The sequence below is a fragment of the Streptomyces sp. NPDC046727 genome (genome assembly GCF_040645635.1).
In the GTDB taxonomy this organism is placed as follows: Bacteria; Actinomycetota; Actinomycetes; order Streptomycetales; family Streptomycetaceae; genus Streptomyces.
Genome location: NZ_JBEYYR010000002.1, coordinates 200,309 through 315,651, shown reverse-complemented (window position 1 = coordinate 315,651; position 115,343 = coordinate 200,309). Strand labels below are relative to the sequence as shown.

General features: G+C 72.3%; 87 protein-coding genes, 1 tRNA gene and 8 pseudogenes (2 of these 96 running past the window's edge). 49 read left to right on the top strand and 47 right to left on the bottom strand.

Going from position 1 to position 115,343, the window contains the following annotated elements:
• The 11 genes and pseudogenes from tkt to ABZ937_RS03490 form a co-directional block, all read left to right on the top strand.
• Positions 1-1,011 carry the end of a transketolase gene (tkt, locus tag ABZ937_RS03540; protein WP_361685196.1) on the top strand. Its footprint begins 1,065 nt before the window's first position, so the window shows 1,011 of its 2,076 coding nt (coding positions 1,066-2,076); the start codon falls outside the window, past its left edge; its stop codon occupies positions 1,009-1,011.
• A gap of 21 nt (positions 1,012-1,032) precedes the next feature.
• A complete protein-coding gene (gene tal / locus ABZ937_RS03535; protein WP_361685194.1) occupies positions 1,033-2,178 on the top strand; it encodes a transaldolase in 1,146 nt (381 codons plus the stop codon).
• Entirely contained in the window at positions 2,175-3,767 is a 1,593-nt protein-coding gene (zwf, locus tag ABZ937_RS03530; RefSeq protein ID WP_361685192.1) for a glucose-6-phosphate dehydrogenase, read from the top strand. The genes tal and zwf overlap by 4 nt, the downstream gene beginning before the upstream one ends.
• Positions 3,764-4,690: a glucose-6-phosphate dehydrogenase assembly protein OpcA gene (opcA, locus tag ABZ937_RS03525; RefSeq protein ID WP_361685190.1), complete on the top strand. Its 927-nt coding sequence runs from the start codon at positions 3,764-3,766 to the stop codon at positions 4,688-4,690. Before zwf ends, opcA begins: the two co-directional genes overlap by 4 nt.
• 1 nt (position 4,691) lies before the next feature.
• A complete protein-coding gene (gene pgi, locus ABZ937_RS03520; RefSeq protein WP_361685188.1) occupies positions 4,692-6,344 on the top strand; it encodes a glucose-6-phosphate isomerase in 1,653 nt (550 codons plus the stop codon).
• A gap of 2 nt (positions 6,345-6,346) precedes the next feature.
• The gene (gene gnd / locus ABZ937_RS03515) at positions 6,347-7,225 is read left to right on the top strand and encodes a phosphogluconate dehydrogenase (NAD(+)-dependent, decarboxylating) (RefSeq protein WP_361685186.1); all 879 of its coding nucleotides are present in this window, start codon (positions 6,347-6,349) and stop codon (positions 7,223-7,225) included.
• Between the two features lie 6 nt (positions 7,226-7,231).
• Positions 7,232-7,825, top strand: a complete 594-nt coding sequence (locus ABZ937_RS03510; RefSeq protein WP_361685184.1) for a histidine phosphatase family protein — start codon at positions 7,232-7,234, stop codon at positions 7,823-7,825.
• Between the two features lie 29 nt (positions 7,826-7,854).
• Positions 7,855-8,250, top strand: coding sequence for a hypothetical protein (locus ABZ937_RS03505; RefSeq protein ID WP_361685182.1), 396 nt, complete (start codon positions 7,855-7,857; stop codon positions 8,248-8,250).
• 212 nt (positions 8,251-8,462) lie between these two features.
• A pseudogene (locus ABZ937_RS03500) lies at positions 8,463-8,894 on the top strand (serine/threonine protein phosphatase); the annotation flags it as partial.
• Between the two features lie 60 nt (positions 8,895-8,954).
• Positions 8,955-10,418 carry a membrane-associated oxidoreductase gene (locus tag ABZ937_RS03495; protein WP_361685180.1) on the top strand — a complete coding sequence of 488 codons (1,464 nt, stop codon included), beginning with the start codon at positions 8,955-8,957 and terminating at the stop codon, positions 10,416-10,418.
• A gap of 91 nt (positions 10,419-10,509) precedes the next feature.
• Positions 10,510-11,157 carry a TetR/AcrR family transcriptional regulator gene (locus ABZ937_RS03490; protein ID WP_361685178.1) on the top strand — a complete coding sequence of 216 codons (648 nt, stop codon included), beginning with the start codon at positions 10,510-10,512 and terminating at the stop codon, positions 11,155-11,157.
• Positions 11,158-11,175: 18 nt separating this feature from the next.
• Here the strand turns inward: ABZ937_RS03490 and ABZ937_RS03485 are convergent, their stop codons facing one another.
• The 4 genes from ABZ937_RS03485 to wecB are packed head-to-tail and all read right to left on the bottom strand — an operon-like array spanning position 11,176 to position 16,934.
• The gene (locus ABZ937_RS03485) at positions 11,176-13,368 is read right to left on the bottom strand and encodes a glycosyltransferase (RefSeq protein ID WP_361685176.1); all 2,193 of its coding nucleotides are present in this window, start codon (positions 13,366-13,368) and stop codon (positions 11,176-11,178) included.
• Entirely contained in the window at positions 13,365-15,182 is a 1,818-nt protein-coding gene (locus ABZ937_RS03480) for a hypothetical protein (protein WP_361685174.1), read from the bottom strand. The genes ABZ937_RS03485 and ABZ937_RS03480 overlap by 4 nt, the downstream gene beginning before the upstream one ends.
• On the bottom strand, positions 15,182-15,853 hold the full coding sequence (locus ABZ937_RS03475; protein WP_361685172.1) for a class I SAM-dependent methyltransferase: 672 nt from the start codon (positions 15,851-15,853) through the stop codon (positions 15,182-15,184). Before ABZ937_RS03475 ends, ABZ937_RS03480 begins: the two co-directional genes overlap by 1 nt.
• Positions 15,846-16,934: a UDP-N-acetylglucosamine 2-epimerase (non-hydrolyzing) gene (gene wecB / locus ABZ937_RS03470; protein WP_361685170.1), complete on the bottom strand. Its 1,089-nt coding sequence runs from the start codon at positions 16,932-16,934 to the stop codon at positions 15,846-15,848. The genes ABZ937_RS03475 and wecB overlap by 8 nt, the downstream gene beginning before the upstream one ends.
• Before the next feature lie 119 nt (positions 16,935-17,053).
• Here wecB and ABZ937_RS03465 point away from each other — a divergent pair, with 119 nt between their 5' ends.
• Genes ABZ937_RS03465 through ABZ937_RS03455 form a run of 3 tightly spaced genes read left to right on the top strand, consistent with a single transcriptional unit; the run spans position 17,054 to position 21,093 of the window.
• Complete coding sequence (locus ABZ937_RS03465) at positions 17,054-18,505, top strand: glycosyltransferase family 4 protein (RefSeq protein WP_361685168.1); 1,452 nt, start codon at positions 17,054-17,056, stop codon at positions 18,503-18,505.
• Between the two features lie 49 nt (positions 18,506-18,554).
• Positions 18,555-19,889, top strand: coding sequence for a nucleotide sugar dehydrogenase (locus ABZ937_RS03460; RefSeq protein ID WP_361685166.1), 1,335 nt, complete (start codon positions 18,555-18,557; stop codon positions 19,887-19,889).
• Between the two features lie 55 nt (positions 19,890-19,944).
• A complete protein-coding gene (locus ABZ937_RS03455) occupies positions 19,945-21,093 on the top strand; it encodes a glycosyltransferase (RefSeq protein WP_361685164.1) in 1,149 nt (382 codons plus the stop codon).
• 12 nt (positions 21,094-21,105) lie between these two features.
• Here the strand turns inward: ABZ937_RS03455 and ABZ937_RS03450 are convergent, their stop codons facing one another.
• The gene (locus ABZ937_RS03450; RefSeq protein ID WP_361685162.1) at positions 21,106-21,696 is read right to left on the bottom strand and encodes a TetR/AcrR family transcriptional regulator; all 591 of its coding nucleotides are present in this window, start codon (positions 21,694-21,696) and stop codon (positions 21,106-21,108) included.
• Between the two features lie 74 nt (positions 21,697-21,770).
• Here ABZ937_RS03450 and ABZ937_RS03445 point away from each other — a divergent pair.
• Positions 21,771-22,676, top strand: a pseudogene (locus tag ABZ937_RS03445) (NAD(P)-dependent oxidoreductase); the annotation flags it as partial.
• A 9-nt stretch (positions 22,677-22,685) separates the two neighbouring features.
• Here ABZ937_RS03445 and ABZ937_RS03440 read toward each other — a convergent pair.
• Complete coding sequence (locus ABZ937_RS03440; protein WP_361685160.1) at positions 22,686-23,123, bottom strand: PPOX class F420-dependent oxidoreductase; 438 nt, start codon at positions 23,121-23,123, stop codon at positions 22,686-22,688.
• 90 nt (positions 23,124-23,213) lie between these two features.
• On the opposite strand from ABZ937_RS03440, the gene ABZ937_RS03435 reads away from it, so the two are divergent.
• Genes ABZ937_RS03435 through ABZ937_RS03425 form a run of 3 tightly spaced genes read left to right on the top strand, consistent with a single transcriptional unit; the run spans position 23,214 to position 26,404 of the window.
• Positions 23,214-23,795 carry a TetR/AcrR family transcriptional regulator gene (locus ABZ937_RS03435; protein ID WP_361685158.1) on the top strand — a complete coding sequence of 194 codons (582 nt, stop codon included), beginning with the start codon at positions 23,214-23,216 and terminating at the stop codon, positions 23,793-23,795.
• Positions 23,792-25,141, top strand: coding sequence for an MFS transporter (locus tag ABZ937_RS03430; RefSeq protein ID WP_361685156.1), 1,350 nt, complete (start codon positions 23,792-23,794; stop codon positions 25,139-25,141). Before ABZ937_RS03435 ends, ABZ937_RS03430 begins: the two co-directional genes overlap by 4 nt.
• 39 nt (positions 25,142-25,180) lie before the next feature.
• A complete protein-coding gene (locus ABZ937_RS03425; RefSeq protein ID WP_361685154.1) occupies positions 25,181-26,404 on the top strand; it encodes a serine hydrolase domain-containing protein in 1,224 nt (407 codons plus the stop codon).
• Between the two features lie 12 nt (positions 26,405-26,416).
• Here the strand turns inward: ABZ937_RS03425 and ABZ937_RS03420 are convergent, their stop codons facing one another.
• The 4 genes from ABZ937_RS03420 to ribA form a co-directional block, all read right to left on the bottom strand.
• Positions 26,417-27,574, bottom strand: coding sequence for a saccharopine dehydrogenase family protein (locus tag ABZ937_RS03420; RefSeq protein WP_361685152.1), 1,158 nt, complete (start codon positions 27,572-27,574; stop codon positions 26,417-26,419).
• Positions 27,571-28,629, bottom strand: coding sequence for a saccharopine dehydrogenase (locus ABZ937_RS03415; protein ID WP_361685150.1), 1,059 nt, complete (start codon positions 28,627-28,629; stop codon positions 27,571-27,573). The genes ABZ937_RS03420 and ABZ937_RS03415 overlap by 4 nt, the downstream gene beginning before the upstream one ends.
• Positions 28,626-29,771, bottom strand: coding sequence for an FAD-binding oxidoreductase (locus ABZ937_RS03410; protein WP_361685148.1), 1,146 nt, complete (start codon positions 29,769-29,771; stop codon positions 28,626-28,628). The genes ABZ937_RS03415 and ABZ937_RS03410 overlap by 4 nt, the downstream gene beginning before the upstream one ends.
• Before the next feature lie 91 nt (positions 29,772-29,862).
• Positions 29,863-30,534, bottom strand: a complete 672-nt coding sequence (ribA, locus tag ABZ937_RS03405) for a GTP cyclohydrolase II (protein WP_361685146.1) — start codon at positions 30,532-30,534, stop codon at positions 29,863-29,865.
• A 38-nt stretch (positions 30,535-30,572) separates the two neighbouring features.
• Between ribA and ABZ937_RS03400 the strand changes: the two genes are divergently transcribed.
• Positions 30,573-31,349: a creatininase family protein gene (locus ABZ937_RS03400; RefSeq protein WP_361685144.1), complete on the top strand. Its 777-nt coding sequence runs from the start codon at positions 30,573-30,575 to the stop codon at positions 31,347-31,349.
• Positions 31,350-31,555: 206 nt separating this feature from the next.
• Here ABZ937_RS03400 and ABZ937_RS03395 read toward each other — a convergent pair.
• The 5 genes and pseudogenes from ABZ937_RS03395 to ABZ937_RS03375 all read right to left on the bottom strand — a co-directional run.
• A pseudogene (locus tag ABZ937_RS03395) lies at positions 31,556-32,806 on the bottom strand (lysylphosphatidylglycerol synthase domain-containing protein); the annotation flags it as partial.
• A complete protein-coding gene (locus ABZ937_RS03390; RefSeq protein ID WP_361685425.1) occupies positions 32,803-33,768 on the bottom strand; it encodes a class I SAM-dependent methyltransferase in 966 nt (321 codons plus the stop codon). The gene ABZ937_RS03390 and the pseudogene ABZ937_RS03395, both read right to left, overlap by 4 nt.
• Positions 33,769-33,902: 134 nt before the next feature.
• Positions 33,903-35,084 (bottom strand): glycosyltransferase family 4 protein, encoded by a 1,182-nt coding sequence (locus tag ABZ937_RS03385; RefSeq protein WP_361685143.1) that lies wholly within the window; start codon positions 35,082-35,084, stop codon positions 33,903-33,905.
• Complete coding sequence (locus ABZ937_RS03380) at positions 35,081-35,479, bottom strand: 6-carboxytetrahydropterin synthase (protein ID WP_361685141.1); 399 nt, start codon at positions 35,477-35,479, stop codon at positions 35,081-35,083. The genes ABZ937_RS03385 and ABZ937_RS03380 overlap by 4 nt, the downstream gene beginning before the upstream one ends.
• A 111-nt stretch (positions 35,480-35,590) precedes the next feature.
• On the bottom strand, positions 35,591-36,580 hold the full coding sequence (locus ABZ937_RS03375; protein ID WP_361685139.1) for a dehydrogenase: 990 nt from the start codon (positions 36,578-36,580) through the stop codon (positions 35,591-35,593).
• 107 nt (positions 36,581-36,687) lie between these two features.
• Here ABZ937_RS03375 and ABZ937_RS03370 point away from each other — a divergent pair, with 107 nt between their 5' ends.
• Positions 36,688-37,452: a CDP-alcohol phosphatidyltransferase family protein gene (locus ABZ937_RS03370; protein ID WP_361685137.1), complete on the top strand. Its 765-nt coding sequence runs from the start codon at positions 36,688-36,690 to the stop codon at positions 37,450-37,452.
• Between the two features lie 344 nt (positions 37,453-37,796).
• On the opposite strand, the gene ABZ937_RS03365 is transcribed toward ABZ937_RS03370, so the two are convergent.
• The 10 genes from ABZ937_RS03365 to fusA form a co-directional block, all read right to left on the bottom strand.
• Positions 37,797-39,542 carry an ABC transporter permease subunit gene (locus ABZ937_RS03365; RefSeq protein WP_361685135.1) on the bottom strand — a complete coding sequence of 582 codons (1,746 nt, stop codon included), beginning with the start codon at positions 39,540-39,542 and terminating at the stop codon, positions 37,797-37,799.
• A gap of 3 nt (positions 39,543-39,545) precedes the next feature.
• Positions 39,546-41,042 carry an ABC transporter substrate-binding protein gene (locus ABZ937_RS03360; protein WP_361685133.1) on the bottom strand — a complete coding sequence of 499 codons (1,497 nt, stop codon included), beginning with the start codon at positions 41,040-41,042 and terminating at the stop codon, positions 39,546-39,548.
• A gap of 64 nt (positions 41,043-41,106) precedes the next feature.
• Positions 41,107-41,658 (bottom strand): GNAT family N-acetyltransferase, encoded by a 552-nt coding sequence (locus tag ABZ937_RS03355; RefSeq protein WP_361685131.1) that lies wholly within the window; start codon positions 41,656-41,658, stop codon positions 41,107-41,109.
• Between the two features lie 45 nt (positions 41,659-41,703).
• Complete coding sequence (locus ABZ937_RS03350; RefSeq protein ID WP_361685129.1) at positions 41,704-42,828, bottom strand: ADP-ribosylglycohydrolase family protein; 1,125 nt, start codon at positions 42,826-42,828, stop codon at positions 41,704-41,706.
• 74 nt (positions 42,829-42,902) lie between these two features.
• Positions 42,903-44,786: a discoidin domain-containing protein gene (locus ABZ937_RS03345; protein WP_361685127.1), complete on the bottom strand. Its 1,884-nt coding sequence runs from the start codon at positions 44,784-44,786 to the stop codon at positions 42,903-42,905.
• A 126-nt stretch (positions 44,787-44,912) separates the two neighbouring features.
• Entirely contained in the window at positions 44,913-46,277 is a 1,365-nt protein-coding gene (locus ABZ937_RS03340; RefSeq protein WP_361685125.1) for a GH1 family beta-glucosidase, read from the bottom strand.
• 29 nt (positions 46,278-46,306) lie between these two features.
• A complete protein-coding gene (locus tag ABZ937_RS03335; RefSeq protein WP_361685423.1) occupies positions 46,307-47,146 on the bottom strand; it encodes a carbohydrate ABC transporter permease in 840 nt (279 codons plus the stop codon).
• A 13-nt stretch (positions 47,147-47,159) separates the two neighbouring features.
• Positions 47,160-48,146 carry a sugar ABC transporter permease gene (locus ABZ937_RS03330; RefSeq protein WP_361685421.1) on the bottom strand — a complete coding sequence of 329 codons (987 nt, stop codon included), beginning with the start codon at positions 48,144-48,146 and terminating at the stop codon, positions 47,160-47,162.
• Positions 48,147-48,151: 5 nt separating this feature from the next.
• Complete coding sequence (locus ABZ937_RS03325) at positions 48,152-49,468, bottom strand: sugar ABC transporter substrate-binding protein (RefSeq protein WP_361685123.1); 1,317 nt, start codon at positions 49,466-49,468, stop codon at positions 48,152-48,154.
• Between the two features lie 204 nt (positions 49,469-49,672).
• Positions 49,673-51,730, bottom strand: a complete 2,058-nt coding sequence (fusA, locus tag ABZ937_RS03320; RefSeq protein WP_361685121.1) for an elongation factor G — start codon at positions 51,728-51,730, stop codon at positions 49,673-49,675.
• 1,197 nt (positions 51,731-52,927) lie between these two features.
• Here fusA and ABZ937_RS03315 point away from each other — a divergent pair.
• Complete coding sequence (locus ABZ937_RS03315; protein WP_361685119.1) at positions 52,928-53,356, top strand: hypothetical protein; 429 nt, start codon at positions 52,928-52,930, stop codon at positions 53,354-53,356.
• A gap of 557 nt (positions 53,357-53,913) precedes the next feature.
• On the opposite strand, the gene ABZ937_RS03310 is transcribed toward ABZ937_RS03315, so the two are convergent.
• A complete protein-coding gene (locus ABZ937_RS03310; RefSeq protein WP_361685117.1) occupies positions 53,914-58,176 on the bottom strand; it encodes a tetratricopeptide repeat protein in 4,263 nt (1,420 codons plus the stop codon).
• A gap of 1,134 nt (positions 58,177-59,310) precedes the next feature.
• On the opposite strand from ABZ937_RS03310, the gene ABZ937_RS03305 reads away from it, so the two are divergent.
• Entirely contained in the window at positions 59,311-61,428 is a 2,118-nt protein-coding gene (locus tag ABZ937_RS03305; protein ID WP_361685115.1) for a hypothetical protein, read from the top strand.
• 291 nt (positions 61,429-61,719) lie between these two features.
• On the opposite strand, the gene ABZ937_RS03300 is transcribed toward ABZ937_RS03305, so the two are convergent.
• Positions 61,720-62,625, bottom strand: a complete 906-nt coding sequence (locus ABZ937_RS03300; RefSeq protein WP_361685113.1) for an ETEC_3214 domain-containing protein — start codon at positions 62,623-62,625, stop codon at positions 61,720-61,722.
• 467 nt (positions 62,626-63,092) lie between these two features.
• Between ABZ937_RS03300 and ABZ937_RS03295 the strand changes: the two genes are divergently transcribed.
• From ABZ937_RS03295 to ABZ937_RS03260, 8 genes are all read left to right on the top strand, one after another.
• The gene (locus ABZ937_RS03295; protein WP_361685111.1) at positions 63,093-64,385 is read left to right on the top strand and encodes a helix-turn-helix transcriptional regulator; all 1,293 of its coding nucleotides are present in this window, start codon (positions 63,093-63,095) and stop codon (positions 64,383-64,385) included.
• A 14-nt stretch (positions 64,386-64,399) separates the two neighbouring features.
• Positions 64,400-65,152, top strand: a complete 753-nt coding sequence (locus tag ABZ937_RS03290) for a toll/interleukin-1 receptor domain-containing protein (RefSeq protein ID WP_361685109.1) — start codon at positions 64,400-64,402, stop codon at positions 65,150-65,152.
• Positions 65,149-67,146, top strand: coding sequence for a hypothetical protein (locus ABZ937_RS03285; RefSeq protein WP_361685107.1), 1,998 nt, complete (start codon positions 65,149-65,151; stop codon positions 67,144-67,146). Before ABZ937_RS03290 ends, ABZ937_RS03285 begins: the two co-directional genes overlap by 4 nt.
• Entirely contained in the window at positions 67,143-68,249 is a 1,107-nt protein-coding gene (locus tag ABZ937_RS03280) for a hypothetical protein (RefSeq protein ID WP_361685105.1), read from the top strand. The genes ABZ937_RS03285 and ABZ937_RS03280 overlap by 4 nt, the downstream gene beginning before the upstream one ends.
• Positions 68,239-68,682: a hypothetical protein gene (locus ABZ937_RS03275; protein ID WP_361685103.1), complete on the top strand. Its 444-nt coding sequence runs from the start codon at positions 68,239-68,241 to the stop codon at positions 68,680-68,682. Before ABZ937_RS03280 ends, ABZ937_RS03275 begins: the two co-directional genes overlap by 11 nt.
• A gap of 316 nt (positions 68,683-68,998) precedes the next feature.
• Complete coding sequence (locus tag ABZ937_RS03270) at positions 68,999-69,583, top strand: class I SAM-dependent methyltransferase (protein WP_361685101.1); 585 nt, start codon at positions 68,999-69,001, stop codon at positions 69,581-69,583.
• Between the two features lie 7 nt (positions 69,584-69,590).
• Entirely contained in the window at positions 69,591-69,986 is a 396-nt protein-coding gene (locus ABZ937_RS03265) for a methyltransferase domain-containing protein (RefSeq protein WP_361685099.1), read from the top strand.
• A 175-nt stretch (positions 69,987-70,161) separates the two neighbouring features.
• Positions 70,162-71,637 carry a recombinase family protein gene (locus ABZ937_RS03260; protein ID WP_361685097.1) on the top strand — a complete coding sequence of 492 codons (1,476 nt, stop codon included), beginning with the start codon at positions 70,162-70,164 and terminating at the stop codon, positions 71,635-71,637.
• Here ABZ937_RS03260 and ABZ937_RS03255 read toward each other — a convergent pair.
• Both ABZ937_RS03255 and ABZ937_RS03250 read right to left on the bottom strand, forming a co-directional pair.
• Positions 71,619-71,703: transfer RNA gene (locus tag ABZ937_RS03255), tRNA-Leu, on the bottom strand. The genes ABZ937_RS03260 and ABZ937_RS03255 overlap by 19 nt on opposite strands.
• 180 nt (positions 71,704-71,883) lie before the next feature.
• Positions 71,884-72,305: pseudogene (locus ABZ937_RS03250) on the bottom strand (aldehyde dehydrogenase family protein); the annotation flags it as partial.
• 32 nt (positions 72,306-72,337) lie between these two features.
• Here ABZ937_RS03250 and ABZ937_RS03245 point away from each other — a divergent pair.
• Positions 72,338-72,487, top strand: a pseudogene (locus ABZ937_RS03245) (MFS transporter); the annotation flags it as partial.
• A gap of 148 nt (positions 72,488-72,635) precedes the next feature.
• Here the strand turns inward: ABZ937_RS03245 and ABZ937_RS03240 are convergent.
• Positions 72,636-72,915 (bottom strand): annotated as a pseudogene (locus tag ABZ937_RS03240) (serine hydrolase domain-containing protein); the annotation flags it as partial.
• 117 nt (positions 72,916-73,032) lie between these two features.
• Between ABZ937_RS03240 and ABZ937_RS03235 the strand changes: the two are divergent.
• Positions 73,033-74,067: a helix-turn-helix domain-containing protein gene (locus tag ABZ937_RS03235; RefSeq protein ID WP_361685095.1), complete on the top strand. Its 1,035-nt coding sequence runs from the start codon at positions 73,033-73,035 to the stop codon at positions 74,065-74,067.
• Between the two features lie 39 nt (positions 74,068-74,106).
• On the opposite strand, the gene ABZ937_RS03230 is transcribed toward ABZ937_RS03235, so the two are convergent.
• The 4 genes from ABZ937_RS03230 to ABZ937_RS03215 form a co-directional block, all read right to left on the bottom strand.
• Positions 74,107-74,784, bottom strand: coding sequence for a GntR family transcriptional regulator (locus ABZ937_RS03230; protein ID WP_361685093.1), 678 nt, complete (start codon positions 74,782-74,784; stop codon positions 74,107-74,109).
• A 155-nt stretch (positions 74,785-74,939) separates the two neighbouring features.
• Entirely contained in the window at positions 74,940-75,887 is a 948-nt protein-coding gene (locus tag ABZ937_RS03225; protein WP_361685091.1) for a beta-ketoacyl-ACP synthase III, read from the bottom strand.
• Between the two features lie 135 nt (positions 75,888-76,022).
• A complete protein-coding gene (locus ABZ937_RS03220) occupies positions 76,023-76,151 on the bottom strand; it encodes a hypothetical protein (RefSeq protein WP_361685089.1) in 129 nt (42 codons plus the stop codon).
• On the bottom strand, positions 76,126-77,454 hold the full coding sequence (locus ABZ937_RS03215; RefSeq protein WP_361685087.1) for an OFA family MFS transporter: 1,329 nt from the start codon (positions 77,452-77,454) through the stop codon (positions 76,126-76,128). Before ABZ937_RS03215 ends, ABZ937_RS03220 begins: the two co-directional genes overlap by 26 nt.
• A gap of 101 nt (positions 77,455-77,555) precedes the next feature.
• Between ABZ937_RS03215 and ABZ937_RS03210 the strand changes: the two are divergent.
• The 3 genes and pseudogenes from ABZ937_RS03210 to fdhD all read left to right on the top strand — a co-directional run.
• A pseudogene (locus ABZ937_RS03210) lies at positions 77,556-77,750 on the top strand (NADH-ubiquinone oxidoreductase-F iron-sulfur binding region domain-containing protein); the annotation flags it as partial.
• Positions 77,747-78,518, top strand: a pseudogene (locus ABZ937_RS03205) (2Fe-2S iron-sulfur cluster-binding protein). The pseudogenes ABZ937_RS03210 and ABZ937_RS03205, both read left to right, overlap by 4 nt.
• A 7-nt stretch (positions 78,519-78,525) precedes the next feature.
• A complete protein-coding gene (gene fdhD, locus ABZ937_RS03200) occupies positions 78,526-79,374 on the top strand; it encodes a formate dehydrogenase accessory sulfurtransferase FdhD (protein ID WP_361685085.1) in 849 nt (282 codons plus the stop codon).
• A gap of 151 nt (positions 79,375-79,525) precedes the next feature.
• Here fdhD and ABZ937_RS03195 read toward each other — a convergent pair whose 3' ends face one another.
• Positions 79,526-79,963 (bottom strand): MarR family transcriptional regulator, encoded by a 438-nt coding sequence (locus tag ABZ937_RS03195; protein ID WP_361685083.1) that lies wholly within the window; start codon positions 79,961-79,963, stop codon positions 79,526-79,528.
• A gap of 127 nt (positions 79,964-80,090) precedes the next feature.
• Here ABZ937_RS03195 and ABZ937_RS03190 point away from each other — a divergent pair, with 127 nt between their 5' ends.
• Both ABZ937_RS03190 and ABZ937_RS03185 read left to right on the top strand, forming a co-directional pair.
• On the top strand, positions 80,091-81,008 hold the full coding sequence (locus ABZ937_RS03190) for a zinc-binding dehydrogenase (RefSeq protein ID WP_361685081.1): 918 nt from the start codon (positions 80,091-80,093) through the stop codon (positions 81,006-81,008).
• Positions 81,009-81,123: 115 nt separating this feature from the next.
• Positions 81,124-82,992, top strand: coding sequence for a sialidase family protein (locus ABZ937_RS03185; RefSeq protein ID WP_361685079.1), 1,869 nt, complete (start codon positions 81,124-81,126; stop codon positions 82,990-82,992).
• Here the strand turns inward: ABZ937_RS03185 and ABZ937_RS03180 are convergent.
• The gene (locus tag ABZ937_RS03180) at positions 82,942-84,006 is read right to left on the bottom strand and encodes a bile acid:sodium symporter family protein (protein WP_361685077.1); all 1,065 of its coding nucleotides are present in this window, start codon (positions 84,004-84,006) and stop codon (positions 82,942-82,944) included. The genes ABZ937_RS03185 and ABZ937_RS03180 overlap by 51 nt on opposite strands.
• A 157-nt stretch (positions 84,007-84,163) precedes the next feature.
• Between ABZ937_RS03180 and ABZ937_RS03175 the strand changes: the two genes are divergently transcribed.
• Positions 84,164-85,033: a LysR substrate-binding domain-containing protein gene (locus tag ABZ937_RS03175; RefSeq protein WP_361685075.1), complete on the top strand. Its 870-nt coding sequence runs from the start codon at positions 84,164-84,166 to the stop codon at positions 85,031-85,033.
• A gap of 12 nt (positions 85,034-85,045) precedes the next feature.
• Here ABZ937_RS03175 and ABZ937_RS03170 read toward each other — a convergent pair whose 3' ends face one another.
• The gene (locus ABZ937_RS03170) at positions 85,046-86,023 is read right to left on the bottom strand and encodes an Lrp/AsnC family transcriptional regulator (RefSeq protein WP_361685073.1); all 978 of its coding nucleotides are present in this window, start codon (positions 86,021-86,023) and stop codon (positions 85,046-85,048) included.
• 112 nt (positions 86,024-86,135) lie between these two features.
• Here ABZ937_RS03170 and ABZ937_RS03165 point away from each other — a divergent pair, with 112 nt between their 5' ends.
• The 3 genes from ABZ937_RS03165 to ABZ937_RS03155 all read left to right on the top strand — a co-directional run bounded on the left by ABZ937_RS03165 (position 86,136) and on the right by ABZ937_RS03155 (position 91,087).
• Positions 86,136-87,626, top strand: a complete 1,491-nt coding sequence (locus tag ABZ937_RS03165; RefSeq protein WP_361685071.1) for an MFS transporter — start codon at positions 86,136-86,138, stop codon at positions 87,624-87,626.
• A 714-nt stretch (positions 87,627-88,340) separates the two neighbouring features.
• Positions 88,341-90,167: an AMP-dependent synthetase/ligase gene (locus tag ABZ937_RS03160; protein ID WP_361685069.1), complete on the top strand. Its 1,827-nt coding sequence runs from the start codon at positions 88,341-88,343 to the stop codon at positions 90,165-90,167.
• An 83-nt stretch (positions 90,168-90,250) separates the two neighbouring features.
• Positions 90,251-91,087 (top strand): aldo/keto reductase, encoded by an 837-nt coding sequence (locus tag ABZ937_RS03155; protein ID WP_361685067.1) that lies wholly within the window; start codon positions 90,251-90,253, stop codon positions 91,085-91,087.
• A 92-nt stretch (positions 91,088-91,179) separates the two neighbouring features.
• Here ABZ937_RS03155 and ABZ937_RS03150 read toward each other — a convergent pair whose 3' ends face one another.
• Entirely contained in the window at positions 91,180-91,791 is a 612-nt protein-coding gene (locus ABZ937_RS03150; RefSeq protein WP_361685065.1) for a hypothetical protein, read from the bottom strand.
• A gap of 223 nt (positions 91,792-92,014) precedes the next feature.
• Between ABZ937_RS03150 and ABZ937_RS03145 the strand changes: the two genes are divergently transcribed.
• A complete protein-coding gene (locus tag ABZ937_RS03145; protein WP_361685063.1) occupies positions 92,015-92,710 on the top strand; it encodes a glycoside hydrolase family 75 protein in 696 nt (231 codons plus the stop codon).
• A 13-nt stretch (positions 92,711-92,723) separates the two neighbouring features.
• On the opposite strand, the gene ABZ937_RS03140 is transcribed toward ABZ937_RS03145, so the two are convergent.
• Both ABZ937_RS03140 and ABZ937_RS03135 read right to left on the bottom strand, forming a co-directional pair.
• A complete protein-coding gene (locus ABZ937_RS03140) occupies positions 92,724-93,431 on the bottom strand; it encodes an SDR family oxidoreductase (protein ID WP_361685061.1) in 708 nt (235 codons plus the stop codon).
• A 62-nt stretch (positions 93,432-93,493) separates the two neighbouring features.
• Positions 93,494-96,862 carry a hypothetical protein gene (locus ABZ937_RS03135; protein ID WP_361685059.1) on the bottom strand — a complete coding sequence of 1,123 codons (3,369 nt, stop codon included), beginning with the start codon at positions 96,860-96,862 and terminating at the stop codon, positions 93,494-93,496.
• 335 nt (positions 96,863-97,197) lie between these two features.
• Here ABZ937_RS03135 and ABZ937_RS03130 point away from each other — a divergent pair, with 335 nt between their 5' ends.
• On the top strand, positions 97,198-98,502 hold the full coding sequence (locus ABZ937_RS03130; protein WP_361685057.1) for a glycosyltransferase family 39 protein: 1,305 nt from the start codon (positions 97,198-97,200) through the stop codon (positions 98,500-98,502).
• 389 nt (positions 98,503-98,891) lie between these two features.
• On the opposite strand, the gene ABZ937_RS03125 is transcribed toward ABZ937_RS03130, so the two are convergent.
• From ABZ937_RS03125 to ABZ937_RS03115, 3 genes are all read right to left on the bottom strand, one after another.
• Complete coding sequence (locus tag ABZ937_RS03125) at positions 98,892-99,806, bottom strand: methyltransferase domain-containing protein (RefSeq protein ID WP_361685055.1); 915 nt, start codon at positions 99,804-99,806, stop codon at positions 98,892-98,894.
• A 157-nt stretch (positions 99,807-99,963) separates the two neighbouring features.
• Complete coding sequence (locus ABZ937_RS03120; protein ID WP_361685053.1) at positions 99,964-101,679, bottom strand: glycoside hydrolase family 6 protein; 1,716 nt, start codon at positions 101,677-101,679, stop codon at positions 99,964-99,966.
• A 31-nt stretch (positions 101,680-101,710) separates the two neighbouring features.
• Positions 101,711-103,186 carry a cellulase family glycosylhydrolase gene (locus ABZ937_RS03115; RefSeq protein WP_361685051.1) on the bottom strand — a complete coding sequence of 492 codons (1,476 nt, stop codon included), beginning with the start codon at positions 103,184-103,186 and terminating at the stop codon, positions 101,711-101,713.
• Positions 103,187-103,446: 260 nt separating this feature from the next.
• On the opposite strand from ABZ937_RS03115, the gene ABZ937_RS03110 reads away from it, so the two are divergent.
• The 3 genes from ABZ937_RS03110 to ABZ937_RS03100 all read left to right on the top strand — a co-directional run bounded on the left by ABZ937_RS03110 (position 103,447) and on the right by ABZ937_RS03100 (position 109,933).
• On the top strand, positions 103,447-106,362 hold the full coding sequence (locus ABZ937_RS03110; protein ID WP_361685049.1) for a glycoside hydrolase family 48 protein: 2,916 nt from the start codon (positions 103,447-103,449) through the stop codon (positions 106,360-106,362).
• 98 nt (positions 106,363-106,460) lie between these two features.
• Complete coding sequence (locus ABZ937_RS03105) at positions 106,461-109,115, top strand: cellulose binding domain-containing protein (RefSeq protein ID WP_361685047.1); 2,655 nt, start codon at positions 106,461-106,463, stop codon at positions 109,113-109,115.
• An 86-nt stretch (positions 109,116-109,201) separates the two neighbouring features.
• The gene (locus ABZ937_RS03100; RefSeq protein ID WP_361685045.1) at positions 109,202-109,933 is read left to right on the top strand and encodes a ferritin-like domain-containing protein; all 732 of its coding nucleotides are present in this window, start codon (positions 109,202-109,204) and stop codon (positions 109,931-109,933) included.
• Between the two features lie 55 nt (positions 109,934-109,988).
• On the opposite strand, the gene ABZ937_RS03095 is transcribed toward ABZ937_RS03100, so the two are convergent.
• Entirely contained in the window at positions 109,989-110,771 is a 783-nt protein-coding gene (locus tag ABZ937_RS03095) for a class I SAM-dependent methyltransferase (RefSeq protein ID WP_361685043.1), read from the bottom strand.
• Positions 110,772-110,776: 5 nt separating this feature from the next.
• Complete coding sequence (locus tag ABZ937_RS03090) at positions 110,777-111,082, bottom strand: 4a-hydroxytetrahydrobiopterin dehydratase (RefSeq protein WP_361685041.1); 306 nt, start codon at positions 111,080-111,082, stop codon at positions 110,777-110,779.
• A 160-nt stretch (positions 111,083-111,242) separates the two neighbouring features.
• Between ABZ937_RS03090 and ABZ937_RS03085 the strand changes: the two genes are divergently transcribed.
• The 3 genes from ABZ937_RS03085 to narJ all read left to right on the top strand — a co-directional run bounded on the left by ABZ937_RS03085 (position 111,243) and on the right by narJ (position 113,662).
• A complete protein-coding gene (locus ABZ937_RS03085; RefSeq protein WP_361685039.1) occupies positions 111,243-112,070 on the top strand; it encodes a helix-turn-helix transcriptional regulator in 828 nt (275 codons plus the stop codon).
• 97 nt (positions 112,071-112,167) lie between these two features.
• Entirely contained in the window at positions 112,168-113,031 is an 864-nt protein-coding gene (locus ABZ937_RS03080; protein ID WP_361685037.1) for a helix-turn-helix transcriptional regulator, read from the top strand.
• 88 nt (positions 113,032-113,119) lie between these two features.
• A complete protein-coding gene (gene narJ, locus ABZ937_RS03075) occupies positions 113,120-113,662 on the top strand; it encodes a nitrate reductase molybdenum cofactor assembly chaperone (RefSeq protein WP_361685035.1) in 543 nt (180 codons plus the stop codon).
• On the opposite strand, the gene ABZ937_RS03070 is transcribed toward narJ, so the two are convergent.
• The gene (locus tag ABZ937_RS03070) at positions 113,637-114,062 is read right to left on the bottom strand and encodes an OsmC family protein (protein WP_361685033.1); all 426 of its coding nucleotides are present in this window, start codon (positions 114,060-114,062) and stop codon (positions 113,637-113,639) included. The genes narJ and ABZ937_RS03070 overlap by 26 nt on opposite strands.
• Before the next feature lie 73 nt (positions 114,063-114,135).
• On the bottom strand, positions 114,136-115,343 hold the 3' portion of the coding sequence (locus tag ABZ937_RS03065; protein WP_361685031.1) for a hypothetical protein. It continues 583 nt past the right edge of the window; the window shows 1,208 of its 1,791 coding nt (coding positions 584-1,791); the start codon falls outside the window, past its right edge — the gene reads right to left on this strand; the stop codon is at positions 114,136-114,138.

Genomic DNA, 115,343 nt, shown 5'->3' with positions numbered 1-115,343 from the left:
GGCTGGGAGGACGCCCTGCCGGTGTTCGAGGAGGGCAGGTCCGTCGCCACCCGCGCCGCCTCCGGCAAGGTGCTGCAGGCCCTCGGCCCGGTGATCCCGGAGCTGTGGGGCGGCTCCGCCGACCTGGCCGGCTCGAACAACACCACCATCGACAAGTCCAGCTCCTTCCTGCCGAAGGGCAACCCGCTTCCGGAGGCCGACCCGTACGGCCGTACCGTCCACTTCGGCATCCGCGAGTTCTCCATGGCCGCGGAGATGAACGGCATCGCCCTGCACGGCAACACCCGCGTCTACGGCGGCACCTTCCTGGTGTTCTCCGACTACATGCGCAACGCCGTCCGTATGTCGGCGCTGATGCAGCTGCCGGTGACGTACGTGTGGACGCACGACTCCATCGGCCTCGGCGAGGACGGCCCCACCCACCAGCCGGTCGAGCACCTGGCCTCGCTGCGCGCGATCCCGGGTCTGAACATCGTCCGCCCGGCGGACGCCAACGAGACCGCGATCGCCTGGGCCGAGATCCTGAAGAGGCACGCCACGCACCCCGCCCCGCACGGGCTCGCGCTCACCCGCCAGGGCGTGCCGGTGTACGCGCCGAACGAGGACGCGGCCAAGGGCGGCTACGTACTGCGCGAGTCCTCGACGGAGGTCCCGGAGGTGATCATCATCGCGACGGGCTCCGAGGTGCAGCTGGCCGTGGCCGCGCGGGAGCGGCTGGAGGCCGAGGGGGTCGGCACGCGCGTGGTGTCGATGCCGTCCGTGGAGTGGTTCGAGGAGCAGCCGCGGGAGTACCGCGAGCGCGTGCTGCCGCCGGCCGTGAAGGCCCGGGTCGCCGTCGAGGCCGGCATCGGCCTCACCTGGTACCGGTACGTCGGCGACGCCGGACGCATCGTCTCGCTCGAACACTTCGGTGCCTCCGCCGACGCCAAGACCCTGTTCGCCGAGTTCGGCTTCACCCCCGAGAACGTCGCCGCGGCGGCCCGCGAGTCGCTCGCCGCCGCGCGCGCCTGACACCGACGCACAACAAGAGAGATGAGCACAGTGACCGAAGCAATCGCTACCCCGGGAGCCCTCAAGCGCCTCGCCGACGAGGGCGTGTCGATCTGGCTGGACGACCTGTCCCGCAAGCGGATCACCTCGGGCAGCCTCGCCGAGCTGGTGGCGAGCGGAAGCGCCGTCGGTGTCACCACGAACCCGTCCATCTTCCAGGCCGCCATCGGCTCCGGAGAGGGTTACGAGGAGCAGCTGACCGACCTCGCCGTACGGGGTGTCACGGTCGACGAGGCCGTGCGGATGATGACGACCGCCGACGTGCGCGACGCCGCCGACATCCTGCGTCCCGTGTACGACACCACGGGCGGCCGGGACGGCCGGGTCTCCATCGAGGTCGACCCGCGTCTCGCGCACGACACCGTGGCCACCGTCGCCGAGGCCAGGCAGCTGGCCTGGCTGGTCGACCGGCCCAACGTGATGATCAAGATCCCGGCGACCAGGGCGGGTCTCCCCGCGATCACCGAGGTCATCGGCCTCGGCATCAGCGTCAACGTGACCCTGATCTTCTCCCTGGATCGCTACCGCGAGGTCATGGCCGCCTACCTGGCCGGCCTGGAGAAGGCCCGCGAGCGCGGCGTCGACCTGTCCACGATCCACTCGGTGGCGTCCTTCTTCGTCTCCCGCGTGGACTCCGAGATCGACAAGCGGCTGACCGCCCTCGGCACCGACGAGGCCCTCGCGCTCAAGGGCCGCGCGGCCCTCGCCAACGCCCGCCTCGCCTACGAGGCGTACGAGGAGGTCTTCGCCTCGGACCGCTGGCTGGCGCTCGGCGGGGACAAGGCGAACAAGCAGCGCCCGCTGTGGGCGTCCACCGGTGTGAAGGACCCCGCGTACAAGGACACCCTGTACGTGGACGAGCTGGTCGCCCCGGGCACCGTCAACACCATGCCGGAGGGCACGCTGAACGCCGTCGCCGACCACGGCGAGATCACCGGCGACACCGTGACCGGCGGCTACCCGCAGGCCCGCGCCGACCTGGCCGCCGTCGAGCGGCTCGGCATCTCCTACGACGAGGTCGTCCAGCAGCTGGAGGACGAGGGCGTCGCCAAGTTCGAGGCGGCCTGGCGGGAACTGCTGGCCGCCGTCACGGAGGCCCTGAAGAGCAAGGGAGCTGACGCCCGATGACCGACAACGCACCCACGCAGGCCCCCGCACCCGAGGCGGTGCGGGTCCCGGTGATCCCGGCCGCCGCCGACTGGGTGAACCCGCTGCGGGACGCCCGCGACCGCCGGCTCCCCCGTATCGCCGGCCCGTCGGGCCTGGTCATCTTCGGTGTGACGGGTGACCTGTCCCGCAAGAAGCTGATGCCGGCCGTCTACGACCTGGCCAACCGCGGTCTGCTGCCGCCGGGCTTCTCCCTCGTCGGGTTCGCCCGCCGCGAGTGGGAGGACCAGGACTTCGCACAGGTCGTGCACGACTCCGTGCGCGAGCACGCCCGCACCCCGTTCCGCGAGGAGGTGTGGCAGCAGCTCGCCGAGGGCATGCGGTTCATCCCCGGCGACTTCGACGACGACACCGCCTTCAAGCAGCTCAGGGACGCCGTCGAGGAGCTGGACGCCTCCCGGGGCACCGGCGGCAACTTCGCCTTCTACCTGTCGGTGCCGCCGAAGTTCTTCCCCAAGGTCGTGCAGCAGCTGAAGAAGCACGGCCTGGCCACGCCGCCGAAGGGTTCCTGGCGGCGCGCGGTCATCGAGAAGCCGTTCGGGCACGACCTGGACAGCGCCCGCGAGCTGAACGCGATCGTGCACGAGGTGTTCGAGCCGGACCAGGTGTTCCGGATCGACCACTACCTCGGCAAGGAGACCGTCCAGAACATCCTGGCGCTGCGCTTCGCCAACCAGATGTACGAGCCGATCTGGAACCGGTCGTACGTCGACCACATCCAGATCACCATGGCCGAGGACATCGGCATCGGCGGCCGGGCCGGCTACTACGACGGCATCGGCGCCGCCCGGGACGTCATCCAGAACCACCTGCTCCAGCTGATGGCGCTGACCGCCATGGAGGAGCCCATCGCCTTCGACGCGGAGGCGCTGCTCACCGAGAAGCTGAAGGTGCTGAAGTCGGTGCGGCTGCCGGAGAACCTCGGCGAGCACACCGTGCGCGGTCAGTACGCGGAGGGCTGGCAGGGCGGCGAGAAGGTCGTCGGCTACCTCCAGGAGGACGGCATCGACCCCAAGTCGAAGACCGACACCTTCGCCGCGGTCAAGCTGGGCATCGACAACCGCCGCTGGGCAGGCGTCCCCTTCTACCTGCGCACCGGCAAGCGGCTCGGCCGCCGGGTCACCGAGATCGCGGTGGTCTTCAAGCGGGCCCCGCACTCCCCGTTCGACTCCACCGCCACCGAGGAACTGGGCCAGAACGCCATCGTCATCCGCGTCCAGCCGGACGAGGGCATGACCGTGCGGTTCGGGTCGAAGGTGCCCGGCACCTCGATGGAGATCCGGGACGTGTCGATGGACTTCGCCTACGGCGAGTCGTTCACCGAGTCGAGCCCGGAGGCGTACGAGCGGCTCATCCTGGACGTACTGCTCGGCGACGCCAATTTGTTCCCCCGTCACCAGGAAGTGGAAGAGTCCTGGAAGATCCTCGACCCGATCGAGGAGTACTGGGCGACACACGGCAGGCCGGCGCAGTACGCGTCGGGCAGCTGGGGACCGACGGAAGCCGACGAGATGCTCGCACGAGACGGACGGAGCTGGCGCAGGCCATGAAGATCGACCTGACCGACACCACGGCAAGCAAGATCAACAAGGCGCTGGTGCAGGGCCGCCGTGCCATCGGCACGCCGGCCGTGGGCATGGTCCTGACGATGGTCATCGTCACGGACGAGGAGAACGCCTACGACTCGATCAAGGCGGCCGAGGAGGCCTCGCACGAGCACCCCTCGCGCACCCTGGTCGTCATCAAGCGGCACGCCCGCACGCTGCGCGACCGCACCCACTCGCGGCTGGACGCCGAGGTGCGGGTCGGCTCCGAGGCCGGCACCGGCGAGACCGTCGTCCTGCGCACCTACGGAGAGGTGTCCGAGCACGCCGACTCGGTCGTCCTGCCGCTGCTGCTGCCGGACGCGCCGGTGGTCGTGTGGTGGCCGGTGGACGCCCCCGACTCCCCCGCCAAGGACCCGCTGGGCGCGCTGGCCCAGCGCCGGATCACCGACCTGTACGCGGTCGAGCGGCCGATGGAGGTCCTGGAGACCCGCGCCCGCAACTACGCGCCCGGCGACACCGACCTCGCCTGGACCAGGCTCACGCTGTGGCGGTCCATGCTGGCCGCGGCCCTGGACCAGGCCCGGGTGCAGGTGACCTCGGCGGCCGTCGAGGCCGAGGCGGACAACCCCAGCGCCGAGCTGCTGGCCCGCTGGCTGGAGGCCCGCCTGGGCGTGTCCGTGGACCGCGTGGTCACCGCCGGCCCGGTGGTGACGGCCGTACGGCTCGGCACCGCGAACGGCGAGATCGTCATCGACCGCCCCGAAGGTCCCCTCGCCACGCTGACCCTGCCCGGCCAGCCGCCGCGCACCCTCGCGCTGAAGGTGCGCTCCACCTCCGAACTCATCGCCGAGGAACTGCGCCGCCTCGACGCCGACGAGATGTACGCCATCGCCCTCCAGGGCGAGGCCCCCAAGGAGAACGCCTGAGATGGACGGGTTCCCGAAACTCACCCAGCGGCCCGAGTGGACGGCCCTCACCGACCACCGGGCCCAGGGCCGGCCGCACCTGCGCGAACTGTTCGCGGCGGACCCCGGCCGCGCCGAGCGGTACGTCGTACGGGTCGGCGACCTGCACATCGACTACAGCAAGCAGCTGATCACCGACGAGACCCTGGCCCTGCTCCAGGAACTCGCCGCCGCCACCGGCGTGTTCGCGCTGCGGGACGCCATGTTCCGCGGCGAGCGGATCAACGTCACCGAGCGGCGGGCGGTGCTGCACACCGCGCTGCGCGCCGCGCCGGGCACGGTGGTCGAGGTCGACGGCGAGAACGTCGTGCCGAAGGTGCACGCCGTGCTGGACAAGATGGCCGGCTTCGCCGACCGCGTCCGCTCCGGCGAGTGGACCGGTCACACCGGCAGGCGGATCAAGAACGTCGTGAACATCGGCATCGGCGGCTCCGACCTCGGCCCGGCGATGGCCTACGAGGCCCTGCGCCCGTACACCGCACGGGACATGACGTTCCGGTTCGTGTCGAACGTGGACGGCTCCGACCTGCACGAGGCGACCCGCGACCTGGACCCGGCCGAGACCCTGTTCGTCGTCGCGTCCAAGACGTTCACCACGATCGAGACGATCACCAACGCGGCCTCGGCTCGGTCCTGGCTGCTGAAGGCCTTCGACGGTGACGAGAAGGCCGTGGCGAAGCACTTCGTGGCGCTGTCCACGAACGCCGGGAAGGTCACCGAGTTCGGTATCGACCCGGACAACATGTTCGAGTTCTGGGACTGGGTCGGCGGCCGGTACTCGTACGACTCCGCGATCGGCCTGTCCCTGATGATCGCCATCGGCCCGGACCGCTTCCGCGAGATGCTCGACGGCTTCCGGATCGTCGACGACCACTTCCGCACCGCCCCGGCAGAGGCCAACGCGCCCCTGCTGCTCGGCCTGCTGGGCATCTGGTACGACAACTTCTTCGACGCCCAGACCCACGCGGTCCTGCCGTACTCGCACTACCTGTCGAAGTTCACGGCCTACCTCCAGCAGCTGGACATGGAGTCCAACGGCAAGTCGGTGCAGCGGGACGGCAGCCCGGTGGAGTGGCAGACCGGGCCGGTGGTGTGGGGCACGCCCGGCACCAACGGGCAGCACGCCTACTACCAGTTGATCCACCAGGGCACCAAGGTCATCCCGGCGGACTTCATCGGCTTCGCCCGCCCGATCGCCGAACTGAGCGAGGAACTCCGGGGCCAGCACGACCTGTTGATGGCCAACTTCTTCGCCCAGACCCAGGCGCTCGCGTTCGGCAAGACCGCCGAGGAGGTCCGCGCGGAGGGCGTGGCCGAGGAGCAGGTCGCGCACCGCACCTTCCGCGGCGACCACCCCACCACCACGATCCTCGCCACCGAGCTGACCCCGTCCGTGCTCGGCCAGCTCATCGCCCTCTACGAGCACAAGGTGTTCGTGCAGGGCGCGGTGTGGAACATCGACTCCTTCGACCAGTGGGGCGTGGAGCTGGGCAAGGTCCTCGCCAAGCGCGTCGAGCCTGCCCTCACCGAAGGCGCCGACGTCCCCGGCCTCGACCCGTCCACCCAGGCCCTCGTCGCCGCCTACCGCACTCTCAAGAACGCATCGGAGAACTGATCATGCAGCTCGGTCTCATCGGTCTCGGCAAGATGGGCGGCAACATGCGCGAGCGGATCCGCCGCGCCGGCCACACCGTCATCGGCTACGACCGCAACCCGGAGGTCTCCGACGTCAAGAGCCTCGCCGAACTGGTCGAGAAGCTGGACGCGCCCCGCCGTGTGTGGGTGATGGTCCCGGCCGGCACGGCCACCCAGACCGTCGTCGACGAGCTGGGCGACCTGCTGTCCCCCGGCGACACGGTGATCGACGGCGGCAACTCCCGCTGGACGGACGACGAGAAGCACGCCGCCGCGCTCGCCATCAAGGGCATCGGCTTCGTCGACGCCGGCGTCTCCGGCGGCGTGTGGGGCCTGCAGAACGGCTACGCGCTCATGGTCGGGGGCGACCAGCAGCACGTGGAGCCGCTGCGGCCGATCTTCGAGGCGCTCAAGCCGGAGGGCCCGTACGGCTACGTCCACGCGGGCCGGGTCGGCGCCGGGCACTTCTCGAAGATGGTCCACAACGGCATCGAGTACGCCATGATGCAGGCGTACGCCGAGGGCTGGGAGCTGCTGGAGAAGGTCCACTCGGTGGAGAACGTCCGGGAGGTGTTCCGGTCCTGGCAGGAGGGCACGGTCATCCGCTCCTGGCTGCTTGACCTCGCGGTGAACGCCCTGGACGAGGACGAGCACCTGGAGAAGCTGCGCGGCTACGCGGAGGACTCCGGCGAGGGCCGCTGGACCGTGGAGGCGGCGATCGACAACGCGGTCCCGCTGCCCGCGATCACCGCGTCCCTGTTCGCCCGGTTCGCCTCCCGCCAGGACGACTCGCCGCAGATGAAGATGATCGCGGCGCTGCGCAACCAGTTCGGCGGCCACGCGGTCGAGAAGAAGGACTGACCCGCCGTGGGCGACCTTCTGCTGGTCCGCCACGGTGAGACGGAGTGGAGCCTGTCGGGGCAGCACACCAGCTGGACCGACCTGCCCCTGACCGAACACGGCGAGGAACAGGCCAAGTCGCTCGCCCCGCTCCTCACCGGCCGGACCTACGCCCGCGCGCTGGCCAGCCCGCTGGGCCGCGCCCTGCGCACCGCCGAACTGGCGGGCATACCCGGGGTCGTGCCCGACCCCGACCTGCACGAGTGGGACTACGGCGGCTACGAGGGCATCACCACCGTCGAGATCCACCGCTCCCGGCCCGACTGGGACCTGTGGACCGACGGCGTGCCGCCCGGCCCCGAGGGACACCCGGGCGAGTCGCCCGAGGAGATCGGCGCCCGCGCCGACCGGGTCCTGGCCCGCGTCGACGCGGCGCTCGCCGAGGGCGCCGACGATGTGGTCCTCGTCGCCCACGCCCACTTCCTGCGCGTCCTCACCGCCCGCCGCCTGGGCCTGCCGCCCGCCGAGGGCCGCCTGTTCCAGCTGGCGACGGGCACGGTCAGCCGTCTGTCGACGGAACACGGCCGCCCGGTGATCGCGGAGTGGAACGTCCGGCCGTAGGGTCCGCCCGCCAGGGGCCGGGGAGACGGATGACGGCTCGTCGTCGCCTGTCTCCCTGGCCCTTCCTGCGCCCCTGGGCGGAGTGCCCGAACTGGGAGATGCAGCGCGCCCGTACGGCCTACGAGGCCAGTGAACGCGGCCGGCAACAGGCACTTCGGATCGCCACCCTGCTGTTCGCCATGCTCGGCCTGGCCCAGGCCAACGTCGCCGAACTCAAGCGCCGGGTGGACGCCCTGCAGACGCTGCCCGCCCCGCACCCGCACACCACACCGCCCTGGAACGGCGACTCGACCGGGCGCAGCGGCAGCAGCTGGCGCTGCGTGAACAACTCACCCGCGCCGAGCAGGAGAGGGACACCGCGCAGCGAGTCGCATCCAGGCGCTCGAAGACGAACTCGCCGCGCTGCGTGCCCGGATGAGCCCTGACGAGCCCGTCGGCCGGGAACCGTCCGCTCTGCGCCTCCCCGACCACGACCTGAGAGCGAGCGGCAACGACGCCGACCTCGACGGTGTGGATCGCGCGCTGCAGAAGGTCCGTGCGGCGGAGCCGGAGACCGACGGACCGACTCTGATCATCCCCGGGCAGACACGACGCCCGCCCCGGACGCTCGCCGAACAGGAGGAAGGGGAACCCTTCCGTCGGGGACGACCGGCCGGCGGGGCCCCTGGTGCTGCGGCTCCGCCGGACCGACGTCGACCGTCCGCACGATCGCTTCGGGCTCGACACCGTGCCGTCCCCGCGTCCCGATCCGTACGACGTCGCCGAGGGGTGCGCTCCGTCGCCCGGCAGTGCGCTCATGGAGACGCTGCGCGGAGTGCGGCCCGTGTTCGCGGACGAGTCGGTCAGCGCCGCCGCGCTGGGGGAACTGATCGGGGACACACGATCCGTCCCGACCGGTCAGCGTGCCGTCCTGGCGCCCCTCAGGGGCCGCAGGCGGGTGATCGGTGCCGCGGTCTTCCTGCGGGGAGCCGAGCGGCTGCCCTTCGCCAAGGACGATCTGCTGGTCGCCGCCCAGCTCGTCACACACAGCGCACTGGGAATCGACAAGGCGGGGTTGTACGGCCGTCAGCCGCGGCACCCCACGAGGGCGGATTGACAGGTGCGGGCGGGGCGGGTGAGAGTCCCGCTGGTGGAGATCGACAACTTGACGGCGGCCGAGCGGCGGGTGTGGCGGGCGTTCCCACGGGGTGAGGCCGTGGACTTCCGGGAGGGGGCCGACGAGGACCCCGCCGAGGGCGGGAGCTGGGGGCCCGAGCGCACCGTGCGGGCACAGGTGGTGCGGGCGCTGTTGCTCGACGGGCCGCAGCAGGACGGCGAGATAGCGTCGCTGAGCCTGGCGGGTGCCCGGATCACCGGCCGGCTCGATCTGCAGTACGCGACGATCGACCATCCGGTGCGGCTGCGGCACTGCCACTTCGACGAGGCGCCGCGCTGTTACGCCGCCCGGCTGCGGGAACTCAACCTCAGCGAGTCCGTGCTGCCCGGGCTGGTCGGGCACGCCGTGCACGTCGACGGCGTCGTGCGGCTGACCCGCGCGCGGTGCCGCGGTGTCGTGCGGCTGGGCGGGGCCCGGATCAGCGGCAGCCTCTATCTGGAGGGCGCGGAGGTGGCCGCGCCGGACGCCGAGGAGCCGGTGCTCCAGCTCAACCAGGCCTCCGTCGGCGCCGACCTGTGGGCGCCGGGACTGCGCACGCACGGGCAGATCCGGCTCAACGGCGCGGTCGTCGCCGGGTCGTTCAACCTCAACGACGCCCAGCTCGGCAACCCCGGGCACGCCGCGCTCGACGCGGAGACGTTCGCCGTCGAGGGCGACATGCTGCTCCGGCACGCCGAGGTGCGCGGCTGGATGGGCCTGCGCGGCGCCCGGATCGGCGGGCGGCTCGACCTGTCGTACGCGTTCTTCTCGCATCCGGGCCACTCCGTGCTGCGGGCCGGCAGCGCGACCATCGGCGAGCTGTGGCTGCGCAAGGCGCCGCCCATGGAGGGCGCGCTCAATCTGCGCCGGGCCCAGCTCGACGTCCTGCTGCTGGAGCCGGAGTCGGTGCCCGACGAGGTGCTGCTCGGCGACCTGACGTACACCTCGCTCACCCCGCACGAGCCCGCCGAGCGCCGGCTGCCCATGCTGGAGCGGGAGCGCGACGGCTATGTCCCGCACGCCTACGAACAGTTGACGGCCGCCTACCGCCGTGTCGGCGACGACCACGCGGCCCGGCTCGTACAACTCGCCAAGCAGCGCCGGCACCGCCGTACCCTGCCCTGGTACGGCCGGCTGTGGGGTCTGGTCCAGGACGTCACCGTCGGCTACGGCTTCCGCCCGCTGCGCGCCGCCGGCTGGCTGCTGTCGCTGCTCGCGCTCGGTTCCGTCACCTTCGCCCTGCACCATCCGCAGCCTCTGAAGACGGGCGAGGCCCCGCCGTTCGACCCGGTGTTCTACACGCTCGACCTGCTGCTGCCGGTGATCTCCTTCGGGCAGGACTCGGCGTTCGCGCCGCGCGGCGGGTACCAGGTGCTCGCCTACGTCCTCGTCCTCACCGGCTGGATCCTGGCGACGACGGTGATCGCCGGCGTCACCCGCACGGTCAGCCGCCAGTGAAGCCGCGCGCGGCGTGCGCCGGAAGCCTGCTTCTACAATCACCGGCACGCGAACGAGCGCCGTCCGGGCGCCTCAGGCCCGAAGGAAGCCGATGAGCAGCGTCGAAGAACCGGTACCACCCGGCGGGCGGGTGCGCGACGCCGCCCGTACCAAGGCCGAGATCCTCGACGTGGCCACGCAGGAGTTCGCCCGGGCCGGCTACGACGGCGCCCGCGTCGACGAGATCGCGGCCCGCACCCGCACCACCAAGCGGATGATCTACTACTACTTCGGCGGCAAGGAGCAGCTGTTCACGGCCGTGCTGGAGCGGGCGTACGGCGTGATCCGGGACGCCGAGCAGCGGCTGGACGTCGAGCACCTGGACCCGGTGGCGGCGATCCGGCGCCTCGCCGAGCTGACCTTCGACCACCACGAGCGGCACCCGGACTTCATCCGCCTGGTCGGCATCGAGCACGTCGCGGCCTTCGAGAGGCTCGGCCGGACCGGCTCCCCGGCGCTGGACGCGATCCGCCGCGTCCTCGCCGCCGGGCAGGAGTCGGGGCTGTTCACGGCCGACGTGGACGCGGTCGACCTGCACGCGGTGATCAGCTCGTTCTGCTTCTTCCGGGTCGCGGGCCGGCACACGTTCGGCGCCCTGTCCGGCCGGGACCTGGGGGACCCGGCGCAGCGCGAGCGCCACCGGGCCATGCTCGGGGACATGGTGATCGCCTACCTGACGGCGGAGCGCACGGCCGGCTGACGGCTGGGCGCGCGCGTGTCAGCCGTGTACCAGCAGGTCCGTCCAGGACTCCGCGACGCGGTCCAGCGCGTAGGACTCCCGTACCTGGGCGCGCGCCACGTCGGCGGCGGACCGCCAGGTGTCCTGGCTCTCGCCGAGCCCCGCGATCGCCTCGGCCATCTCCTGGGGGCCGGGGTGGATCCAGCGCCGGTCGTAGATCTCGTCCGCGCCGGGCCACGGCAGCAGTGCCGGTACCGCGCCGGAGGCCATGCCCTCGGCCGGGGCGAGGTGGAAGCTCTCGTCGTCGCTGGTGGACAGGACGTGTCCGATGCGGCGCAGCCAGCTCGCCACGTCCGCGCCGTAGTCGTCGAAGACGACCGCCCCTTCGAGCAGCGGCGAGGTCTGGACGCGGCGCAGGATCGCCTCGTAATGTCCGCGTTCCTCCGGTTTGTTCCAGATCCACCAGTACTCCCACGCCGGCTTGGACTTGACCGACAGGTGCCAGCGCCGGTCCCGGGCGCGCAGCGTCTCCAGTACGTCCAGGCCGAGGTCCAGGCGTTTGCGGCTGGGCGCGACACCGATCATGCCGAGGCGGTACCGGGCGCCCGGCGCCTTGGGCCGGTCGAGCTGGTCGGCGTCCACCCAGTTCGGGACGACCACGACCTTGTGCTCCGGCCAGCCGGTGTGCTCCAGGGTGCGGCGGGCGTAGTACGGGCTGACGCAGATCACCCGGTCGACGGCGCCGATGTCGACCTGGCGCGGCCACTCGGCGTCCAGTTCGAACCGGTGCAGCCGGATCACCAGCCGGCTGCCGCGCCGCTTGTGGCGGCTGTACCAGACGGCGGCCGGGCCGCACCACTCGACGACCACCACGTCGGCCCAGTCGGCGAGTTCCCGGCTCGCGGCCGCGTCGTGCCGGGCCAGCGCGGGCCAGGCGTCGATGCGGACGTCGAGCCCGGGCAGGGCGCGGAAGTGGTCGATGAGCCGGGTGAGGAACTTCAGGTCGTGACCCGCGACGCCGACCCGGAGCGGGCGGGTGCGGTGGGTGACGCCGGCGGGTGCGGGCGGGAAGGCCCGGTCGAGATGGGTGCGCCAGCGGGCGGCGGCGGCCTGGAGGGTGTAGCGGGAGGCTGCGTCCCGGCAGCGGGCGGCCGCGAGCCTGCGGGCCTCGGGGTCGCGGGCGGCGCGGGCCACGGCCTCGGCGGCGTCCTCGGGTCCGGCCCGGCCGGGGACGTAGAGGGGATAGTCGGCGCCGAGCAGCGTCTCGTGCGCGGGGGTGCGGTTGAGTACGACGGGCAGGCCGAGGGCGCCGAACTCCAGGACCTTCGTGGACAGTTCGAGGCTCGCGTCGAGCTGGGGGTCGCGCCAGCCGAGGCCGACGTCGCAGTCGGCGGCGAGGCGCATGGCCTCCTCGCGGGGCTGTCCGCCGTGGTGGTGGACGCCGAAGGTACCGCCGTGCAGGGCCCGGAACATGGCGTCCTGGAATCCGGGGTGGGCGGGGTCGTCGTGGATCTTGTCGCCGACGGTGTGGAGTTGGGCGCGGACGCCACGCTCGGCCAGCAGGGCCGGCAGCCGGGTCATGGGGAGGGTGTTCCACAGCGGCGCGAACTTGCCGGTGTAGACGAGCCGCAGGGGGTCGTGCGGCCGGTCGTGGTCCGGTACCGGGAAGCCGGGCTCCGGCACGGCGGGCGGGCTGAGGACGCTCCGGCCGCACGCCTCGGGCACCCACGCCTCCAGGAAGCAGCGCAACTCCTCGGTCTGGCAGAGGAGTTGCTGGGAGGCCGCGGCGATGCGGGAGAGTTCCGCGCGGGCCTGCTCGGTCATCGCGGCGGCGGACTGCGGGATGTCGGTGAGGTAGGCCCAGATCCGCCCGTCGAAGTGGCCGTCGGCGACGACCCGGCCGACGAGCCTGCGCCCGCGCAGCACGAGCAGGTCGCAGGGTTCCTCCTGGTCGAGCCGGGTGAGCAGCCGCGAGGCCTGCAGCGGGGACAGGGGCCGGCCGCCCTGTCCGGGGACCAGCCGTTCCTCGGCGGGCCGCACGAGTCTCACCCCGGGCAGCCCGGCCAGCGGATCGGTCAGCCGCCCGGTGAGCACCGGGGCCTTGAGCACCAGCCGGGTCTCGCACCCGGCGAGCGACAGGGCCTGCACGGTCGACTGGGCCCAGACGGCGGATCCGTCGATGAGGTTGAGGTCCACGTCGCCGTAGACCAGTGCCCGTACCACGCGACTCATGACGGCTCCTTCCCGCGTACGGCGAACAGGCGGTACCCCCGGCCGCACCAGCTCTCGGGCGGGGCGCCCGCGAGGTGCAGGGAGCGGCGGACCAGCAGCGGCTGCCGCAGCGCCGGTACGAACGTGTAGTCGGCGCCGGCCGGTGCGTGGCCCAGCGCGTCGGCGCCCGAGTACTCCTGGGCGCACATCAGGTCCAGCAGCAGGGTGTCCGGGCGGTCCTCGGCGAGGTCGGTCCAGTCGGCGACCCAGGCCGCGGTGGGCGGCCCGGTGCGGACGGCGACACCCGCGGCGTCGAGTTCGTCGAGGCCCGCCGCGTCGGGCACGACCACCTCGGCGGGGCGATGCTGCTGGCCCAGCACCTGGGCGACCAGCCGTGCCACGTCGTGCCGGTCGCGGGGCGCGGCCAGCACGGCGACCCGGCGTCCGTCCAGCGGGTCGGGGGCGCCGACCAGCCGGGCGAGTTCGGCCAGCCGCACCCGGGTGCTGTCCCACTGGAACGCCTCCCGCAGCCTCTCCCTGCCGTCCTCGGCGGGGTCGAGCCGGTTCAGCCGTACGCCGGTGTCGGCGTCGAGGACGGCGTCCCAGGCGAGGTGGGCGAGGCCGGGCGCGGCGGACGCGGGGGCGTCGCGCCACAGGACGGCCGACCGGCCCAGCGCGCGGGCCTCGGTGAGGAGTCCGGCCAGTCTCCGGTCCAGGTCGGGGGCCAGGCCGGTGCCGGCGAGGGCCCAGGGGCCGTCCCCGGTGCAGGCGCTCAGCTGCACCACGACCGCGTCGGGATCGGTGCGCCGCACGAGCAGCGCGCCGTCGTGCGGGAGCGGCCGGTTCACGACGGCGTCCGCCGCGAAGTCCTCGGCGGTGCGGTCGGTGAGCACACCGGCGAGCACGAGCCGGTCGCGGGGGGCTGTGGAGAAGGCGCGGTGCACGAGGTGGAGGCCGTCGTCGGCGGCCACGGCCGTGGCTCCGGCCCCCGCCGCCCGGGACGCCGGCGCGGGCTTCCTCGCGGCACGCCCCCGCCACAGCCCGTACAGCTCCCGTGGCAGCCCCGCCACCTCGCGCCGCGGTGACCGGGCCGCGGACACCAGCGCCTTGCCGACCCGCAGCGAGGTCGAGCCCTCCAGCATGGCCACGCGGGCCTGCAGCACCTCGACCCGGTCGCGGGCCCCGCGCAGGGCGGCGGCCAGCTGCTCCTTCTCCCGTACGGCGGCGGCCAGCCGGTCGGCGAGCCCGTCCTCGCGGACGGCGTCCCGGGCGCGTTCGGCCTCCTCGGCGCGGCGCTCCAGGTCGAGGTGGCGGGCGCGCAGCGTGCGGGAGACGAGGTCGGTGAAGACGTACTCGTCGGCGATGCGCAGGGTGGTGGCGAAACCGTCCGCCGGCACCGGGCGCCCGAACCAGTCGTGCGGCGGCAGGAGTTCGTCCGCGCCGAGGCGGGCGAAGACCGCGCCCGCGTGCAGGTGCGCGTAGCCGAGCGGGGTGGCGCGCAGCACCTGGCAGCGCTGGGCCACCAGGCCGTCCAGGAGCCGGTGGTAGGGCGGTTCGGGTCCGGGGTGGCCGAACAGGAGCAGGCCGCGGGCGCCGGGCCGGACGCGTTCCAGCACCGCGAGACAGTCGTCCTCGGTGCCGTGCAGGGCGGGGTCCGGCCCGTACGAGAGGAGCACCAGCTCCCCCGCCTCCACGGCCCGTCGCCCGTCGTCCTCGCGCAGGGCGACTCCGTCGGGGAGGTGGAGGTAGGGGGCGAGGCGCAGGCCGTGGCCGGCCGCGTCGACGACCGTGGTGACGCCGTCCAGGTGCGGGTGGAGCAGATCGGTCAGACGCATCAGCGGATCCTCGTGAAGACGTGGAAGCCGACCTCGATCTCCCGGAAGCCGTACGGCCGGAACTCGGTGTGCCGCAGGCCGAGGGGTTCGAGTACGGCGCGGTAGGCGGCCGCGGGCCGGTGCAGGATGTAGTCGCCGCGGGCCCGGGGTACGGCGGTGTCCTCGTCGGTGACGATCAGCCGGCCGGTGAGGCGGACCAGGGAGGCCAGGTTACGCAGCGCCGCCGACCACTCCGCGTCGTCGAGGAGGTGGAAGAGCACGTCGACGCTGAGCACGATGTCGTACGGCCAGGGGCTGCGCCATGCGTCGAGCCGGGCCCGGGTGTAGCGCGGGCCGCCGCCGGCGGCGCGGGCCCGGTCGAGCGCCTCCTCGCTGGCGTCGAAGGCGTCCACGCGGTGGCCGCAGCGGGCCAGGGCGCGCGCGAAGTAGCCCTTGCCGCAGCCCGCGTCGAGCACGTACAGCGGGGCCACCGGGCCGCTGAGGTCGCCGACGAGGGCGAGCAGGGTGCCGAGCCGGAGTGCGTAGAAGAGTTCGTTGCCGGGCCGGTCGAGGCCGATGTGGCCGCCGGAGGCCAGCTCGTCCCGCTCGCGGTGGCGGGTGTCCCAGTAGTCGGGCGGACCGTCGTGGTCGCCGTCAAAGGTGCGGTGTTCGCCGCGGATCGCGTCAGTCATGGTGCTCCAGCCACTGGGTGACCACACGGGCGATCCGGGGGCCCGCCTCGCCGTCCCACAGCGGTGGCCCTTCGGTGGGCGCGGCCGGCCCGCCGTCGAGCGCCTTGCGCAGCGCGGGGACCAGTTCCCGGTGGGTGACGAGCCGGTTGGTGCCGTGGGTGACGGTGACCGGGCGTTCGGTGGTGGTGCGCAGCGTCAGACAGGGCACGCCGAGGACGGTGGTCTCCTCCTGCACTCCGCCGGAGTCGGTGATCACGGCGGCGGCGCCCCGCACCAGGCTCATGAACTCGACGTAGCCGAGCGGTTCGAGGAGGTGCACGCCGGGCGCGCCGTCCAGGCCCGCCCGGCGCAGCGCGTCCCGGCCGCGCGGGTGCAGCGGGACGGCGAGGTCCAGGTGGCGGGCGGCCTCGGTGAGCGCGCGGGCGGCGGCGCGGGCGGCCTCGGGGTCGTCGACGTTGGCGGGGCGGTGCAGGGTGACGACGCCGTAGCGGCCGGGCAGGCCGTACGCGGTGCGGGCGGCGGCCGGGTCGAAGAGGTCCAGGTGGGTGCGGAGGGTGTCGATCATCGGGTTGCCCACGAAGTGCACCCGGGCCGGGTCGGCGCCCTCGCGGGCGAGGTGGCCGACGGCTTCCGGGCTGGTGACGAACAGCAGGGCGGCCAGCTGGTCGACCAGGCGCCGGTTGACCTCCTCCGGCATCGCCATGTCGAAGCTGCGCAGGCCGGCCTCGACGTGGGCGACCGGGACGCCCAGCTTGGCGGCGGCCAGGGCGGCGGCCAGCGTGGAGTTGACGTCGCCGTAGACCATGACGAGGGCCGGGGCGCGGGCGGTCAGTTCGCCCTCGAGCGCCACCAGCAGGTCGGCGGTCTGCCGGGCGTGGCTGCCGGAGCCGACGCCGAGGTCGGTGTCCGGCCGGGGCAGTCCCAGCTGGCGGAAGAACACGTCCGACATCCGGGCGTCGTAGTGCTGGCCGGTGTGGACCAGGGCCTGGTCGCAGCCGGCCGTCCCGAGCGCGGCGACGACCGGTGCCGCCTTCACGAAGTTGGGCCGGGTGCCGACCACATGGAGTACTCGGCCGTTCATGTCCTCGCCTTCCGTCGGCGGTCGAACACACAGGGACGGGAGGGATGTCCGTGCCGGACCGGCACCGGGGCCCGGCCGTGGCCGAGGCGCGCGGCGGTCCGTCGGCCTACCGTGGCGGCATGTCCCGTCGTATCCCCCGCGCTGTCAGTCTGGCCGCATCCGTGGCCTGGGGCGAGTTGCGGCACGATCCCGCCCGGGCCGCGCTGCTCGGCGTACGGCTGCTGCCCGCGCGTGTGCGGCGCCGGGTGCGGCCGGTGGAGCGGTGGCTGTCCGCCCGGGCCCGCGCGGCGGGGCCGGGCGCGGCGCCGTCCGCCGTTCGGGTGAGTGCCCCGGCCGGGCGGCCGGTGCGGCCGGTGCCCGGCCGGGTGCTGCATCTGGTGACCAACTCGCTGCCGTTCGCCCACGCCGGGTACACCGTGCGCACGCAGAAGCTGGCCGAGGCCCAGCGGGCCGCCGGTCTCGATCCGCATGTGGTGACCCGGATCGGGTTCCCGGTGGCGCGGGGGGTGCTGGACGCCGCTCCGGGGCAGACCGTCGGCGGTGTGCCGCAGCACCGGCTGCTGCCCGCCTGGCTGCCGTACGGGCAGGGTCCGCTGCTGGACCGCAACGCCGAGCTGGCGGGGCGGCTGGTGGAGCGGCTGCGGCCCGCCGTGCTGCACGCGGCCACCGACCACGGCAACGGCCGGGTGGCCCTCGCCCTGCGGGAGGCGTACGGGCTGCCGGTCGTCTACGAGGTGCGGGGCTTCCTGGAGGAGACCTGGCTGACCCAGGCGCCGGGCCGCGGCCGGCGGGACGCCGTGTACCGGATGCGGCGCGAGCTGGAGACGTACTGCATGCGGGAGGCCGACCTGGTGCTGACGCTGGGTGCCGCGATGAAGGCCGAGATCGTGGCGCGCGGGGTGCCCGAGGAGCGGGTGCTGATCGCGCCGAACGCCGTGGACGAGAGGTTCCTGGCGCCGCCGCCGGACGGGGCGCCGGTGCGGGCCCGGCTCGGTATCGCCCCGGACGAGTACGTGGTGGGCACGGTCGGCAGCCTCACCCCGCACGAGGGGATCGGCACATTGCTCCATGCGGGTGTAGAGCTGCGGCGGCGCGGGGTTCCGCTGCGGCTGCTGATCGTGGGTGACGGTCCGGAGCGCGCGGCGCTGCAGCGGCTGGCCGCCCGGCTGGGTCTGGACGACGGCGCCGCCCTGTTCACCGGCCGCGTCCCGCACGCCCAAGTGCGTGATTTCTACGCCGTGTTGGACGTGTTCGCGGTGCCGCGCACCGACGAGCGGGTCTGCCGCCTGGTGACCCCCCTCAAACCGGTCGAAGCGATGGCGAGCGGCCTCCCCGTCACCGCGAGCGATCTCACCGCCCTGAGAGAGCTGGTCGAACCGGAGGTGAACGGACGGCTAATTCCGCCTGATTCCCCCCTTTCCTGGGCTGATGAACTCGAAATGGTGCTTTACAGTCATAAGCGGCGACTCGAATGGGGAGCCGCCGCTCGCGCGATGGTCGCGCGGGAACGCACCTGGGACCGGGTCGCCGCGACGACCCGTGAGGCGTATCGCTCTCTCGGATGCGTCTGAGCCCCGCGCACCCCCCACCAGTCCAGCCGTGAAGGCCGGGTGAATCCCTATGCAGGCCAAGAGGACCCATCCGCTCGGGGACAAGGTCGAACCGCTCGGGGACGAAGAAGGGCAGAGACCCTCCGGCGACGTCGAACTCGCCGTGATCGGGCTCGGTTACGTCGGGCTGCCACTGGCCCGGGAAGCGGCCTCGGTCGGCCTGCGCGTCGTGGGCCTGGACCGCGACCCGCGTGTCGTCGAAGGGCTCAACTCCGGCCGCTCGCACGTCGACGACGTGTCCGACGCGGACGTACGGCGGATGCGGGAGGCCGGTTTCACCGCGTTCACCGACGACGCCTGTCTGGCGCGCGCGCAGACCGTGGTGATCTGCGTGCCGACCCCGCTGAGCGAGGACGGCGGACCCGATCTGGGCGCGGTCGTCTCGGCCACCCGCGCGGTGGCCGGCCGGCTGCGGCGCGGGCAGCTCGTGGTGCTGGAGTCCACCACGTACCCGGGCACCACCGAGGAGGTCGTACGGCCGCTGCTGGAGGAGTCCGGGCTGCGCGTCGGCGAGGACGTCGCCCTCGCCTTCTCCCCCGAGCGCATCGATCCGGGCAACACCCAGCACGGGCTGCGCGAGACCCCGAAGGTGGTCGGCGGCTGCACCCCGTCCTGCGCGGTGCGCGCGGTGGCCTTCTACGGCAAGTTCGTGAACATGGTCGTGCAGGCGAAGGGCACCCGCGAGGCCGAGATGGCCAAGCTGCTGGAGAACACCTACCGGCACGTGAACATCGCCCTGGTCAACGAACTGGCGATCATCAGCCGCGAGTTGCACGTGGACGTGTGGGACGCGATCCGCTGCGCGGGCACGAAGCCCTTCGGCTTCCAGGCCTTCCGCCCGAGCCCCGGCGTCGGCGGCCACTGCATACCCATCGACCCCAACTACCTCTCGTACAAAGTACGTTCGTCGCTGGGCTACGAGTTCCGGTTCGTCGAGCTGGCCCAGGAGATCAACCGGCGGATGCCGGAGTACGTGGTGCGCCGCGCCCAGGACCTGCTGAACACCGCCGGCCGCCCGCTGCGCGGCTCCCGGGTGCTGCTGCTCGGCGTCACCTACAAGGCGGACGTCGCCGACCTGCGCGAGACCCCGGCGCGGCCGGTGGCCCGGCTGCTGCGGGAGCGCGAGGCCGACATCGCCTTCCACGATCCGCACGTGCCGCTCTGGTCGGTCGACGGGGTGACCGTCCCCCGCGTCGGCGACCTCCCGGCCGCGCTGCGCGCGTACGACCTGACGATCCTGCTCCAGGACCACTCCGCCTACGACCTGCCGGCCCTCGCGGACACCGCACGGCTGCTGTTCGACACCCGCGGACGGATCTTCAAGCCCGGCGTCGAAGTCCTGTAGCCCCCCTCGCCCCGGCATCAGCCGTTGCCTCCGCGCGGAGTTGAAAGGCGCTGCCATGCGGATACTCGTCGTCACCGTCGTCCATCACCCCGAAGACGCCCGCATACTCCACCGGGAGATCGGCGCGCTGCTGGAGCGCGGCCACCAGGTGGTGTACGCGGCCCCGTTCGCCGCCCGGAACACCGCCCCCCGGCCGTACGTCGAGGGCGTCGACCTGCCCCACGCGGCCGGCCGGGACCGGCGCGCGGCGCTGCGCGCGGCCCGGGCGCTGCTCACCGAGCACGGCCCGGCGGCGGACGTGGTCCTGCTGCACGACCCGGAGCTGCTGCTGGCCCTCCCCGGCACGCTGCGCCGGCTGCGCCGGGCGGGCCCGGTCCCGGTGACCGTGTGGGACGTGCACGAGGACACGGCGGCGGCGCTGGCCATGAAGGCCTGGGTGCCGCGGCTGCTGCGCCCGCCGCTGCGGACGGCGGTGCGGGCGGCGGAGCGGCTGGCGGAGCGCCGGCTGCGGCTGCTGCTCGCCGAGGACGCCTACCAGGACCGCTTCCGCCGCAGCCACCCCGTCGTGCCCAACCTCGCGACCCCGCCGGCCGATCCGCCCCCGCCGCCCGGCACCGACCGGGTCGTCTACCTGGGCCAGCTGTCCCGGGCGCGCGGCGCGCTCGACCTGATCGCCACGGCGCGGCTGCTGGCGCCCGCCGTCCGGGTCGAGGCGATCGGCGCCGCGGACCCCGACGTACGGGACGCGCTCGCGGCGGCCGACCGGGACGGGGTGCTGCGCTGGCACGGCTTCCTGCCCAACGACCGCGCGCTCGCCCGGCTCGCCGGCGCGCTGGCCGGCCTGTCCCTCCTCCACGACCAGCCCAACTACCGGCACTCCCGGCCCACCAAGGTCGTCGAGTACATGGCCCACGGCGTGCCGGTGGTCACCACGCCCACCCCGCTGGCCGCGGAGCTGGTCGAGCGGCACGGGTGCGGTCTCGTCGTACCGTACGGGGATCCGCGGGCCGCCGCGGACGCGGTCCGCCGGCTCGCCGGCGACTGTGGACTGCGGCTGCGCACCGCGCGGCTGGGCCGGGAGGCCGCCCTGTCGGAGCTGAACTGGCGGCACCGGGCGGCCGACTTCGTGGGCCGGCTGGAGTCCTGGGTCGAGGAGGAGTCGGCCGGGGCCACGGTCGCGGCCGGCCCGGCGCGCACGGGCTGATGCCGCCCCCGGTCAGGGGTGTGCGGCGGCGTCGAGCAGCGGGCCGAGTTCCCGCACGGCCGTGGTGAGGGGCCGTACGTCCCGCTCGGCGCGGGCCAGCAGGATCGCGCCCTCCAGGGTGCTGATCATGAGGGTGGCCAGGGAGCCGGCGCGCGCGGCGGGCACCCCCATGTCCGTCAGCGCCTCGGCGACCGGCCCCCGCCAGGCGGCGAACGCGGCTGCCGCCGCCTCGCGGGTCGAGTCGTCCGAGGAGGCCCTGTCGACCGTGGCGGCGGCGACCGGGCACCCCGCCGCGAAGCCGTCCGCCGCGTACTCGTCGGTCCACTGCGCGGCCATCGCCGCGAACAGGCCGCTCGGCGTCGGCTCTTCGAGTCCCGCGAGGAAGCGGGCGACGCGCTTGCCGGCGTACCGGCCGGCCCACGCGACCGCCTCGTTGACCAGCTGCTCCTTGCCGCCCGGGAAGTAGTGCTGGAGGGAGCCGCGCGGAGCCCGCGCGTGCACGGCCACCTCGCGCATGCCGGTCGCGGTGACCCCGCCCCGCCGGATCAGCTGGGCCGCGCTGAAGACCATCCGCTCCCGCGGTCCGTGCCGCGCCTGCGTCATCGTCGACCTCCGTTCGTCGCCCGCCACTCTATGACCGGTGTCATAACGGCGGCTACTATGACCACTGTCATAGTCGGCCCGCGGCAGCGGAGGGCGGCCCCATGCAGGTCGGATTCATCGGTCTCGGAGTGATGGGCCGGCCCATGGCCCTGCGGCTGGCGGCCGCCGGCACCCCCCTGGTGGTCTGGAACCGGACCGCGGACCGCGCGCGGCCGCTGCGCGCGGCCGGCGCCGAGGTCGCTGCGGACGCCGGCGAGGTGTTCGCGCGGGCGGAGGTGGTGCTGCTGATGCTCGCCGACGAGGCCGCGGTGGACGCGGTCCTCGGCCGGGGCACGCCCGAGCTGCCCGCACGGGTCGCGGGCCGCACGGTCGTGCACATGGGCACGACCTCGCCGGAGTACTCCCACGCACTGGAGACCGACGTCCGGGCCGCCGGCGGCCGGTACGTCGAGGCGCCCGTCTCCGGGTCCCGGGTGCCGGCGGAGCAGGGCCGGCTGATCGCCATGCTCGCCGGCGAGGAGGCCGCCGTGGCCGCCGTACGGCCGCTGCTCGCGCCGATGTGCCGGGAGACGTTCGCGTGCGGGCCGGCACCCGGGGCGCTCCTGATGAAGCTGTCGGTGAACCTCTTCCTGATCACCCTGGTGACCGGGCTGGCCGAGGCGTTCCACTTCGCCGAACGGCAGGGCCTGGACCGCCGGCTGTTCCTGGACGTCCTGGACGCGGGCCCGATGGCGAGCGGGGTCTCCCGGATGAAGGCGCCGAAGCTGCGCGAGCGGGACTTCGCGGTGCAGGCGGCGGCGCTGGACGTGCTGAAGAACAACCGGCTGATCGCCGAGGCGGCCCGCAAGGCCGGTCTGGCCTCACCGCTCCTCGACGTCTGCCACACCCTGTTCGAGGAGACGGTGGCGCAGGGGTACGGCGGCGAGGACATGGTCGCCGTGCTGCGGGCGATCGAGACGCGGACCGCCGAGGCGTCGTAGACGGGCGGATCAGCTCCCGGGAACGCCGTACGCCCGGTCGACGCGCAGCCGCACCACCAGGCGGCGGTCGCGGACCATGGCGGCGCGGTAGTCGTCCCAGTCCGGGTGCTCGCCGCCGATGTCCCGGTAGAGCCGGACCAGTTCCTCGACGGTCTCGTCGTGCGGGTCGGCGGCGACCGGGGTCAGCTCCGCGGTGCCCTCGGCGACGGTGTACGCCCAGCGGTCGTCGCTGGTGACGTGGTACGAGGCACGCGGGTCACGGCGGAGGTTGCGGGTCTTGGCGCGGTCGTCGGTGACCGAGATCCGGATGATCCGCTCGTCCGGGTCGTAGGCGTGGCTGACGTTGGACAGCTGGGGGCGGCCGTCGCGGCGGAGGGTGACGAGGACGCCGGCGTGGCCCGCGGCGAGCAGGCCGAGCAGCGCGTCCTGGGTGGGGTCCTGAGTCATATCCGGGTCAACTCACAGCCGCGCCCTGTGCATTCCCTGGCGGACGCCGATCGGTAGACACTGTCTACTCTCACCTGGTAGACAGTGTCTATGACCGAGTCCGACATCAGCCTGCGGGACCGTCTCGTCGACACCGGCGTGGAGCTGCTGGCCGCCGAGGGCCCGCAGGCGCTGACGCTGCGGGAGATCGCCCGGCGCGCGGGCGTCTCGCACGGGGCGCCGCGCCGCTACTTCCCCACCCGTCTGGAACTGCTGTCCGCCATCGCCCGCCGCGGCTTCGCCGACCTGGCCGAGCGGGCGCACGTCGCGCTGGAGCGGCAGGCGGGCGGACCCCGCGCCCGCGTGGCCGCGCTGGCCCGGACGTATCTGGGGTTCGCGCTGGACCGGCCCGGGATGTACGAGCTGATGTTCCGTCACGATCTGCTGGAGAGCGGGCGGCTGGGGCTGCGGGAGACGAGCCTTCCGCTGTTCTCCCTGCTCACGGACCTGATCGGCGAGGCGGACCCCGCTGCCGACGCCCGGCGGACGGCGGGCGCCCTGTGGGCGAACCTGCACGGCATGGCCCAGCTGTGGCGCTGGCGGAGCCTGCAGCTCGCCACCGGCGAGGAGGACCTCGGGCCCCTGCTCGACGCCGTCCTGGCCGCGCACCTGGGTCCCGAGGGCGGCCGGTGAACCGGCCCTGGACGCTGGCGAGCAGCGTCGCGGGCGCGGTGGTCGTCGCCCTGGACGGTACGGTCCTCACGGTCGCCCAGCCCAGCCTGCAACGGGAGATGCACGCGTCATTCGCCGAGGTGCAGTGGACCAGCACCGCGTATCTCGTCGCGGTGGCGAGCCTGCTGGTGTTCGCGGGGCGGCTCGGCGACCGGTACGGGCAGCGGCGGCTGTTCGGGCTCGGCATGCTGGGGTTCGGCGCCGCCTCGGCGGGTATCGCCGTCGCGCCCACCGTGGGCTGGGTGATCGGGCTGAGGGCCGTGCAGGGGGTGTTCGGGGCGCTGTTGCAGCCGGCCACGCTGGGCATGCTGCGGGCCGCCTACCCGCCGGACCGGCTCGCGTCGCCGCTGGCCGTGCGGACCGGCGCGATCGGACTGGCGGCGGCAGCGGGGCCGCTGGTGGGCGGGGCGCTGGTGACCGGCCTGGGCTGGCGGGCGGTGTTCCTCGTCAATGTGCTGCCCGCTCTCGCCTTCGGCCTGCCGGCCCTGCTGCGGCCGGACCGCCGCCCGGCACCCGCCCGGACCCCGCTGGACCTGCCCGGGGCCGTCCTGCTCGCGGTGTCACTGGCCTTCCTGGTGTACGCGCTCACCGCCCGGCCCGTCTCCGCCCCGGCTCTCGCCGTGTCCGCGGTGGCGGCGGCCGTCCTCGTCCGGCACGAGCGGCGGACACCGGGCCCGCTGCTACCGCCGGAGGTGATCGGCTCCCGCGCGATCGGGGCGGCGCTCGGCATCCTGGTCGCCGTCTCCGCGTCGCTGTTCGGCACCCTGTTCGTCGCCACGTACGTCCTGCAGCGCCGCCTCGGTCTCGACCCGTTCGACAGCGCCCTGCGCAGCCTGCCGCTCGCGGTGCTGATGGTGCTCTCGGCGGCCCTGTGCCCGGCACTGCTGCGCCGGTGCGGTGCGCGCGCCACGACGGCGGGGGCGACGGCGGCGCTCGCGCTCGGCGTCCTCCTGCTGTCCCGGACCACGTCCGTCACCGGACTCGGGTGCGGGTTCGCGCTGCTGGGCGCCGGATTCGGCACGGTGATGGTGGCGGCCACCCAGGTGATCGTGCGACGGGCGGAGGTGACGACGGCCGGGGTCGCGGGCGGCCTGCAGCAGACCGCGCTGAACGTCGGCCCCACCGTGGGCGTGGCCGCGGCGACCGCGCTGCTCGGCACGGGCACCGGGCCCGCGCTGCTCACTCTGGCGGCCGTGGCCGCGCTCGCCCTCCCCGCAACCCGCGCGCTGCCCGCCCCGGCCCGCGTCACGTCGATCACACCCACCCCCGACGAACCGGCCCCGGCCGACGCTCCTGCGCGACGATGAGGGACGGACACGGGCCGGCGACGCGACCGGAGGAGAGCGATGGCACAACTGCGACAGGACGTCGACGCGGCGGAAGCCGGACTGGACGACGCGGCACTGAAGCGCCTGGACCGGCACTTCGCCCGGCACGTCGACGAGGGGCGCCTGCCCGGCTATCTGGTGGCGGTGGCCCGTGGCGGGCGGGTCGCCCATCTGACCGCCTACGGTCTGCGGGACGTCGCCGCCGGGCTGCCGGTCGAGCCGGACACGCTGTGGCGGATCTACTCGATGACCAAGCCGGTCACCGCGGTGGCGGTGCTGCTGCTGGCGGAGGAGGGCCGGCTGTCCCTGGACGACCCGCTGGACCGCCATCTGCCCGCGTTCGCCGAACCCCGGGTGTACGAGGGCGGTTCGGGCGCCGAGGTGCGCACCCGTCCGGCCGCCGGCCCGATCCTGATCCGGCATCTGCTCACCCACACGGCGGGCCTGACCTTCGGCTTCTACCACCGCCACCCCGTGGACGCCCTGTACCGCGAGGCGGGCCTGGAGTACTCGGTGCCGCCGGGCGCCGCACTCGCCGAGACCGTCGAGCTGTACGCGCGGATGCCGCTGCAGTTCGACCCCGGCACCCAGTGGAACTACTCGGTCGCCTCCAACGTGCTCGGCCGGGTGATCGAGGTGGTCTCGGGGCAGCCCCTGGACACGTTCTTCGCCGACCGGATCCTCGGCCCGCTCGGCATGACCGACACCGGCTTCCAGATCACGCCCGGACAGGCGGGCCGGCTGGCCGAGTTGTACGGCGAGACGGACGAGGGCGGGATCGAGCGGATCCCCGGGCTGCCGGTGCACGGCCGGCCGCGGTTCCTGTCCGGCAGCGGCGGCCTGGTCTCCTCGGCCCATGACTTCCACCGGTTCATGGAGCTGCTGCGCCGGGGCGGCGAACTGGACGGCGTACGGCTCCTCGCGCCGGAGACGCTCGCCCTGATGACCCGCAACCAGCTGCCCGGCGGGGCCACCATCCGCGCCTTCGGCGCCCCGGTCCACCAGGAGCCGAGCATGGACGGCCTCGGCTTCGGCTGCAACGTCTCCGTGGTCACCGACCCCACGCGCACCCTGGCCCCGTCCCACCTCGGCACCTACGGCTGGACCGGCGTGGCCACCACCGCGTTCTGGGTCGACCCGGCCCACGATCTGACCGTGCAGTTCATGACCCAGGTGCGCCCGAAGAAGCTGAAGGTCTTTCCCGAGCTGCGGCGGCTGGTGCACGCGGCCGTGGCCGGCTGACCCGGCGGCCCGCTACTGGCCCAGGGTCAGGGTGAACTCCAGCCCGTCGTCGGCGAGTTCCGCCAGCCACCGGTCCGACCGCTGGGCGCTGCCCGCCCCCCGGTGCAGACCGGCGGACAGGCTGCCGTCCAAAATATGGCGGACGCCGACGGCGAGCGGGCGGGAGACGCACCGGGCCATCGCCGACTCCCCGGCCTCACCGGTCACATCGAGCAGGTACGCGCCCGTCCAGGCACGGCCCTCACCCGCGTCGACCTCCAGGGAGACGGAGAGCACCACCCGGTCCCGGTCGGCCTCCGTGGTCGGGTAGGCGGCCGCCAGCTCCCGCGCCAGCGCGGCGATCCGGTCGTCGTCGCCCGCGGTCAGCTCCTCGAAGACCGGCTCCCACGCCTTCAGCCAGCCGTCCAGGCGGAGGGTGCCCCGGACGAAGGTGCGCGGGGTCCAGGCGTCGGGCAGGTCGTACTGGTCGATGAAGGGGATGCTGTCGCGGTTGGGGTAGGCCTCGAAGGTCTCGCCGTCCAGGACGAGCGTCCGGGTCGCCTCCCAGGGCCGGTCGGCCGTGGTCTCGGTGCCGTCCTGGAGGTAGCGCGCGGGCGAGCGGAGGGCGGCCAGGACACCGAGCGGAGCCCAGCTGAACCGGTACCGGAAGTCGTTCGGCACGGCCGGGACGCCGCCGCAGTACGAGGTGAGCCGGTAGAAGGCCGGGGTGTGCTCGCCGATCCGGGCCCGGGCCCGGCCGATCAGGCTGTGCGCGAAGAGGTGGTCGACGCCCGGGTCCAGGCCCGCCTCGGTGAGCACGGCGAGACCGGCCGCGCGCGCCGCACCGGCATGCGCCAGCAGCTCCGGCGACACATAGCTGGAACAGGCGAAGTGCGCCCCGGCGCGCACGCACGCGGCGAGCAGCCCGGCGTGCCGCGGCGCCGGCAGCATCGACACCACGACGTCCCCGGGCGCGAGCACGGTGGCGAGGTCGGCCGGGTCGGTGAGGGCGCGGGGCTCGGCGCGTCCCGTCAGGCCCAGAGCGGCCAGGGCCTCGGCCGCGCGCTCCGCGGTGCGGTGCCAGAGCAGGACCCGGTCCGCCGTCGCGCAGAGGGCGGCAAGCCCGCTGCCGGTGGACAGTCCGGCGCCGACCCAGTGGACGGTGCCGCTCGCCGGGACACGGTCGGTCATGACTGCAATTCCCCTTCCGGGATGCCGAGTTCACGGCAGGCCTGGTGGAACCGGTCGAGGCAGCGGCCCCAGGCGCCGCCGGAGCCGAAGGCGAGCAGCTGCGGCAGCAGGGCCGCCGAGAAGTCGGCGCTGGACTCCCGGGGCAGCAGCGAGGGCAGGTTGTCGATCGCGATCAGGTCCAGCGGGGGCTCCTTGCGCAGCCGGCGCACGGGCTCCGTCCAGTCCGTGGTGCGGTCGTAGACCGGCAGGACGTTGAACGGGGAACCGACGTCGCAGCTGACGTCGCACAGGGTGCGCAGCCGGCGCCCCGGGGAGTCCAGGTCCTCCTCCCGCAGGAACGGCGGGACCGGGCCGGTCGCGAGGACCGCGTTCACCATGACGTCGTGCCGGAGCAGGGCCCGTCGGTCGAGGTCCCGAGTCTCCGCCAGGTCCCAGCGGGTCGCGTCGACGCCCGCCGTGCGGAAGGCGGCCCAGGCGCCCCGCCCGCTGCGGCCCAGGGCGCCGATCACCAGCGCGGTGAACCCCTCGTCCCCGGCGGCCGGGCGCAGTACGGCGTCCAGCTCGCCCTTCGCCGTCGGGGTGAGCGGCGCCGTCAGCCGGCCCCGGTGCCGGAGCACGGCGAGCGCGGCGCCCAGGTAGCCCGCCCAGAAGCCGAAGGCGGCGAGCCTGCGCCCCTCCTCGTCCACCAGGTACTCCAGGTCCAGCAGCGCCCCGCCGCCGGCCGCGAACCGGCGCAGCAGCTCGGCGGCGCCCGGCTGCCGCTTGTAGGCGTGCCCGAAGAAGATGTGCCGGTGCGGCAACTCGGCCGGCTCGTCGGGGAGTTCCTTGAGGCCGAGGATCACGGCGTCCCGGGGTGCGGTCACCCAGGAGCCCGCCGGGGCGCGGCGGCAGCCGGCCGCCTCGTACTCCTCCACCGGGAAGATCCGCTGCCGGGACTCCTCGACGGTCAGCGTCATCCCGCTGTCGACCAGCCGGCGGGCGTCGGCGGGGACGACCGGCGTGCGCCGTTCGGTCGTCCGTGGCTCGTGGCGCAGCCACAGGTGCGGCTCGGTCATACCAGGTTCGCCTCCGGGCGCGGGGCGTCGACCGCGAACCGGCCGGCGCTCAGGGGGCTGATGTCCAGGAAGGGTACGCGGCCGAGGTACAGGTCGCGGATCACCTCGCCGACGGCGGGTCCCTGGAGGAAGCCGTGCCCGGAGAAGCCGGTCGCGTACAGGAAGCGGGACACGGAAGCCGCCTCGCCGATCAGCGCGTTGTGATCGGGGGTGTTCTCGTACAGCCCCGCCCAGCCGCCGGTGCGGCGCAGGTCGAGCAGGGCGGGAGCGCGCCGCTGCATCGCCTCGGCGAGCCGCGGGATCCAGCGGTCGTGGGTGTCGGTCGCGAAGCCCGGCCGCTCGTCCGGGTCGGACATGCCGAGCAGCAGCCCGGGGCCCTCGCGGTGGAAGTAGAGGCTGGTGGTGAAGTCGATGGTCATGGGCAGCGTGGGCGGCAGGCCCGGCACCGGCTCGGTGACCGCGATCTGCCGGCGCAGCGGCTGCACCGGCAGCTCCACGCCCGCCATCGCGCCGACCGCCCGCGACCAGGCGCCGGCCGCGCAGATCACCGTGTCCGTCTCGATCCGGCCGCGGGTGGTGCTGACGGCGGTGATGGTGTCGCCGTGCAGTTCGATGCCGGTGACCTCGGTGTGGCGCAGGATGCGGGCGCCGTGGGTGCGGGCGGCGGTGGCGTAGCCGTGGACGACGGCCTCGGGGGTGCAGTGGCCGTCGTCCGGGGAGTACGCGGCGGCCAGCAGGCCGTCGGTGGTGATCAGCGGGGAGAGCCGGTGGGCCTCCTGGGGGGTGAGCAGGCGGCTGGGCACGCCGAGGGAGTTCTGCAGCCGCACGCCCGCCTCGAAGGAGGCGACCTCCTCAGGTGTGGAGAGCAGGAACAGATAGCCGACCCGGTGCAGCCCGATGTCCTGCCCGACCTCCTCCTCGAAGCGGCCGAACGCCTCCAGGCCGCGCGCGCCGAGCTGGATGTTCAGCTCGTCGGAGAACTGGGCCCGGACCCCGCCCGCGGCCTTGGAGGTGGAGCCGGCGGCGAGTTCGTCCCGCTCGACGAGGACGACGTCCCGCACTCCGGCGCGCGCCAGGTGCCAGGCGATGCTGGTGCCCATCACCCCGCCGCCGACGATGACCACCCGGGCCCGAAGGTTCACGCCGCCGCCTCCTTCCCGCTCCACCGTCCCACCGTGCGGCACGATCGTCCTCTGATCCTGTCCACCCGGCCGCCCGTCGAACCGGACGGTGTCAGGAGCCGTGGGCGACGGCGTCCAGGTGCGGCAGGTGGTGGTCCATCCGCTCCCGCTTGGTCCGCAAGTAGGTGATGTTGCTCTCGCACGGCTCGATCAGCAGCGGCACCTGCTCGGCGACCTGGATGCCGTGCCGGACCAGCGCCTCCCGCTTGCTCGGATTGTTGGACATCAGCCGCACCGAGCGCACCCCGAGGTCGCGCAGCATCTCGGCGGCGACACCGTAGTCCCGGGCGTCGACCGGCAGGCCCAGCGCGAGGTTCGCCTCCACCGTGTCCAGGCCCTCCGCCTGCAGGGCCATCGCGCGCAGCTTGGCGAGCAGCCCGATGCCGCGGCCCTCGTGCCCCCGCAAGTAGACGACGATGCCGCTGCCTTCGGCGACCACCGCGCGCATGGCGGCCTCCAGCTGGTCACCGCACTCGCAGTGCCGGGAGCCGAACGCGTCCCCGGTCAGGCACTCCGAGTGCAGCCGCGTCAGCACGTTCTCGGTACCGATCTCGCCGTACACCAGGGCCACTTGCTCGTCACCGCGGTCGTGGTCCAGGTAGCCGATCGCCTGGAATTTCCCGTACACGGTGGGCAGCGGTGCATTCACCACGCGTTCCGCACCCGAACGCCGCGGGGACTTCTTGCCGAGTACGCCGATGTTGACGCCGGTGTTTTCTGTCATGATCTTATTCCTAAGCAGAGACGAAAGGCCGTGAAAAGATGAGTGGTTCGGGCGCGCGAGTGGCGGCGTACGGAGTGGCGAGCGGCGTGGTGCCGACGGACACCACGGAGGACGTACGGACGCGGGGGGCGGGCGTTTCAGCACAGGTCGCCGTCCTTCCCGTCGGGAGCTTCGAACAGCACGGTCCGTACCTTCCGCTGGCGACCGACACGCTGGTCGCCTGCGCCGTGGCCCGGGAGATCGCCGCCGCGTACCCGGTGCACCTCCTTCCTCCGGTGACGGTCTCCTGCTCGCACGAGCACGCGGCCTGGCCGGGGACCGTCAGCATCTCCGCCGTGACCCTCCACGCGGTGGTCTCGGACATCGCCGCGTCGCTGCGCCGCTCGGGCGTGGACGCGCTGGTCGTGGTCAACGGGCACGGCGGCAACTACGTGCTGGGCAACGTCGTCCAGGAGGCCTCCGCGCGCGGCGAGCGGATGGCGTTGTTCCCGGCCGCCGAGGACTGGGAGACGGCACGGGAGAGGGCCGGCGTGGTCACCTCGCTGCTCACCGACATGCACGCGGGAGAAATCGAGACCTCGATTCTGCTGCACGCTCACCCCGAATTCGTCCGCCCTGGTCACGAGTCCGCCGATTTCACGGCCGACGACCGTCGTCATCTACTCACCGTGGGAATGTCCGCCTATACCGAATCGGGCGTCATCGGCCGTCCTTCCCTGGGTTCGACGGAAAAGGGAAAGGCACTACTGGCGAGCCTGACGGAATCCTTCGAACCGTATTTCGCACTGCTCACCCCGTCCGCGGAACAGGAGTAGCCCGGGGCCGGGACGCGGCCGGGGCCCATGGGGGCGGCCCCGGTCGGCGCAGGGTCGTCGGACAGGTGGTCGTCGGCGGGCCGGCCAGGGGCGGGTACGGCTCCGAGGCCGGGCGTGTCGGGCGTGGTGCCGGGGGCCGGTGTGGGGGTTTCGGTGCGCAGGCCCTCGTACCAGCGCCAGACCAGGACGACGGCACCGGGCAGGCTCGCCACGAAGCTGAGCACGCCGTAGACGACGGCGACCGCGACTCCGCTGTCCGCGCCGAGCCCCGCCGCGCCGAACGCCCACGCGGTGACACCCTCGCGGGGGCCGAAGCCGCCGACGTTCAGCGGCAGGCCCATGGCCACCAGGGCGAGCACGGCGAGTGGCAGCAGCACCGCCACCGGGGCCGCCGAGCCGGCGACCCGGGCCGCCACGACGAACATGGCCAGGTGTCCGGCCAGGACGACCGCGGACGACAGGGCGACGCCCGGCCCGCTCTGCCGGGACGCCAGGCCCTGGCGGGCCTCGCCGAGGGTCTGGCGCAGCGCACCGCCCCGGCGGGCCGGTGCGCGGTTCATCCGGACGGCGAGTACGACGGCGAGCGCGCCGACGACGGCCAGCGCCACCAGCGGGGCGAAGCCGCGGACCTCGGCGCGCACCGGGGACGGCAGGGTCAGCAGCAGCACCGCACCGGCCACGGTCAGCGCGATCTGCCCCGCCACCCGCTCCAGGACCACCGCCTTCACCCCGCGCCGGAGGTCACCGGCGCTCTGCCCGTGCCGGACCGCCCGGTGCACATCGCCCAGGATCCCGCCGGGCAGGGCTGCGTTCAGGAACAGCGCCCGGTAGTAGTCGGCGGTCGCGGGGCCCAGCGGCAGCCGCAGCCTGAGGCCCCGGGCCACCAACTGCCAGCGCCACGCGCTGAACACGGTGGTGACCACGCCGATCCCCAGCGCGGCCAGCACCGTCACCGTGTCGATCCGCCGCAGCCCGTCGAGCAGCGCACCGGTACCGAGCCGCCACAGGAGAGCGCCGAGGATGACGGCACCGGCGACGGTCCCGAAGTGGGTCCGCAGGGCACGGGAGTTCAGGCGCCGGGGGGTGGGGGCCTGCGCGGCTGCTTCCGCTTCCGTGGGGGGCGCCGGGTGCGCGGACGCCCGGCGGACGGGGCTCGCGTCCGCCGCGGTCACGTGCGGGCGGGGCGCGTCCGCCGCAGTCGCGCACGGGCGGGGCGCGTCCGCCGACGTCAGGCGCGGACGGGGGGCGTCCGCCGACGTCAGGCGCGGGCGCGCCGGGGCCGGCTCCAGTGCCACGCGCGCGCGTGCCTGGTCCGACCCCGGCACCACACGCTCGCCGGCCGCATCCGCCGGTGTCGTGCACGCGCGTACCGCAGCCGTCGGTGTCGTACGCACGCGCGTGCCACTGTCGGTCGTCCGTGGCGCCCTCGTGCCGGCTGCCGCCCCGCTCGCGTTCATGCCGCTCCGCCCCTCGGTCGGGGCAGGGCCAGCAGGTCGCTGTGGTGGACGGTGACCCGTAGTGTGCCGGCCGTGCAGGCGGCGAGCCGTGCGGTCAGGTACCGCTCGGCCCGCTCGCGCAGCTCCGGCCGCTGTTCGACGGCCGCGCCCACCCAGCCGCGCAGCCACTGCTCGGTCAGCGCGGCATCCTCGGGGCGGCCGAGCCGCCACGGGCTCGGGTGGAGGCGGACCGTCGCCCCGCGCTCGGCGAACGCCTCGCAGGCCACGGTGACCGCGTCCGGGCCGAGCAGCCCGGCGCGCCGCTGATGGGCGTTGAACGCCTCGGCGATCTCGGCGTCCAGGGGGTCCCCCGGGGTGAGTTCGACGCGCCCGGCGACGGACAGGGTGAGCAGGGCCGGGCAGCCGGCGCCCGCGCAGGCGTCCGCCAGGGCCTCGACCTCCTCGCGGGTGAGGACGTCGAGCAGCGCGGACGCGGTGACCAGCGAGGCACCGGCCAGCGCGTCCGGGGTGAGCCGGGCCACGTCACCGCGCCGGGTCTCGACCGTGACGCGGCTGCCGTCGGCGGCGGAGCGCGGGGAGGCCACGGCGGCGAAGTGCAGCAGGTAGGGGTCGCGGTCGTGCAGGATCCAGTGCTGGGCGCCGTCCAGGCGGGGCGCGAGCCAGCGGCCCATCGAACCGGTGCCGCAGCCCAGGTCGTGCACGACCAGTCCGCCCGCCCGGCCCGGCAGGTTGGCCAGCCGGATCCGCAACGGGTCGAGCAGGTCCTGCGCGCGAGCCGCCGCGTCGGCGCTCTCGCGCAGTTGCAGCCACTCGGGCGCGTACCGGGGCTGCTCCTCGGGGCCGTCGTCCCGCAGCCGTACGGTGGCCCGCTCGCCGGGTCGGGTCACGGGCCCGGCACCGGCGATGACCGGAGCGTCGGCGCCGTCGGTGCCGGACGCGGACTCCCCCGTACTCACACCCATGTCCACGACGTCCACGCTCGGTACCTCCTCGCTCCGCGCACGTGCGGCCGTCCGCACGGACTCCCCCTCACCGGGGCCTGGCTGGGCCGGGATCAGGCCGTCCGACCGGACCGCGATCTCGGAACTCCCGTCGCTCATGCCACCCTCCTCGGGGGTTCCGGAAGGCGCTGGAGGACGCCCGCCAGGCTGCGGGCGGTGGCCGCCCAGCCGTCGAGCGCGGCGCGGCGGCCCCGGGCCGCGGCCTTGAGCCGGCGGCGTACGTCGGGTTCGCCGAACCAGCCGCGCAGTTCCGCGGCGAGCGCGGCGGGATCCTCCGGCGGGACGAGGATGCCGGGCACCCCGCCGTCCGGCGCGCGGCCGACCGCCTCGGGCAGTCCGCCCACGTCGGTCGCCAGGACGGGGATGCCGCGGGCGAGGGCCTCGGTGACCGCCATGCCGTAGGTCTCGGCGTAGGAGGTGAGGACCATCAGGTCGGCCGCGGCGTAGGAGGCGTCGAGGTCGGCGCCGGAGCGCGGGCCGGTCAGGTGCAGCCGGTCGGTGAGGCCGTACCGGGCGATCAGCTCGCGCAGGTGGGCCACGTACTCGGGGTCGTGGCCGAGGCCGCCGACGCACTCGCAGGTCCATGGCAGGTCCCGGACCGTCGCGAGCGCCTCCACCAGCCGGTGCTGGCCCTTGCGCGGGGTCACGGCGGCCACGCACAGCAGCCGGGAGACGCCGTCGGTGCCGGGGGCGAGGGGGGCTATGTCGGCGCCGGGCGCGGCGACGTGCACCCGGTCGGGGGCGAGCCCGTGGTGGGAGACGAGCCGGCGGACGGCCCAGTCGCTGGTGGCGATCGCCGCGGGCACCGCCCGCAGCACCGCCCGCTCGCGGGTGTCGAGGTCGGCGGCGACGGCCGGGTCCAGGCCGGTCTCGTCGCCGAGCGGCAGGTGGACGAGGACGGCGAGGCGCAGGCGTCCGGCCTCGGGGACGACGACCTCGGGGACACCGCACGCGACCAGGCCGTCGAGGAGGACGACCGTGTCGTCGGGCAGGTCCCGGAGTGTGCGGGCGAGCCGGTCGCGGGCGGCGGCGTCCGGCCGCGGCCAGCCGCCGGGGACGGCGTGCCGGGTGACCTGCCAGCCGAAGCCGGGCAGGTCCAGGCAGACCCGGCGGTCGTAGGCGTTGCCGCCGCTGGGCGCGGCCGGGTCGTCGACGCCGCCCGGCATCACGAAGTGCACGCTGCGCAGGGACATGGGGATGATTCCGGCGTTCTCGGCGGCGGTGGGCTGCACGGGCACGTAGGTGAGACGGGCCCGTTCCACGGTCAGGTCGGTCACAGGTCACGCTCGTAACTCGCCCAGGCGATGTGCGACTCGTGCAGCGTGACCGTGATTCCCGCGAGCCCCTTGGCTCCCTCGCCGAGACCGCCCTTCTCGATCCGCTCGGCGAGCCGGTCGGCGATGACCTTGGCGAGGAACTCGGTGGAGGTGTTGATGCCGGCGAACTCGGGCTCGTCGTCGAGGTTGCGGTAGTTCAGCTCGGCGGTGATGGCGCCCAGCTCCCGCGTGGCCAGGCCGATGTCGACCACGATGTTGTCCTCGTCCAGCTGCTCGCGGCGGAACGTCGCGTCGACGAGGAACGTGGCTCCGTGCAGTCGCTGCGCGGGCCCGAACACCTCGCCGTGGAAGCTGTGGGCGATCATGATGTGATCGCGGACGGTGATGCTGAACAACGGACGACCCTCCAGGTGCGGCGCGTCTGGTCCCCCTGCCCTTGCCCGCCGGGGGATGCCGTGTAGTACGGCTCTTCGCTTCCCCGTGTTCAGCCGTGTCTCACTCTTTTCTCAGGTCAGACCCGTCTCCGTGTAGCGGACCCGGTGGCACAGGGCGGGGATCTCACCGGATGCCAGCTTCGGCAGCACGGAGGGGAGTTCCTCGAAAGCGCTCTCCCCGGTGATGAGCGCGTCCAGCGCCGGGTCGGCGAGCAGGTCCAGGGCGAGGGCCATCCGCTCGGCGTAGCCGCGGCCGGGCCGGGCGGCCGGGGAGACGGTGCCGACCTGGCTGCCCCGCACGGTGAGCCGGCGGGAGTGGAAGGCCTCGCCGAGCGGCAGAGCCACGCTCCGGTCGCCGTACCAGCTCAGCTCCACCACCGTGCCTTCCGGGGCGAGGAGTTGCAGGGCCCGGGTGAGGCCGGCCTCGGTGGCGCTGGCGTGCACGACGAGGTCGCAGTCGCCGAGGGCGTCGGCGGGTGCGGCGAAGTCGACGCCGAGGGCCTCGGCGGTCCTGGCGCGGGCCGGGTCGGCGTCGACGAGCTGCAGCCGGACGCCGGGGAAGCGGGCGAGGAGCGCGGCGACCGCGCAGCCGACCATGCCGCCGCCGACCACCGCGATCCGGTCGCCGATCAGCGGCGTCGCGTCCCACAGGGCGTTCACGGCGGTCTCGACGGTGCCGGCGAGCACGGCCCGCTCGGCGGGCACCCGCTCGGGCACCACGGTGACGGCGTTCACCGGAACGACGTAACGGCTCTGGTGCGGATACAGGCAGAAGACGGTACGGCCCATCAGCGCAGCCGGGCCCTCCTCCACCACGCCGACGCTGAGGTAGCCGTACTTGACCGGGCCCGGGAAGTCGCCCTCCTGGAACGGCGCCCGCATCACGGTGTGCTGGCTCTCCGGTACGCCGCCGCGGAAGACCAGCGTCTCCGTTCCCCGGCTGACTCCGGAGTAGAGGGCACGGACCAGGACCTCGTCCGCGGCGGGCTCCGCGAGGGTGATGTCGCGCAGCTCTCCGTGGCCGGGCGAGCGGAGCCAGAACGCGCGGGCCGAGTGGTTCATCGGCATCCTCCTGAACGATCGGGAAGTTGTTCACGTACCGAGTTGTGCACAGGCCGCGCACAGTACGCGGCGTTGATCGACTCTGTCACTCGGCCGGAGGGTGTGCGGTGGCCCTGAACAACACGTATGACGCGAGGCTCCAGCAGGAGACCGCTGTGGGAGCGGGCGTGCAGATCCTGCTGTTGGCTCTGCTCGGCTCGGCGATCGGCATGGGGCCGGCCGGCTGGCTGACGGGGCTCGCCTTCGCGTTCGCCACCTGGGCCGTGCTCTCCCGCGCCGTGCACCGCTCCCGGCTGCGCTCCTTCGGCCCGGCGAACCGGGTGACGCTCGGCCGGGCGACGCTGGTCGGCGGGGTGACCGCGCTGGTCGCGGACTCCTTCGAGAGCGCGCCGCCGGTGACGCTGCTGGTCGCCCTGACCGCCGTGGCCCTGCTGCTGGACGGCGTGGACGGCAAGGTCGCCCGCCGCACCGGGACGTCGAGCGCGCTCGGCGCCCGCTTCGACATGGAGGTCGACGCGTTCCTGATCCTGGTGCTGAGCGTGTACGTGGCGATGCAGCTGGGGCCGTGGGTGCTGCTGATCGGCGGCATGCGCTACGCGTTCGTCGCCGCGGCCCGGGTCGCGCCGTGGCTGACGGCCCCGCTGCCGCCGTCCTTCGCCCGCAAGACCGTCGCCGCCGTCCAGGGCGTCTGCCTGCTGCTCGCGGGGTCCGAGCTGCTGCCGCATCCGGCGAACCTGGCGATCGTGCTGACGGCGCTGGTCTCGCTGGTGTGGTCGTTCGGCCGGGACGTGCTGTGGCTGTGGCGGACGTTCCGCACGCCGGCGGCGGCGGCCCCGGCCGAGCCGAAGCTGCTGGAGCTGGCGGCGCACTGACCGCCGTATGCAAGGGCCCGGACCGCCGTCGGCGCATCCGGGCCCTTACGCATGCGCCCGGTGTCGTCGCTCGCGTCCGTCGCCCTGCCGATGACGGCGGGCCTGCCGCCGGCCGCGCCGATGCGCGGCTCCCCCCGGCTGCCAGGCCGTGCCCGGCGGCGGCGAGCAGCACACACCGCGGCGAACACCCCGGCCCGCAGACCGCTCACGGCCGGGGACGCGCTCATGCGGGGCCGCTCCCCCGGCAGGGTCAGTACCGCCACCGCCGGCACCGCCGCGAGGAGTGCCCAGGGCACCGCCCAGGGGCGCTTCCCCGGTGCGTCGCCCGGCCACCGACAGTGCGCTCATGAGGTGACCGACTCACCCATGGGCGCGGGGACTTCGGCCGTACGGCGGGCCGGGCGGCGGTGCCGCAGGGCACCCGCGGAGGTCACCGCCAGCGCGCCGAGGACGGCGAGGACGGCGGCGGGGGCGAGGACCGCCCAGGGGGCGCGCTCGGCATAGGGCTGGTTCTCGGCGAGCAGCAGGCCCCACTCGGGGGACGGCGGCTGGGCGCCGAGGCCGAGGAAGCCGAGCGCGGCGAGGGCGAGCGCGGTACCGGGCAGGCGCAGCAGGGCGTGCCCGGTGACGGGCGGCACGACTGCGGGCAGGAGTTCGTGGCGCAGCAGGTACCAGCGGCCGGCGCCGAGGGCCCGGGTGGCGGTGAGGTGGAGGGCGGCGCGTTCCTGCCGCAGCAGGGCGGAGGTGTGCGCGGCGAGGGGCGCCCAGGCGACGGCGGCGACGGCGAGCGCGGGGGTGGCCGGGCCGCCGCCGGCGACGGCGGTGACCAGCAGCGCGGCGAGCACGGGCGGTACGGCGTTGGCGGTGTCGACGAGCGGCCCGGACAGCCGGGGCAGCAGGCCGAGCAGCAGTCCGGCGAGGAGCGTGCCGGCGCTGATGGCGAGGGCGAGCAGCAGGGTGTCCAGGGCGCCGTGGGCGACCCGGGCGAGCAGGTCGCGGCCGAGCGCGTCGGTGCCGAACGGGTGTGCCCCGGACGGGGGTCGCAGGCGTGCGGTGGTGTCCAGGGCGAGCGGGTCGCGGGGCAGGCCGGCGGCGAGCACGGCGAGCAGCGCCCCGCCGAGGAGGAGAGGCGCGGTCCGTCGCGGGGGCGGCTCGGGCCGGTGCGGGGTGGGCAGGGCGGCGTCGCGCAGGGCCGGGCCGATGAGCAGGCGGACGGCGAGCCGGGCGGCGCCGGCGGCGAGCGCGGCGAGCAGCAGCAGGGCGAGGGTGCCCGCCTGGAGGACGGGCAGGTCCTGGGCGAGGGCGGCCTGGAGGGTGGTGCGGCCGAGGCCGGGGATGTCGAAGATCTGCTCCACGGCGACGGCTCCGCCGGTCATGCCGACGACGAACAGCGCGGTGTTCGGCAGCAGTCCGGGCAGACAGCGGCGTACCGCCTGCCGGGCGACGCGTGTCCGGGGCAGTCCGCGCGCGGCGGCGGCCCGTGCCCAGGGTTCGGCGAAGGCGCCGGGCAGCTGGTCGTCGAGGAGCCGGCCGAGGACGGCGCCGACGGGCAGGCCGAGGGCGAGCGCGGGCAGCACGGTGTAGTGGGGGCCGTACCAGCCCAGGGCCGGCAGCCAGCCCAGCTGCACGCCGACGACGGTGGCGAGGACGGAGGCGGTGAGGAACTCCGGCAGGGTGGCGAGCATCGCGGACGCGGTGCTGCCGGGCCGGGTCCGGCCGCCCCGGTACAGGGTGCGGGCGCAGACGGCGGTCGCGGTGCAGCAGGCCACGAGGAGGGCGACCGACATGAGCAGCAGGGAGGCGCCGAGCGCCTGCAGCACGGCCGGTCCGGCCTCGGCGCCGGAGATCCAGGACCGGCCGGCGTCGCCGCGCGCCAGTCCGCCGAACCACCGCCCGAGGAGTACCGACGGACCGTCGTGCAGGCCGAGTTGGTCACGGATGGCGGCGAGTACGGCGGGGTCCGGGTCGCGGTCCTGGGCCCGCGCCTTGAGCACGGTGAGCGCGGGGTCGGTACGGGTGAGCCAGGGCAGCAGGCCGATCCCGCACACCAGGGCGCCGGCGAGCGCGGCCCGCCACAGCACGTTCCGCACGGGTCAGCGCCGGGTGCCGGTGCCGATGAGGGTGCGCTCGTAGGGGTCGAGCAGCACACCCTTGACGGAGCGGCCGACGCCGGTGATGACGCGCTGGTGGACCAGCGGTACGACGGCGTCGGTGCCGAGGATCTCGGCCTCGGCGCGCAGCGCGGCGTGCTGTCGCTCGGCGGTGCCGGCGGTGCGCTCGGCGGCGGCCACGGCCCGGTCGACGCCCTTGTCGCACAGCCGGGCCAGGTTGTAGCCGCCGTCGCAGGTGTAGTCGCCGGCGAGGACGGCGACGGGGTCGCCGGTGTCGACGAGGCTGTTGCGGGCGAGCACGAACGCGTCGAACTTCCCGGCGAGCGCGTCGCTCTCCAGCCGCGAGTACTCGCGTACGACGAGGGTGACGCGGAACCCGGCCCGCTCCAGCTGCTGCTTCAGCACCTGGGCGGCTTCGGGGAGTTCGGGCCGGTTGTCGTAGGTGGCGAGGGTGACGGAGACCCCGCCGGGCTTCTTGGGCGCGGCCCGGCCGGCCGGCTCGATGTGCCGGCCCTCGGCCCAGGTGACGGCGGGGCCGTAGATCCCCTCCCCGCGGTCGGCGTGCCCCTCGTACACGCCCTTGGCGAGGCCGGAGGTGTCGACGGCGGCGCGGGCGGCGGCGCGCAGCCCGGCGTCCCGGAACGGCCCGGAGCGGAAGTTGAGCAGCAGGCTGGTCGTGCGGGTGGTGGCGGTCTCGCGCCGGGTGCCCTGCTGGAGCGTGGCGGCCTGCGCGACGGGCACGGCTTCGGCGATGTCGGTGTCGCCGCTGCGCAGGGCGTTGGTGCGGGCGGTGCCGTCGGCGACGAAGCGGACGTCGATGCCGGCGGCCTGGGCGCGGCCGTCCCAGTAGCCGTCGTACCGGTCGAGGGTCGCGGACGAGCTGCCGGTGACCTTCTTCAGCTCGAAGGGGCCGGTTCCGGTGCCGACCGGGTCGACGCGGTCCTTGTGCCGGTACGCCTTCGGGGACAGCACGGCGAGGCTCGGGCTGGACAGCCGGAGCGGCAGGATGGGGTCGGGCCGGCCGGTGGTGACGCGTATCCGGTGCGGGTCCACGGCTTCGGCGGTGAGGGCGGGGCCGGACAGGGCGGCCGGGGCGGGCCTGGCGTGGGCGGCCCGGGTGAGCGAGGCGGCGACGGCCTGGGCGGTGACCTCGGAGCCGTCCTGGAAGGTGGCCTCGCGCAGGGTGAACTGCCAGCTGCGGTCGCCCTCCTGATGCCAGGACGAGGCGAGGGCCGGGGCGGCGGCGCCGTTGCCGTCGAGCGCGGTCAGGCCTTCGGTGACGCCGAGCCGGCTGAGGATGGTGGCGTCCGCGCCGTACGGGGAGAGTCGCTCGGCGGGCGGGAAGGCGAGGGCGACCCGGAGCCGGGAGCCGCCGGCGGGGTCGCCGGATCCCGCACCGGATCCGGGGGCGAAGCACCCCGCGAGGAGGGGCGTGACGAGCAGGGCGGCCAGCAGTCGGGGAGGGCGCGGGGCGGGCATGGTCCTCAGTTCGGGTGGGTCCGGGCAGAGTTCGGGAGCGGGCGAGCCTTAGATTACATGACAATCATTTCCAACAAGCAGCCGCCCGCCCCAGCGGAAGCTCGAAGTGCACGATGCCCTGCCCGCCCCCGGCGCCCTGACGCTCGTCGTGCACGACCGTGCCCAGCGACCGCCAGAAGGGCTCGGCGCCGGGCACCGCGGGATCGGTGTGCAGGTACACGGAGCGATAGCCGCCGTCCGCGGCGGCGAAGTCCAGGAGCCGCGCCACGAGTTCGCGTGCGATACCGCGGCGCCGGTGCTCGGGGCGGACGTACACCCGGCGCAGCTGTGCGGTCCGCCCGGACGGGTACCGCTCGGCCAGCCAGCGCGGGTTCGGCGGCCACCCCGGCCCCCGCGCGTCGACGGCCCCGGTGCCGATGACCTGCCCGTCCGTGTCGACGGCGACGAGGAGCGCATGGCGGTCGGAGGCCAGGTAGGCGGCGGCCGGATCCACGATGTCGGCATGCCAGCGGGGCACGTACCCGGTTCCGAAGTCCCGGTAGACGGTGTCGAGCATGACGGAGCGGGCGCCGTCGAGGTCGTCGGGGGTGGCCGTCCTGATGCAATAGTTTCGCACTTGCACATGATATGCAGGAAGGGCGAAGCGGCTGATGCGGGCGGCTCACCAGCCGGGGTAGCGGTCCCACCAGTGCGGGTCCCAGCCCTTGATGTACTCGCTGCCGCTGGGCGAGTCGTCGATCTGGGCCAGCAGATCGCGGGCCAGCGTGTCGAGCACCCAGGCCAGTTCGTGCCGGCTCACCAGGTCCACGGGCAGCGCGTCGGCACCGTGCACCGCGCCGAGCAGCGCCCCGGTCACGCAGGCCACGGAGTCGCCGTCCGGCGCGCCCGCCGCGAAATCCAGCGCGGCCCGGAACCGGTCCCGGCCGGGGAACGAGGCCGCCGCGTAGAGTCCGCCCAGCAGCGCCGACGGCGCGGTCGCGTCCGGGGCGAGCCGGGCCAGCAGGGCCGGCTCCGCGGGCCGGTCGACGGCGTACCGGAACGCCGTCAGCAGCCGCTCGTGCTCGTCGCCGGAGACCGCGTGGCGCCCGGACCGCAGGGCGTCGATGCCTGCCTCCAGGGCCTCGCGCGCGATGCGGTCGCCGGGCTCGCCGGGGCTGTCGGGCAGGGGTGCGGTCAGAGCGTGGTGCAGCAGTACGGCCCCCTGCACGGCGGCGGACCGCGCGTCCTCGTCCCCGTGGGTGATCCCGGCGAACTCCCCGGCCTGCGGCGCCCACTGGGGTCCGGCGACCGCGACGGGCAGGGTCCGGGTGAGGGCGTGGGCGCCCCGGCTCGGCGTGGCGATCCGGCTGTGCGGGTCCTCGATCCGGGACAGGGCCGTCACGGTCGCCGGAGCGCTGCCGCGCCGCTCGGCCAGCACGGGCACGCCCGCGAGCCAGCCGTCCGGCCACGCCTTGTCGCTCGGGCAGGAGACCCAGCGGCGCCGCATCCGCTCCCCTTCGATGCCCTGCAGGGCCGCCCACCGGCAGTAGGCGTGCAGGACGACGCCCGGGGGATGGCAGACGCCCTTGTGCCGGCCGCGGACCATGGCGCGGACGACGCCCTCGGCGGTGAAGCACGCCAGTTGGGTGCTGACGCCGGCGCGCAGCGGTCCGGTGGCCGGCGGGCGGCCCCGGGCCGAGCCCAGCGTGTCCCCGAGGGCCAGCCCGAGCATCAGGCCCCGCACCCGGGACTGCGTGCGCCGGGCCTTCCGCCGCTGCTCCCTGTCCGGATCCCGCTGCCCGACCACTTCGGCCTTCCTTCCCCGCTCTCCCCGATACCGCGCGCCACCGTATCGCCCGGTTCCGGAACGGGGTGGCCGGGTCAGCTCTTCTGCTCGACCCGCACCCAGTCGATCTCGGCCTGCGCCCCCTGGGCCGCGACTTTGTCGACGCTGGACTGCGGCAGGCCCCAGTAGGGGGTGGTGACCTTGTTCCAGCCGGCCGGGTAGGCGCCGCCGAGGGCGAGGTTGAGGATCACGTACTGGTCGTGGTCGTAGACCCACTGGCCGCGGGTGGACTCCAGCTTGTTGCGGGTCGTCTCCTGGACCAGGCGGTCGTCGACGGAGAAGCGCATCGCCGTGGGGGTCCACTCGACGGCGTAGGTGTGCCACTGGTCGGCCGTGCCGCCGGACGGATAGGTCTGGCGGGCGCCGATGTTGCCGTCGGCCGAGTAGCCGGGGCCGTGCAGGGCCGAGCTGGTCCAGTCCGGGTAGCCGATGTTCTCCATGATGTCGGTCTCGCCGGAGGCCGGCCAGGAGACGGAGGGGTCGTCGACGTTGCTGCCGAGCAGCCAGAACGCCGGCCAGAACCCGTCGCCGACCGGCAGTTTCATCCGGGCGCTGACCTTGCCGTAGGTGAAGTCGACGTGGGTGTGGGTGTCGATGCGGCCCGAGGTGAGGTCGTAGGTGCCGCCGCCCGCCCGGGTGCAGCCCTTGCAGTACTTCGCCTTGAGGATCAGGCTGCCGTTCCGGGTGCTGATGTTGTCGGCGGAGTCGACGTACGCCTGGGACTCGCCGTTGACCGGGCCCATCTCCGTGCCGGTGCGCACGACCCGCCACTTGGAGCGGTCGAGGCCCGCGCCGGTGAAGTCGTCGAAGAAGGTGGTGCGATAGGTGCCCGACCGGTCCGCGGGGAGGGCCGGGTAGGCGGCGGAGGCGCTGCCGCCGGTGCCCCACACCTGGAACTCGTAGAGGGAGTAGCCGAACTGGGCGGTGGCGGGTGCCGGGTTGTAGAAGGAGCGGCGTTCCTTGCCGAGCATGCGGACGTAGCGGCCGGTCGCGGGCGAGGGCAGCTTCACCGTGTCGTGCACGCCGGTCGCCTCGGACGGCGACTTGACGTTGGCGCGGCGGGCGGCGATGTCGGCGGCCGACGGCTCGTGGACCGTGCGCCAGGTGCGGTTGTCGTCGGACACCTGGAGGAGGTAGTCGACGGCGTAGGCCGACTCCCAGTACAGGTCCACCGTGTCGATGGTGGACTGCGCGCCGAGGTCGACGGACACCCAGCGGTCCGCGTTCCAGTCGCTGGACCAGCGGGTGGTGTCCGCCTTCAGGTCGGCGGGCCATCCGCCGTCGGTCACGAACGCCGGTGAGTTCCCGGCGTGCTGGTAGAAGTTCGCGTACGCGGGGTGGTTCAGCGCCAGGTTGGTGCGGGTCGTGGAGGCGGCGGCCGGCTCGCCGCCGTAGACCTTGAAGCTCCACAGCGAGTAGCCGTAGGGCGTGGCGCGTTCCAGGCCGCGCATGCGGACGTAGCGGCCGGTGACCTCCTGCGGATAGGTGTGCGCGGTGACCGAGCCGCCGGTGCCGTCGGTCTCGGTGTAGAAGGGCGTCCAGTCGGTGCCGTTCTTCGAGACCTCCAGGACGTACCGCTTGCCGTACGCGGCCTCCCAGTCGAGGACGACCCGGTCGACGCGGATCACGGAGCCGAGGTCGACGCGGATCCAGGCGTTGTCGGCGAAGTCGCTGGACCAGCGGGTGGAGCCGTTGCCGTCGACGGCGAGGTTGGCGGCCAGGCCGGCGTTCTCGCTGCCGGAGGCGGTGACGGCGGCCGGGTCGGCCGCGTAGGCGGCGGCCGCGCGGTCGGTGTCCCAGCCGACGGCCGCCGGGGCCGCGGTGGCGGGGGCGGCCAGGACCGGGCCCGCGGACAGCAGGGCCGTGGCGGACAGGGCGGCGAGCAGGGTGCGGGGGATGCGGGAGACACGGAGGGGCATGCGGCTCTCCTTGTGGGGTGGAGGGGTGCACTGGCCGAGATATGTCAAGTACATGACAGTCCCAGGGGTGGTGCCGGCCGGTGGGCACGGGCTCCCACGCGTGCCCACCGGCCGTCCGGGCCGGGCTCAGGCGGCCCGGCGGGTCTGGCCGCGGTGGACCCGGACGATGTCCGCGTACCGGCGGCCGGTGCCCTTGATCGTGCGGACCTGGGTGCGGTAGTCGACGTGGACCAGGCCGAAGCGCTTGTCGTAGCCGTACGCCCACTCGAAGTTGTCCAGCAGCGACCAGGCGAAGTAGCCGGCCAGCGGGGCTCCCCTGCGGGCGGCCGAGGCGCAGGCGGCGAGGTGGTGCTCCAGGTAGTCCTGGCGCTCGGGGTCGTCGACGCTGCCGTCGGGGCGGACCACGTCCGGGAAGGCCGAGCCGTTCTCGGTGACGTACAGCTTCCGGGCGCCGTACTCCTCGGTGAGCCGGAGCAGCAACGTCTCGATGCCGGACGCGTCGATCTCCCAGTCCATGCCGGTGCGCGGGACGCCCGCGCGCCGGACGGAACGGGCGTACGGCGCAGGCCCGTCGGGGTCGTCGGCGATGTACGCCGGGAAGTAGTAGTTCAGGCCCAGCCAGTCGAGCGGGGCGGCGATGGTCGCCAGGTCGGCGTCGCCGACGGGCAGTTCGACGCCGTAGGTCTCCACCATGTCGGCGGGGAAGCCGCGGCCGTGCACCGGGTCGAGCCACCAGCGGTTGACATGGCCGTCGTGCCGGCGGGCCGCCGCCACGTCCTCGGGGCGGTCGGTGGCCGGGTGCACGGTGGAGAGGTTGTTGACGATGCCGACCTGCGCGCCCGGGGCGGCGGAGCGGACCGCCTGGGTGGCGAGGCCGTGACCGAGGAGCAGATGGCAGGAGGCGCGGACGGCGGCGGTGAGGTCGGTCCAGCCGGGCGCCATCGTGCCCTCCAGATGGCCGATCCAGGCCGAGCAGGAGGGCTCGTTGAGGGTGGCCCAGAGCTTGACGCGGTCGCCGAGGCGGGCCGCGACAACCTCGGCGTAGTCGGCGAACGCGAGGGCGGTGTCCCGCTCCGGCCAGCCGCCGCGGTCCTGGAGCGCCTGCGGCAGGTCCCAGTGGTAGAGGGTGACGGACGGGGTGATGCCCTCCTCCAGCAGGGCGTCCACGAGCGCGTCGTAGAAGGCGAGCCCCTTGGGGTTCACCGGGCCGGTCCCGCCGGGCATCACACGGGGCCAGGCCACCGACAGCCGGTAGGCGTTGACGCCGAGCCGCCGCATCAGGGCGATGTCCTCGGGCCAGCGGTGGTAGTGGTCGCAGGCGACGTCGCCGTTGTCGTCGTTCGCGATCTTCCCCGGGGTGTGGGAGAAGGTGTCCCAGATCGAGGGCGCGCGGCCGTCCTCGGCGACGGCTCCCTCGATCTGGTACGCCGCTGTGGCCGTGCCCCACAGGAAGTCGTGCGGGAGGGCGGCGAGGTCGATGGGTTCGGACACGGAAGTCCCTTCGGGATCAGGGGTGCGGGTCACTTGACGGCGCCCGCCGTCAGACCTGCGACGAGATAGCGCTGCAGCAGCAGGAAGCCGGCCACCACGGGCACGCTGACGACCAGCGAGGCGGCCATGATCTGGTTCCAGTAGACGTCGTTGAGGGTGGAGTAGCCCTGGAGACCGACGGCGAGGGTGCGGGTGGTGTCGTTGGTCATGACCGACGCGAAGAGCACCTCGCCCCAGGCGGTCATGAAGGCGTAGACGGCGACCGCGACGATGCCGGGGACGGCGGCCGGTACGACGATCCTGAGCAGCGCCTTCAGCGGCCCGCAGCCGTCCACGAGCGCCGCCTCGTCCAGGTCCCGCGGCACCGAGTCGAAGTAGCCGATCAGCATCCAGATGGAGAACGGCAGCGAGAAGGTGAGGTACGTCAGGATCAGCCCGCCGCGGGAGCCGAACAGGGCGATGCCGGTGGCGTTGCCGATGTTGACGTAGATCAGGAAGAGCGGGAGGAGGAAGAGGATGCCCGGGAGCATCTGCGTCGACAGCACGGTGACCGTGAAGACGCGCTTGCCGCGGAAGTCGTAGCGGCTGACGGCGTAGGCGGCGAACACCGCGATGACCACCGAGCAGACGGTGGCCGCGCCCGCCACGACCAGCGAGTTCACGAAGTACTTCGCGAGCGGCACGGTCGACCAGATGTCGATGTACGGGCGGACGGTCAGACCGCTGGGCAGCCAGCGGAACTCGCCGGTGACGTCGGCGAGCGGCTTCAGCGAGCTGGAGACCATCACGTACACCGGGATCAGTACGAAGCCGGCGAGCAGGGTGAGGAACACCCGCCGCGACCACACGAAGGAACGCGGCGGCGCCATCGGCGAGTCGGTGCTAGACATCGGCGGCCCTCCGTCCGCGCGAGGTGAACAGCAGGTATCCGCCCGTCACGACGAGCAGGAAGAGCAGCAGCAGGACGGACATGGCCGAGCCGGTGCCGAAGTTCCAGGTGACGAAGGAGGACTGGTAGATGTGCACCGAGATGAGGTCGGCGGCCTCGGGGGCGGACTTGCCGAACAGCACGTACGGCGTGTTGAAGTCGTTGAACGTCCACAGGAACAGCACCAGGACGAGCACCTGGTTGACCGGGCGCAGCGACGGCAGGGTGATGCGGCGGATCTGCTGCCACATCCCGGCGCCGTCCAGCGAGGCGGCCTCGTACAGCTCCCGGGGGATGTTCTGCAGGCCGGCCGTCACGATGAGGAAGGCGAACGGCCAGCCCTTCCACACCGACACGGTCAGCAGGGCGTAGAAGCTGTTGTCGCCGATGAGCCAGAAGGACCGTTCGTCGGTGAGGTGCAGCTGGTCGTGCAGGACGTGGTTCACCAGGCCGTTGTCGTGCTGGAACATGAACACCCAGGTGATGACGGCCGTGTAGACGGGCAGCGCGTACGGCACCAGGAACAGGGCGCGCAGCAGGCCGCGCCCGCGGAAGGTGTCCTGCATGAAGACCGCGGCGGCCGTGCCGATCAGCCAGCACAGGCCGACCGAGAGCAGGGTGAAGCCGACGGTGACGCCGAACGAGTGCAGCAGCGCCCTGCCGACGGGGGCGTCGAAGTCCACCGACACCCGGTAGTTGCCGAGGCCGTTCCAGGGCGCGGTGCCCCAGTCGCGGATGTAGAACTGGGTGAGTTCCTTGAAGCTCATCACGACGCCGATCACCATCGGCACCAGGTGGACGAGGAGTTCGAGGAGCAGGGCGGGCAGGAGCAGCAGGTAGGGCAGCGAGATACGGCGGATCCGCCCGGTGCGGCGGCGTGTTCCGCGCGCCGCACCGGGGGATGTCTCGCGCACCGGTTCCTTCAGTGCGGTGGTCGTCATCGCGGTCACGCCGCCGGCATCTGCTGCTGGGCCTTCTCCAGCTTCGCCTTGACCGAGTCGGCGGTCACGGCGCGCCCGGCGGCGGCGTCGGCGAACAGGTCCTTGACGGCCGTGCCGACCGCCGTCTCGAACTGCGACTCGGACGGCACCTGCGGCAGCGCGGCCGCGCTCGTGGCGAGGGTGTTCTTCAGCACCGCGGTGTCGGGGGCGCCGAAGGCCGGGTCGCCCTGCGCGGACCTGACCGGCGGGACGGTGCTGTAGGCCGTGTTGAGGACCTTCTGCTCGGCGTCGGAGGTCATGAACTTCACGAACTTCGTTGCGCCGTCGAGGTTGTGGGTGTTCTTGAAGACGGCGATGTTGATGCCGGCGACCATCGAGTTGACCTGGGCGCCCTGGCCGGGGGTGCCGGACCGCACCGGCACGGGGGCGATGCCGTACGCGTCCTCGCTCATGCCCTGGGACGTGAGGTTGGCGGCGGCCGACTGCCACAGCAGCATGGCCTGCTTGCCCTTGGCGAAGTCGCTGACGGACTGGTTCTGCGCGTACTCGGCGTCGCCGGTCGGGATGATCTTGTCCTTGGCCATCAGGTCGACGTAGCTCTTGACGGCGTCGACCACCTTGGGGCTGGTGAAGTCGGGCCTGCCGTCGGCGGTGAAGAAGTCGGCGCCGTGCTGCTTGGCGAAGACGAAGACGTGGTGGATGTTCTCCGACAGGTTCGAACCCTCGGCGCCGAGCACGGACTTGCCCTTGGCCTTGATCTTCTTGCCGTCGGCGATCAGCTCGTCCCAGGTGGCCGGGGGCTTGCTGATCCCTGCGTCGGCGAAGATCTCCTTGTTGTAGTAGAGCGCGTACGCCATCGAGTACAGCGGCACCGCCGCCGGGTCCTTGCCCTGCACGCCGGTCGAGCCGAGCGCGGAGTCCACGAACCGGTCCCTGCCGCCGATCTTCGCGAAGTTCTGCTCGTCCCACGGCAGCAGTGCGCCGGTCGCCTGCAGGGAGGCGCTCCAGGTGTTGCCGATGTTCAGCACGTCCGGGCCCTGGCCCGAGGTGGTCGCGGTCAGGATCCGGTTGAGCAGATCCGACCAGGGCACGACCTCCAGCTTCACCTTGATGCCGGTCTGCTTCTCGAACTTGTCGAGCTCGGGCTGGAGAACCTTCTTGTCCACGGCGACACTCGCACCCTGGTTGGAGGCCCAGTACGTCAGCGTCTTCGGTGAGTCGTTCGACCCGCCGCCGGTGGACGATCCGCCCCCGCAGGCCGTGGCCGCGAGAGCGAGAGACAAGGTGACGGCGCCTACGGCCGCGGCTCGGATGCTGCGCATGGCTCCCGGTGTCCCTTCAGGGATTGCACTCATGACTTAATTTAGGACGTGAGTTAATCCGTCCGGGGCGCGATCGTCAAGGGATTCGACAGGGCTGACCGGGAGGAGCGGCCGGCGCGCAGGCCGGGCAGGGTGTACCGGCCGACGACGGTGGCAGCGGCCCTCACCCCGAGCCGTCGTGGCTCGGGGTGAGGGCCGTACCGGTCACCGGACGGATGTCGGTGCCGGTGCCGGCGCGTAGCCGGCGGGCCGGCTGGTGAACGTGCCCCGGCCCTGGGTGCGGCTGCGCAGCCGCGTGGCGTAGCCGAACAGTTCGGCCAGCGGCACGGTCGCGGTCAGTACGGCCGCGCCGCCGCGGCTCTCCGAGCCGCCGACCCGGCCGCGCCGGGCGGCCAGGTCGCCGAGGACCCCGCCGACGGCGTCCTCCGCCACGGTCACCGTGACCTCGGCGACCGGTTCGAGCAGCGCCGCCGTGCACGCCCGCAGGGCCTCGCGGAGGCCGAGCCGGCCCGCCGTGCGGAAGGCCGTGTCGGAGGAGTCCTTCACATGCGTGGAGCCGTCGGTGAGCGTGACGCGCAGCCCGGTCACCGGGTGCCCGCCGAGCGGTCCCTCGGCGAGCGCGTCCCGGCAGCCGGCCTCGACCGCGCGCACGTACTCCTGCGGCACCCGCCCGCCGACCACGGCGGACCGGAACTCGAAGCCGGTGCCGCCCGGTTCGGGGCCGAGCGGTTCCACGTCGAGGACGACATGCGCGAACTGCCCCGCCCCGCCGTCCTGTTTGACGTGCCGGTACACGAAGCCGCGCACGCCCGCGACGACGGTCTCCCGGTGGGCGACCCGGGGGCGCCCCACGCCGACCTCGAGCCCCGCGTCACGGCGGATCTTCTCCACGGCCACCTCCAGATGGAGTTCGCCCATGCCGGACAGCACGGTCTGCCCGGTCTCGGCATCGGTGCGCACCACCAGCGAGGGGTCCTCCTCGGCGAGCCGGGCGAGGGCCGTCGCGAGCCGTCCGGTGTCCGTGCCGCGCCGGGCCTCGACCGCCACGGACACCACGGGCTCCGCGGCCACCGGCGGTTCCAGCAGCAGCGGGGCGCCGGGGTCGCACAGTGTGGCGCCGGCCCGGGCCGACTTGACGCCCGCGAGCGCGACGATGTCACCGGCGACAGCCCGGTCCAGCTGGACGTGCCGGTCCGCCATGACCCGCAGGATCCGCGCCACCCGCTCGGTGCGCCCGCCGCCCGGGTCCGCCACGGTGTTCCCCTTCTCGATCGTGCCCGAGTAGACGCGCACGTAGGCCAGGCGCCCGGTGGCGCCCGCGTTCACCTTGAACACGAGCCCCGCGAAGGGGGCTTCGGGATCGGCGGCCCGCCGCTGCCCGGCGCCCTCGTGGACACCGCGTACGGCGGGTACGTCGAGCGGCGACGGCAGATAGGCGACCACCGCGTCCAGCAGCGGTTCGATGCCGCGGTTGCGGTAGGCCGAGCCGCACAGCACGACCACGCCGTCTCCGCTGCGCGTGAGGTCGCGCAGGGCGGTGGTGAGGGTGGCGGCCGAGAGCGTCTCGCGGTCGCAGAACTCCTCCAGGGCGGCGGGATGCCGTTCCGCCACCGCCTCCTCCAGCGCGCGCCGCCGCCGTGCCGCCTCCTCGCGCAGCTCCTCGGGCACCGCCCCTTCCACGGCCGTACCCTCCCCGTCGATCCACACCAGGGACCGCATCCGCACCAGGTCCACCACACCGGTGAAGCCGTCCTCGGCGCCGATGGGCAACTGCGCGACCAGCGGCGCGGGATGCAGCCGGTCCCGGATGGAGGCCACGGCCCGGTCCAGGTCGGCGCCGGCGCGGTCCAGCTTGTTGACGAACGCGATCCTCGGGACGCCGTGCCGGTCGGCCTGCCGCCACACCGACTCACTCTGCGGTTCCACCCCGGCGACGGCGTCGAACACGGCGACCGCCCCGTCGAGGACGCGCAGCGACCGCTCGACCTCGTCGGCGAAGTCGACGTGGCCGGGGGTGTCGATGAGGTTGACGCGATGGCCGTCCCAGGCACAGCTCACCGCTGCGGCGAAGATGGTGATGCCACGGTCGCGTTCCTGCGGGTCGAAGTCGGTGACGGTGGTGCCGTCGTGCACCTCGCCCCGCTTGTGGGTGGTGCCCGTCGCGTACAGGATCCGCTCGGTGACGGTGGTCTTGCCGGCGTCGACGTGGGCGAGGATGCCGAGGTTGCGGACGGCGGTGAGGGTGTCGATGTGCGTGCGCACGGCGCGGTGCCTTTCGGGAAGCGGTGCGGAAACAGGGCAGCGCGATTCCCCGTGGGCCGGGTGGAGCGGACGCGGTACGGCGGCGGCCGGACGAGTGCCGGGCGGGCCGCCGGGGTCAGCGAGGCGTCACGGGCATCCGGTGCCGGCCGCGCAGCGGGCACCGGACGGACGAGGACACCAGGATCACCTCGGTCCGCGCAGGGGGAACGACGACGGCGGTACGGTCACGCACGGCCCGGCTCCCCTCGACTGTCACGGATGATCAAGCGCGCCGCCGTGGTGTCGACGCGGCGCGCGGTGCGTGGCGAGTCTAGGGAAACGATCAGCCGACGCGCACCGGGTTTTTCGACGGGGAAACGAAGGAACCCCATGGCCGAGGCCATGGGGTTCCTGTCTGTGTCCGAGGGGCGAGTTGACGGCTGACGATACGGTCGTGGTGGCGCAAGGGCACTTCCACCTGTGAAACCGAACTTCAGTCAGTCGCAGGGGCGGGGGCTGGCTTCTTCGAGGTCGAGTTCGTGCAGGATCCGCGCTGAGTGGCGTCGCTGATTTTGTCGGCTTCGAAAAGACGCTGGAGCTCGGCCGCCTCGATGGCGATGGGTGTCCGGCGAATCTCACGGAAGGCGTCGGCAGGTCGGGCGTCCGGGGCGCTGTAGTGGGCGTCATCAACCTGGTGGATGTGCGCTGCCAGTTGCTCGACGACGGCATCGACGGACTCCCTGCGCGGCCTGTCCGACGGCGTGCGCTGGTGTCCTCCGGTCCTCAAAGTCGACGATCCCGTCGCATGCAACGCGCACATCGGCGGCCGGGACCTGTTTCTCGTGCCGCCCTACTTCAACTTGGGCGCGTCTGTGGCACTCCCGAGACACCGAACTGCAACCCGTCCTCATGTACTCGGCAGCTCGCCCCGTTTCCCCTAACCCCTCCGAGGGCGCTGGATCCGGTGCTGTGGACGATCAGCGGGCGAGTCAGGCTGTGGACCCGCGGGACCGTTCAGAGATGCAGCACGCGCTCCTCGCCGCTGTCACCGCGGAAACTTCTCGACGATTCCGAACGTGTACACGAGTGAGTCGTGAGAGGTTGTCCTGCGACGTGCGGCCGCGAATGGGGGCGAGCATGCTGTTTGAAGAGCTGACGGCACTGGCGACAGAAGGCGGACGGGCGGTGGTCCGGGCCGTGGGCACCCCGTTCTGACCCGTGACGCAGCGTCTTGCCGCGGAGTTGGTCAGCCGCGGTGACGCCGAGCGCGTGAGGGTGGAGCTCGTGCGGCTCGATCGCACCGCGCAAGCCCTGACGCCCGCACCGTCAGGCGATGCCGGCGCGGAGCGGGCGCGGCAGGAAGGGCTTTGGGCCGGAAGGTTCGATGCCCTGCTGGACCGCCTCGAGGGGACCGAACAGTCCGGTGCGGCAGCAGAGTTGCGCGCGCTCCTTGAGTCCCTCTCCGCCTCCGTCGGCGACACGGCCATCGACACCGGCAACGCGACGGCTCGCGACGGCAGCAGCGCGATCACCGGAATCCGGAACGCCGGCGGTAGCCGTCCTGGCCCGTTGAAGGTCGCGCACACCGGAGACGCGGAGGCCGCCGGACCCGGCTCCAGCGCCGTCACCGGAATCGTCAACGAATAGGCCGCTCCGAGACGACCAGGCGCCTCGTGCAGAGGTTGTACGTACTGCAGACACCGACGATCGACATCGCACTTCGGAACTCATCAACGAGCCCCGCGAACTGGCAATCAACAATTTGAGAAACGTGCTGCCTCGCGCACCGCGTACCTCTGAAACATGGCCTGTGTAGTGAGATCCTCTGGCCCACATAGGCGCGTTGGCCGACCACACCGAGGGCGGCATCGAAGCCGGTGTCGCCGGAATTCTTCTTGCTTCCGGCCTCTTCCTTGCCTACCAAGGTGTGTCCTTCTCGGCTATGGCATATATCCGTCGAGTCTTGGGAGTGTTCGAGAATGTCATGGGCGAGGACCATCGCTATACGTTGTCCTCGCGCAACGCCCTTACCTACGCCTATCTGTCGGTGCGTGATCTGGCGTGGGCGGTGCCGCTGTTGGAGCGGCGCTGCGGGACAGCTAGCGGGCGCGGGACAAGGATCATCCGGTCGCAGCGAACGCCCGCATCAAACTCGCCGCAGTCGCCGATCACAACGGACAACGAGGTTAATCATGGCCGGGCGGTCACATCACCCCCCGGCTCGCCGACACCGCCCTCCCCTGCCGCCCACTGCAGCAGTGCTTGAACTTCCGCCCCCGCCGCATCATGCATGGACACGGCGCATTCCTGCGTGGCCGCACCACCGTGAACGGCACTGCTGCGCCAACAGCCTGCCCGAGGAGGATGGCGCGCTCGAGGTACGTGGGGTCGTCCGCGACCATACCCGGAAGGTTCCGGCCAGCGATGACGATCAGCGAGCCATGGTGGGCCCGCTCGTACCAGTGAGGTAGGAAGTTGAGCGGCAGCCCCGGCAGGAGGTCGCCGTGGGGGTTGCTGAGGGTGATTTTGTTGTCGACCAGGCGGGCTTGAAGGTCCCGGCCGGGGACGGGCGGCAGGTCGCGGAGGTCGAGGGGCTTGCCGCCATTATTGGTGTACAGGGTGCGCAGGTTGGTGAAGCCCGATTCCAGGAAGAGCCGGAGGATGACGTCCTCGATGCGGCGGCTGCCGTTGATCGCTCCCCAGCCGCCGTGGCAGTCGAGGACGATTCCGGCGCGGTCGCCGCCTAAGAGGATGCATTCGGCGTCGAAGCGATCCGGGGAGCGATCGGGGGCCGGGCCGGTGAGTTCGATCACGTCGGAGAGGTGGCAGTGGGAGTGCGCGAGCCGGAGCATCGGGTGATGGACGTCCGAGTGGCGGAGGTAGAGGAGTTCGGCCTCGCTGGACTCGTCGATGATCAGATTGCACATAGTGCAGTACTGCCTGGAGGTGGCGAACCGAAGCGTGAGGGACTCCAGATCGAATGCGGCCAGCGCCTGCTGCACGGTGTCGGAGATCCGCACGCTGCGCAGCCGGGGCAGGGCCGGGGACGGCACCACGGCGTCGTCGCGACCGTCCCGGAGGGCGCGTGCTCGGAGTGATTCGAGGACGCGCAGGTCGACCGGGCAGCCGCTCACGAGCTCCTCGGGGCTGGGCACGGTGCTGTCCGGGTCCGTCTCATGGTGGAGTGCACCCAGGAAGACCAGGGTCTCGCCTGCCTCCGACCAGTTGCCGAGCGCCTGGTGGAGCGCGAAGGCCTGCCGGGCGCGGGAACGCGCGGCCTCCGATGCATGGAGGACCTTCTCTGCGCGGGCCAGGTTGAACAGGCAGGTGGCCCGCAGGGGGCTGTCGTCGAGACGTTCGCTGATCTGCAGGGCCGTTCGGAAGGACGCGGCCGCGGCGGGGTGGTCACCGGCCTTGGCGTGGCAGGCGCCGAGGTTGGTGTGCAGGGATGTCAGCACGGTGTTCATGCCGAGCTTTTCGGCGAGCGGGATGTTCTTGGTTACCAGGGCGACGGCTTCGTCCTGGTTGCCGGTTTGCAGCATGCAGGTCGCGGCTTGCGCGCGGGCGGTGAGGAGGACGTGGAGATCTTTGTGCTCGGCAGCGGCTCGTGCGGTCTGTTCGTACTGGTCGGCTGCTTCGGCCCACCGCTCGGCCCGTGCGTGGATGTTGCCCAGTGCCATCCGGCAGTGCAGGACGCCTTCGACGTCGTCGTGCCGCTCGCAGTCGCTGAGTGCCTTGGTGATCGCGGACAGGGCTTCGGTGTGCAGGCCGCGTCGCGAGTGGAGGACGGCCAAGGCGCGCATCGCCCGGGCCCGGGTGCTGGGGGAGGCGGCGTCGCAGAAGTCGGAGACTACGGACCGCAGCATGCGGGCGCCGTCCTGCCACTGCCCCGCAACGACCAGGGCTTCGCCCAGGGCTGCCCGCACCTGGGCGAGTGCCCGACTCTCGTCGGTGGCGGCGAGAGACTGCTCCGCTTCGGTCAGCAGGCGGACGGCGTCTCCGATCCTCCCCCGGTGCCATAGCAACTGGGCTCGCTTCTGCAGGACATCTGCCTGAAGAACTGGGCTGCCGGACTCCTGGGCCATGTCCGACGCGGCCTTGAAGTGCGATTCCGCTGTGTCGTGGTGCCCGATGCCGCCACTGTACGAGGCGAGATAGGTCAGGGAGCGCGCCGCATGCTGATGGTCGCCAATTCCGATGGCGAGCTCGGCGCACTGCGCGAGGTACGTCGCGGCCCGGTCGAGGTCAGCGCGGTGCGCGGCATCCTCACCGAGTCGGAACAACGCCCGGACCTGGCCCTGCACGTCACCCGTCTCCTGATGGATGGACAGGGCGGCCTCGAGCGGCTCGGCCGGAGCCGACTCCGGCCGGGCACTGGCCGGGACTGCCGCGAGGTCCATCAGCGCCCGCGCCTCCCACTCCCGGCTGCCGATGGCCCGTGCCCGTTCGATGTCCCGGACGGACTCCTCCGCCGCCTCCGCCACTCGGCCCGTACTGCTCAGCAGTCTGGCGATCGACCGGGTGGCGAGCATCTCGCCAAAGCCGCTTCTTCGGCTCAGGTCCCGGCTGTTGCGCAGGTAATTCTCGGCCCGGCGGGTCTGTCCGACCGCAAGGTACGCCTGGCCCAGGTTTCCTAGGGCGAACGCGAGGGCCTGATGATGCCCGACGGTCCGCCAGTAGTGCAGTCCACTTCGCAGGTACTCTACGGCGTCGCGGGGCCGACCCAGGTTAATCAGCAGCGTCCCCAGGCCGAGCTGCGCCATGAACAGATGCTCGGCATCCTTGGCCGCGCGCGCCGTTTCGGCGCAACGGTGGTACAGATCTGCCGCACCCTGGCTCTCGCCGAGGTGCCCGGCCACCACAGCCCGGTTGTACAGCGCGGTGGCCGTCCAGTTGGCGTGTCCGGCCAGCTCCCCGGCCTCCTGTACGCACTGGTAGACGCGGTCCAGCTCCTTCCAGTGGCTGGCAACCCGCAGGTGCCCGGTGAGCGCGAAGGCGAGAAGCAGTAGGTGGTCCCAGGCTTCGTACTGCCGGGCCGTCTCGACGAGGGCGACCGCGCCGGGACGGTCCGCGTTCAGCGACTGCAGCGCTTCGGTACTGCTTTCGGCGGGGACTGTCGCCTCCTCGTCCAGGAAACCGATCGCATCGGTAGACGACCGCACGCGGACAGCTGTGACGAGACAGGCGTGACGAACGACATCCGCCCGTTGCGTCCCCGACCACGGCGCGGACGTCAGCCGGGCGAAGCGGTGCTGAATTTCGTGCATCACGAATCGGTCGTCGTCGATCTGCTCGATGAGGCTGAGCTCGACCAGCGAGTCGAGGAGCGCGGCCGTGTGCGTGAGGTTGTCGTCGTCGACCTCGTCCAGCGGAGGCTGTGTGATGGCCGCTGCGACGACATCGGTGGTGAACGACATGTGTGGCAGGACGCCGAGCGCGGAGAAGACCTGTGCCTGGTCGCGTTCGAGCGCGTCGAAGCTCTGCTGGAGCACAGGCTGTAGCGCGGTCTGGCCAGCGACGAGGGCCTTGACGCTGCGGTCGGCGTTGGTGATCTCGGACAGGTAGCGGTCGGCGTTCACGCGGGGCCGGCGGGCCAGGTGCGCTGCGGCGATGTGCAGGGCGAGCGGATGACCGGCGCACGCCTCGGACAGCGCGGCCGTCTGCTCGCCGGTCAGCCGGCCAGGGCCGGCGACCGATCGTACGAGCTCCTCGCTGGGCGCGGCCGGCAGTGGACCGAGATCGATGAGGTGAACCAGGCCGCTGAGCCCGCTGAGCTTGACGCGGCTGGTCCCCACCAGCGCGAACGGGCCGTCGACGGAGAGGATCTCAAGGAGCGCCTTCTCCGAGACGATGTCGTCGACAAGCAGCAGGACGCGCTTGTCGGCGAGCGTCGTCCGTAGCAGCGCCAGCTGCTGGTCACGGCGGTCCGGCAGAGGAGGCTGGGGCGGAAAGAGCGCGTGGAGTATCGACGACACAAGGTCCGTGGGGCCGGTCGACAGCGCGAGATTGATGTGGAACTGGCCATCCGGATACCACTCCGCGGCCAGCCGCGACATGCGCAAGGCGACGTCGCTCTTCCCGATGCCAGGAGCCCCAGTCGCCACAACCGCCACCCGGCCGCCGCCGTCCGCGCGCCGCAGCACGTTGAGGCCGGCGGAAATCTCCGCCTCGCGCCCGAACAGGCGCGGGCGCCGTTCGCCGGGCAGGACGGAGTCCTGCACCGAGCGGGGTTGTAGGGACGGCAGCGTCACACGGACGTCTCCCGCCACATACCCAGTGATTGCCACCCCACCTTGCGAGGCGTACGCCGCCCCTGTCGCCCTGACCGAGACGGAGCCGGGCGCGCCAGCCGCCGTCGCCGCGCTGACTCCGGTGATCGCGGTGCCGCCGTCCGTCGCGCGGGCGTCGCCGCTGTCCCGCACCTCGGCGCCTGGCCATACATCGCCGGACCCGTTCTCGTCCTCCATCAACCCGCTCCCCGAGACTAGCTGTAGTCGATCCCGGTACCGGCACTGCTGCCGGACCCGTCAGCCGTCGCGTCACCAGTCCGAACCACCCGCGCCGAGCCCGTGCCCGCCCCACCGGGGCTGCGGATCCCGGTCTGCGCCGACCCACCACCAGACGCCTTCGCCTGGCCGGTATCCGTGGCCGAGTCCCCCTGCCGGGGCTGCAACCACGCCCAGACCAGCTCCCCTGTCCCCGGGCCGTTCAGCAACCACACCATCGGCGTCGCAGCGATGCAGGCCACCCCAACCACGATCAGCACGATCTTCCACGGCCGTGTCATACCGTCCCGCCTTCCCCCTGGCCAGCCTTTCCGCAGGTAAAGCAAGGACGTTCATGCCGTTGCCACTGGTTCCGGCGGTCCGAGTTGTCCGTGGCCGTACCTCGAACGATCCGTGCGACGGTGAACAGGGAGTCGGATCGCTCACCCGTGGCTCACTGTGCAGCGTGCTTACGTGAGTGCAGTCCCGATGCGCCAGAGATGCCGAAATCCTAAACATTGCTTCGGGGAGGACGCCGGTTCGGGCAGCGGCAGCACTGACGGCCAGCAGGAGCGGACGGATGTAGGTTTACGCGGTGAAGAAGGTGTTCGCACGTCGCCAGAAGGCGACAGCGCTGGCCTGGCGCTCGTCGTGAGGGCTTTCCTGCAGGCGAGCCAAGGGGGGTCGGCTTCGGCGAAGTGGATGTAGCTGTAGCCGATCACCGGCTTGCAGCTCTTGCGTTCCCGGGTGGTGGCCCTGGCGGTTGCGGTCGCCGGCCGTCCTGCGTGATCGACTCGGCGGCCTCCTCCACGAGGATGCACATAGATACCGCTTGAACTGCGCGGACGGAAAAATCGGCACCCTGCGTCAACCTGCGGGTGCAAGACTGGACGGATGCCTGAGCAGCCCATCACCTTTCTTCCGCTGTCGTATGCGGCCAGGCCGCCCCGGAACGTCGTAGTGGCACCTCACGACAGGCACTGGATTTCCTGGACTGCAGCCGCTCTTGCGCGACTGTCGACGGTGTGGGGCTGCAGCGGAAGCGTGGTCGTGCCTTCAAGCGCGGTTGGACACCCCGCCGTCAAACGATGCCTGGCTCGTTTGAACCCCGACCACGTGCTTGCTTACATCCCGTCGTGGACCACGTACGACGCGCTGAATCCGGGCACCGTCGACAGGCTGCTGGCCGAACGTAAGATCTCCGACAGTGCTGCGGGTGAGCAGTTCAGGCAAATGCTCCGCAGGGAACCCTGGAACGGCTCCGCCGTGCACGAAGCAGAAGTGGCCGCTGACCAGCTCCGTTCGCAGCTCGCTATCAATAGACGAGAAGACCTCATCCAATGCAGCCATCTGTTCGACGACGACAACGCTCGTGAACTGACGCCGCTAGCTGAGGTGGCCACGACCCCGCTCGTCGGTGTGCCGAGGAGTCTCGTGACTACGGCGGAGGCCCTGGCCTACGCCATGCATGTCGGCATCGACGAGTCTGCGATCGACAGGCAGATCACGGTCAAGGAATGGCGGGACGCGGCAACAAGGGGCGCCGAGGCGCCGCTGCTCTCGCAGTTGCACCCGGGTGCACCTGACAATTTCAGGGCGTTGCGTTCGCACGAGGCCGGGTTGTGTGTCCCGATCACGAGAGCGTTCCGGCCCCGGAGGCGCATCCTGATCCTGGGCGACCAGCCCGAAGACTTCGCGCTTGCCGAAGCCCTGCGGCAGATCCTTGGCTCGGTGACATGGCTTCCCTGGGCAGAGCCTGGGCTCAGCGACATGTGGCTGTTTTCTCGTCGCGAATCGGACCGGCTGCTGGTGACGAGCGCGTCGCTGAGCATGGAGGAGACCCGGCAGCGCATCGAGTCGAGATGGGACAAGCGCCCCATCCGGCAGATCGAGGCAGAGCAGGAAGAACGTCGCTTCGATGTGGTAGCACCTACCGACATCGATCTGGATCACCCATTCATGGTGGTCTTGAAAGACGCCTGGGAACAGCCACGTTCCCTGCCCGTCACTGTGGAGCCGGACGGTTCGCTTCAGGCATCGCTCTCACTGGCCGCTGAGGTTCCTCGCGGCCTCGATCCAGACAGGCACCGCTGGCAGCTCACTCTCACCGCCGCCAACCACCCGCTGCCTCCGCTGGCCGCACTTGGGCCATCGACCGTCACCGCAGACGATCAAAATCCGTGGGAGACCTTCGTGCGCGCCGCCGACGGCGGCATCACGTACTGGTCTCACCGTTTCGACTTCGTGCCCAGCGGAGCGTCACTGGCCGGCTCGCTGGCGTCCCCCAAACTGGCCTGGCCCGGCATCAAACGCATCCTGCAGGTCTCGGCATCCGCCGAAGGCATCCAGGTCCTTCCCAGCCCGGCCGGGAAACGCGCCTCCATCACCGAGCGCCTCCTTGGATCCCGCGCCGCACTGGAAGCGCTGGCCGCGAGCCCGGGATGGCCATTGCTACGCCGCTTCCTGCCCGACACCGCACCAAATGGCTGTCCGGACGGCGGCTGGTGGAAATTGAAGTCCGCGGTCGTACTAGCCTGGGAAGCCATCGCGGCTCACGGCGCCCCTGCCTGGGATCTGACAGCACGCAGAGAGCAGATCGACCAATGGACCTCACAGGGCGTGCTGCGCCGTGGGCTGATCCTGGGCTGCGGCCACTGCCCCATTCTCGAGTTCTACCCTCTTGCCGAGATCAGCCAGAGCTACCGCTGCAGGCGCTGCGGAGGTGACAACCAGCTGACAAAAGACCGCTGGAAGCCCGTAACACACGAGCCCCGTTGGTTCTACGACCTCCATCCCGCAGTCCTTGAACTCGTCATGAACGACGGAGACGTACCCCTGCTGGCCACGCAGTATCTGCGCGGTCAGTACTGGGCGCGACATGCCCTGGTCTGCGAGGAGTTCGAACTTCTCAAAGACGGCGACCGATTCGTGGAGATGGACTTTGCCTTGGCCACCACCGAGGAGCTGTGGTTGGGGGAAGCCAAGAGCAATGACTCGCTCGGTGACAATCCCAAGGCACGACGGCGCGAGGCCAGCAAGCTCATGGAAGGGTGCACACTCGTCGGAGCGGCCGGTCTCATCTTGGCTACGGCCAAGGCACAGTGGTCTGCCACGACTGTGGAAGCCCTCAAGTCCGAGATTGCCGGGCGCCAGGGAGCTGGAAAAACCGTACCCAAGGTCAGCCTGCTGACGGGACTTGGAGCCTCCCCGCAGCTCGCCCGACTGAGCGTCTGATGAGACGCGGGCGGTTGCGGGATACCTGCAGGAACCTGCGCGAAGACGTCGTGTGCCGGGCCCTGGACCAGTGGACCGCCAGGGCCTTCGCCTCCGAACGGCTCACCGCCGCCATCGAAGCCCTCACCCCTCGCAAGCGCCGCAGACACCCAGACCCCGAACAGGCTCGAGCACGCCAGGCGATCAAGGACGGTGAGCGGCGACTCGCCCGCTACTAGGCAGCCCTCGAAGCCGGAGCCGACCCAGCCATCGTCACCCAGCTCCTCCGGCCGGCAGTCCTCAACACCACCGTCACCGGTCTTGCAGGACCCGCTGCTTCTTCTCCCAGCGGCGGTAGTTCAGGCGCCAGCGCCACTCCCGGATACGCCGTTGACCGCGGCTGATTCGGCTGTCAAGCACGTGGAACTCAGGATCGGCCAAGCGGACCAAGTCCTGGTCGACTCCCAAGGAGATGCCGAAGAAGCTGCCATCCTGGAGTTCCTCGTACAGCGCCGTACTACTGACGACGACGGTGTTGATCGGTGCGCTCGCCCGGTAGGCGTCTCGTCTGTCGGGCAGCAGCCGGGTGAGGGAGTCGTCTTCGTCGTCGAACCAGTCGAGGGAAAGAGGGACGGCGTTGTATCCGATGTCGTTGACTCCGACGTACCACCAGCGGTAGCCGCCAGGGTTGCCGAAGTAGTGGCTCTCCAGGTACCCGAACCGGCGGTTGCCAAGCCAAGCCCGGTGCTCGCCGATGTCGTTGAGGACTGCGAAAACAGTCTTCCCCAGTCGGATCTGCGTTTGGTCTATCAGTATACGAGGCCGGAACCACCAGCTGGTCGTGGTGATCCCGTACATGACCACGACGTCCTCCTCGGACCAGGTCACCAGGTACCCGAGCCGTGACAGGGGCCAGGTCCGGACGGTGATCTCGACCTTTCTGTCCTTGTCGTCGGCTTCTTCGGGCTCAGCGGCGGTGAGACGGGTGCATTCCATCGTCGACTGCCACTTCGGCGCGCCAAGCAAGGACTCGACATAGTCATGCCGGACTCTGGGGGCAATCTTGCGGAGGCGAGTGGTGAGGTAGCGCCTACGGCCGATAGTGCGGCGCCACCCCTCGGTGATCGTTTTGACGAGGGTCCAGCTGGCGACGAGCACTCCCGCCAGGGTCCAGACGTTGAGGGTGGTGCTGTACCAGGGTTCGGGATCGGGCTTCATCGCTGAAGGATGCCGTACGCGCGTCCGGCAGGCAGCAGGAGGGCTGGCCCGCATACATCGTGATCTCCCCGGGGCACGATGTGCTAGTTCTGCTTCAGAAAGATGATCTTCCCGACCACCTCGACTTGTCGGGTTCGGGGAGGTCTTCGGTGCCCTGGAATGGTGGCGCAGACCCTCGACGCCCTCGGCCGGTAGCGGCGGTACGAGGCGTATGACCGCCAGGCGCCGCCTGGCCTCACGGTCAAGCGGCGGGGTGGTGGGGCTGGACTTCGACACCTGGATCTCCATAGCGATCGAAGAGCCAGGTGTCATCAGTGATCGTGGCTTTTGGAGCCACACGTGCGGCGTCCCATCTACGGGAAAGGAAACGGGAAACAGCATCGTTCGCCTTGTCCGTCCAGCCGTGGTTGCCGCACTCTTTCGTGCGGCAACCACGTTCATCTGGATGGATGGTTATGGAGGTTTCCGTGCCGCAGCCGTCCACCGACTTCGGCGAGGAGCTGAGGAGAAGGCGCCTGAACGCCGGACTCAGTCTCACCGCACTGTCTGCCGCCGTGCACTACAGCAAGGCGCACCTAAGCAAGGTCGAACGAGGTATCAAGGCGCCCAGCCGCGATCTCGCCAGACTGTGCGACGCCGCCCTCAAAGCAGGAGGAGCGCTGATCGCCCTGGTCGCCACGCCCACTGCCGGTGCACCGGACACAGGGGTGGCCAGCGGGATCGACGAGGAGGAGTGGATGATGCAGCTGTCACCGGACGGTCCGAGCTGGTTCCAGCCCGTGAGCCGACGGCAGATCGTCAGCGCCGGCGCCGCGTCGCTGATGAAGTGGCGTACCGGTGGCCAAGGACCGGTCTCCGCGGCAGCTGCGGGCGGCATGCTCGAAGCGTCCCGCTCGCTGTTCACGCACTACCGCCGGCTCGGCCAGGGCGCGGAGCCCGGCTTCCTGCTGCCGGGCCTGATCGCACAGACGCACACGTTGCGAGAACTGTCCGTGCACGCGGACTCCCGCACCCGTCGGCGTCTACTGGAACTCGGCTCCCGGTATGCCGAGTACGTTGGCTGGCTGGTGCAGGAAGCCGGAGACGAACAGGCGGCACTCTGGTGGACGCAGCGGGCGGTGGATCTGGCGGCTGCCGGCGGTGACCGGGCGCTGGCCGGGTATGCGCTGGTCCGTCGGGCGCTGGTCACGCTGTACCAAGACGACTCAGAGCAGACGGTCGTCCTCGCGCGGCGCGCGCAGAGCGGTACGCTCCCGCCGCGAATCCGCGGGCTGGCTGCGCAGCGTGAGGCCCAGGGTCACGCGCTGGCCGGCGACCGCGACGCATGCCTTCGCGCTCTGGACAGGGCACGGCCATTGCTGACCCGCCAGGAGGACGATGCCGACACACCAGTGATCGGCAGCATGCATTTGCCCGACTCGGTCGGCATGGTCACCGGGTGGTGCCTGTTCGACCTCGGCCAACCGCGCGCGGCGGCAGAGGAGTTGACCCGGCAACTCGCACGCGTCTCGCCCGAGGCGGTGCGCACGCAGGTGCGGTACGGCGTACGCCGAGCGCTTGCTTACGCGTCGGCCGGTGAGATCGAGCAGGCCTGTGCTACGACGGCACCGCTCCTCGACGCAGTGGCAGCCGTCCGGTCCGCAACCGTCACGATCGATCTCCGGCGCCTCGCCCACGTCCTGGGCCGCCGCTCCCATCACGCCTCAGTACGCCAACTGGCTGCACGTCTGGGCTCCTTATCACACTTCCCTGCTTCCTGAAGAGAGGAATGGCCGTGACCGATGTGTTCATCAACTACCGAACTGGGGACGGCGACAAGACCGCCGCACTCATCGACCACGAACTGTCACGCCGTTTCGGCCAGGACCGCGCCTTCCGTGCCTCGAAGTCCATCTCCCCGGGCAGCGCGTATCCCGACGCGCTGTTGACGGGTCTACGGCGCTGCTCCGTGCTCCTGGCTGTCATCGGGCCGGATTGGACGAACTTCCAGGCCCGGCTGCGTGACCCGGAGGACTGGGTACGCAAAGAGATTCTGGAGGCCTTCACCTGCGGGATCCCGGTCGTTCCCGTACTGGACGGCCGGAAGACGGATCGACTGAACAAGGCGGACCTGCCGGACGAGCTGGCGCGGCTGGCCGACCTCCAGTCCATACGGTTGGACGGGCACGACACCGAGGCGGGGCTGAAGCATCTCGGTGACCTGGTGGCCGAGATGGCCGGCCTCCACGACGTGGACCGGGACGCCGCCGCCTCGCCCGCGCCCGGCTCTGTGACGAACTCGACCGGAGACGTGATCGGAACGGCCGTACAGAGCCGGGACTTCACCGGAGATGTCGGCGGCACCGTCATCAAGGGCTCCAACGGGCCGATACACACAGGGCGAGGCAACATTTACCAGAACTCGCGCCACGTGTCGGGTGGCCGGCACTTCTCCGGCGACGGGATGACGTACTTCGAAGGCGACCATCACGGAGACATCCGGCATCGTTTCGGTGAGTCCGACCGGCGCGAAGGCGACGACGAGTGAGCGAGCGCCACAGCACATGGGTCGACAACCCCCGCGGCCCCATGCACACCGGCAGCGGCGACATCTACTTCACCGTCGGGACTCATCTGCAGGATACGGACACGTCCGCCTTCCGGCGTGTCGCTGACGACCAGCTCACGTGGCTGCGCCGGGTCCTGGTCGACCCGATCGGCATGGGAGAAGCCCGCCGCACGCTGTCCGACACCGGCACAGTCATCCTGGCCGGCACCCCGGGAAGCGGTCGTACCTCGGCGGCTCGGATACTTCTCCGCGAACATCATCAGGACACCGGCGTCTTCCACGAACTGCTGCCCGACGAGGAGGACGAACTGCCCCTGAGGGACCCGGATCTCGTCGGCGCCGGCGACCGGCTGCTGCTGGACCTGTCGGCCACGCACGCCGACCGCTGGACCGCAGCCCGAGCGGACCTCTCTACTCTCCGCAAGGCTGTGCACGACCAGCACGCCCATCTCGTGGTCGTCATGCCGCACGGGAGCGCGCTCGACTCAGACCTACAGCAATACCGTGTTGAAATCCGACGCCCACCCGCGCTGCAGGTCTTCCAGCGCCACCTTCGGGTGCATGGTGTGCCCCACGAGCAGTACCTGGCTGTTGATCAGACGGTCGACATTCCGGATGACGAGTGGCCGATGCGGGAGATCGCGGCCTTCGCAGACCTGGTGCGCCGCGCTCGCGAGGCAGCTCCCGCCGGCCACGGATTCCGACAGTGGTACGCAACGGCTCGCAAAGCGCGGGACGACCGGCGCCAGGAGATCGCCACAGTCGTCACCGGATTACGCGAGGGCCCGCAGCGCGCCTTGCTGATCACGGTCGCCATGCTGCACGGCGCCCATGCCGATGTCGTCCACCAGGCGGCCCAACTCTTGCTCAGCACCCTCAGGCACCCACCGGACGAAATCCCGTTGCTCCAACGCAAGGACCTCGCCGAGCGGCTGCGTGAGATTTCCGCCGGTACCGGACCAGACGGTCACGTGCGCTTCACGGAGCTCGACTACGACGCGGCGATCCGCGCCCACTTCTGGGATCACATGCCCGAACTGCGACAGTATCTCGGCACCTGGGCCGCGGGCAGCGTGGACTTGAACGACCCACACGTCACCCGGGAGGTCCGTGACGGACTGGTGGCGCGGCTGGCCGCGCAGTATCTGCGGACCGGACGCGGTGAAGGTCTGGCCTCCCTGGCCGAGGACTGGAGCGCCACGACCACGAGCCGGGCCCGCCTGGAGGCCGCAGTCCATGCGCTCACCTGCGGGCTCAACGACCCTGCACACGGCAGGAGCTTCCGCCAACGGATCTACCAGTGGTGCGCCAACAAGCACCTCAAGGGAGAGTTCGCGCAGGTCCTTGTCCGGGTGTGCGCGGATGTCATCGCGTCCAGCCACCCCGATCAGGCCATGCTCCGGTTGTACCACCTGGCTCGCCGGGAGCGCGGCACCACCCGCGCCCTGCAGGAAGTGTGCGAACTGGTGGCAACAAGCAGCCGACTACGGCGGCGGCTGCTCGACCGTCTGGCACGCTCAGCCCTCTCCCCCGCCGAACTCCGTATCTTTCTACCCGCCTGTGACCCGGTGGCGCTCCTCGCCCCCTACGACAACTCCAGCGCCCTGGTGGAGGAGAACGGGGTGCAGACCTCCGTGACCACGTGCTGGCGAGCAGTGCTGGACGAGCTGCCACATGCTGAGTGGCGACCCTACGCAGAGCGCTGGCTGCATACGGCGACCGATGCCGGACATCGTGGTGACCTGCTGCTGGGCCTCCTCGTCGACGCGGCCGACCAATGTAAGGGCAAGCGTGGCACAACCTTCGCCACCCTGTACGCAAGCGCCCGCGCCGCCGAGCGCACCGCCCCCGGCGGAGCCGTACGAGCTGCCGCGACCACCGAGCGGCTGCTCCAAAAGATCTCCGCGGCCCAGGGACTCGCCCTTCACGACACGCCACCGCCCACCGCATCACCGAGGGGGACCACACCATGACGACCGGCTGCAAGACGACGACCGTCTTCCTCACCATCCTGTGCGGCCTCCTGCTGAGCATTCTCGGCCTGACGCAGAATTGGCCTACGTTTGCCTGGCCCGCACTGGCCGTAATCCTCGTCGGGATCCCCGCAGCCGCGTTCAAACTCGCCGCATTACGACGTGGTCCCTTGCCAGTCGACGTGCAGGAGCAGCGCACAGATCCCCCCGTCGAACGCAGGGAACACCACGTCAGACACGTGGCACTGCCCAGCCAGTGGACCGACTACGACTTCGTGTTCTCGGCAACTGTGCGGTGGTACCCCCGCGAAGCAGTCGGCAACGACCCCATCCTCAACCCAGTGGGCCTCGCAGTCGAAGCAGTCCTGGACCGAGCCCGCTCGATAACCGAGCAGCGGGAGCCAGGTCGGCCATCCCTGGTCCAGCATGAACTGAGCGGTGCGCTCAGCAGGATGCTCCCGGACCCCACCGGCCACCTTCACGTCATGGCGGATGACATCACACTTGCCTTGCCCGAACACGACCAAGAACGGCTGGACCGACTCGCCGAAGTACGCAAGGACAAGGCGGTCTGGGAACATCAGCGGAAGTACGAGCAGAGCAAGCGGCAATACCTGAGCGAAGACGTACTGAAGGACACCGGCAGCGCGGTCGTCTGGTGGCTCGCCAAGAACGACGACCATGTAGAGAAGACCGTGGCTGATCTCGGTCTGCTCGCGCAGCTCACGTCCGCCGCCAACGACACGGACGTGCCCGAACGGCTTCTTCATCTCATAGCCCAGCCGCACGGCGAACGACCCGGTCCGCTGCCGGAGCCGGCACCCCCCTTCGAACAAGAGCTGAAGACCGCCGACCATTTCGAGGCCTTCCTCAACAGCATGGGCTTCACAGACGGAGACGTCCGACGAGCAATGCTGGCCAAGCAAATCGCCGACGTCATCAAGACACAGGATCGGCACGAGACCGCCGAGGACCTACTCCGCAGGTTCGATCCGCCGGCGAGCGTCACACCGAACGTCGATGACCCATCGGCCTCAGCACACGCCGCGCCCGACGGAACGCCCGAAGCCTCGCCCTCTGAAAGGAAGACCGATGGACAGTGAGCTGGCCGCCCTCGCCGCATCCGGAGCGACCACCCTGGTCTCGCTCATGGTCACCGACTCCTGGATGCATGCCCGCAAACTCGTCGGGCGGTATTTCTCACGCATCGGTGCAGATGAAGCCTCGATCACCCACTTGGACACCGCCCGAACTCGGCTACTCGCCGCCGAAGCCAGAGGTGACGCACAAACGACCCGTGACATCACCAACCAGTCGCACGCCTACCTGCGACATCTCCTGCAGCCAGGCTCCGCAACCAGCGACGACCTCCGCGACTTGCTCACATCCTTGCAAGACGTCACGAACAACGCAGATACACAACCAAGCACCGTGCACAACACCATCAGTGGAGGCGTACAGCACGCTCCCGTCATCCAATCCGGCCGGATCACCGGACTCACCCTCCACACACACCACCCCATCGATCCGGCGTAGGACCGGGCCACGGCGGTCAGCATCAGCACTGGGCCGAACTGCCGATGTGGCAAGCCCTGTGCCATCCGCAGTACCGGGCAGATACAGGCCGTCAGCACCACGGTGATTGCAGTGATTGCCGGCTCCTATCCGCTCGCTGTCGCGATCGCCGGTGTTCTGGTTGCCCACCTACTCGACGTACGCACCACCCCTCGCGCTCGGTGCGCTCCTCCAGGCATCCTCGTCCTGCTTCTGCTGCTGCGCTCCGTCCGAAACGTCCGCCGATGCCCAGCGGGATCACGGCCTCGGCTGTCCCTCCCGCTCGCGAAGGAGCCGAATGACGACCACCCCCGCCACCGCCGACTACTGGGAGCCGCTCTGGGCCGGCGGCCGCCGGTACCGGGAAGTCAGCAGCGCCGAGGCCGCGCTCCTGGCAGATCACGTCGGACCCGGCCGTGGACGCCCGGCCCTCGACATCGGCACCGGCGACGGCGCCCTTGCCCACCACCTCCACGAGCTCGGTTACCGCACCACCAGTATCGACTTCTCCCCCAGCGCCATCGCCGCAGCAGCCCAGAAGACCCGGAGCCACCAGTACGGCGAAGGGCTGGCCTGGCATCTGATGGACTTCGCCGCCGACGACGTCAACGCCCTGCCAAACCGCGCGTACGCGGTCGTCACCTGCCGCCTGGTCTACCGGTGGATGGACGACAAGCCGGCCTTCCTCGACCGCGTCCGGAAGGTCCTGGCACCCGGCGGGACCTTCTGGGTCGTCACCGAACTCGCCGGTCGCCGCGAACACAGCGACCCCTGCAAGCACCTCGGGATCACCGCCGCAGAGGCCGAGACGCTCACCGCGGGCTGGTCGGTCGTACGCACCGCCGATCTCGACGTGCTGCGCTGCTACGCACTCCGCTTCTGAACCCGACATGGGAGCCAACGCGTTGGACATCGAACGACAGACACGCCTCGCCTGGGACGCCTACGGAACACACCACCTGCGGCGCGGTACGCCCCTGACGGAGGTGGACCAGATCACGTGGGGCCCGGCCAACGGGCCGGGGGACCGCATCCTCGGGGACCTCAAGGGCCTGCGCGTCCTTGACCTCGGCTGCGGCCCCGCCCGGCACGCCGCACACCTGGCCCGCACCCACGGCGCACACGTGGACGCCGTCGATGCCTCCCTCAGCCAGATCGAACGGGCCCGCACCCGTTTACCCCCGCGTGCCAGGACTGCGGCTGGTCAACACCGACGCCGCGATCTTCACTCGTTCGGGTCAACATTCGTGCAGCCGACCCGCTCTGTCCGGGCAGGTCCACGGTGAGGCAACGCACAGCGAGCAAGGGGAGGCGCCGATCATGGGAGCGCCGCACCGTCCGGCCGAACAGCCCCCTACGGGTCAAGTCTTCTTGACGGCTTGGGCCCGCAGTTGGACTGCCGGCTCCTCCGCCGTCGGCATGCCGTCCGCCAGTGGTCTGCGGTTTACGTTCTACGGCCGGGTGTCGACCGAGGACCATCAGGACCCCGCCACGTCGCAGGCCTGGCAACTGCTCGGAGCGCAGGCCCTAGTGTCCGGGCACGGGCGGATCGTCTCCGAGTTCTTCGACACCGGCCGCAGCCGCACCATCCCTTGGGCGCGGCGGCCCCAAGCCGCCGCGCTGCTGGCGGCGATGGCCGATCCCGACCGGGAGTTCGATGCCGTTGTCATCGGCTCCAGTGAACGGGCCTTCTACGGCAACCAGTTCGCGACCATGGCTCCGCTCTTCGGCCACTACGGCGTCGAGGTGTGGGGGCTGGAACTGGGTGGAGCCGTCGACCCGCGGGTCGGCGGGCAGGAGGAATTGATGATCCTGCTCGGCATCCTGTCCAAGCGGGAGATCGCCCGCGCCCGGATCCGGGTGCTGGCCGCGATGACCGTGCAAACACGCGACCAGGGTCGATATCTCGGCGGCCGCCCACCGTACGGCTACCGTCTCGCCGACGCCGGACCGCACTCCAACCGGTCCCTCGCCCGCCGCGGTGTCCGCATGCAGCGTCTGGATGCGGATCCCGAGTGCGGGCCGATCGTGTCCTGGATCTTCGCCCAGCGCCTGGCCGGCCACAGCATCGCCCGTATCGCCCGCGCGCTGAACGACGCCGATATCCCCTGCCCGGCCGCCGCAGACCCCACCCGAAACCCGCACCGTAACGGTCAGCGGTGGGTACTGAACACAGTGCGGTCCATCCTCACCAATCCCCGCTACACCGGCCGCCAGGTATGGAACCGGCAGCGCACCGACCACGACCTGATCGACCCCGCCAACACCACACTCGGCCACCACGACGTCATGCACTGGAACACCCCCACTGACTGGATCATCTCCGCCCGACCCGCCCATCCGGCACTGGTCAGCGAGGCCGACTTCATCACCGTCCAGAACCTCCACGCCCGCCGGGAGACGGTATCCAGACGCACGTATCTCCTCGCGGGGCTGCTGTGCTGCGGCATCTGCGGCCGACGCATGGAGTCCCACTGGACTCACCACCGTCCTGGCTACCGGTGCCGCCATGGCCACACCAGCGTCACCCAGCCCGCCCCCAACGCCTACCTGCGCGAAGACCAGGTACTGCCACACCTGCCGGCCCTGCACCTCCGCCTCACCAGCCGCCTGGATCCTCCGGGGTCGGCACCCGTGAGCTGTGATCCGGCGCCGCCGACACCGGCCCAGGCAATCGCCCACCTGCGCAGCGAGGAGATCACCCTGACCTACAACCCCGCGACCACAACCCTGACCGCGAACACACGCCAGGCAGAAAAGGATCACCATCAGCTGACCAAAGCACGGCCCCACGAAACGTCGGCAAAGGGAGAAGCCAGGCCGACAGCACCGCAACGACGAACACCCGCCCCGGTCGGGAGCCGGAAGCGGGTGCCAATGTCCCCTGCCCGGAAACCGGGCGCCGTGGGGCAACTCTGTGTCCGAGGGGGGACTTGAACCCCCACGCCCGATAAAGGGCACTAGCACCTCAAGCTAGCGCGTCTGCCATTCCGCCACCCGGACTAGGTGTCTGCCGCCTTGCGGGGCGGGGTGTGTTCCCCGCGGCGACATGGACAACAATACCAAGGTTTCGGGGTGCGTTTCACCTGCGTATCCGTCGCGCCGGAGGGCGGCCCGGGGGGCCGGTCCGCCGGATTGCCGACGATATACAGGCTGCGAGGATCTTCGTACGGTGCGTGAGGATCACGGCATGAGCTGGTACTCCGGGAAGTTCCCGGGCAGCCGCTCCCCCGCCGGGCCCGAGGTGACCGCAAGGGGCGAGCCGGTCGTGGACGGCCCGGTCGTCCGCGGCGAGCGTGGCCACCAGCGCGCCGCTGGACGCGTTCATGGGGGCCAGCAGCTCGGCCTCGTTGTCGACGAGGACGATCGTGTCGACCGGACCGAAGGGCTCCGCGTGGTGCAGCGGGGAGGAGGGAGGCGGGTTGAGGAGGGTGACCGGGTGGACGTATGCGGAGGTGTCCTGGCCGGGCAGGAAGCGCGCCCCGGGCGACGGCCTCGGCCACCTGGTCGGTCAGCTCCTTGGCCTTGGCCGCGTTGATCACCGGGCCGAAGTCCAGCCCGGGCAGTGGATCGACGGGGTCCGCCACGGCGAGCGGATGGCCCACGCTGTCGGACCACCGGGGGCGCAAGGACCCTCGTCTTCGTCGGCGCCCGGGGTTACAACGGCGCCTACGCGCTGGTCGGCGGCGTCTCGACGGTGGCCGGGGCCGGCACGCTGCTGCTGCGGCAGCCGGGCCGGACCGGCGGCAGGGCGCTGACCACTGCGGAGCCGCGGCCGACCGCCTGACCGACGGCTCCGACTCCGCACGGACCGACCGGTGCTCCCTCCCCCGATCTGCTCGCCGATCGCGGGAGGGCCGGCCCCCAGACGTTCCGGGTGGTGTACCGCTCGGCGGTGGTACCGGTCACCTTCTCCAGGAGCTGACCGAGGATCAGACCAGCCCCGGCAGGTAGTCGCCGATCAGCGTGTCGAGCCCGATCCGGCCCTGCTCCACCTGCTGCGAGATCGCGGCGACAGGGAAGGTCTTGGTGACGCTGCCGACGCGTTGCCGCATGCCCGGGGCTGACGGGACGGCCGGTACCGGCATCCGCGACCCCGCGCCCGAAGCGGGCGGACGCGCTCGTACCGTCCTGCTTCCCGGCGGGCGCGGGAACCGCCACCGCACAGACGGTCAGCGCGGCCACACCCGCGCACCGAGCCAGTCGGGGGGGCATGGCGCTCGTCCTCGCGGCCGAAGCGGGAGTGGTCGTCCGCCGTCCGTCGCGCGTCGCGGGCCTGTCGCGCGCCGATCGGCGCTCCTGTCCGCCGGACCGGCCTTCTATCCTGCTGCCATGGAGGCACTGGCCGTACGGCTGTCGGGACTCGATCCATACGTCGACGGCGCGATCCGCATCGTCGCGTTCTACGACACGCTGATGCGCCGACGGGTGGACCTCCCCGCGCTCGCCCGCGCCTCGGCGGGTCTGGCCGAGTGCGTCGCCGGGATACGGCTCCACGGCACGGGGCGGACGACCCGCGTCTCGCCCCAGGGCACGGAGGCGACCACCCCGCGCTCACCCGCGTCCACCTCGGTACCGATCACTCTCGACGACGAGGAGATCGGCACCGTATGGCTGGAACGCCCCGGCCCGCCCGGCCCGCTGGACGACGTGCTCCTCGACCGGCTCGCCATCGCCGCGGCGGCGGCCGTCGAGCGGTACGGCCCGGCCCGCACCACCATGGCCGACCCCGCCCTCGTCGAGCTGGCCATCAGTGCCGACAGCGACGAGGCGGCCCGGACACGGGCGCTACGGCTCCTGGGTTTCGCCCCCGGCCTGCCGGTCCACGTCCTCGCGGTACGCTCGCGGCTCCCGCTCGACCGGATCGGCCAACTGGTCTGCCCGGACCGGCCGGTGAAGGCGGCACCGCTCGCCGACGTGGGCGTGGTCCTGGCCGGCCGCATCGACCCGGCCCGGCTTCCCGCCGACGTACGCGTGGGCATCGGCGCCGCCGGAAGCCCGGACCGGTCCTGGCGGCAGGCCCGCACCGCCCTCCGCTTCACCGGCCCGCGCGAACCCGTCGTCCACCACGCCGACCTGGGCGCGCTGGCCCTCCTGGCCGAGGTCCCCGCGGACACGGCACGCGACAACGCCGACGTGGCCGCGATCGCGCGGATCGCCGGCAACCCGGAGGATCTGGAGACGCTGGACGCGTACTGCGGCACCGGCTCCCTGCGGCGGGCCGCCGATCTCCTCCACCTGCACCACAGCAGCGTCGCCCGCCGCGTCGAACAGCTCGGCAGGGCGCTGGGCTTCGACCTCACCGAACCCACCGGACTGACCCGGGCCAGACTCGCCCTCACCGCATGGCGGCTGCTCGGCGCCTGAGGGGCACCGCGGCCGACCCGCCCGCCGGGAAGGTGTCGGTCAGGTCGCGTTCCGCTCGTGGTACGAGCGCCGGGTGTGCTCGGTGTGCTCGCGCATCAGATGGGTGGCGCGCTGCTCGTCGTGGGCGGCGATGGCGGTGATCAGTTCGCGGTGCTCGATCCACGACTGCCGGCCGCGCTGCCGGGCCACCGGCGTGTAGTACCAGCGGACCCGCCGGCCGACCTGGGCGGCGAGTTCGGCGAGGACCGCGTTGCCGGCCAGCTCCATCATCTTGTCGTGGAAGGCCGCGTTGAGGGCGACCGCACGGTCCACGTCCTCGGCCGCCACCGCCTTCTCCCCCTCGGCGCACAGCTCCTCCAGGACCGCGATGCCGGGGCTGTCCGCGTGCGCGGCGGCCAGCCGGGCCGCCTCCGCCTCCAGCAGGGTGCGGACCGTGAGCAGCTGGTCGGCCTCCTCCTCGGTCGGCTCGTGCACGAACGCGCCCTGGGCGGGCCGCAGATCGACCCACCCCTCGGTGTTGAGCCGCTGCAGCGCCTCCCGCACGGGCTGCCGGGAGACCCCGAGATGCCCGGCGAGTTCGCTCTCCACGAGGTGCTGGCCGGGCTGGAGGGCACGGGCGGCGATGAGTTCGAGCAGCGCCTCGTACACGCGCTCACGCAGCGGGCCGGGCCGTTCCAGTCTGGGCACCGCACCCTGCGGCAGTCCGGTCGACAACATCGCGGTCCCCTCCTGGGCAGGTCCGACGCGTGGACCTGGGACGCTCAGTATCGATTGTCTTTCGTCTACAGTCTGCGGTGCACAGTATTCATCAGGCGGGCGCGCAGAAGTACGCGGGAACCCAGCCGAATACGCAACTGAGTCCCTTCAGGCTCCTATGGGCACCGTACGACCTGCCCGGCGTACGAGAGGTTGCCGCCGAAACCGAACAGCAGCACGGGGTCGCCGGTGCTGAGGGCTCCCCGTTCGACCAGCTTGGAGAAGGCGAGCGGAATGCTGGCGGCCGAGGTGTTGCCGGACTCGGTGACATCGCGGGCGACCACCGCGTGGACGGCGCCGAGCTTCTCGGCCAGCGGCTCGATGATCCGCAGGTTGGCCTGGTGCAGGACGACCCCGGCGAGGTCCTCGGGCGCCACTCCGGCCTTCTCGCAGGCCTGCCGGGCGATGGCGGGCAGCCGGGTGGTGGCCCAGCGGTAGACGCTCTGCCCCTCCTGCGCGAAGCGCGGCGGTGTGCCCTCGATGCGCACCGCGTTGCCCATCTCGGGCACCGACCCCCACAGCACCGGCCCGATCCCGGGCGCCCGGTCCGGACCGCATGCCTCCACCACGGCCGCCCCGGCGCCGTCGCCGACCAGGACGCAGGTGGTGCGGTCGGTCCAGTCGGTGACGTCGGACATCTTGTCGGCGCCGATGACGAGTGCCCGGGTCGCGGCACCCGCCCGGACCGTGTGGTCGGCGGTGGCGAGGGCGTGGGTGAAGCCGGCGCAGACGACGTTGACGTCCATCGCGGCCGGCTGCGGGATGCCGAGGCGGGCGGCCACCCGGGCGGCGGTGTTCGGGGAGCGGTCGATCGCGGTGGACGTGGCCACCAGCACCAGGTCGATGTCGTGCGGCGCGAGTCCGGCCGCGGCCAGGGCCTTGGCGGCGGCGTGCGCGGCCAGTTCGTCGACGGGCTCGTCGGGGCCGGCGATGTGCCGGGTCTCGATGCCCACCCGGCTGCGGATCCACTCGTCACTGGTGTCGACCATGTCCGCCAGAGTGTCGTTGGTGAGCACCCTGGCGGGCTGGTAGTGACCGATGGCGGCGATGCGCGAGCCGTGCATGGGGGGTCCCCTCGTGCTGTGTGGTGCGGGATCCCCCAGTCTGATCAGTGACTCGCGAGTACGACGGCAGGTGAAACCACAGGAATCGGGCGCCCGGGTTGTCGGCTTCGCTCAGACCTTCGGACGCCCGAGCACTCACCCCGTGAACAGCTGCGTCGCCTTCCGCACCAGCTCGTACACGCCGTAGGCGAGGGGTGCTCCCACCCACAGCCAGGAGAGGGCGATCAGGCCCCTGCGGCTAGGCGGACTGCTGTCGCCGGGCATCTGCGGCCTCCCTCGGGGCGGGCACGTGGTGGCGGGCGTGGACGGGACGGACGAGTTCGTTGGCGACGAAGCCGACGACGAGCAGGCCGATCATGATGCCGAACGACAGCCCGTACAGCGACGAGCCGTGCTTGCCCGCCGCCTCCTGCCGGTCGGCGATCCAGTTGACGATCAGCGGCCCGAGCACGCCGGCCGTGGACCAGGCGGTGAGCAGCCGGCCGTGGATGGCGCCGACCTGGTAGGTGCCGAAGAGGTCCTTCAGATAGGCGGGGATCGTCGCGAAGCCGCCGCCGTAGAAGGAGAGGACGACCAGCGCGCACAGCACGAACAGCGGTTTCGACGCGTCCCCGAACAGCGCGATCAGCAGGTACATCAGCGCGCCGACGCCGAGGTAGACGCGGTAGATGTTCTTGCGGCCGATTCTGTCGGAGGCGGAGGACCAGCCGATCCGGCCGGTCATGTTGGCGGCCGACAGCAGCGCGACGAAGCCGGCCGCCGCCGAGGCGGACACCGGGGTGGAGCTGTCCGCGAAGAAGTCCGTGATCATCGGTGCGGCCTTCTCCAGGATGCCGATGCCGGCGGTCACGTTCATGCACAGGACCACCCACAGGCACCAGAACTGCGGGGTGCGGACGGCGTCGCGGGCGGAGACCTGCACGCCCTCGACGGCGCTCGGCCCGCTCCCGGCCGGCTTCCCGGTGCGCGGCACGCGGACCAGGAGGACGCCGAGGGTCATGAAGACGGCGTACGACAGCCCGTGCACCAGGAACGCGAGGGCGATGCCATCGTTGTCACCACCGAAGGAGTCGAGCATCTGCGCCGACCAGGGCGAGGCGATCAGGGCGCCGCCGCCGAAGCCCATGATGGCGATGCCGGTGGCCATGCCCGGCCGGTCCGGGAACCACTTGATCAGGGTGGAGACGGGGGAGATGTAGCCGATGCCGAGGCCGATCCCGCCGATGAAGCCGTAGCCGAGGACGATCAGCCAGTACTGCTTCGTCCCGGCGCCGAGCGCGGAGATCAGGAAGCCGGAGGAGAAGCAGACTAGGGCCACGGTCATCGCCCAGCGCGGCCCGTTGCGCTCGACGAGCGTGCCGCCGAACGCGGCCGACAGCCCGAGCATCACGATCGCCAGCTGGAAGGGCAGCGCGCTCTGGGTGCCGTCGAGATCCAGGGCGGATTCGAGCGGGGGCTTGAACACGCTCCAGGCGTAGGCCTGGCCGATGGAGAGGTGGACGGAGAGGGCGGCGGGCGGGACGAGCCAGCGGCTCCAGCCCGGGGGTGCGACAGGGGGGCTGCTCATGACGCCGGACGGTAGGGCCGGGGACGGGAGTTGAGAAGACGCCGCGTCGACCGTATGCGATGAACGGTATGCGGAATGCGTTCAACGGTCGTCGCACGACCTGCCGGGTCGGGACCGTGCGGCAGGAGGAGGCGCTGCGCCGGATCGCCGACCGCGCGGGCGCCGGTGCCGCGGACGACATCGCCCTGCTGCGCGAGGTCGGCCGGGCGATGCGGGACGCCTCGATCTGCGGTCTGGGGCGGACCGCGTTCAACGCCGTGGAATCCGCCATCGACCGTCTGGGGGCGTACGCATGACCGCGATACCGATCGGGGTGCCGCGCCGGCTGGTCGGGTTCACGCTCGACGGCCGGGAGGCCCGGGTCCCCGAGGGCGCCACCGTCCTCGACGCCTGCCGGGCCGCCGGCGCGCACGTGCCGACCCTGTGCGAGGGCGACACGCTGCGCCCGAAGAACGCCTGCCGGGTGTGCGTGGTGGAGGCCGAGGGGTCGCGCACCCTCGTGCCGGCCTGCTCGCGCCGGGCGGAGCCGGGCATGGCGGTGCGGACGGACACCGGGCGGGTCCGGCACAGCCGGAAGATCGTCCTGGAGCTGCTCGCCTCCTCGGTCGACCTGTCGACCACTCCGCGGGCCGCCGAGTGGATCAAGGAGTACGAGGCGAAACCGGACCGTTTCGGCGCCGACGCGGCCCGGCTGAACGACGAACCGAGGATCGACAACGAGCTGTACGTGCGGGACTACGGCAAGTGCGTCCTGTGCTACAAGTGCGTCGACGCCTGCGGCGACCAGTGGCAGAACAGCTTCGCGACCTCGGTCGCCGGGCGCGGTTTCGACGCGCGGATCGCCGTGGAGCACGACGCGCCGCTGACCGACTCGGCCTGCGTGTTCTGCGGGAACGGAGACGGCCACGGTCTGCGCGTACTGCGGGGTGGGCTGCACGCTCACCCTCCATGTGCAGGACAATGAGATCGTGAAGGTCACCTCGCCGCACGACAACCCGGTGACCCACGGCAACCTCTGCATCAAGGGCCGTTTCGGCTTCCAGCACGTACAGAACCGGGGCTGATCAGAACATGGGACGAGTCACGGAACGACGCAAGGTCCTGCGCATCCGGGACGGGGCGGTCTCCACCCGGCCGGACACGCTCGTCGCCGAGGAACCCCTGGAGATCCGGCTGAACGGCAAGCCGCTCGCGATCACCATGCGCACCCCCGGCGACGACTTCGCGCTGGCGGCCGGCTTCCTGGTGAGCGAGGGGGTCCTGGCGACGGGATCCGACCTGCAGAACATCGTCTACTGCGCGGGCGCGACGGTGGACGGCTCGAACACCTACAACGTGGTCGACGTGAAGACCGCGCCCGGCGTCGCGCTCCCGGACTTCACCCTGGAGCGGAACGTCTACACCTCCTCCTCGTGCGGGCTGTGCGGCAAGGCCAGCCTGGACGCCGTCCGGACGACCGCGCGCTGGCCGATCGCCGACACTCCCCCGCTCCGGGTCACCCCCGAGCTGCTGGCGAGCCTCCCCGACCGGTTGCGCGCGGCCCAGCGGGTGTTCGACCGGACCGGGGGCCTGCACGCGGCGGCCCTGTTCAGCGAGGACGGGGAACTGCTGGACGCCCGGGAGGACGTGGGCCGGCACAACGCGGTCGACAAGCTGGTCGGCCGGGCGCTGCAGAACGACGCGCTGCCGCTGTCCCGGACGATCCTCATGGTCTCCGGCCGGGCCTCCTTCGAACTGGCACAGAAGGCGGTCATGGCGGGCATACCGGTGCTCGCGGCCGTGTCGGCGCCGTCGTCGCTGGCGGTGGACCTGGCCGCGGAGACCGGTCTGACCCTGGTGGGCTTCCTGCGGGGCAGCTCGATGAACGTGTACGCGGGTGAGGACCGTATCGCCCTGCGGGAGGCGGCCGCCCAGGGCTGACCGGTTCCCCGCGGCACGGCGGCGGGACCCCGCCCGGCGGGGAGCGCCCCCTGCGGCTCTCTTCGCGGCCGACGCGTGGGGACAGCGGGCCTTGGTGGGCCCTTGCCATTGGGCAGGCCGGCACCAGTCCGCTGCCCGTCATGACGGAACGTCAGCCGTCCGTGCCGGAAATCCGGGTCAACAGGCCCATGAACTGATCGCGTTCGGCGGCCGACAGCGGGGCGAGCAGTTCGTCGTTGGCCTCCCGGGCGGCCTTCTCGCAGCGTACGAGGAGCCGGGCGCCGTCATCGGTGAGGGAGACGGCGTTCTTGCGCCGGTCGCGGGGGTCGGGGGCGCGGTCGACCAGGCCGGCGGACTGCAGGTCGTTCAGGATGCCGACCACGTCCTTGGGGTCGAGGCCCACACCGCGGCCGAGGTCGGCCTGGGCGACCGGGGCGAGGTCGCGGACGGCGGAGAGCACGACGTGGTGCCACATCTTCAGTCCCTCGGCCGCGAGGGCGTCCGCGACCAGGGCACGGCCGCGCGCGGCGGCCCGGCCGAGGAGCCAGCTGGGCAGGGAGCGGATCGCGGGCAGGGGTGCTTCGGCCATGAGGGCAGACTATCGAAGAATCATTGGACTTCCCAACGAACCTCCCCTACCGTTGGGGCTCCCAACGAGTTCATGGGTATCCCCAACGATCGACCGCGCCGGGCCCGCCCGGCGTCCGGAGGTTGCGATGCGTCGTGTCCGATACGAGTCCGCCGGCGGTCCGCTACTCCTGGAGGAGGCGCCCGTGCCGGAGCCCGGCCCCGGGGAGCTGCTGGTGCGCTGCGAGGCCGTCGGCGTCACCCTGCCGATGGTCCGCAAGGTCACCGAGGCGGCGGAGCCGGTGCCGCTGGGCGGCGAGGTCGCGGGCGAGGTGGTGGCGGCCGGCGAGGGGGCGACCCGGTTCCGCGCCGGCGACCGGGTGACCGGGCTGTGCTTCGGGCACGGGTACGCGGACTTCGCCGTGCTGCACGAGGCCATGGCCTCCCCGCTGCCCGAGGACGCGGACGCGGTGACCGCGGTCGCGCTGGTGCGCAGCGGCCTGGTGGCGTTCGGGGCGCTGGAGGCGGCACGGCTCGCGCCGGGAGAGTCCGTCCTCGTCACGGCGGCGGCGAGCGGTGTCGGGCACCTCGCGGTGCAGCTGGCGCGAGCCCGGGGCGCGGGGCGGGTGGTGGGCGCCGTGTCCGGCGCGGACAAGGCGGACTTCGTCCGCTCGCTCGGCGCGGACGACTGCGTCCGGTACGGCGACGACAGCTGGGGCGACCCCGTCGACTGCGTGCTGGACGCCGTCGGCGGCGACCTGCTCACCCCCGCCCTCGCCGCGCTCGCCCCGCACGGCCGTCTGGTCGCCTACAGCTCGGGCGGCGGCACGATCCAGGCGTACGACCTGCTGGTGGGCGCCAAGTCGGTGATCGGCTTCCAGATGGCGCTGATCGCCCGCGGCCGGCCGGAACTGTACGAGCGGTGGCGGCAGGAACTGTGGCGGCTCTTCGCCGAGGGCGCCCTGAAGCCCGTCACGCACGGGGAGTTCGCACTGGAGGACGCGGCGGCGGCACACGAGGCGATCACGACCCGGACCAACCTCGGCAAGGTCGTCCTGCGCCCGTAACTGCCCGCACGCTTCTTGTGACCTGCGCCACTCCCAACTACCGTCGATGAGACGCACGTTGGACGTGGGATGTGCGGATGTCCAGATGTCCGGCCGACGAAGGGCAGGTCGCACCGTGCCGTCATGTCTTCGCGCCCGTCTCCGGTCCGCACTCGCCGTCGCCGCGGCGGGCCTGCTCGTACCGTTCCTTCCCGCCCAGCCGGCCCACGCCCGACCGAGGGACGGCGCACCTGAGTTCGAGCAGCAGGTGCTGTTCAAGGCCGCCCAGGACCCCGGGTACGCGTGCTTCCGTATCCCGGCGGTCGTGCGGACGACCGACGGCACGCTACTGGCGTTCGCCGAGGGCCGGGTCCTCAACTGCGGGGATGCGGCCGACATCGACATCGTGGTCAAGCGCTCCACCGACGGCGGGCGCACCTGGGGGGCGTTACAGGTCGTCAACGAGGGCGCCGGTGACACCCACGGCAACCCGGCACCGGTCGTGGACCGCGCCACCGGCCGCGTCTGGCTCGCCGAGACGTACAACACGGGCCGTACCGACAGTGCCAGTTGCTCGGTCCCCTGCGACCGCACCCCGCATCTGCAGTACAGCGACGACGACGGCCGGACCTGGTCGCGGCCGCGCGATCTGAGCCCCGAGATACTGCCCGCCGACTGGAACTCCTGGTACGCCACCGGGCCCGTGCACGGCATCCAGCTCACCCACGGCCGGTATGCCGGACGGCTGGTCTTCGGGGTCAACACCGAGACGTGGGACGGGAGCCGGGTCAGCGCCAACCACGCGGCACTCGTCGTCAGCGACGACCACGGCGGCCACTGGCGGATCGGCGCCACCGACAACTGGCCGATCGCCGACGACGGCACCTTCCGGCAGAAGCCCTCCGAACTCACCCTGGCCGAGCGCGGCGACGGGTCGGTCCTGGTCAGCGGCCGGGAGCAGGACGGCACCGACCTCGGCCACCGCACCCAGGCGGTCAGCCGCGACGGCGGCACCGGCTTCACCGCGCCCTTCCACGACCTGCCGGATCTGTACACCCCGCAGGTGCAGGGCTCGATGCTGCGCCTCGGCGACCGCATCCTGCTCGCCTGCCCCGGCGACCCGGACCGGCGCCGCACGATGATGATCCGCTCCTCCTACGACGACGGCCGGACCTGGGACAGCGTGGACCGCGGCACGGTCGTCACCACCGACTGGTCCGGCTACTCCGACCTGGTGCGCATCGGCTCCGGCACGATCGGCCTGATGTACGAGGGCGGTGCGGTGGACGCCCGCGACGAGATCCGCTTCGCCCGCTTCACCGAGGACTGGCTCGCGCCCCGCCGCGGCCCCGACCCGGTCACCCCCGACCTCGCCCCGCACGCCCGTCCGGCGGCGGTGCTCGGCGACCCGGAGGAGACGGACGGCGTGTCCGGAAGCGCGCTGGAGTTCGACGGCACCGGTGACGCCGTCCGCCTGCCGTACCGCGCCGGGCTCCCCCTGGGCACGAAGGACTTCACGGCCTCGCTCTGGTTCCGGTACACGGCGGCCGGCGGGGAGCAGCCGCTGCTCTGGATGGGCGGCATCGGCACCAGCCAGCCGCAGGTGTGGCTGCGCGGGGAGCCGGCGAACAACCGGGTCCAGGGCCTGATCACCGTGCGGAACGGCGCCGTCCCGCCGCAGACCGCGTACGTGCGCACGAGCACCGCCCACAACGACGGCCGGTGGCACCACGCCGTGCTCCGCCGGGGCGGGGGCCGGCTGTCGCTGTCCGTCGACGGCACCGAGACCTCCGTCGCCGACGTCCCGGGCTCGGTCAGCCGCAATGCGCCGTTCGGTGTCCACCTCGGTCAGCGCATGGACAGCCGCGCCTTCTTCACCGGCGCGCTGGACGAGGTGCGCGTCTGGGACCGGGCGCTCACCGACGAGGAGCTGACGGACCCGGACGTGCTGGAGTCACCGCAGGACACGGTCCTGTGGCTGCCCCTGAACCGGGTGCGCGGCTGACCCCTCGGACGCGTCCGCGGCCCCCTCGGGCGCGTCCCCCGTCACCTCCGGATCGCGGGCCCGGCGCTTGGCGATGACCGCGCACACCATCAGCTGCATCTGGTGGAAGAGCATCAGCGGCAGGACGGCCAGCGAGGCATGGCTGCCGAACAGCACACTCGCCATGGGCAGCCCGGCCGCGAGGGACTTCTTCGACCCGGCGAACTGGATGGCGATCCGGTCCTCCCGGCCGAAGCCGAGCGCCTTGGCGCCGTACCAGGTCAGGGTCAGCATCACGGCCAGCAGGACGGCCTCGACGCCGAGCAGCCCGGCCAGCCGTACCGGGCTGACCTGGTGCCAGATGCCGCGGTTCATGCCCTCGCTGAACGCGGTGTAGACGACGAGCAGGATGGAGCCGCGGTCGACCAGGCCGAGGACCTTCTTGTGCCGGGTGATGAACCCGCCGATCCACCGCCTCAGCACCTGCCCGGCGAGGAACGGCACCAGCAGCTGGAGCACGATCTTCACCAGCGAGTCCGTGGAGAACCCGACCTCGTCGCCCCCGAGCAGCCCCGCCGCGAGCAGCGGGGTCAGGACGATGCCGACCAGGGAGGAGAAGGACCCGGCGCAGATCGCCGCGGGCACGTTCCCGCGGGCGATCGAGGTGAACGCGATGGACGACTGGACCGTGGACGGCACCAGCGTCAGGAACAGCAGGCCCTGGTAGAGGGGCTGGGTCAGCAGGACCGGCACCAGGGCGCGCGCGGCGGTCCCGAACACCGGGAAGAGGATGAAGGTGCAGGCCAGGACGGTGATGTGAAGCCGCCAGTGACGGAGTCCGTCCAGCGCCTCCCGAGTGGAGAGCCGGGCGCCGTAGAGGAAGAACAGGAAGGCGATCGCGGCGGTGGAGGCGCCCGAGACGACGTCGGCGCCGGTGCCCCGGGCCGGGAGGAGCGCGGCGAGGCCCACCGTCCCGAGCAACAGCACGATGTACGGGTCGATCGGCATCCAACTCGGCCAGCGCAGGCGTTTCACGGTGCTCCGTTTGCTCTGTGTGTCGTTGCTTGCGTGTCGGGCGGTCCCGGGCCCGCAGGACCCCCGTCCATCGTCCTCCTCGGGCCGCCGATCGGGAATCCCGCACACCACTCTGACTGCCATCATGTTCCGCGATGACTGCGCTACGCTCGGGCGTGTGTACGAGCCGACGCAGCTGCGCACCTTTCTGGCGGTCGCCCAGACGCTGAGCTTCACGCAGGCGGCCCGGCGGCTGGGGCTGCGCCAGTCCACGGTCAGCCAGCATGTGCGCCGGCTGGAGGACGCGGCCGGCCGGCAGCTGTTCTCCCGGGACACCCACTCGGTGGAGCTGACCGAGGACGGCGAGGCGATGCTGGGGTTCGCCCGGCGGATCCTGGAGGTGCACGAGCAGGCGACGGCGTTCTTCACCGGCACGCGCGTGCGTGGCCGGCTGCGGTTCGGCGCCTCGGAGGACTTCGTCCTGACCCGGCTGCCGGAGATCCTGGAGGGCTTCCGCTACGACCATCCAGAGGTCGACCTGGAGCTGACCGTGGAGCTGTCCGGCACCCTGCACGAGCAGCTGGCGGCCGGGAAGCTCGACCTGGTGCTGGCCAAGCGGCGCCCCGAGGACCCCCGCGGCGAGCTGGTCTGGCGCGACGACCTGGTGTGGATCGGCGCCGAGCGGCTGCGCCTGGACGCGGACCGGCCTGTTCCGCTGATCGTGTACCCACCGCCGGGCATCACCCGGGCCCGCGCGCTGGAGGTGCTGGAGGGCCAGGGCCGCCCGTGGCGGATCGTGTGCACGAGCGGCAGCCTCAACGGGCTGATCGCGGCGGCCCGGGCGGGTCTCGGGGTGATGGCCCACTCCCGGCGGCTGATCCCGCCGGGCCTGTTCCGGCTGCCCGACCGGGCCGGCCTGCCGGACCTCGGCAAGGTCGACTTCGTCCTCGTCCACGGCCACCGCCGGGGCCCGGCCGAGGGCGCGGCGAACGCGCTGGCTGCGGCGGTCCTGGCGGGCGGCGAACGGCTGCGGCGCAGCAGCGGCTGACCCGGCCCGCGCTCACCGCGCCGGCCGGTACGTCAGCTGCTTCACCCGGCGCAGGAACGGCGTCGCCTCCACGTGCTGGACCCCGTCCAGGTGGCCCAGGGGGCCGCTCAGGTAGGCGTACAGGGCCGCGGTGTCGCGGACGACGGCGGTGACGACGATGTGGGAGGGGCCGGCCGTGGCGGAGGCGAAGGCGATCTCGTCGTGGCCGGCGAGGGTCCGGCCGACGGAGTCCAGGGCGCCTGGGGCCGTGGTGATCCACAGGATGGCCGCCTTGGGGTAGCCGAGGATCTCGGAGTTGTACTCGATGTCGACGTAGACCGCGCCGGAGGCGATCAGTGCGGACAGGCGGCGCTTGATCGCGGACTCGGAGCGGCCGGTGGCGCGCTGGAGTTCGGGGTAGGTGGCGCGGCCGTCGCGTTCGAGGACGGCGAGCAGCGGGGCGTCCTCGGGTTCCACGCGGGCCGGACCGGGCTCGGGCAGGTCGGGGCGGAGCGCGGCGATCTGCTCGGCGTCGAGCGCCCGGAACTTGGGCAGCCAGCCGACCGGGCCGCCGTAGAAGCGGTGCAGGAGCTGCAGGGCCCGGATCTCGACGACGCTCGGGGTGCGCGGCAGCTTGCCGAGCAGGAGGTCGTCGTGCTCGCCGGGGTTGCGCGGCCGGGTGATGCAGGCGATCTCGGTGCCGCCGGAGGCCAGCCCGATCCAGTAGGTGTCCGGGCGCTTGGCGAGCGCGTCGGCGATGACGGTGGCGCCGTCGGGCGCACAGCGCAGCCGCAGCATCCACTGGTCCTGGCCGAGGCGTACGGCGTCCCGGAGGACGACGACCCGCAGGCCGCCCTCGGCGCACAGGCGGCGGTAGCGGCGGGCGATCGTCTGGTCGGAGACGCCGAGGACGGCGGCGATCCGGCTGAAGGGGGCCCGGCCGTCGATCTCCAGGGCGGAGAGCAGCTGGAGGTCCAGCAGATCGAAGGTGTCGGATTCCATCCGCAGCATGCTCTCCCCCGTCGGATTCCGTCGCGTGCGGCGTTCTGAGACGTCCGATCGGCCGCCCCCTGGTCATCGTACGCAGCGATACGCAGTCCGTTCGTACAGGGGAGTTGAGGACATGCGGAGCTGGGGGACGCTCACGGCCGTGTGCCTGGGCACATTCATGCTGTTGCTGGACGTGACCATCGTGGTGGTGGCGCTGCCGGACATGGCGGGTGCGCTGCACGCGTCGCTGGGCGATCTGCAGTGGGTGGTCGACGGGTACGCGCTGGCGCTCGCCGCGCTGCTGCTCGGGGTGGGTGCTGCGGCCGACATCCTGGGGCGGCGCCGGGTGTACCTGGCCGGGGTGGTGCTGTTCGCGGTGGCCAGTCTGCTGTGCGGGCTGGCGTCCGGGCCGGGGATGCTGGTGGCGGCGCGGGCGCTGCAGGGTATCGGCGGCGCGGCGATGTTCGCCACGACCCTGCCGTTGCTGGGCTCCGTCTACCAGGGGCGGCAGCGTTCCGCCGCGCTCGGTGTGTGGGGTGCGGTCAGCGGCGGGGCCGCGGCGGTGGGGCCGGTGCTGGGCGGGTTGATCGCGGAGGGTCCGGGCTGGCGGTGGATCTTCTATGTGAACCTGCCGGTGTCCGTCGTGGCGGTGTGGCTGGCGCTGCGGACCGTTCCCGAGTCGCGCGGGCCGCGCGGGATGAGCGTCGACTGGGCGGGTACGGCGGCCTTCGCGCTGTTCGCGGGCGGTGCGACGTACGGGGTCGTGCGCGCCGGTGAGGACGGCTGGACAGAGCCCGCCGCGCTGGCCGCGTTGGCGGCGGCCGCACTGGCCCTGGTGGTGTTCGTGCTGGTGGAGCGGCGGGTGGCGCATCCGCTGCTGGATCTGTCGCTGCTGCGCCGGCCGGCGTTCGTCGGGGCGATGCTGGGCTCGTTCGCCTTCAACGGGGTGGCCTTCGGCGGGATCGCCTATCTGTCGATCTGGATGCAGACGCTGCTCGGGATGTCGCCGGTGCGCGGCGGGCTGACGCTGCTGCCGATGACGGCGGTCTCCATGGTGGTCGCGGTGCTGGTGGGGCGGCTGCTGCACGGGGTGCCGGCCTGGCTGACGGTCGGCGGCGGGCTGCTGCTGATCTCCTCGGGCGTCCTGTGCGAGGCGGTGCTGGACGCGGGCTCGGACTGGACGGCGCTGGTGCCCGGGTTCGTGCTGGTCGGGGTCGGCACCGGGTTCGTGGCGCCGACGGTGGCCGGGGCGGCGCTGGCGGCCGTGCCGGCGGAGCGGTCCGGGATGGCGGGCGGCGCGGTGAACACGGTGCGGCAGCTGGGGTACGCGCTCGCGGTGGCCGTCTTCGGCACCGTCCTCACCTCGCGGATGACCGGCCGGCTGCCCGGCGACGCGGCCCACGCGCTGGCCGGCGGCGGTGCCGGGGCGCTGCGCGGCGAGTTCCCCGAGCACACCCTGCGGGCCGCGTTCGCCTCGGGCCTGAACGGCGCGCTGGTGGTGGCCGGCCTGGCCGGGATGACCGCGGGCGCCCTGGTCCTGGCCCTCGTACGGGCGGGCCGCCCGACACCCCCGAAGACCACCGACACCGCACCGGAGAAGACGCCGACACGGGTCCCCGGCTGACGGAAAACGGCCGGGACCAGGAGCGACGGGCCCGGCGAAAGCGCGACTCGGCGGGGCCGGCGGGGCGGGTGGGCCGGTCGTGCCGGGGGGCCTGGCGGGGCCGGGGGCCGTGGCCGGGCCGGGGGCCATGGCCGGGCCGGGGGCCATGGCCGAGCCGGGGGGGGTCGGCCCGACCGCGGGCCCGGCCCACCGGCACGACCGGCAGGAGCGGCGGGAGCGCGGCGCGTCGGGGCGGGTGGGCAGGATCGGCACAACCGCCACGACCCGCACGACCGGACCGGTAGGACGGCACGACCCGCAGGGACTGGCAGGGACCGGCAGGAGCTACGAGAGCGGCGGTAGCCACGGGAGCCGGGGGACCGACGGACGGCAGGAGCCGCAAGAGCGGCTGTAGCGACGGCAGCGGTGGTAGCCGCGGGAGCGGTGTTCGGGGTGGGGGCGGAGCGGCGGCTTCGTGGGCCGCCCCGCGGCCGTGGGCGCGGTAATCGGTGCGTACAGATTCGGTGGAGATTACGGTACCGAAACTTACTGACCCGTCAGTATTGTGTCCGGCCCTTCCCCATGTGCGGGCATTTCACGGTCGGAGCCCGGGGAAAACGTGAGGTTTGCTCGGTTTCCGCCCCCCTCCCGCACACCGTCCGCGTGGGGTAGCTTTCACCGCGCTGCAGGGGACGTGGACCAACGTCACTGAGGCGCGAGACACGGGGAGCGAGGTTGCACGAGTACTCCAACCCTCCGCTGGCGTCGCCGCCGCCGGCGGGCGGTCTGGCCGACGTCGTCTTCGATCATGCCCAGACCGATCCGCTGCATGTCGCGCTCGGCCGCAAGGACGACTCCGGGCAGTGGCGGGACGTCACCGCCGCCGAGTTCCGCGACGAGGTCCTCGCCCTCGCCAAGGGCCTGCTCGCCCGCGGCATCCGCTTCGGCGACCGGGTCGCGATCATGTCCCGCACCCGCTACGAGTGGACCCTGTTCGACTTCGCCCTGTGGACCGTCGGCGCCCAGGTGGTGCCCATCTACCCCACCTCCTCGGCCGAGCAGTGCTTCTGGATGCTCTACGACGCCGAGGTGTCCGCGGCGATCGTGGAGCACGAGGACCACGCGATGACCATCGCCACCGTCATCGACCGGCTGCCGCAGCTGCGCCAGCTGTGGCAGCTGGACGCCGGCTGTGTGCAGGAGCTGTACGACGCCGGGGCACACCTGGACGACGACCTGGTCCACCGGCACCGGCAGGCGGTCACCCCGGACTCGGTCGCCACCGTCATCTACACCTCGGGCACCACCGGCCGCCCCAAGGGCTGTGTGATCTCCCACGGCAACTTCATGTTCGAGGCGGACACGGTGATCCAGCGGTGGGAGCCGGTGTTCCACTCGAAGCGGGGCGACGAGGCGTCCACGCTGCTGTTCCTGCCGCTGGCACACGTCTTCGGGCGGATGGTGGAGGTCGCCGCGATCCGCGGCCGGGTCCGCTTCGGGCACCAGCCGCAGCTGCACGCCGCCGCCCTGCTGCCCGATCTGGCCGCGTTCAAGCCGACGTTCATCCTCGCGGTGCCCTACATCTTCGAGAAGGTGTTCAACGCGGCCCGCCGCAAGGCCGAGAAGGACGGCAAGTCGGGTCCGTTCGAGAAGGCCGTCGACATCGCCGTGAAGTACGCGGAGGCGGTCGAGGCGAAGGCGTGGGGCATCGGGCCCGGCCCGTCGGCGGGGCTGCGCATGCAGCACCAGCTCTTCGACAAGCTGGTGTACGCGAAGGTCCGCGCCGCGATGGGCGGCCGTATCCGCAACGCGATGTCCGGCGGCTCGGCGATGGACCGCCGGCTCGGACTGTTCTTCGCGGGCGCCGGGGTGCAGATCTACGAGGGCTACGGCCTGACCGAGTCGACGGCCGCGGCGACCGCCAACCCTCCCGAGCGCACCCGCTACGGCACGGTCGGCCAGGCCATCCCGGGCGTGACCGTGCACATCGCCGACGACGGCGAGATCTGGCTGCACGGCGGCAACGTCTTCCAGGGCTACCTCAACAACCCGAAGGCCACCGACGAGACCCTGCACGACGGCTGGCTCGCCACCGGCGACCTGGGCTCGCTGGACGAGGACGGCTATCTGACCATCACCGGCCGCAAGAAGGAGATCCTGGTGACCTCCGGCGGCAAGAGCGTCTCCCCGGGCGTGCTGGAGGAGCGGGTCCGCGAACACCCGCTGGTCAACCAGTGCATCGTGGTCGGCAACGACCGCCCCTACATCGCCGCCCTGGTCACCCTGGACCAGGAGGCGGTCGAGCACTGGCTCCAGATGCGCGCCAAGCCGAAGCTGACCCCGGCCCAGCTGGTCCGCGACCCGGACCTGGAGACGGAGGTGCGGCGGGCGGTGGTCGCCGCCAACACCCTCGTCTCGCAGGCCGAGTCGATCCGCACCTTCCGTATCCTGGCCCAGCCGTTCACCGAGGAACACGGCCTGCTGACCCCGTCGCTGAAGCTGAAGCGGAAGGCGATCGAGAAGGCGTACGTCAACGAGGTCGACGCGCTGTACCAGGCCTGATTCCCCGATCAGGAATGCGGAGCGGCCCGTGATCGTTGACGATGGGAGTACCACCTGTCCGCAACCGAAGGATCAAGAGGCTCGTGAGCAGCAAGGTCCCCCCGATCATCCTCAACAACGGCGTCGAGATGCCCCAGCTGGGCTTCGGCGTCTGGCAGGTGCCGGACGACGAGGCCGAGCAGGCCGTCGCCACGGCGCTGGAGGCCGGGTACCGCAGCATCGACACCGCTGCGATCTACGGCAACGAAGAGGGCACCGGCAAGGCCATCGCCGCCTCCGGCCTGCCCCGCGAGGACATCTTCGTCACCACCAAGCTCTGGAACAGCGACCAGGGGTACGACTCCACGCTGCGCGCCTTCGACGCGTCGCTGGAGAAGCTCCGGCTCGACCACATCGACCTGTATCTGATCCACTGGCCGCTGCCGTCCCGGGGCAAGTACTCCGACACCTACAAGGCGTTGGAGAAGCTGCACGCCGACGGCCGTGTCCGCGCCATCGGCGTCTCCAACTTCCTTCCCGAGCACCTGCGCCGGCTGCTCGCCGAGACCTCGGTCATCCCGGCGGTCAACCAGATCGAGCTGCACCCGCACCTGCAGCAGCACGCGGCGCGCGAGTTCCACGCGGAGCAGGGCATCAGGACCGAGGCCTGGTCCCCGCTCGGCCAGGGCAAGGGCCTGCTGGAGGTGCCGGCGATCGTCGCGATCGCGCAGAAGCACAACCGCACCCCGGCCCAGGTCGTGCTGCGCTGGCACATCCAGCTCGGCAACATCGTGATCCCGAAGTCCGTGACGCCGTCCCGGATCAAGGAGAACATCGAGGTGTTCGACTTCAGCCTGGACACCGAGGACCTCGCGGCGATCAGCGCGCTGAACGAGGACCGGCGCCTGGGCCCGGACCCCGCCACCTTCGACATGGGCTGACCCCCGGACGCGGCCGTGCACCCCGTGCGACAGCGGGGCGCACGGCCGTGTGCCGTCCGGACCCGCGGACGCGCGGCGACCCGGCGGTCGGTTCAGTCGAACCGCACGTCCGCGTACACCACCTCGAACTCCTCCAGAGCGACCACGTCCACGTGCGCCTTCGCCGTCGCCTCGTGGCGCACAGCGGCCACGGCCGCGCGTGAGGCGGCCAGTGAGGCGCGGTCGACGAACAGGGCGTCGGCCACGGCCCGCCCGCGCTCGCGGTCGATCAGCAGGGACACCCGGGCCAGCCCCGGCAGCGACTCGGCCCGCGGCACCACCGTGGCCCGGAACGTGTCGATGACCAGGTCCGCGTCGCGCGGGTCGAACTCCATCCTGGTGGCGCGCAGTCCGCCGCCCTGTTGCGGAGCCCTGACCTGGTGGAGCACCGCGGCCTCGTAGTTGGCGACCGACACCGTGCCCGCGAACGGCTCCAGGAGCGCCCCGCGCCGCTCGCGCATCACCTCGTCGCTGTTCCGCCGGGCCTCCTCGGCCTCCCACCAGCTCACCGCGAGGAGCTTGCCGAGTTCCCGGTCCGCGAAGACGCCCGCGCCGCGATATCCGGGGCGTTCCTCCAGCAGGTCCCGCCCCTCGCTGTTCAGCGACCGGACGGCCGTGTCGAGCAGCGCCGGATCACCGGTCGCGTACACCGCGCGTACGAACATGAGCCTCGCCTCCGGGGGACTGTGATCACAGACAGCACCGGATCGATGCGACATATCCGGCCCATCCGGACACCAGTCCATCCAGTCTGTCCGGCGACCAGAATCACCGCAATACGCACGGCTTTCAGCCGTTCGCAACCCAAGGCTTGACGGGGGCATGCCTACGGGGCAGCGTGTACGCCACCCGGTAAGGAAACTTTCCTAACAGAAGGGTGTCCCCCACATGCGCCTTCGAACCCTGTCCCTCGCCGCGGCCTCCGGTACCGCGCTGCTCGCCGCCGGACTCCTCCCCGCCCACGCCTCCGCCGCCACCTCCCCCAAGTCCACGCAGGAGGGCTCGGTCAGCGCGGCCGACCTGCTGGCCAAGGTGACGTCCTGTTCGCAGATCTCCAACGGCAAGTACAAGACCGACGACGAGACCTCGGCCACGGTCCCCGTGTGCGGCAAGAACGGCGCGGTGTTCTGGAAGGCCGACATGGACATCGACTGCGACGGCCAGCGCACCACCAACTGCAACGAGAACCGCGACCCCTGGTACCAGGACGACACCGCCTTCCACCAGTCCGACGGCAAGCCGCTGAAGGCCGAGTCCCTGCCGTACGTCGTGGTGCCCAGCTCCAGCAGCATCTGGAACTACGCGGGCGCCGGCATCAAGGGCGGCGGGGTGGTCGCCGTCATCTACAACAACAAGGTCGAGTACGCCGTCGTCGGCGACACCGGCCCCACGAAGATCATCGGCGAGGCCTCGTACGCCACCGCCAAGGCGCTCGGCATCGACCCCGACCCGGCCACCGGCGGGGTCGACTCCGGCGTGACGTACATCCTGTTCAAGAACTCCAAGGCCTCCCCCATCGAGAGCCACAGCGCGGCCCTCTCCCTCGGGGACCAGCTGGCCAAGCAGTTCATCGCCAGTAACTGAGCGTCGGACTACGTCAGTTGGGCTGGCCCAGCGGACGGATGACGACGGTGTTGACATCGACCCCGGCCGGCTGCCGGATCGCCCAGACCACCGAGTCCGCGATCTGGTCCGCGGTCAGGAGATGCCCCGGGGGCAGGCTGCCGTAGCTGTCCCAGAAGGGCGTCTCCACCCGGCCGGGGGCGATCAGCGTGACGCCGACGCCGAAATCCGTGACCTGCCGCCGGGTGTTCTCGGCGAGACCGGTCACCGCCCACTTGGTGGCGCCGTAGATGTTGCCCGGGGCGTTCACGAACCCGGCGACGCTGCCGACGAGGACGATCCGGCCGCCGGTCTCCTTCAGCGCGTCGACGGAGGCGCGGATGAGCAGTGCGGGACCGAGGACGTTGGTGAGGACCATCTCGGTCCAGCCGGACGGGTCGCCCTCGGCGACGGTGTCGTGGGTGGCGAAGCCGGCGTTGGCGACGACGGTGTCCAGCCGGCCGTACGCCTTGAGCGTGAGGTCGACCGCGTTCTGGATGTCGTCGTACGACGACGCGTTGCCGGCGACCGTCAGCAGCCCGTCCGGATCGCCCAGTCCCTCGGCGAACTCCCGCAGCCGCCGCTCTCCGCGCCCGGTCACGGTGACCCGGTGTCCGGCGTCCAGCAGCTGCCGCGCCACCGCGGCGCCGATTCCGCTGCCCCCGCCGGTGATGAGCGCGACCGGTGCGTCGTTCGTGGCCATGCGTGGTCCCCCTTGTGTCTCGATGAACGCCCCGGAGTCCATCATTTGGAGAGCGCTCCAAGTCAAGCCCTGTCGCAGGTCCTTCGGTACGACACGGCGGGGAGGAGGCGGCGCCATTCGGCGGCGGTGAGGCCGCCGTTCGCCCGTGCGCACACCGTGGCCGTCGCGCCCTTCGGCGCCAACGGGGCGGCCCGCTCGCCGAGATGGCCGGTTGCCAGATGCAACTCGGCGCCGTCCGCGCCGAACCCGACCGCGAGTACGGGTCCGTCGCCGGCCGGGACGGTCGCGGGTGCGAGGCGTGGCCGCGCGGTTTCCCACACCTGCACCGATCCGCCGGCCCCGCTCGCCGCGAACAGCGAGCCGTCCCGGGAGAATCCCAGCGCGGGCCGGTCGAGGCCGCCGCCCGTGGCGCGCAGTACGGCGAGCCGCTGCCGGGTGCGGGGGTCCCAGAGCGTGAGCCGGCCCTGGGCGTCGGCCACGGCGAGCCGGCTGCCGTCGGGGCTGAAGGCGCCCGCGACGAGGATGTCCTCGCCGGTGACGGCCGGGCGTTCCTCGCCCGTGCCGAGGTCGGCGAGATTGCCCTCGTGGGTGAGGGCGTACCGGCCCGCCGCGTCGACCGCGACCGCCTCGGATCCGCGCACGGTCGCCCCGCGGGGCCGGGCGGGCCTGCCGTCGAGCCCGAAGGCGGCCCGGCGCACCGCCCGGGTCCGCCAGCTCCGGCCGGTCAGACCGTGCAGGGACAGGGTGTGGACGACGCTGGTCCGGCCGTTCTCCAGGTAGCGCAGGACGCCGTCCGCCGCGTCGAGGCGCAGCTCGCCGATCCCGCGCCCGTCCACGGGCAGGGTGAGCAGCGGTGCGCGAGGGCCGTCGTCCGCGGGGGCCGGGAGGTCCGTGCGCCACAGGGCCACGGAGCCCGGGGTCCAGGAGAGGGCGTAGCGGCCGTCCAACACCATCTGGTGGGCGCCGCCCGCGACGGGGAGCCGCGGCCGTTCCCGGCCGGTGGTGAAGTCCCAGGTCACCAGGCCGGTGTCGGTGGCGGTCGCGACAGCTGTGCGGTCGGGTGTGAAGGTGAGCCGGTCGCCCCGGCACAGGAGCCGTTCGGTGGCGGGCGGTGTCCGCGTACGCAGGAGGCGGCCGGCGGTGAGGTCGAGGACCCGCAGTCGCCGCTGATCGTCCCCGCACCAGGCGACATACCGGTCGTCCGGGCTCAGTTCGGGAAGCGGTCCGTCGTCCTCGCCGCGCGTGTACCGGGCGCGCGGCGTTCCGCGGCGCACGTCCCACAGTTCGAGGACGGCGTGGTCGCCGGCGAGCCGCCGTACCAGGAGCGTACGGCCGCTCGGGCCGAACGCGGCGTCGGTGTCCCGCCACGGCCCGGTCGGGAGCCGGCGGGTGGTGCCGTCCGCCAGGGTCACGACCAGCGTGCCGCCGTGCCGGTGGTCCCGGTACGCGAGCAGCCGGCCGTCCGCGCTGACGTCCATGACGCCCTGCGACAGCCCGGGGCGTTCGAGGGAGCGCAGCCGCCGGTGCGTGCGCACGTCCCACTGCACCGCCCTGCCGTGCGCCACCGTCGTCAGCAGGCGGCCGTCGGTGCTGAGCCAGGACGGCGCGTTGAGCGCCCGGCCGCCCTCCTCCGGCGCGGTGAACACGTCCCGCTCGCTCTGCGCGGCGGCCGTCCGCAGCGCCTGACGGGTCTCGGGCAGGTCGGCGATGCGCCAGGCGGCCAGCGCCAGGCGCATCGCGGTGCGCGGGTCGGAGGCCCGCAGGGTGCCGGCGAGCACGGCGACCCGGCGGGCCTCGGCCTCGTCGCGCTGCCGGGCGCTGACCCCGCTCTGCCGCCAGGCGACCGCGCCGGTGGCCAGGGCCAGACAGAGCAGGGCCGCGAGGCCGGCGGTCAGGCCGCGCAGCCGCCGTGCGGTGCGGGCGGCGCGGCGCCGGCCGCCTTCGTAGGCCTCCACGCTCGCCGTCAGGAAGTCCCGCTCCAGCTGGTTCAGCTCCCCTGATCCGGCTCGCCCGTGGAACAGCTCGCGGGCCTCGGCCAGGCGCACGCCCCGGTAGAGCGCGCCCGTGTCGCGGTCCAGCTCCCGCCAGGTGCGGGCGGCTTCGGTGAGGCGGCGGTGGGCGCGCAGCCGTTCGCGGTCGGTGTCGATCCAGCCGCGCAGCCGGGGCCAGGCGTCGAGCAGGGCCTCGTGGGCGAGGTCGACCGTGCTGCCGTCGACGGTCAGCAGGCGGGCCCGGACCAGCCGTTCGAGGACGCGGGCCGTGGTGCTGCCGGTGCCGAGTTCGGCGCGGTCGACGGGGCGGCGGGTGTCCTCGGTGCCGTCGCCGGGGTGGACCAGGCGCAGCAGCAGGGCGCGGACGGCGGCGGCCTCGGCGGGTGTGCAGCGGCCGTAGAGGTCCTCGGCGGTGTGGGCGACGGCGCCCCGCACTCCTCCGACGGCCTGGTAGGCGGCGAGGGTGAGGGTCTTGGCGGAGCGGCGGCGCCAGACCTCGCGCAACGCGTGCGCCATGAGCGGCAGCCCGCCGGGCTCGCCCGCGACGTCCGCCACGATCCGTGCGGTCAGGGCGCGTTCGACGACGACCCGGTGTGCGGCGGCGGGCCGTACGACCGCCTCCCGCAGCTGTCGCGGGGACATCGGGCCGAGCAGGAGCGTGGAGTCGCCGAGGGCCCGGGCCAGTTCGGCGTGGTCGGCGCAGCGGCCGTAGAAGTCGGCGCGCACGGCCAGGACGACGCGCAGCCGGGACGCGGGGTCGAGCGCGGTGAGCAGCCGGCCGAGGAACCGCTCCCGTTCGGCCGGGTCGGCGCAGAGCGCGAAGAGTTCCTCGAACTGGTCGACGACGAGGAGGGTGTCGCCCGGGCCGGCGTGCGGGGTGAACAGGGGGGTGTGGGTCGCCGGACGGGGGCCGGGGGTGAGGACGCGGATCGCGGCGGGCCGCGCGCCGGGGTCGGTGGTCTCGCGCAGCGCGGGGATCAACCCGGCCCGCAGCAGGGACGACTTGCCGCTGCCGGAGGCGCCGACGACCGCGCACAGCCGGGTGCGGCCGATCCGGTCGGCGAGTTCGGCGACCAGGTCGGCGCGGCCGTGGAAGTGGTCCCGGTCGGCGGTGCCGAACCGGGCGAGTCCCGGATACGGGCCGCCGGTCCCGTCCTCGGGGGCCGGGGTGCCCGCGGTGGCCTCGGTGGCCTCGCGCCAGCGCCGCTCCCACTCCGCCGTGTCACCGCCGCACGCGGTGACGTACGCGCGCAGCACGGGCAGGGTCGGCAGCCGCTCCCCGGCCGCGGCGGCGGACAGCGTGGGCCCGGAGTAGCCGGCCCGCGCCGCCATCGCGCGGTAGGTCGGAGTGCCCGCCTCGTCGCGCAGCTTGCGCAGCTCGTACGCGAACCGTTGCACCGTGCCCGCCCCCGGATCCAGCGGCTTCTCCCGGCGCCCCATGTGCGTCTCCCCCGTCGACAGCGACCGTCCTCCACGCTAACAACGCCGGTACGGGAATTGATGGGTGAGCCCGTCCGGGGCTGCCCATCAATCCGCCGCCGCGTGGACTCGTCGGTGCACACCGGCGCGGCCCTCCTGCCGAGGGCGCGCCCTTCCCCCGCGCACCGGAGCCTGCCATCGCCACCCTCCACGCCGCCGCGAAGACCCCGCGCCCGCCCACCGCACCGGCCGCCGGCCACCCGGCCCGCTCCCCCGTCCTCGTTCCTGTCGCGCTCGCGCTCGCCCTGGGCCTGTGGGGCGTGCGGCGGGGCGGCAGCCTGTGGCGGGACGAGGCGGTGACCTGTGACATGGCGCGGCGCTCGCTGCCCGAGCTGGGCCGCACGCTGGAGCACGCCGACGCCGTGCACGGCCTGTACTACCTGCTGATGCACGGCCTGTTCCGCGTCTTCGGCGCGGCCGACCCGCTGCTGGTGCTGCGGCTGCCGTCGGTGCTGGCGACCGCGGTGACGGCCGGCACGCTGGCGCTGCTCGGGACGCGGCTCGCGGGGCCGCGGGCGGGGCTGCTGGCCGGGGTGGTGTTCGCGCTGCTGCCGCCGGTGCAGCGGTACGCCCAGGAAGGCCGGTCGTACGCCGTCGTCTGCGCGCTGGTGACCTGGGCGACGTACCTGCTCGTCCGGGCCGTGCGGGTACGGACCGGGCGGGCCTGGGCGGCCTATGCCGCGGTCTCGCTGGCCGCGTGTCTGCTGCACGAGTTCGCGGTGCTGGCGCCGGCCGCGCACGCCGTGGCGGTGCCGCGCGGGGACCGGCGCGCCTGGGCGGTGGCCGCCGGTGCGGTCGTGGCCGGCGTGGCACCGCTGGCCGTGTGCAGCATGCGGCAGTCGGAGCAGGTGGCCTGGATCGGCGGGCCCGGCGCCGGGGCGCTGCTGGGGTACGCGGGGGTCGCGCTGCTCGGCGCGGCCTGCGCCACGCTCCTGCCACGGCGGCGCCGGCCCGGCCGGGTGGACCTGGTGCCGCTCGCGCTGCCGCTGTTCGTGCTGCCCGGGCTGCTGCTGATGCTGGTGTCCCTGGTCAAGCCGCTGTACGTCGACCGGTACGTGCTGTACGGCCAGACCGGGACCGCCCTGCTGGCCGGTGCGGCCCTGGACCGGCTGCTCGGGGCGGGGTGCCGGGTCCGGGCCGGGGCGCTGCTGGCCGCCGCGACCACGGTGGCGGCCCTGCTGCCGGTCAGCCTGCACCTGCGCACGCCGGCCGGCCGCCTGGACGACGTCACGGCGGTCGCCGCCGCCGTCCGCACGGCGGGCCGGGGCGCGGACGGGGTGCTGTACCTGCCCGGCCGGCGGCGCGTGTGGTCCCTCGTCGCCCCGGACTCTGTGGCCGGGCTGCGCGACCTCGCCCTGGCCCGCGGCCCGGCCGACTCGGCCACCCTCTACGGCGTGGAGGCGGCCCCGTCGGTCGTCCGCGCCCGTCTCCTCACCGCGCACCGGGTCGTCGTCCTGCGCGATCCGGCGGGCGAGCCGCCGGTCACGGACCCGCGGGACACGGTGAAGCAGCGGATCCTCACCGCATCCTTCGAGGAGTGCGCGACGCGGACAGTGCGGGGCGCGCGGGTGAGTGTGTACGCGCGGCCGGGGAGGTGCTGAACCACGCGACCGGACCGGCCGGGACACCGCCCGTCACAGACCCGCCGAACGCGGTGAAGCAGCGGATCCTCACCGCGTCCTACGAGGAATGCGCGACGCGGACGGTGCGGGGCGCGCGGGTGAGTGTGTACGCGCGGCCGGGGAGGTGCTGAGCCGGGCGGGACGGACCGGACGGGAGGCGGCCGGGCTGCGCGGGACGGATCGGCCGGGACGCCGCCGGGCTCCGCACGAAGGACCAACCCGCCCGACCGGTCCCGGACTGCGCGCGACGCACCGGCCGGGGCACCTGAAACCACCGCGGACGCGCGAGCCGGGACTGAGCGGCGCGGGTCGAACCGGTCGGAGCGCCGCTGAGCTACGTGGTTCGGGCCGGGCGGGCCGGCGCCGGGCTATGCGGGGCGCACCGCCGTGTGCACCGTGTACGCCCCCAGCACGAACACGTCCGGCCGTACGTGGACGCTCGCCGGGTCGGCGGGGTCGAGGAGGCGGTCGAGGGTGGCGCGGTCGTCGGCGTCCAGGGCGTCGGCGAGGCCCTCGCGGACGCGGGACAGGTGGGCGGCGACGTAGGCGCGGGCCCGGTCGCCGGCCGGGGCGGGCAGGTCGAGGAGGAAGGTGCGGGTGCGGGTGTGCTTGAGGCCGGCGGCGGTCAGCAGGGCGGGCCAGTCCTCGGTCTCGGCGACGGAGCCCGGCAGGTCGGCGCGCATCCGGGCGAACCAGTCCTCCTCCAGCGCGTCCAGCCGCGCCTGCAGTCCGGGGCGGCCGATGCCGATGTCGCGGGGCAGGAAGCGGGAGGGCAGACCGCCTTCGAGGAGGGCCAGCGTGCCGCCGGAGGCGAGCCGCCGGGCGAACGCGGCGAGCGCGGCCCGCTGGTCGCCGAGGTGGTGCAGGCTGCGGCTGGCCCACAGCAGGTCGGCCGGGTACTCCAACTCGTCCAGTGCCTCGGGCAGTTCGCCGGCGACGGTGTCGAACCGGTCGGCGACGCCCTGGCGGGCGGCCCGGGCGCGGGCGCGCTCCAGCAGCGGCGCGGTGCTGTCGACGGCGACGACCCGGGCCCCGGGGAACACCTCGGCGAACAGGCAGGAGACGACGCCGGGCCCGCTGCCCGCGTCCACGATCAGCCCCGGCTCGGTCACCTCCTTCGCGAGCCACGCCATGGCCCGCTCGTAGACGGGGGTGAACAGCTCCGCCTGCGACTCCAGCAGGGGACCCATCTCGTTCCAGTCGATGTCCGTGCCGTGCCCGTGCCCATGGCCGTGGCCGTGGCCGGTGTGCTGCTGGTCGTGCTGGTGGTGGTCGTGCGCCATGGTGGTCAGCCTCTCGTCCGGATGCCGACACAGCGTGCGACGGCACACCGGACGGAGGCCAGTTCTGTTGCCGACACGGCAAATCGGGATGCCGTTCCCGTTGGGTCCGCCGGGGCCCGGGGTGGTGGCACCGGGCCCCGGCGGGGTCACCGGGTCGTCAGGAAACCGGCGGGTAGGCGTTCTGCATCAGCTGCTGGAACTGGGCGGAGAACCAGTGTCCGGCCAGCGGCGCGTTCGGCAGGGCGCCGGACATGTTGTTGCCGTTGCGGGCGTTTCCGGTGTACGTCGGGTCGCACATCCGGTCGAAGCCCTTGCCCTCGTCGTTGTCGATGGCGGAGCTGGCTCCGTCCGACTCCCCCGGGGGCTTGACCCACACGTAGGCGTCGATCCCGGCCGCCGGGGCGGCGGTCGGCCGTTCACCGAGGCCGGCACCGCTCTGGTTGCACCAGTTGCCGACATGGACGCGCCGGTCGATGCGGCTGCCGTTGACGTAGTCGTCGACCGAGGTCAGCGGGCCCGGCTTGGTGGGCCGGGCGGAGCCGCCCCAGCCGTTGCGGGAGGTGTCGATCAGCATGCCGAGGCCGGAGCTGAAGCCGGCTGCGACGAGCTTGTCCCGCAGCGCCTGGGCGTAGGACTGCTCGTCCACGGACTGGTTCCAGTCCACCCACTTCGCCTGGCGCACCGTCTGCCCGTTGACGCTGTCGGTGACCTTGAAGTACGGCTCCTTGGTGGGGCCGTAGTTGGCGGTGTTGACGATGAAGCCCGTCACGTCGTTCACACTGGCGCCGTTGGCGGTGGCGACCTTGTAGAACTCCTGGACGGAGGGACCGAGGTTCGTGTCCCAGCCCAGCCAGCCGTGGTGGCCGGCGTCGATGTAGTTGTAGACGTTCGGGATGGCGCCGAGCTTGTCCAGGGCGTAGCTGACGCCCTTCTCGTAGTTGCCGTTGGTCTTCATGGTCACGCAGGCGTCGGTGGTGGTGTTGGTGCCGCCGGCGTTGGTGACCAGGTTGGGCAGCGAGTCCGGCTCGATGACGGTGGCGATCCGCAGGCCCGCGTACTTGCTGTCGGACAGGATCGACGCGATCGGGTCGATGTACTGCGTCTTGTACTTGCCGATGTCGTCCGGCCCGAGTTCCCCGTTGGAGGCGAGGGCGGCGCAGTCGCGGCCGGGCAGGTCGTAGATGACCAGCTGGACGACCAGCTCGCCGGAGCCCTTCTGCTTCAGCGCCTCGTCCAGGTGGGCGCGCAGACCCATGCCGCCGTTCACGCCGTTGATGGCGGCGATCCGGTCGAGCCAGACATAGGTGGGCTGGTTGGAGATGCGGCTGCCGCCCGGTTCGGCGGCGGCATGCGCCGACCACTCCGGGTTCACGTACACCTTGGCGCCGGAGTAGGGGTTGTCGGCCTTGTCGCCCGGTCCGGTCGGGTCGGGCGGGTCGGTGGGGCCGCCGCCGGAGTCGACGTTGCAGGTCACGCCGTCGAGGGTGAAGGTGGCCGGGATCGCGTTGGTGCCGCTGTAGGTGCCCTGGAAGCCGAAGCTGACCGAAGCGCCGGTTCCCAGGGTCCCGTTGTAGGACTCGTTGGCCGCGGTGACGGCGGCACCGCTCTGACTGATCTTCGCGTTCCAGCCGCTGGTGACCTTCTGGTTGCCGGCGTACGACCACTTCACCGACCAGCCCGACCTGGCGGCCGAGTTGTTGGTGACGGTCACGGCGGCGGTGAAGCCGGTGTCCCACTGGTTCTGCACCTTGTAGTCGACGGTGCAGGGGACGGCGGTGGCCGCGGCGGAGGCCGACTGGGTGGTGAGCGCCGCTCCGGAGCCCCCGGCGACCAGCGCCAGGGCGGCGAGCAGTGATGTTCGGGTACGACTCATGAGTGCGGGTTCCTTAGGTGTGCTGTCGGATCTACGGATTGAGGGCGCGCAGGTGGTCGCGCAGCCCGGCGCCGTACGCGGTGGGTGTGCCGTCGTAGGCGGAGATGAGGGACGGCCCGGACGAGCAGTCCCAGGTGTTCCAGGTCCAGCCCAGGTAGGACAGGTTCCGGTCGTCGAACCACTTCATGACCTGGTCCACGAACCCGTGCGAGCAGGTGTTCTCGCCGATCTCCCCGGCGACCAGGGGTACCTGGGCGGCGACCGGGGCGAGGGTGGAGTTCCAGCAGCTCTCGGTCGAGCAGGTGTTGAAGTTGTAGACGTGGTAGGCGGCGGCGAGATTGCCGGCCGGGTCGGTGGGCCTGTAGGTCAGCCACTGGCTCAGGTCGTTCGAGTACGCGAGCCCGCCGGCCATGATGACGTTCTTGGCGCCGGTGCCGCGTATGGCGTCGACGAGGTCCTGCATGCCGGCGACCTCGTAGGAGATGCCGGGGCAGGTGCCGCCGTCGCGCCAGCACTTCCAGGCGTCCGTGGTGCTGGAGGTCGCCCGGTCCGGGTAGGGCTCGTTGAACAGGTCGAACACGGCGGCCCGGTCGTCCTTGAAGGAGCTCGCCACCGACGCCCAGAACGAGGGCGCGTACTGCATGTCGGGCATCGGCTTCTGGCAGCTGGCGTGCACGTCGGAGCAGCCGGCCGAGTTCCCCGTGTACTGGCCGTAGGACCAGTGCAGGTCGAGGATCGGGGTCATGCCGTGCGCCTCGACCTTGGCCACCAGGTCCTTGACGGCGTTGACGTAGTTGGCGCCGGCGTACTCGGGCTTGATGTTGGACAGGCCCAGCCAGCACTCCTCGTTGAGCGGGATGCGGACCGCGCCCGCTTTCCAGTCGGCGATGGCCTTGATCGCCGCGTCGTCCACCGGGCCGTCCCAGATGCCGTAGCCCTGCACGCACATGAACTCGCCGCCGGACCGGTTGACGCCGAGCAGGCGGCGGGTCCTGCCGGAGGCGTCGGCGAGCTTGTTGCCGGAGACGTGCAGGGCGGGCGCGGTGCCGCCGGTCGGCGGCGGGTCCGTCGGCGGCGGGTCGGTCGGCTCGGAGTCGACGTTGCAGGTGGTGCCGTTGAGCTTGAACACGGCGGGCGCGGTGCCGCTCCCCGACCAGGAGGCGAGGAACCCCGCGCTGACGCTCGCGCCGGAGCCGAGCGTGCCGTTCCAGCTCTCGTTGGCCGCGGTCACGGTGGTGCCGGACTGGGACCACTTGGCGTTCCAGCCCTGGGTGACCTTCTGGCCGCCGGCGAAGTCGAACGTCAGCTTCCAACTGCTCAGGGCGGCCTGGTTGTTGGTGATCCTCACCGAACCCTGGAAGCCGCTGTCCCACTGGCTGGTGACGGAGTACTCCACCGTGCACGCGGGTGTGGCGCCCTGGGCCGAGACCACCGGGACGACCACGCTCGACACGAGCGCGACCGCACCGGCGGCGGATAAAAGTACTGAACGCGGGGGGTGTCGCATGAGCGACTCCTCACAGCTTGGCGCGCCGTGACGGACGCGTCGACTGAACGGAATCGCTCCCACTGGTGCGATGGAAGGTAGCGCCAAGTGGCCGGGATGCCCAGGGGAGTTGCTTGACTTTTCCTCAACTCGATCCGTCGAATCTTTTCGACTCTTCAAGTACCTTGACCGCTCCTTACCTCGTCCCCACTATGGGAGCGCTCCCACTGGTTCAAGCCTTGACTTCTCCCGAGCCGCAAGCCGCAAGGAGGAACCAGCACATGGATCCCGGACGAAAGCGCAGAGCCCTGCGGCGGTTGTGGACCGCGGTGGCCGCCGCGTTCGCCCTGCCGCTGTCGATGCTCGCCCCCGGCACCCCGGCCGCACACGCGGCCTCCGTGCAGTGCAGCGTCGACTACAGGACGAACGACTGGGGCTCCGGCTTCACCGCCGACCTCTCGATCACCAACCGTGGTACGGACACCATCGACGGCTGGACACTGACCTACGGCTACACGGGCAACCAGAAGCTGTCCAACGGCTGGAACGGCACCTGGTCCCAGTCCGGCCAGACGGTCACCGTGAAGAACGCCACGTACAACGGCACGATCGCCGCGGGTGCCGCCGTGTCCACCGGCGCCCAGTTCACCTACAGCGGCACCAACACCGCACCGACGTCGTTCGCCGTCAACGGCACGACCTGCGCCGGCGCCCACCAGCCGCCGGTGACCGTGCTGACCAGCCCGAGCGCGGGCGCGGTGTACACGCAAGGACAGGCGGTGCCGCTCGCGGCGACCGCGGCGGCGGCCGACAACGCGACCATCAGCAAGGTGGAGTTCTACGACGACACCACACTGCTGGGCACGGACACGAGCGCGCCGTACTCGCTCTCGGCCTCCAATTTGACCGTGGGCAGTCATTCTCTGGTGGCGAAGGCGTACGACAGCCTGGGCGCGTCCGCCGCGTCCACGCCGGTCGGCATCACCGTCGCCTCCGGGCCCGCCGTGGTCGCCTCGCCGACCCAACTGGGCGTCCAGCAGGGCAGGACGGGCACGTTCTCGGTGAAGCTGTCGACCCAGCCGAGCGCGAACGTGACCGTGGGTGTGACCCGGACGGACGGCAACACCGGCCTGTCGGTGACGGGCGGCTCCTCGCTGACCTTCACCCCGTCGAACTGGAACACCGCGCAGACGGTGACCGTCACGGCCGACGCCTCCGGCACCGGCAGCGCGACCTTCACCGCGTCGGCCACCGGCCACACCAAGGCGACGGTCACGGTCACCGAGCTGGCCGCGACCAAGGCGTACGACGCCCGCTTCCTTGACCTGTACGGGAAGATCACCAACCCGGCGAACGGCTACTTCTCCCCCGAGGGCATCCCGTACCACTCGGTGGAGACGCTGATCGTCGAGGCCCCCGACCAGGGCCACGAGACGACGTCGGAGGCGTACAGCTACCTTCTCTGGCTGCAGGCGATGTACGGCAAGGTCACCGGTGACTGGTCGAAGTTCAACGGCGCGTGGGACCTCATGGAGAAGTACATGATCCCCACGCACGCCGACCAGCCGACCAGCTCCTTCTACACCGCCTCCAAGCCGGCGACGTACGCGCCCGAGCTGGACACCCCGAACGAGTACCCGGCGAAGCTGGACACCGGGGTGTCGGTGGGCTCGGACCCGATCGCCGGCGAGCTGAAGTCGGCCTACGGCACGGACGACATCTACGGCATGCACTGGATCCAGGACGTGGACAACGTCTACGGCTACGGCAACGAGCCCGGCAAGTGCGAGGCCGGACCGACGGCCACCGGACCGTCGTACATCAACACCTTCCAGCGCGGAGCGCAGGAGTCCGTCTGGGAGACGGTCCCGCAGCCGACCTGCGACGCCTTCAAGTACGGCGGCAAGAACGGCTATCTGGACCTGTTCACCGGCGACTCCTCCTACGCCAAGCAGTGGAAGTACACCGACGCCCCGGACGCGGACGCGCGCGCGGTGCAGGCCGCGTACTGGGCCGACGTGTGGGCGAAGGCGCAGGGCAAGAGCGGTGACGTGTCCGCCACGGTCACCAAGGCCGCGAAGATGGGCGACTACCTGCGCTACTCGATGTACGACAAGTACTTCAAGAAGATCGGCAACTGTGCGGGGGCCTCGGCCTGCCCGGCCGGCACCGGCAAGGACGCCTCGCACTACCTGCTGTCCTGGTACTACGCCTGGGGCGGCGCCACCGACACCACCGCCGGCTGGGCCTGGCGGATCGGCTCCAGCCATGTCCACGGCGGCTACCAGAACCCCCTGGCCGCCTACGCGCTCAGCTCCTACGCCGACCTGAAGCCGAAGTCGGCGACGGGAGCGTCCGACTGGTCCACGTCGCTCAAGCGCCAGCTGGAGTTCTACCAGTGGCTCCAGTCGTCCGAGGGCGCCATCGCGGGCGGCGCGACCAACAGCTGGCAGGGCCGGTACGCGACCCCGCCGGCCGGTACCTCCACCTTCTACGGCATGTACTACGACTGGCAGCCCGTCTACCACGACCCGCCCTCCAACCAGTGGTTCGGGTTCCAGGCGTGGTCGATGGAGCGGGTCGCCGAGTACTACCAGCAGACCGGGAACGCCACGGCGAAGGCGATCCTCGACAAGTGGGTGAAGTGGGCGCTGTCCAAGACCACCATCAACCCGGACGGCACCTACCGGATCCCCTCCACCCTCCAGTGGTCGGGCCAGCCCGACACCTGGAACGCGTCGAGTCCCGGCTCCAACAGCGGACTGCACGTCACCGTCGCCGACTACACCGACGACGTCGGCGTGGCCGCGGCGTACGCCAAGACCCTGACGTACTACGCCGCCAAGTCCGGTGACGCCACCGCCAAGTCCACGGCGAAGGCACTGCTCGACGGCATGTGGAGCAACTACCAGGACAGCCTCGGCATCGCCGTCCCCGAGACCCGCACGGACTACAGCCGGTTCGGTGACAGCGTGTACGTGCCGAACGGCTGGACCGGCACCATGCCGAACGGCGACGCGATCAACTCCTCGGCCACGTTCTCCTCGCTGAGGTCCTTCTACAAGAGCGACCCCAACTGGTCGAAGATCGAGGCCTACCTGAAGGGCGGCGCCGCGCCCGTCTTCACGTACCACCGCTTCTGGGCCCAGGCGGACATCGCCATGGCCATGGGCTCGTACGCGGAGCTTCTCGAATAACCAGCCCCGCCAAGGCTCCGTGTACCGCGACGGGCGGCCCCCACCCGCACTGGGGGCCGCCCCGTCGTCGCGCGTTCCCCCGAGGAAGGAACCCCACCGTGCGAAGAACCCGTATCCTCACCGCCGTGCTGGCCCTCGCCGCCGGCCTGCTCGCCGGCACCCCGCCCGCACTGGCCACGGCCACACCGCAGGTGAGCCCGGCGGCGGACACGTACACCTGGAAGAACGCCCGGATCGACGGCGGCGGCTTCGTCCCCGGGATCGTGTTCAACCGTTCCGAGAAGAACCTGGTCTACGCCCGCACCGACATCGGCGGGGCCTACCGCTGGCAGGAGCCGACGAAGACCTGGACCCCGCTGCTGGACTCGGTCGGCTGGAACGAGTGGGGCCACACCGGAGTGGTGAGCCTCGCTTCCGACCCGGTCGCGCCGGACAAGGTGTACGCGGCCGTCGGGACGTACACCAACAGCTGGGACCCGACGAACGGCGCGGTGCTGCGCTCCGCCGACCGGGGCGCGAGCTGGCAGAAGGCCGACCTGCCGTTCAAGCTGGGCGGCAACATGCCCGGCCGGGGCATGGGCGAGCGGCTGGCGATCGACCCGAACAGGGACAGCGTGCTGTACCTGGGCGCGCCCAGCGGCAAGGGCCTGTGGCGGTCCACGGACTCCGGGGTGACCTGGTCGCAGGTGACGAGCTTCCCGAATCCCGGCAACTACCAGCAGGACCCGAGCGACACGAGCGGCTACGCCTCCGATAACCAGGGCATCGTCTGGGTCACCTTCGACGAGTCGACGGGCATGTCCGGGAGCGCGACGAAGACGATCTACGTGGGGGTCGCCGACAAGGACAACGCGGTGTACCGCTCCACGGACGCCGGCGCCACCTGGACCCGGCTGGCCGGGCAGCCGACGGGCTACCTGGCGCACAAGGGCGTCCTGGACGCCGAGAACGGCTTTCTCTACCTCGCCTACAGCGACAAGGGCGGGCCGTACGACGGCGGCAAGGGCCGGCTGTGGCGGTACGCGACGGCGACCGGTACCTGGACGGACATCAGCCCGGTCGCGGAGGCGGACACCAACTACGGCTTCTCCGGCCTGACGGTCGACCGCCGGCACCCGGGCACGGTGATGGCGACGGCGTCCAGCTCGTGGTGGCCGGACACCCAGTTCTTCCGCTCCACCGACAGCGGCGCCACCTGGACGAAGGCGTGGGACTACACGTCGTACCCGAACCGCTCGAACCGGTACACGATCGACGTGTCCTCGTCCCCCTGGCTGACCTTCGGCGCGAACCCGTCCCCGCCCGAGCAGACACCGAAACTGGGCTGGATGACGGAGTCCCTGGAGATCGACCCGTTCGACTCCTCCCGCATGATGTACGGGACGGGTGCCACGCTCTACGGCACCGAGAACCTGACCGACTGGGACAGCGGCGGCCGGTTCACGGTCAAGCCGATGGTGCGGGGCCTGGAGGAGACGGCCGTCAACGACCTGGCCTCTCCCCCGTCCGGCGCCCCGCTGTTGAGCGCCCTGGGCGACATCGGCGGCTTCCGGCACACGGACCTCGGCAAGGTCCCGTCGATGATGTACACCTCCCCCACCTTCACCACGACCACCAGCCTGGACTTCGCCGAGACGAAGCCCGACACGGTGGTCCGCGTGGGCGATCTGGACTCGGGCCCGCACATCGCGTTCTCGACGGACAACGGCGCCAACTGGTTCGCGGGCACGGACCCTTCGGGGGTCAGCGGTGGAGGCACGGTGGCGGCGGCGTCCGACGGCAGCCGCTTCGTGTGGAGCCCGGCCGGCACGGGTGTGCGGTACACGACGGGCTTCGGCTCGTCCTGGTCGGCGTCGAGCGGCATCCCGTCCGGTGCGATCGTCGAGTCGGACCGCGTCGACCCGAAGACCTTCTACGGCTTCAAGTCCGGGAAGTTCTACGTCAGTACGGACGGCGGTGCGACCTTCACCGCCTCCGCCGCCTCGGGCCTGCCGAGCGGGGACAGCGTGCGCTTCAAGGCGCTGCCCGGCGCGCAGGGCGACGTCTGGCTCGCGGGTGGCGCTTCCGACGGCGCGTACGGCCTGTGGCACTCCACGGACGGCGGGGCGAGCTTCGGCAAGCTGCCGAACGTCGAGCAGGCCGACACGATCGGCTTCGGAAAAGCCGCGGCGGGAGCCTCGTACCAGACGCTCTACACCAGCGCGAAGATCGGCGGGGTGCGCGGCATCTTCCGCTCGACGGACAAGGGCGCGACCTGGACCCGCGTCAACGACGACGCCCACCAGTGGGGCTGGACCGGAGGCGCGATCACCGGCGACCCACGGGTGTACGGCCGCGTGTACATCGCGACCAACGGCCGTGGTGTCGTCTACGGCGACACCTCCGACACCGGTGGCGGGGACGGCGGTACGGACCCGACGCCTACGCCCACCGGCGCCTGCACGGTGACCTACAAGGTCACCAACCAGTGGTCGGGCGGCTTCCAGGCGGACGTCCGGCTCACCAACACCGGCTCGACGGCCTGGAACGGCTGGAACCTCACCTGGACGTTCGCGGACGGCCAGAAGGTCACCCAGCTGTGGAACGCCGACTACACCCAGTCGGGTCCGGCGGTGACGGCGAAGAACGTCACCTGGAACGGCACGGTGGCGGCGGGCTCGTCGGTGGCCTTCGGGTTCACGGGGAGCTGGTCCGGCACGAACACCGGACCGAAGGCGTTCAAGCTGGGCGGCCAGACCTGCGCGATCACCTGACACGCGCCGGCGCCGGAACGATTCGGCGCCCCATCGGCGTCGTCTCTCCGGGGCCCGAGGGCCGGGCCCCGGAGAGGGCGGAGCGGGTGCCGGAGGACGAGTTCGCGAAGTGGGCACGACGGTTCGAGGAGGAGCGCGAGCGAAGACTCGCCGAGGGCGACCCGGACTGGGGACGGGGCGCGACGCTGCCTTCGGCGGTGTGGGCGAGCATCCAGCGTTTCCAGGTCGGCGAGGACGGCGACGGGGCGAGCCTCGTCGGCAGGGCGGACCTGGCCGGCGACCCCGACTACGCGCGGGCGGCCCGGCTGTTCGTCGCCGAGGAGCAGCACCACGCCGTGCTGCTCGCCCGGCTGCTGGCCGCGGGCGGCATGCCGACGCTGACCGGCCACTGGAGCGACACGGTCTTCGTACGGCTGCGGCGCCTGATGGGCCTGCGCATGGAGCTGCTGGTGCTGATGCTCGCGGAAGTGGTGGCCCTGCGCTACTACCGGGCCCTGCGCGACGGCACCGACGACCCGCTGACGTCGGACGTGGCGGGGCGGATCCTCGCCGACGAGCAGCGTCACGTCCCGTTCCACTGCGCCCGGCTGCACACCTCCTTCGCACAGCTGCCCCGCCCCCTGCGCCGCCCGCTGCTGGCCCTGTGGCGGCTGCTCCTGCTCGCCGCCTGCCTGGTCGTCGCCGCCGACCACGGTCCGGCACTGCGCCGGCTCGGCGTCGGACGCCGGCGCTTCACGGCCGACGTCATGGCCTCGGCCGACGCGGTGGTCTCGGCGGTGCTGGCACCCCGGCCCGACGCGTGGTCGTACCCGGAGTGACGACCGACGGATCAAGGGGTGTGGCGCCTCCGGGGGAGGTGGGACAGGTCGCCCGTCAGTCGCCGCCGTCGGCACGGGAGTTGCCGGGTTCCTCGTCCGCCGTCGGCTTCCGGAAGGCCCGCACGCCGAACCGCGGGTCGGCGCGCGGGCGGTCCTGGTCGGGGAGTTCGGCCAGGCGCGCGGCGAACTCCTCGGTGCCCGGCTCGCCGGGCGGCAGCAGGGTGAACCAGCCGCGGCGCAGGTCGGCGATGGTGCTGCGGGGGCTGCGGCCCTGGCCGGTGCTGAGGAAGGAGCCGTGGCCGGCGGGCCGGAGCCCGTGCCGGACGGCCTGGGCGGTGACGGTGTCGGCGGCGTCGGCCGCGGGGCGGCGCGGGCGGGCGGCGAGGACGGTGTCGATGTCGCTGCCGACGTCGTGCGCGGCGGCCTTGTCGACCGTGGTGACGTACACCCCGCCGGGGCGCAGCACGCGGGCGCACTCGGCGACGACCACGCGGACGTCGGCGGGGTCCAGCAGATGCAGCAGCCAGATGCTGGTGACCGCGTCGAAGGTGCCGCCGGGGAAGGGCAGCCGGCGGGTGTCGGCGCGGACGATCGCGCCGGGCAGCCGCCCCGACGCCCGGCGGACCATGGCGGGGGTGAGGTCCGCGCCGGTCACCCGCAGCCCGGGGCGCTCGGCGGCGAGCCGCCGGGTGACGATCCCGGTGCCGCAGGCGACGTCGAGGAGACGGCCCGGCCCCGCGGGGATCAGACCGAGGACGGCCTGGGCGGCGGCTGCGGCACGGGCCTCGCCCCCACGGGAGACGTCATAGCCGTCCGCTTCCTTGTCGTAATCGAGCACATGGCTCAGTGTGCCCCGTGACCTGGGGCGATGTCCTCCACCCTGCGGGCGAGGGAGAAGTCCTTCCCGGTGACGACGCCGCCCGCGCTGTGGGTGTTCACGCTGAGCGAGACGGTGTTGTAGCCGAGGGTCAGGTCGGAGTGGTGGTCCAGCTCGTCCTGGATGCCGGCGATGTGCACGACCAGTGCCGCCGCGGCGAAGTGCGAGCCGAGCCGGTAGGAGCGGGTGAGGCGGTCGCCGTCCACCGCCCAGCCGGGCAGTTCGGCCAGCCGGTCCTCGATCTCCTTCTGCGACAGCGGTTCGACGGCCATGGCCGGGGCTCCCTTCGGTGCGTGTCCCCGTGCGGGGCGAGGCGGGTACGGGTTCAGCCTGCCATGCCGGCGCCGGGGGCGGGGCACCGACGCGTCCCCGGCCCGCCGTTCCCGGTCACACGCCCGGTGCCGCGCCGCGTCCTCGACTAGGGTCTGCGGTATGACGATTGCCGCGTCCGGTCCCTCCGTCTCCGCCGCCGTCACCGGCAAGGGCGTCGGCCCGCTGCTGCGCGCCTGGCGGGAGCGGCGCCGGATCTCCCAGCTGGAACTGGCGCTGCGCGCCGACTCCTCGGCGCGGCACATCAGCTTCGTCGAGACCGGCCGGTCACGGCCGAGCGAGGAGATGGTGCTGCGGCTCGCCGAGCGGCTCGACGTGCCGGTGCGCGAGCGCAACGCCCTGCTGCTGGCCGCCGGTTACGCCCCGCGCTATCCGGAGACCCCGCTGGACGACCCGGCGCTGGACGCCCTGCGCGACGGCCTGGAGCGGCTCATCCGGGGGTACGAGCCGTACCCCGCGCTGGTGGTCGACGCCGGCTACACGGTCGTCGCCGCGAACCGGGGCATCGCCATGCTGCTGGAGGGCGTCCCGGAGCGGCTGATGACGCCGGCGCCGAACGCGATGCGGCTGACGCTGCACCCGGAGGGGCTGGCACCGCGCATCCGGAATCTGCGGGAGTGGCGCGGGCATCTGCTGGCCCAGATGGAGCGGGAGATCGCCCTGCACCGCTCGGACCGGCTGCGCGCCCTGTACGAGGAGGTGGCGGCCTACCCGGTGCCCGAGGCGCCGCCCGGCGCCGAACCGGCCGAGCCGGTGCCGTACTTCGCGCTGCCGCTGTGTATCGAGCACGCCGGCCGGACGCTGTCGTTCGTGTCCTCGATCTCCACGTTCAACACGCCGATGGACGTCACGGTCGCCGAACTCGCCATCGAGACGTTCCTGCCGGCGGACCCGGCGACCGCCAAGTATCTGCACACTCTGGCCGGTTGAGTCGCCTCGGCGCGGTCCGTTGCCTCGGGCACGTGTGCGAGGCGGCGACCCGTGACAGACTGCTCCCCGCGGATCGGCGCGTAGGGGAGGGCGTGGCGTGAGTGAGCGGCGGGCTGCGCCCACCGTGGGCCAGGTGGTGCTCGGCAAGCGGTTGCAGGAACTGCGGGAGGCGGCCGGGCTCAGCCGGGAGGAGGCCGCCCGGGTCCTCAGGGTGGCGTCGGCGACCGTACGGCGGATGGAGATGGCCGAGGTCGCGCTGAAGATCCCCTACGTGCAGGTGCTGCTGACCACCTACGGGGTGGCCGAGGAGGAGGCCGACGCGTTCGTCCGGCTCGCCGAGGAGGCGAACCAGCCGGGCTGGTGGCAGCGGTTCCACGACGTGCTGCCGGACTGGTTCAGCCTGTACGTCAGCCTGGAGGGCGCCGCCCGGATCATCCGCTCCTACGAGCCGCACTTCGTGCCCGGCCTGCTGCAGACCGAGGAGTACGCGCGGGCGGTGATGGAGGCGGGGACCATCGGGCAGAGCTCGCCGGACACGGTCGAGCGGCATGTGTCGCTGCGCATGGAGCGGCAGCGGCTGCTGGACCGGGAGGACCCGCCCCACCTGTGGGTGATCATGGACGAGACGGTGCTCAGACGGCCGGTGAGCATACGGCCCGAGGTGCTGCGGGACCAGCTGGACCGGCTGCTGGAGTACGGCGAGCGGGACCGGGTGACGCTCCAGATCGCCGAGTTCGCGGCGGGCCCGCATCCGGGGACGTACGCCCCCTTCACGCTGTTCCGGTTCGCCGAACCGGAACTGCCGGACATGGTGTTCACCGAGTATCTGACCGGCGCCCTCTATCTGGACGCGCGCCGGGAGGTGGCCGCGCACCTGGAGGTGCTGGACCACATGACGGCCCGGGCCGCGTCCGCCCGGCGCACGCTGAAGCTGCTGCGGGAGTACCGCGAGCGGCTGTGAGCCCTGTGTGACCCGTACGGACCCCTGGACAGGTGCGTTCCCGGGGCCGCCCCTAGTTTCCTGAGTACGACGACGCGAAGGAGGCCTGATGCCCTCGGACGCGGTGCTCTACCAGGCTGCGGCCCTCTGCCTGACCTACCCGGACGAGGACCTCGTCGTCCGGCTGCCGCTGCTGCGCCAGGCCGCCCCGCAGCTGCGCGCGTTCACCGACCACGCGGCCCTCACCCCGCCGGAGGAACTGGCCGCACACTATGCGCGGGTCTTCGGCCTCGGGGACCGGCACAGCCTGTACATGGGCCGGTGGCACGACGGCGGCGTCCGGCGGCGCGGGACGCCCGTGGCCCGGTTCAAGGACGTCTACCGCCGGCACGGGCTGGAGTGCAGCGGCGAGGAGCTGCCGGACTTCCTGCCGGCGGTGCTGGAGTTCACCGCGCGGACCGGCGACACCAGCCTGCTGATCGAGTACCGCGAGGGCCTGGAGCGACTGCGGACACGGCTGACCGACTACGGCACACCGTATGCGGGCGTCCTGGACGCGGTGTGCGCCACCCTGCCGCCCGGACAGGGCGGTGCCGCGCCCCCGGGCGGGGCGCGGCACCGGAGCGTCAGGCCAGCTCGGCCGTCAGGGTGATCGTCGTACCGGTCAGGGCCTGGCTGACCGGGCAGTTCTTCTTGGCGTCCTCGGCGGCCGAGGCGAAGCCCTCCGCGTCCAGGCCCGGCACCTCGCCGCGCACGGTGAGGTGGATGCCGGTGATGCCCTCACCCGGCTGGAAGGTGACGTCGGCCTTGGTCTCCAGGCGGGTGGGCGGGGTGCCGGCGCCGGTCAGACCGTGCGAGAGGGCCATGGAGAAGCAGCTGGAGTGGGCGGCGGCGATCAGCTCCTCGGGACTGGTCTTGCCGTTCGCCTGCTCGGCGCGCGAGGGCCACGACACCGGCTGCTGGCCGATGCCGGAGGAGTCGAAGGTGACGACTCCGTTGCCTTCGAGCAGGTTGCCGTTCCAGACGGTGTGCGCGGTGCGCGTGGTTGCCACGTTGCTTCCTTTCGCGAGTGTCGCGGTCCCGGGGTTCCCGTTCCCGTGTCCCCCTATCCGATCACATCCGGGCTCATCGCACTCTGAAGACCGGCCCACGCGGCGTGAACGGGAGGTGACTTCCCTGCGGGATCAGGTAGGCGTGTTCCCTGCGCACCCGCAGCACGTCGCACCAGCCGTCGGTGATGACCAGCACCGGCGCGGCGGGCGGGAAGTCGTCCGCCCGGTGCAGCAGGTCGATGCCGGGCTGCAGGACCGTACCGCCGCGCCCGTGCACCCGTACCCGGCCGGCGATCTCGGTGACGGGCAGGTAGCCGGCGTCGTGCGGGGCCGCGTCGCAGAACACCACGCGGGCGGCCGGTACGTCACGGGCCTCGGCGTAGGAGGCGATGGCGCCGAGGGCCTTGCCGAGCAGCCGGTGGCTCATGGAGCCGGAGGTGTCGAGGACGACCCCGAAGGTGCAGCGGGCGACCTCCTCGGGCGGGAACCAGCGGCCCGCGCGCGGGATGTCCGGGGTGGACGCCTGACGGCGGGCGGGACGGGCGTAGGACCGTACGGGCTCGGGGCGGGGCACGAACTCGTCGAACCAGCGGGCCAGTTGTGCGTCCCAGGGCAGCGGCGGGTGGCTGAGGGCGCGGATCTCCTCGACCAGGCCGCCGGGCAGGAAGCCGCGCTCCTGCGCCCCGTGCAGGTCCAGGCCGCGGGTGAGGCCGCGGCGGTAGAACTCGTCCAGGTCGACGTAGTCGCCGGCCGGGCGGAGCGGGCCGCCGAGGACGTCGCCGACGCCCTTGCCGCGCAGGGTGGCCAGGCGGCGCATCCGGCGCAGGTCGCCGGCGAGGCGGTCGTAGACCTCCTCGGCGGACAGGCCGGCCAGGCGCGGGTCGTGCAGCAGGCCCTCGGGCATGGTGCCGACCCGCATCTCGACCAGCCAGCCGTTGATGACGTAGTCGCAGGCGACGTTGAACAGGTAGGGGTCGCGGGTGCCGCAGCGGTCGCCGTGGCGCAGGGCGGCGTGCAGCATCTCGTGGGCGAGGACGAACCGCCACTCCTCGTCCTCGAAGCGGCGCAGCGGGTTGACGTAGATCTCGGCGGCCCCGGGGTTGACGGCGGCGATCTGGATGCCGTGGGCGCGGGCGAGTTCGGCGTCGGCGACCAGGGTGATGCCGGCCGCGATGCCGCCGAGCAGCGGGTAGGAGGAGACGAACCAGGCGAGGGCCCGTTCCCAGGGGCGTTGTGCGGGCCGTTCGCCGTCCAGGGAGTCCCGGCGTCCGCCGGCCATGT

Coding starts and splice junctions, on each gene's coding strand:
- opcA (WP_361685190.1), top strand. CDS start 3,764: ATGAAGATCGACCTGACCGACACCACGGCAAGCAAGATCAACAAGGCG.
- ABZ937_RS03115 (WP_361685051.1), bottom strand. CDS start 103,186: ATGCGACACCCCCCGCGTTCAGTACTTTTATCCGCCGCCGGTGCGGTC.
- ABZ937_RS03460 (WP_361685166.1), top strand. CDS start 18,555: ATGCAGGCCAAGAGGACCCATCCGCTCGGGGACAAGGTCGAACCGCTC.
- ABZ937_RS03450 (WP_361685162.1), bottom strand. CDS start 21,696: ATGACGCAGGCGCGGCACGGACCGCGGGAGCGGATGGTCTTCAGCGCG.
- tal (WP_361685194.1), top strand. CDS start 1,033: ATGAGCACAGTGACCGAAGCAATCGCTACCCCGGGAGCCCTCAAGCGC.
- ABZ937_RS03420 (WP_361685152.1), bottom strand. CDS start 27,574: ATGACCGACCGTGTCCCGGCGAGCGGCACCGTCCACTGGGTCGGCGCC.
- ABZ937_RS03485 (WP_361685176.1), bottom strand. CDS start 13,368: ATGAGTCGCGTGGTACGGGCACTGGTCTACGGCGACGTGGACCTCAAC.
- ribA (WP_361685146.1), bottom strand. CDS start 30,534: ATGACAGAAAACACCGGCGTCAACATCGGCGTACTCGGCAAGAAGTCC.
- ABZ937_RS03360 (WP_361685133.1), bottom strand. CDS start 41,042: ATGCCCGCCCCGCGCCCTCCCCGACTGCTGGCCGCCCTGCTCGTCACG.
- ABZ937_RS03190 (WP_361685081.1), top strand. CDS start 80,091: ATGCGTCGTGTCCGATACGAGTCCGCCGGCGGTCCGCTACTCCTGGAG.
- ABZ937_RS03455 (WP_361685164.1), top strand. CDS start 19,945: ATGCGGATACTCGTCGTCACCGTCGTCCATCACCCCGAAGACGCCCGC.
- ABZ937_RS03220 (WP_361685089.1), bottom strand. CDS start 76,151: ATGCCCGGCGACAGCAGTCCGCCTAGCCGCAGGGGCCTGATCGCCCTC.
- ABZ937_RS03415 (WP_361685150.1), bottom strand. CDS start 28,629: ATGACCGAGCCGCACCTGTGGCTGCGCCACGAGCCACGGACGACCGAA.
- ABZ937_RS03375 (WP_361685139.1), bottom strand. CDS start 36,580: ATGAACCACTCGGCCCGCGCGTTCTGGCTCCGCTCGCCCGGCCACGGA.
- ABZ937_RS03425 (WP_361685154.1), top strand. CDS start 25,181: ATGGCACAACTGCGACAGGACGTCGACGCGGCGGAAGCCGGACTGGAC.
- ABZ937_RS03110 (WP_361685049.1), top strand. CDS start 103,447: ATGGATCCCGGACGAAAGCGCAGAGCCCTGCGGCGGTTGTGGACCGCG.
- ABZ937_RS03230 (WP_361685093.1), bottom strand. CDS start 74,784: ATGTTGTCGACCGGACTGCCGCAGGGTGCGGTGCCCAGACTGGAACGG.
- gnd (WP_361685186.1), top strand. CDS start 6,347: ATGCAGCTCGGTCTCATCGGTCTCGGCAAGATGGGCGGCAACATGCGC.
- zwf (WP_361685192.1), top strand. CDS start 2,175: ATGACCGACAACGCACCCACGCAGGCCCCCGCACCCGAGGCGGTGCGG.
- ABZ937_RS03345 (WP_361685127.1), bottom strand. CDS start 44,786: ATGCCCCTCCGTGTCTCCCGCATCCCCCGCACCCTGCTCGCCGCCCTG.
- ABZ937_RS03310 (WP_361685117.1), bottom strand. CDS start 58,176: ATGGAGGACGAGAACGGGTCCGGCGATGTATGGCCAGGCGCCGAGGTG.
- ABZ937_RS03135 (WP_361685059.1), bottom strand. CDS start 96,862: ATGGGGCGCCGGGAGAAGCCGCTGGATCCGGGGGCGGGCACGGTGCAA.
- ABZ937_RS03145 (WP_361685063.1), top strand. CDS start 92,015: ATGCGCCTTCGAACCCTGTCCCTCGCCGCGGCCTCCGGTACCGCGCTG.
- ABZ937_RS03475 (WP_361685172.1), bottom strand. CDS start 15,853: ATGACTGACGCGATCCGCGGCGAACACCGCACCTTTGACGGCGACCAC.
- ABZ937_RS03090 (WP_361685041.1), bottom strand. CDS start 111,082: ATGGCCGTCGAACCGCTGTCGCAGAAGGAGATCGAGGACCGGCTGGCC.
- ABZ937_RS03125 (WP_361685055.1), bottom strand. CDS start 99,806: ATGGCGCACGACCACCACCAGCACGACCAGCAGCACACCGGCCACGGC.
- ABZ937_RS03270 (WP_361685101.1), top strand. CDS start 68,999: ATGACGACCACCCCCGCCACCGCCGACTACTGGGAGCCGCTCTGGGCC.
- ABZ937_RS03435 (WP_361685158.1), top strand. CDS start 23,214: ATGACCGAGTCCGACATCAGCCTGCGGGACCGTCTCGTCGACACCGGC.
- wecB (WP_361685170.1), bottom strand. CDS start 16,934: ATGAACGGCCGAGTACTCCATGTGGTCGGCACCCGGCCCAACTTCGTG.
- ABZ937_RS03215 (WP_361685087.1), bottom strand. CDS start 77,454: ATGAGCAGCCCCCCTGTCGCACCCCCGGGCTGGAGCCGCTGGCTCGTC.
- ABZ937_RS03195 (WP_361685083.1), bottom strand. CDS start 79,963: ATGGCCGAAGCACCCCTGCCCGCGATCCGCTCCCTGCCCAGCTGGCTC.
- ABZ937_RS03465 (WP_361685168.1), top strand. CDS start 17,054: ATGTCCCGTCGTATCCCCCGCGCTGTCAGTCTGGCCGCATCCGTGGCC.
- ABZ937_RS03150 (WP_361685065.1), bottom strand. CDS start 91,791: ATGTTCGTACGCGCGGTGTACGCGACCGGTGATCCGGCGCTGCTCGAC.
- ABZ937_RS03335 (WP_361685423.1), bottom strand. CDS start 47,146: ATGGCGCCGCCGCGTTCCTTCGTGTGGTCGCGGCGGGTGTTCCTCACC.
- ABZ937_RS03165 (WP_361685071.1), top strand. CDS start 86,136: ATGCGGAGCTGGGGGACGCTCACGGCCGTGTGCCTGGGCACATTCATG.
- ABZ937_RS03085 (WP_361685039.1), top strand. CDS start 111,243: ATGACGATTGCCGCGTCCGGTCCCTCCGTCTCCGCCGCCGTCACCGGC.
- ABZ937_RS03265 (WP_361685099.1), top strand. CDS start 69,591: ATGGGAGCCAACGCGTTGGACATCGAACGACAGACACGCCTCGCCTGG.
- ABZ937_RS03490 (WP_361685178.1), top strand. CDS start 10,510: ATGAGCAGCGTCGAAGAACCGGTACCACCCGGCGGGCGGGTGCGCGAC.
- ABZ937_RS03400 (WP_361685144.1), top strand. CDS start 30,573: ATGAGTGGTTCGGGCGCGCGAGTGGCGGCGTACGGAGTGGCGAGCGGC.
- ABZ937_RS03235 (WP_361685095.1), top strand. CDS start 73,033: ATGGAGGCACTGGCCGTACGGCTGTCGGGACTCGATCCATACGTCGAC.
- ABZ937_RS03480 (WP_361685174.1), bottom strand. CDS start 15,182: ATGCGTCTGACCGATCTGCTCCACCCGCACCTGGACGGCGTCACCACG.
- ABZ937_RS03170 (WP_361685073.1), bottom strand. CDS start 86,023: ATGCTGCGGATGGAATCCGACACCTTCGATCTGCTGGACCTCCAGCTG.
- narJ (WP_361685035.1), top strand. CDS start 113,120: ATGCCCTCGGACGCGGTGCTCTACCAGGCTGCGGCCCTCTGCCTGACC.
- ABZ937_RS03300 (WP_361685113.1), bottom strand. CDS start 62,625: ATGAAGCCCGATCCCGAACCCTGGTACAGCACCACCCTCAACGTCTGG.
- ABZ937_RS03120 (WP_361685053.1), bottom strand. CDS start 101,679: ATGAGTCGTACCCGAACATCACTGCTCGCCGCCCTGGCGCTGGTCGCC.
- ABZ937_RS03325 (WP_361685123.1), bottom strand. CDS start 49,468: ATGCGCAGCATCCGAGCCGCGGCCGTAGGCGCCGTCACCTTGTCTCTC.
- ABZ937_RS03280 (WP_361685105.1), top strand. CDS start 67,143: ATGACGACCGGCTGCAAGACGACGACCGTCTTCCTCACCATCCTGTGC.
- pgi (WP_361685188.1), top strand. CDS start 4,692: ATGGACGGGTTCCCGAAACTCACCCAGCGGCCCGAGTGGACGGCCCTC.
- ABZ937_RS03140 (WP_361685061.1), bottom strand. CDS start 93,431: ATGGCCACGAACGACGCACCGGTCGCGCTCATCACCGGCGGGGGCAGC.
- ABZ937_RS03330 (WP_361685421.1), bottom strand. CDS start 48,146: ATGACGACCACCGCACTGAAGGAACCGGTGCGCGAGACATCCCCCGGT.
- ABZ937_RS03505 (WP_361685182.1), top strand. CDS start 7,855: ATGACGGCTCGTCGTCGCCTGTCTCCCTGGCCCTTCCTGCGCCCCTGG.
- ABZ937_RS03225 (WP_361685091.1), bottom strand. CDS start 75,887: ATGCACGGCTCGCGCATCGCCGCCATCGGTCACTACCAGCCCGCCAGG.
- fdhD (WP_361685085.1), top strand. CDS start 78,526: ATGGGACGAGTCACGGAACGACGCAAGGTCCTGCGCATCCGGGACGGG.
- ABZ937_RS03440 (WP_361685160.1), bottom strand. CDS start 23,123: ATGACTCAGGACCCCACCCAGGACGCGCTGCTCGGCCTGCTCGCCGCG.
- ABZ937_RS03390 (WP_361685425.1), bottom strand. CDS start 33,768: ATGGGTGTGAGTACGGGGGAGTCCGCGTCCGGCACCGACGGCGCCGAC.
- ABZ937_RS03275 (WP_361685103.1), top strand. CDS start 68,239: ATGGACAGTGAGCTGGCCGCCCTCGCCGCATCCGGAGCGACCACCCTG.